Origin of the sequence: Pseudogemmobacter bohemicus (assembly GCF_003290025.1) — a bacterium.
Lineage (GTDB): Bacteria > Pseudomonadota > Alphaproteobacteria > Rhodobacterales > Rhodobacteraceae > Pseudogemmobacter > Pseudogemmobacter bohemicus.
Genome location: NZ_QNHG01000001.1, coordinates 484,114 through 594,592 on the forward strand (window position 1 = coordinate 484,114; position 110,479 = coordinate 594,592).

110 protein-coding genes, 3 tRNA genes and 2 pseudogenes are annotated in these 110,479 nt (G+C 64.1%); 66 read left to right on the forward strand and 49 right to left on the reverse strand.

Annotated elements, in window-relative coordinates; genetic code table 11:
• Window positions 1-675: LysR substrate-binding domain-containing protein (locus tag DRF71_RS02245; protein WP_232831257.1), on the forward strand; the 675-nt coding region annotated here is incomplete at its 5' end.
• On the opposite strand, the gene DRF71_RS02250 is transcribed toward DRF71_RS02245, so the two are convergent.
• Window positions 667-1,635 (reverse strand): NADPH:quinone oxidoreductase family protein, encoded by a 969-nt coding sequence (locus DRF71_RS02250; RefSeq protein ID WP_112309927.1) that lies wholly within the window; start codon window positions 1,633-1,635, stop codon window positions 667-669. The two genes, DRF71_RS02245 and DRF71_RS02250, sit on opposite strands and share 9 nt — an antisense overlap.
• Before the next feature lie 417 nt (window positions 1,636-2,052).
• Here DRF71_RS02250 and DRF71_RS02255 point away from each other — a divergent pair, with 417 nt between their 5' ends.
• Complete coding sequence (locus DRF71_RS02255; RefSeq protein WP_112308973.1) at window positions 2,053-2,409, forward strand: helix-turn-helix domain-containing protein; 357 nt, start codon at window positions 2,053-2,055, stop codon at window positions 2,407-2,409.
• Between the two features lie 383 nt (window positions 2,410-2,792).
• Window positions 2,793-3,659 carry an inositol monophosphatase family protein gene (locus DRF71_RS02260; protein WP_112308974.1) on the forward strand — a complete coding sequence of 289 codons (867 nt, stop codon included), beginning with the start codon at window positions 2,793-2,795 and terminating at the stop codon, window positions 3,657-3,659.
• A gap of 98 nt (window positions 3,660-3,757) precedes the next feature.
• Here DRF71_RS02260 and DRF71_RS02265 read toward each other — a convergent pair whose 3' ends face one another.
• On the reverse strand, window positions 3,758-4,228 hold the full coding sequence (locus DRF71_RS02265; RefSeq protein ID WP_112308975.1) for a hypothetical protein: 471 nt from the start codon (window positions 4,226-4,228) through the stop codon (window positions 3,758-3,760).
• 295 nt (window positions 4,229-4,523) lie between these two features.
• Here DRF71_RS02265 and DRF71_RS02270 point away from each other — a divergent pair, with 295 nt between their 5' ends.
• From DRF71_RS02270 to DRF71_RS02280, 3 genes are all read left to right on the forward strand, one after another.
• Entirely contained in the window at window positions 4,524-4,847 is a 324-nt protein-coding gene (locus DRF71_RS02270) for a ribonuclease E inhibitor RraB (protein WP_112308976.1), read from the forward strand.
• A 311-nt stretch (window positions 4,848-5,158) separates the two neighbouring features.
• Window positions 5,159-7,489, forward strand: coding sequence for a divergent polysaccharide deacetylase family protein (locus DRF71_RS02275; RefSeq protein ID WP_157970881.1), 2,331 nt, complete (start codon window positions 5,159-5,161; stop codon window positions 7,487-7,489).
• Window positions 7,490-7,493: 4 nt separating this feature from the next.
• The gene (locus tag DRF71_RS02280) at window positions 7,494-7,928 is read left to right on the forward strand and encodes a GNAT family N-acetyltransferase (RefSeq protein WP_112308978.1); all 435 of its coding nucleotides are present in this window, start codon (window positions 7,494-7,496) and stop codon (window positions 7,926-7,928) included.
• Window positions 7,929-7,998: 70 nt separating this feature from the next.
• Here the strand turns inward: DRF71_RS02280 and DRF71_RS29190 are convergent, their stop codons facing one another.
• Both DRF71_RS29190 and DRF71_RS02290 read right to left on the reverse strand, forming a co-directional pair.
• Window positions 7,999-8,694 (reverse strand): nuclear transport factor 2 family protein, encoded by a 696-nt coding sequence (locus DRF71_RS29190; protein WP_112308979.1) that lies wholly within the window; start codon window positions 8,692-8,694, stop codon window positions 7,999-8,001.
• A gap of 121 nt (window positions 8,695-8,815) precedes the next feature.
• Window positions 8,816-9,277 (reverse strand): Lrp/AsnC family transcriptional regulator, encoded by a 462-nt coding sequence (locus DRF71_RS02290; protein WP_112308980.1) that lies wholly within the window; start codon window positions 9,275-9,277, stop codon window positions 8,816-8,818.
• Window positions 9,278-9,380: 103 nt separating this feature from the next.
• On the opposite strand from DRF71_RS02290, the gene putA reads away from it, so the two are divergent.
• Both putA and DRF71_RS02300 read left to right on the forward strand, forming a co-directional pair.
• Window positions 9,381-12,821 (forward strand): bifunctional proline dehydrogenase/L-glutamate gamma-semialdehyde dehydrogenase PutA, encoded by a 3,441-nt coding sequence (putA, locus tag DRF71_RS02295; RefSeq protein WP_408634514.1) that lies wholly within the window; start codon window positions 9,381-9,383, stop codon window positions 12,819-12,821.
• 43 nt (window positions 12,822-12,864) lie between these two features.
• Window positions 12,865-13,596 (forward strand): rhomboid family intramembrane serine protease, encoded by a 732-nt coding sequence (locus DRF71_RS02300; protein WP_112308981.1) that lies wholly within the window; start codon window positions 12,865-12,867, stop codon window positions 13,594-13,596.
• 37 nt (window positions 13,597-13,633) lie between these two features.
• On the opposite strand, the gene DRF71_RS02305 is transcribed toward DRF71_RS02300, so the two are convergent.
• The 7 genes and pseudogenes from DRF71_RS02305 to istA form a co-directional block, all read right to left on the reverse strand.
• On the reverse strand, window positions 13,634-14,251 hold the full coding sequence (locus DRF71_RS02305) for a TetR/AcrR family transcriptional regulator (RefSeq protein ID WP_112309929.1): 618 nt from the start codon (window positions 14,249-14,251) through the stop codon (window positions 13,634-13,636).
• Window positions 14,252-14,273: 22 nt separating this feature from the next.
• On the reverse strand, window positions 14,274-15,161 hold the full coding sequence (gene ppk2 / locus DRF71_RS02310; protein WP_112308982.1) for a polyphosphate kinase 2: 888 nt from the start codon (window positions 15,159-15,161) through the stop codon (window positions 14,274-14,276).
• 26 nt (window positions 15,162-15,187) lie between these two features.
• On the reverse strand, window positions 15,188-16,105 hold the full coding sequence (locus DRF71_RS02315) for a homoserine O-acetyltransferase/O-succinyltransferase family protein (RefSeq protein ID WP_112308983.1): 918 nt from the start codon (window positions 16,103-16,105) through the stop codon (window positions 15,188-15,190).
• 47 nt (window positions 16,106-16,152) lie between these two features.
• A complete protein-coding gene (locus DRF71_RS02320; protein WP_112308984.1) occupies window positions 16,153-17,046 on the reverse strand; it encodes an ATPase in 894 nt (297 codons plus the stop codon).
• Window positions 17,047-17,263: 217 nt separating this feature from the next.
• Window positions 17,264-18,415, reverse strand: a complete 1,152-nt coding sequence (locus tag DRF71_RS02325) for an OmpP1/FadL family transporter (RefSeq protein ID WP_112308985.1) — start codon at window positions 18,413-18,415, stop codon at window positions 17,264-17,266.
• A gap of 547 nt (window positions 18,416-18,962) precedes the next feature.
• Entirely contained in the window at window positions 18,963-19,589 is a 627-nt protein-coding gene (locus DRF71_RS02330; protein WP_232831362.1) for a type II toxin-antitoxin system HipA family toxin, read from the reverse strand.
• 1 nt (window position 19,590) lies between these two features.
• A pseudogene (istA, locus tag DRF71_RS28365) lies at window positions 19,591-21,040 on the reverse strand (IS21 family transposase); the annotation flags it as partial.
• Between istA and DRF71_RS27865 the strand changes: the two are divergent.
• On the forward strand, window positions 21,039-21,215 hold the full coding sequence (locus DRF71_RS27865; protein ID WP_198672045.1) for a hypothetical protein: 177 nt from the start codon (window positions 21,039-21,041) through the stop codon (window positions 21,213-21,215). The pseudogene istA and the gene DRF71_RS27865 overlap by 2 nt on opposite strands.
• A gap of 244 nt (window positions 21,216-21,459) precedes the next feature.
• On the opposite strand, the gene guaA is transcribed toward DRF71_RS27865, so the two are convergent.
• The 9 genes from guaA to DRF71_RS02380 all read right to left on the reverse strand — a co-directional run bounded on the left by guaA (window position 21,460) and on the right by DRF71_RS02380 (window position 29,313).
• The gene (gene guaA / locus DRF71_RS02340; RefSeq protein WP_112309930.1) at window positions 21,460-23,016 is read right to left on the reverse strand and encodes a glutamine-hydrolyzing GMP synthase; all 1,557 of its coding nucleotides are present in this window, start codon (window positions 23,014-23,016) and stop codon (window positions 21,460-21,462) included.
• A 91-nt stretch (window positions 23,017-23,107) separates the two neighbouring features.
• Entirely contained in the window at window positions 23,108-24,184 is a 1,077-nt protein-coding gene (locus DRF71_RS02345) for a 2'-deoxycytidine 5'-triphosphate deaminase (RefSeq protein ID WP_112308987.1), read from the reverse strand.
• Window positions 24,185-24,283: 99 nt separating this feature from the next.
• Window positions 24,284-24,361, reverse strand: a tRNA-Pro gene (locus DRF71_RS02350).
• A gap of 101 nt (window positions 24,362-24,462) precedes the next feature.
• Window positions 24,463-25,506, reverse strand: a complete 1,044-nt coding sequence (locus DRF71_RS29610; RefSeq protein ID WP_198672046.1) for a MerR family transcriptional regulator — start codon at window positions 25,504-25,506, stop codon at window positions 24,463-24,465.
• A gap of 143 nt (window positions 25,507-25,649) precedes the next feature.
• Window positions 25,650-25,952 carry an integration host factor subunit alpha gene (ihfA, locus tag DRF71_RS02360; RefSeq protein ID WP_112308988.1) on the reverse strand — a complete coding sequence of 101 codons (303 nt, stop codon included), beginning with the start codon at window positions 25,950-25,952 and terminating at the stop codon, window positions 25,650-25,652.
• Between the two features lie 130 nt (window positions 25,953-26,082).
• Window positions 26,083-27,054 carry a beta-ketoacyl-ACP synthase III gene (locus DRF71_RS02365; protein ID WP_112308989.1) on the reverse strand — a complete coding sequence of 324 codons (972 nt, stop codon included), beginning with the start codon at window positions 27,052-27,054 and terminating at the stop codon, window positions 26,083-26,085.
• Window positions 27,051-28,217 carry a phosphate acyltransferase PlsX gene (gene plsX, locus DRF71_RS02370; RefSeq protein WP_112308990.1) on the reverse strand — a complete coding sequence of 389 codons (1,167 nt, stop codon included), beginning with the start codon at window positions 28,215-28,217 and terminating at the stop codon, window positions 27,051-27,053. Before plsX ends, DRF71_RS02365 begins: the two co-directional genes overlap by 4 nt.
• A gap of 27 nt (window positions 28,218-28,244) precedes the next feature.
• Window positions 28,245-28,451, reverse strand: coding sequence for a 50S ribosomal protein L32 (rpmF, locus tag DRF71_RS02375; RefSeq protein WP_092896987.1), 207 nt, complete (start codon window positions 28,449-28,451; stop codon window positions 28,245-28,247).
• 259 nt (window positions 28,452-28,710) lie between these two features.
• Window positions 28,711-29,313, reverse strand: coding sequence for a YceD family protein (locus tag DRF71_RS02380; protein WP_112308991.1), 603 nt, complete (start codon window positions 29,311-29,313; stop codon window positions 28,711-28,713).
• Window positions 29,314-29,565: 252 nt separating this feature from the next.
• Here DRF71_RS02380 and DRF71_RS02390 point away from each other — a divergent pair, with 252 nt between their 5' ends.
• Window positions 29,566-30,006 (forward strand): outer membrane protein assembly factor BamE, encoded by a 441-nt coding sequence (locus DRF71_RS02390; protein WP_232831261.1) that lies wholly within the window; start codon window positions 29,566-29,568, stop codon window positions 30,004-30,006.
• Window positions 30,007-30,105: 99 nt separating this feature from the next.
• Here the strand turns inward: DRF71_RS02390 and msrB are convergent, their stop codons facing one another.
• On the reverse strand, window positions 30,106-30,504 hold the full coding sequence (gene msrB / locus DRF71_RS02395) for a peptide-methionine (R)-S-oxide reductase MsrB (RefSeq protein WP_112308993.1): 399 nt from the start codon (window positions 30,502-30,504) through the stop codon (window positions 30,106-30,108).
• A 56-nt stretch (window positions 30,505-30,560) separates the two neighbouring features.
• Between msrB and DRF71_RS28965 the strand changes: the two genes are divergently transcribed.
• The gene (locus DRF71_RS28965; RefSeq protein ID WP_269814323.1) at window positions 30,561-31,316 is read left to right on the forward strand and encodes a GNAT family N-acyltransferase; all 756 of its coding nucleotides are present in this window, start codon (window positions 30,561-30,563) and stop codon (window positions 31,314-31,316) included.
• A 36-nt stretch (window positions 31,317-31,352) separates the two neighbouring features.
• Here DRF71_RS28965 and DRF71_RS02405 read toward each other — a convergent pair whose 3' ends face one another.
• From DRF71_RS02405 to DRF71_RS02415, 3 genes are read right to left on the reverse strand one after another with little or no spacing between them, the layout of a single operon-like run.
• Window positions 31,353-32,336 carry a methyltetrahydrofolate cobalamin methyltransferase gene (locus DRF71_RS02405; protein WP_112308994.1) on the reverse strand — a complete coding sequence of 328 codons (984 nt, stop codon included), beginning with the start codon at window positions 32,334-32,336 and terminating at the stop codon, window positions 31,353-31,355.
• Between the two features lie 24 nt (window positions 32,337-32,360).
• The gene (locus DRF71_RS02410) at window positions 32,361-33,275 is read right to left on the reverse strand and encodes a methylenetetrahydrofolate reductase (protein WP_112308995.1); all 915 of its coding nucleotides are present in this window, start codon (window positions 33,273-33,275) and stop codon (window positions 32,361-32,363) included.
• A 34-nt stretch (window positions 33,276-33,309) separates the two neighbouring features.
• Window positions 33,310-33,624, reverse strand: coding sequence for a virulence factor (locus tag DRF71_RS02415; RefSeq protein ID WP_112309933.1), 315 nt, complete (start codon window positions 33,622-33,624; stop codon window positions 33,310-33,312).
• Window positions 33,625-33,864: 240 nt separating this feature from the next.
• On the opposite strand from DRF71_RS02415, the gene DRF71_RS02420 reads away from it, so the two are divergent.
• The 7 genes from DRF71_RS02420 (at window position 33,865) to DRF71_RS02455 (ending at window position 40,994) form a co-directional block, all read left to right on the forward strand.
• Complete coding sequence (locus tag DRF71_RS02420; protein ID WP_112309934.1) at window positions 33,865-34,998, forward strand: Ppx/GppA phosphatase family protein; 1,134 nt, start codon at window positions 33,865-33,867, stop codon at window positions 34,996-34,998.
• A 15-nt stretch (window positions 34,999-35,013) separates the two neighbouring features.
• Window positions 35,014-35,766, forward strand: coding sequence for an RlmE family RNA methyltransferase (locus DRF71_RS02425; RefSeq protein ID WP_112308996.1), 753 nt, complete (start codon window positions 35,014-35,016; stop codon window positions 35,764-35,766).
• Between the two features lie 97 nt (window positions 35,767-35,863).
• Entirely contained in the window at window positions 35,864-36,223 is a 360-nt protein-coding gene (locus DRF71_RS02430; protein WP_112308997.1) for a hypothetical protein, read from the forward strand.
• A gap of 534 nt (window positions 36,224-36,757) precedes the next feature.
• Window positions 36,758-36,841 (forward strand) — tRNA-Leu (locus DRF71_RS02435).
• A gap of 687 nt (window positions 36,842-37,528) precedes the next feature.
• Window positions 37,529-37,876, forward strand: coding sequence for a hypothetical protein (locus DRF71_RS02445; protein ID WP_112308999.1), 348 nt, complete (start codon window positions 37,529-37,531; stop codon window positions 37,874-37,876).
• Between the two features lie 242 nt (window positions 37,877-38,118).
• Window positions 38,119-38,280 (forward strand): hypothetical protein, encoded by a 162-nt coding sequence (locus DRF71_RS27125; RefSeq protein WP_157970882.1) that lies wholly within the window; start codon window positions 38,119-38,121, stop codon window positions 38,278-38,280.
• Between the two features lie 914 nt (window positions 38,281-39,194).
• Window positions 39,195-40,994: a serine protease gene (locus DRF71_RS02455; RefSeq protein WP_232831262.1), complete on the forward strand. Its 1,800-nt coding sequence runs from the start codon at window positions 39,195-39,197 to the stop codon at window positions 40,992-40,994.
• A 64-nt stretch (window positions 40,995-41,058) separates the two neighbouring features.
• Here DRF71_RS02455 and DRF71_RS02460 read toward each other — a convergent pair whose 3' ends face one another.
• From DRF71_RS02460 to folE2, 3 genes are all read right to left on the reverse strand, one after another.
• Window positions 41,059-42,507: a TrkH family potassium uptake protein gene (locus DRF71_RS02460; RefSeq protein ID WP_112309002.1), complete on the reverse strand. Its 1,449-nt coding sequence runs from the start codon at window positions 42,505-42,507 to the stop codon at window positions 41,059-41,061.
• Between the two features lie 83 nt (window positions 42,508-42,590).
• A complete protein-coding gene (locus tag DRF71_RS02465; RefSeq protein ID WP_112309003.1) occupies window positions 42,591-43,214 on the reverse strand; it encodes a DUF1287 domain-containing protein in 624 nt (207 codons plus the stop codon).
• A 3-nt stretch (window positions 43,215-43,217) separates the two neighbouring features.
• The gene (folE2, locus tag DRF71_RS02470) at window positions 43,218-44,309 is read right to left on the reverse strand and encodes a GTP cyclohydrolase FolE2 (protein ID WP_112309004.1); all 1,092 of its coding nucleotides are present in this window, start codon (window positions 44,307-44,309) and stop codon (window positions 43,218-43,220) included.
• A 1,048-nt stretch (window positions 44,310-45,357) separates the two neighbouring features.
• Between folE2 and DRF71_RS02475 the strand changes: the two genes are divergently transcribed.
• A complete protein-coding gene (locus tag DRF71_RS02475; protein WP_157970883.1) occupies window positions 45,358-46,500 on the forward strand; it encodes an AI-2E family transporter in 1,143 nt (380 codons plus the stop codon).
• Between the two features lie 1,874 nt (window positions 46,501-48,374).
• Complete coding sequence (locus tag DRF71_RS02490) at window positions 48,375-48,977, forward strand: hypothetical protein (RefSeq protein ID WP_157970884.1); 603 nt, start codon at window positions 48,375-48,377, stop codon at window positions 48,975-48,977.
• A gap of 368 nt (window positions 48,978-49,345) precedes the next feature.
• Here the strand turns inward: DRF71_RS02490 and DRF71_RS27130 are convergent, their stop codons facing one another.
• On the reverse strand, window positions 49,346-49,552 hold the full coding sequence (locus DRF71_RS27130; RefSeq protein ID WP_157970885.1) for a hypothetical protein: 207 nt from the start codon (window positions 49,550-49,552) through the stop codon (window positions 49,346-49,348).
• 1,792 nt (window positions 49,553-51,344) lie between these two features.
• On the opposite strand from DRF71_RS27130, the gene yajC reads away from it, so the two are divergent.
• From yajC to DRF71_RS02545, 10 genes are all read left to right on the forward strand, one after another.
• Entirely contained in the window at window positions 51,345-51,671 is a 327-nt protein-coding gene (gene yajC / locus DRF71_RS02500; protein ID WP_112309008.1) for a preprotein translocase subunit YajC, read from the forward strand.
• A gap of 75 nt (window positions 51,672-51,746) precedes the next feature.
• A complete protein-coding gene (gene secD, locus DRF71_RS02505) occupies window positions 51,747-53,414 on the forward strand; it encodes a protein translocase subunit SecD (protein ID WP_112309009.1) in 1,668 nt (555 codons plus the stop codon).
• Between the two features lie 15 nt (window positions 53,415-53,429).
• Window positions 53,430-54,404 (forward strand): protein translocase subunit SecF, encoded by a 975-nt coding sequence (gene secF / locus DRF71_RS02510; RefSeq protein ID WP_112309010.1) that lies wholly within the window; start codon window positions 53,430-53,432, stop codon window positions 54,402-54,404.
• A gap of 10 nt (window positions 54,405-54,414) precedes the next feature.
• A complete protein-coding gene (locus tag DRF71_RS02515; protein WP_112309011.1) occupies window positions 54,415-54,771 on the forward strand; it encodes an Mth938-like domain-containing protein in 357 nt (118 codons plus the stop codon).
• A gap of 82 nt (window positions 54,772-54,853) precedes the next feature.
• The gene (gene ccmA, locus DRF71_RS02520; RefSeq protein ID WP_112309012.1) at window positions 54,854-55,504 is read left to right on the forward strand and encodes a heme ABC exporter ATP-binding protein CcmA; all 651 of its coding nucleotides are present in this window, start codon (window positions 54,854-54,856) and stop codon (window positions 55,502-55,504) included.
• The gene (ccmB, locus tag DRF71_RS02525) at window positions 55,501-56,157 is read left to right on the forward strand and encodes a heme exporter protein CcmB (protein ID WP_112309013.1); all 657 of its coding nucleotides are present in this window, start codon (window positions 55,501-55,503) and stop codon (window positions 56,155-56,157) included. The genes ccmA and ccmB overlap by 4 nt, the downstream gene beginning before the upstream one ends.
• Window positions 56,158-56,221: 64 nt before the next feature.
• Window positions 56,222-56,953 (forward strand): heme ABC transporter permease, encoded by a 732-nt coding sequence (locus tag DRF71_RS02530; RefSeq protein WP_112309014.1) that lies wholly within the window; start codon window positions 56,222-56,224, stop codon window positions 56,951-56,953.
• Window positions 56,953-57,132, forward strand: a complete 180-nt coding sequence (gene ccmD / locus DRF71_RS02535) for a heme exporter protein CcmD (protein ID WP_112309015.1) — start codon at window positions 56,953-56,955, stop codon at window positions 57,130-57,132. Before DRF71_RS02530 ends, ccmD begins: the two co-directional genes overlap by 1 nt.
• Entirely contained in the window at window positions 57,132-57,671 is a 540-nt protein-coding gene (locus DRF71_RS02540) for a DsbE family thiol:disulfide interchange protein (protein WP_198672048.1), read from the forward strand. The genes ccmD and DRF71_RS02540 overlap by 1 nt, the downstream gene beginning before the upstream one ends.
• Before the next feature lie 17 nt (window positions 57,672-57,688).
• Window positions 57,689-58,141 carry a hypothetical protein gene (locus DRF71_RS02545; protein WP_157970886.1) on the forward strand — a complete coding sequence of 151 codons (453 nt, stop codon included), beginning with the start codon at window positions 57,689-57,691 and terminating at the stop codon, window positions 58,139-58,141.
• 24 nt (window positions 58,142-58,165) lie between these two features.
• Here DRF71_RS02545 and DRF71_RS02550 read toward each other — a convergent pair whose 3' ends face one another.
• Both DRF71_RS02550 and acnA read right to left on the reverse strand, forming a co-directional pair.
• Window positions 58,166-58,423, reverse strand: coding sequence for a hypothetical protein (locus DRF71_RS02550; RefSeq protein ID WP_157970887.1), 258 nt, complete (start codon window positions 58,421-58,423; stop codon window positions 58,166-58,168).
• Between the two features lie 116 nt (window positions 58,424-58,539).
• Window positions 58,540-61,293, reverse strand: a complete 2,754-nt coding sequence (gene acnA, locus DRF71_RS02555) for an aconitate hydratase AcnA (protein WP_112309018.1) — start codon at window positions 61,291-61,293, stop codon at window positions 58,540-58,542.
• A gap of 432 nt (window positions 61,294-61,725) precedes the next feature.
• On the opposite strand from acnA, the gene DRF71_RS02560 reads away from it, so the two are divergent.
• Window positions 61,726-62,490, forward strand: coding sequence for a DUF1223 domain-containing protein (locus tag DRF71_RS02560; RefSeq protein ID WP_232831264.1), 765 nt, complete (start codon window positions 61,726-61,728; stop codon window positions 62,488-62,490).
• 87 nt (window positions 62,491-62,577) lie between these two features.
• Here DRF71_RS02560 and DRF71_RS02565 read toward each other — a convergent pair whose 3' ends face one another.
• The 4 genes from DRF71_RS02565 to DRF71_RS27135 all read right to left on the reverse strand — a co-directional run bounded on the left by DRF71_RS02565 (window position 62,578) and on the right by DRF71_RS27135 (window position 65,458).
• Window positions 62,578-63,009 carry a hypothetical protein gene (locus DRF71_RS02565; protein ID WP_157970888.1) on the reverse strand — a complete coding sequence of 144 codons (432 nt, stop codon included), beginning with the start codon at window positions 63,007-63,009 and terminating at the stop codon, window positions 62,578-62,580.
• Window positions 63,010-63,260: 251 nt separating this feature from the next.
• The gene (locus tag DRF71_RS02570) at window positions 63,261-64,163 is read right to left on the reverse strand and encodes a lysophospholipid acyltransferase family protein (RefSeq protein WP_112309020.1); all 903 of its coding nucleotides are present in this window, start codon (window positions 64,161-64,163) and stop codon (window positions 63,261-63,263) included.
• A gap of 36 nt (window positions 64,164-64,199) precedes the next feature.
• A complete protein-coding gene (locus DRF71_RS02575; protein WP_112309021.1) occupies window positions 64,200-65,066 on the reverse strand; it encodes a DMT family transporter in 867 nt (288 codons plus the stop codon).
• A 128-nt stretch (window positions 65,067-65,194) separates the two neighbouring features.
• A complete protein-coding gene (locus DRF71_RS27135) occupies window positions 65,195-65,458 on the reverse strand; it encodes a hypothetical protein (protein ID WP_157970889.1) in 264 nt (87 codons plus the stop codon).
• On the opposite strand from DRF71_RS27135, the gene DRF71_RS27140 reads away from it, so the two are divergent.
• The gene (locus DRF71_RS27140) at window positions 65,457-65,711 is read left to right on the forward strand and encodes a hypothetical protein (RefSeq protein WP_157970890.1); all 255 of its coding nucleotides are present in this window, start codon (window positions 65,457-65,459) and stop codon (window positions 65,709-65,711) included. The genes DRF71_RS27135 and DRF71_RS27140 overlap by 2 nt on opposite strands.
• Window positions 65,712-65,887: 176 nt before the next feature.
• Here DRF71_RS27140 and DRF71_RS02585 read toward each other — a convergent pair whose 3' ends face one another.
• The 3 genes from DRF71_RS02585 to purB form a co-directional block, all read right to left on the reverse strand.
• On the reverse strand, window positions 65,888-66,982 hold the full coding sequence (locus tag DRF71_RS02585) for a flagellar motor switch protein FliG (RefSeq protein WP_112309023.1): 1,095 nt from the start codon (window positions 66,980-66,982) through the stop codon (window positions 65,888-65,890).
• Between the two features lie 161 nt (window positions 66,983-67,143).
• Entirely contained in the window at window positions 67,144-67,320 is a 177-nt protein-coding gene (locus DRF71_RS27145; protein WP_157970891.1) for a hypothetical protein, read from the reverse strand.
• 135 nt (window positions 67,321-67,455) lie between these two features.
• The gene (gene purB / locus DRF71_RS02590; protein ID WP_112309024.1) at window positions 67,456-68,760 is read right to left on the reverse strand and encodes an adenylosuccinate lyase; all 1,305 of its coding nucleotides are present in this window, start codon (window positions 68,758-68,760) and stop codon (window positions 67,456-67,458) included.
• Between the two features lie 101 nt (window positions 68,761-68,861).
• On the opposite strand from purB, the gene DRF71_RS02595 reads away from it, so the two are divergent.
• The 3 genes from DRF71_RS02595 to DRF71_RS02605 all read left to right on the forward strand — a co-directional run bounded on the left by DRF71_RS02595 (window position 68,862) and on the right by DRF71_RS02605 (window position 71,415).
• Window positions 68,862-69,206, forward strand: coding sequence for a hypothetical protein (locus tag DRF71_RS02595; RefSeq protein WP_157970892.1), 345 nt, complete (start codon window positions 68,862-68,864; stop codon window positions 69,204-69,206).
• A gap of 114 nt (window positions 69,207-69,320) precedes the next feature.
• Entirely contained in the window at window positions 69,321-70,271 is a 951-nt protein-coding gene (locus tag DRF71_RS02600; RefSeq protein ID WP_112309026.1) for a hypothetical protein, read from the forward strand.
• A 379-nt stretch (window positions 70,272-70,650) separates the two neighbouring features.
• A complete protein-coding gene (locus tag DRF71_RS02605; RefSeq protein WP_157970893.1) occupies window positions 70,651-71,415 on the forward strand; it encodes a hypothetical protein in 765 nt (254 codons plus the stop codon).
• Window positions 71,416-71,429: 14 nt separating this feature from the next.
• On the opposite strand, the gene DRF71_RS02610 is transcribed toward DRF71_RS02605, so the two are convergent.
• The 3 genes from DRF71_RS02610 to DRF71_RS02620 form a co-directional block, all read right to left on the reverse strand.
• Window positions 71,430-72,218: a heme-dependent oxidative N-demethylase family protein gene (locus DRF71_RS02610; protein ID WP_112309028.1), complete on the reverse strand. Its 789-nt coding sequence runs from the start codon at window positions 72,216-72,218 to the stop codon at window positions 71,430-71,432.
• A 138-nt stretch (window positions 72,219-72,356) separates the two neighbouring features.
• A complete protein-coding gene (tig, locus tag DRF71_RS02615; protein ID WP_112309029.1) occupies window positions 72,357-73,691 on the reverse strand; it encodes a trigger factor in 1,335 nt (444 codons plus the stop codon).
• A 25-nt stretch (window positions 73,692-73,716) separates the two neighbouring features.
• A tRNA-Leu gene (locus tag DRF71_RS02620) sits at window positions 73,717-73,801 on the reverse strand.
• Window positions 73,802-74,059: 258 nt separating this feature from the next.
• Here DRF71_RS02620 and DRF71_RS02625 point away from each other — a divergent pair.
• Window positions 74,060-74,545 (forward strand): Hint domain-containing protein, encoded by a 486-nt coding sequence (locus DRF71_RS02625; RefSeq protein ID WP_112309030.1) that lies wholly within the window; start codon window positions 74,060-74,062, stop codon window positions 74,543-74,545.
• Between the two features lie 118 nt (window positions 74,546-74,663).
• Here DRF71_RS02625 and DRF71_RS02630 read toward each other — a convergent pair whose 3' ends face one another.
• Entirely contained in the window at window positions 74,664-76,346 is a 1,683-nt protein-coding gene (locus tag DRF71_RS02630) for an NAD(P)H-hydrate dehydratase (protein WP_112309031.1), read from the reverse strand.
• Between the two features lie 177 nt (window positions 76,347-76,523).
• On the opposite strand from DRF71_RS02630, the gene DRF71_RS02635 reads away from it, so the two are divergent.
• Together DRF71_RS02635 and glnA are read left to right on the forward strand one after the other, a co-directional pair.
• Window positions 76,524-76,862 (forward strand): P-II family nitrogen regulator, encoded by a 339-nt coding sequence (locus tag DRF71_RS02635; RefSeq protein WP_092896596.1) that lies wholly within the window; start codon window positions 76,524-76,526, stop codon window positions 76,860-76,862.
• Window positions 76,863-76,967: 105 nt separating this feature from the next.
• A complete protein-coding gene (gene glnA / locus DRF71_RS02640; RefSeq protein WP_112309032.1) occupies window positions 76,968-78,377 on the forward strand; it encodes a type I glutamate--ammonia ligase in 1,410 nt (469 codons plus the stop codon).
• A 64-nt stretch (window positions 78,378-78,441) separates the two neighbouring features.
• Here glnA and DRF71_RS29305 read toward each other — a convergent pair.
• The 4 genes and pseudogenes from DRF71_RS29305 to rpsF all read right to left on the reverse strand — a co-directional run bounded on the left by DRF71_RS29305 (window position 78,442) and on the right by rpsF (window position 80,525).
• Window positions 78,442-78,979 (reverse strand): annotated as a pseudogene (locus DRF71_RS29305) (ZinT family metal-binding protein).
• Window positions 78,980-79,290: 311 nt separating this feature from the next.
• Window positions 79,291-79,863, reverse strand: coding sequence for a 50S ribosomal protein L9 (gene rplI / locus DRF71_RS02650; protein WP_112309033.1), 573 nt, complete (start codon window positions 79,861-79,863; stop codon window positions 79,291-79,293).
• A 13-nt stretch (window positions 79,864-79,876) separates the two neighbouring features.
• Window positions 79,877-80,104, reverse strand: a complete 228-nt coding sequence (rpsR, locus tag DRF71_RS02655; protein WP_011747229.1) for a 30S ribosomal protein S18 — start codon at window positions 80,102-80,104, stop codon at window positions 79,877-79,879.
• Between the two features lie 28 nt (window positions 80,105-80,132).
• A complete protein-coding gene (rpsF, locus tag DRF71_RS02660; RefSeq protein WP_092896604.1) occupies window positions 80,133-80,525 on the reverse strand; it encodes a 30S ribosomal protein S6 in 393 nt (130 codons plus the stop codon).
• A gap of 319 nt (window positions 80,526-80,844) precedes the next feature.
• Between rpsF and DRF71_RS02665 the strand changes: the two genes are divergently transcribed.
• Window positions 80,845-81,429 (forward strand): YceI family protein, encoded by a 585-nt coding sequence (locus DRF71_RS02665; RefSeq protein ID WP_112309034.1) that lies wholly within the window; start codon window positions 80,845-80,847, stop codon window positions 81,427-81,429.
• Window positions 81,430-81,602: 173 nt separating this feature from the next.
• Here the strand turns inward: DRF71_RS02665 and DRF71_RS02670 are convergent, their stop codons facing one another.
• Window positions 81,603-82,841, reverse strand: a complete 1,239-nt coding sequence (locus tag DRF71_RS02670) for a cytochrome b/b6 domain-containing protein (protein ID WP_112309035.1) — start codon at window positions 82,839-82,841, stop codon at window positions 81,603-81,605.
• A 168-nt stretch (window positions 82,842-83,009) separates the two neighbouring features.
• Between DRF71_RS02670 and fabD the strand changes: the two genes are divergently transcribed.
• The 27 genes from fabD to DRF71_RS02805 all read left to right on the forward strand — a co-directional run bounded on the left by fabD (window position 83,010) and on the right by DRF71_RS02805 (window position 106,536).
• The gene (gene fabD / locus DRF71_RS02675; protein WP_112309036.1) at window positions 83,010-83,942 is read left to right on the forward strand and encodes an ACP S-malonyltransferase; all 933 of its coding nucleotides are present in this window, start codon (window positions 83,010-83,012) and stop codon (window positions 83,940-83,942) included.
• A gap of 144 nt (window positions 83,943-84,086) precedes the next feature.
• A complete protein-coding gene (fabG, locus tag DRF71_RS02680) occupies window positions 84,087-84,824 on the forward strand; it encodes a 3-oxoacyl-[acyl-carrier-protein] reductase (RefSeq protein WP_112309037.1) in 738 nt (245 codons plus the stop codon).
• 219 nt (window positions 84,825-85,043) lie between these two features.
• Window positions 85,044-85,277 carry an acyl carrier protein gene (locus tag DRF71_RS02685; protein WP_092896614.1) on the forward strand — a complete coding sequence of 78 codons (234 nt, stop codon included), beginning with the start codon at window positions 85,044-85,046 and terminating at the stop codon, window positions 85,275-85,277.
• A 476-nt stretch (window positions 85,278-85,753) separates the two neighbouring features.
• The gene (locus tag DRF71_RS27150) at window positions 85,754-85,909 is read left to right on the forward strand and encodes a hypothetical protein (protein ID WP_157970894.1); all 156 of its coding nucleotides are present in this window, start codon (window positions 85,754-85,756) and stop codon (window positions 85,907-85,909) included.
• Between the two features lie 638 nt (window positions 85,910-86,547).
• The gene (gene fabF, locus DRF71_RS02695) at window positions 86,548-87,807 is read left to right on the forward strand and encodes a beta-ketoacyl-ACP synthase II (RefSeq protein ID WP_112309938.1); all 1,260 of its coding nucleotides are present in this window, start codon (window positions 86,548-86,550) and stop codon (window positions 87,805-87,807) included.
• Between the two features lie 3 nt (window positions 87,808-87,810).
• The gene (mltG, locus tag DRF71_RS02700) at window positions 87,811-88,992 is read left to right on the forward strand and encodes an endolytic transglycosylase MltG (RefSeq protein ID WP_112309039.1); all 1,182 of its coding nucleotides are present in this window, start codon (window positions 87,811-87,813) and stop codon (window positions 88,990-88,992) included.
• 256 nt (window positions 88,993-89,248) lie between these two features.
• Complete coding sequence (locus DRF71_RS02705; RefSeq protein ID WP_232831267.1) at window positions 89,249-89,602, forward strand: hypothetical protein; 354 nt, start codon at window positions 89,249-89,251, stop codon at window positions 89,600-89,602.
• On the forward strand, window positions 89,553-90,896 hold the full coding sequence (locus tag DRF71_RS02710; protein WP_198672049.1) for a DNA-packaging protein: 1,344 nt from the start codon (window positions 89,553-89,555) through the stop codon (window positions 90,894-90,896). Before DRF71_RS02705 ends, DRF71_RS02710 begins: the two co-directional genes overlap by 50 nt.
• Window positions 90,897-91,105: 209 nt before the next feature.
• Window positions 91,106-92,332, forward strand: coding sequence for a phage portal protein (locus DRF71_RS02715; RefSeq protein ID WP_112309040.1), 1,227 nt, complete (start codon window positions 91,106-91,108; stop codon window positions 92,330-92,332).
• The gene (locus DRF71_RS02720) at window positions 92,329-92,574 is read left to right on the forward strand and encodes a GTA head formation protein, RCAP_rcc01685 family (protein ID WP_112309041.1); all 246 of its coding nucleotides are present in this window, start codon (window positions 92,329-92,331) and stop codon (window positions 92,572-92,574) included. The genes DRF71_RS02715 and DRF71_RS02720 overlap by 4 nt, the downstream gene beginning before the upstream one ends.
• 9 nt (window positions 92,575-92,583) lie before the next feature.
• Window positions 92,584-93,117 (forward strand): HK97 family phage prohead protease, encoded by a 534-nt coding sequence (locus DRF71_RS02725; RefSeq protein ID WP_112309042.1) that lies wholly within the window; start codon window positions 92,584-92,586, stop codon window positions 93,115-93,117.
• 40 nt (window positions 93,118-93,157) lie between these two features.
• Window positions 93,158-94,351 (forward strand): phage major capsid protein, encoded by a 1,194-nt coding sequence (locus DRF71_RS02730; RefSeq protein WP_112309043.1) that lies wholly within the window; start codon window positions 93,158-93,160, stop codon window positions 94,349-94,351.
• Between the two features lie 73 nt (window positions 94,352-94,424).
• Window positions 94,425-95,024, forward strand: a complete 600-nt coding sequence (locus tag DRF71_RS02735; protein ID WP_112309044.1) for a head-tail connector protein — start codon at window positions 94,425-94,427, stop codon at window positions 95,022-95,024.
• The gene (locus DRF71_RS02740) at window positions 95,021-95,359 is read left to right on the forward strand and encodes a head-tail adaptor protein (RefSeq protein WP_112309045.1); all 339 of its coding nucleotides are present in this window, start codon (window positions 95,021-95,023) and stop codon (window positions 95,357-95,359) included. The genes DRF71_RS02735 and DRF71_RS02740 overlap by 4 nt, the downstream gene beginning before the upstream one ends.
• On the forward strand, window positions 95,356-95,751 hold the full coding sequence (locus tag DRF71_RS02745) for a DUF3168 domain-containing protein (RefSeq protein ID WP_112309046.1): 396 nt from the start codon (window positions 95,356-95,358) through the stop codon (window positions 95,749-95,751). The genes DRF71_RS02740 and DRF71_RS02745 overlap by 4 nt, the downstream gene beginning before the upstream one ends.
• Before the next feature lie 42 nt (window positions 95,752-95,793).
• Window positions 95,794-96,207 (forward strand): phage major tail protein, TP901-1 family, encoded by a 414-nt coding sequence (locus DRF71_RS02750; RefSeq protein ID WP_112309047.1) that lies wholly within the window; start codon window positions 95,794-95,796, stop codon window positions 96,205-96,207.
• Entirely contained in the window at window positions 96,207-96,527 is a 321-nt protein-coding gene (locus tag DRF71_RS02755) for a gene transfer agent family protein (protein ID WP_112309048.1), read from the forward strand. The genes DRF71_RS02750 and DRF71_RS02755 overlap by 1 nt, the downstream gene beginning before the upstream one ends.
• On the forward strand, window positions 96,524-96,778 hold the full coding sequence (locus DRF71_RS02760) for a rcc01693 family protein (RefSeq protein WP_112309049.1): 255 nt from the start codon (window positions 96,524-96,526) through the stop codon (window positions 96,776-96,778). The genes DRF71_RS02755 and DRF71_RS02760 overlap by 4 nt, the downstream gene beginning before the upstream one ends.
• Window positions 96,735-97,388: a phage tail tape measure protein gene (locus DRF71_RS02765; protein WP_112309050.1), complete on the forward strand. Its 654-nt coding sequence runs from the start codon at window positions 96,735-96,737 to the stop codon at window positions 97,386-97,388. Before DRF71_RS02760 ends, DRF71_RS02765 begins: the two co-directional genes overlap by 44 nt.
• Before the next feature lie 11 nt (window positions 97,389-97,399).
• Entirely contained in the window at window positions 97,400-98,029 is a 630-nt protein-coding gene (locus tag DRF71_RS02770) for a phage distal tail protein, Rcc01695 family (RefSeq protein ID WP_112309051.1), read from the forward strand.
• A complete protein-coding gene (locus tag DRF71_RS02775; RefSeq protein WP_112309052.1) occupies window positions 98,026-98,940 on the forward strand; it encodes a DUF2163 domain-containing protein in 915 nt (304 codons plus the stop codon). Before DRF71_RS02770 ends, DRF71_RS02775 begins: the two co-directional genes overlap by 4 nt.
• Window positions 98,927-99,382 (forward strand): C40 family peptidase, encoded by a 456-nt coding sequence (locus DRF71_RS02780; RefSeq protein ID WP_232831269.1) that lies wholly within the window; start codon window positions 98,927-98,929, stop codon window positions 99,380-99,382. The genes DRF71_RS02775 and DRF71_RS02780 overlap by 14 nt, the downstream gene beginning before the upstream one ends.
• Before the next feature lie 18 nt (window positions 99,383-99,400).
• Complete coding sequence (locus tag DRF71_RS02785; RefSeq protein WP_112309054.1) at window positions 99,401-103,300, forward strand: baseplate multidomain protein megatron; 3,900 nt, start codon at window positions 99,401-99,403, stop codon at window positions 103,298-103,300.
• Between the two features lie 105 nt (window positions 103,301-103,405).
• Complete coding sequence (gene cysE / locus DRF71_RS02790; RefSeq protein WP_112309055.1) at window positions 103,406-104,212, forward strand: serine O-acetyltransferase; 807 nt, start codon at window positions 103,406-103,408, stop codon at window positions 104,210-104,212.
• Between the two features lie 54 nt (window positions 104,213-104,266).
• Window positions 104,267-104,893, forward strand: a complete 627-nt coding sequence (locus DRF71_RS02795) for a lysophospholipid acyltransferase family protein (RefSeq protein ID WP_112309056.1) — start codon at window positions 104,267-104,269, stop codon at window positions 104,891-104,893.
• Entirely contained in the window at window positions 104,890-105,831 is a 942-nt protein-coding gene (locus tag DRF71_RS02800) for a phosphatidate cytidylyltransferase (RefSeq protein WP_112309057.1), read from the forward strand. Before DRF71_RS02795 ends, DRF71_RS02800 begins: the two co-directional genes overlap by 4 nt.
• Before the next feature lie 18 nt (window positions 105,832-105,849).
• On the forward strand, window positions 105,850-106,536 hold the full coding sequence (locus DRF71_RS02805) for a CDP-alcohol phosphatidyltransferase family protein (protein ID WP_112309941.1): 687 nt from the start codon (window positions 105,850-105,852) through the stop codon (window positions 106,534-106,536).
• A gap of 125 nt (window positions 106,537-106,661) precedes the next feature.
• Here the strand turns inward: DRF71_RS02805 and DRF71_RS02810 are convergent, their stop codons facing one another.
• From DRF71_RS02810 to pdhA, 3 genes are read right to left on the reverse strand one after another with little or no spacing between them, the layout of a single operon-like run.
• On the reverse strand, window positions 106,662-107,984 hold the full coding sequence (locus DRF71_RS02810; RefSeq protein WP_112309058.1) for a pyruvate dehydrogenase complex dihydrolipoamide acetyltransferase: 1,323 nt from the start codon (window positions 107,982-107,984) through the stop codon (window positions 106,662-106,664).
• A 13-nt stretch (window positions 107,985-107,997) separates the two neighbouring features.
• Window positions 107,998-109,371, reverse strand: coding sequence for a pyruvate dehydrogenase complex E1 component subunit beta (locus tag DRF71_RS02815; protein WP_112309059.1), 1,374 nt, complete (start codon window positions 109,369-109,371; stop codon window positions 107,998-108,000).
• Window positions 109,372-109,385: 14 nt separating this feature from the next.
• Window positions 109,386-110,372 carry a pyruvate dehydrogenase (acetyl-transferring) E1 component subunit alpha gene (gene pdhA / locus DRF71_RS02820; protein WP_112309060.1) on the reverse strand — a complete coding sequence of 329 codons (987 nt, stop codon included), beginning with the start codon at window positions 110,370-110,372 and terminating at the stop codon, window positions 109,386-109,388.
• Window positions 110,373-110,479: the final 107 nt, after the last annotated feature.

Genomic DNA, 110,479 nt, shown 5'->3' on the forward strand with positions numbered 1-110,479 from the left:
TCCTATGGGCGGCGGATGCTGGACATCAATGACGAGGCGCTGTCGCGGCTGGGCAAGGGGCAATATGAGGGCGAGATCCGGCTGGGTGTGCCCTATGATATTGTCTATCCGGCCATTCCTCCGATCCTGAAACGGCTGGGGCAAAGCTATCCGCTGATGCGGATCAACCTCGTCTCCTCGTTCACGCTGCATCTGAAAGAGGATTTCGCGCGCGGCAAATTCGATGTGATCCTGACCACCGAGGAGAGCCCCGATCCCGGTGCCGAGGTGCTGGATGCGCGCCAGCTGCACTGGATCGGCGCGATTGACGGCACCTGCTGGCAGCGCCGGCCCTTGCGGCTGGGCTTCAAGCAAAGCTGCATCTTCCGACCGCTGGCACAAACCGCGCTGGATGAGGCCGGCATCCCCTGGGAGATGGCGGTGGATGGCGAAAGCGACCAGGTGGTCGATGCTTCGGTCGCGGCCGATCTGGCGGTGACGATCAGGATCGCCGGCGGTCTGCCCGAGGCCACCCAGCCGATTTCAGGCGAGAATGCGCTGCCACCGCTGGGCCAGACAAAGATCGGCCTCTATGCGCTGGACACTATGCGCGGTGATGCCGGCGGCGAGGTTGCGGCGGCGCTGCTCTCCGAGCTGCGCTGCGCCTATGGGAGCCATACCATCACATCACGATGAGGGCGCCAGCAGCACCAGTTTTCCGGTCGCATTGCGGCTCCTGATGGTCTCAAGCCCTTCCTCCAGACGGTCAAACGGCAGTTGCTGCGAGATCAGCGGGTGGATCCGTCCCTGCTGCCACCAGTCAAGCAACTGCCCGAGGCTCGCGGCCAGCGCTTGCGGTGCGAAACCGGCATAGCCGCCATACCAGAAGCCGATCACCGAAATATTGCGCACCAGCAACTGGTTGAGCGGCACCTGCGGCACCTCGCCGCCGGCAAAACCGATGGCCAGCATCCGCCCGCCCGGCCGCGTCGCCCGCATCGCGGCGTCGAAGCCGGGGCCACCCACGGTGTCATAGGTCACGTCAATGCCGCCAAGCGCGCGCAGCCGCTCTTTCAGATCGGGCTCGTCACTGTCGATCACCATATCGGCGCCGGCTGCGCGCGCGATGGCGGCCTTCTCGGCGCCCCTGACCGAGGCGATCACCCGCGCGCCCATGAGATGCCCGATGGCCACTGCCGTCAGCCCGACGCCGCCCGCCGCCCCGGTGACGAACAGGGTCTCCCCCGCCCGCAGCTGCGCCCTGCCGGCCAGCGCGAGATGCGAGGTGCCCCAGGCAATCTGAAACCCCGCTGCCGTGGCGTAATCCATCGCCTCGGGCAGTTCCACCAGGGCGTCGACCGGCACGAGTGCATATTCCGCAAAGGCGCCTTTCGGGACCAGGGCCGCCACCCGCGCCCCGATTGCCGGGCCCGCGGTCCCGGGCCCGAGGGCCGCGAGGCTGCCGGAAAGCTCCAGCCCGCCGGTCATGGGCAGGGTGTGGCGCACCTGATAGCGCCCCTGATTCATCAGAAGATCGGCGAAATTCAGCCCCGCCGCCGCCATGCGGACCAGGGCCTCGCCCGCGCCCGGCTGCGGAATCCCGACCTCACGCAGCTCGGCAGGCCGGCCGGCGGTCACAGTTTGCCAGGCTTTCATTTGGGCCATCCGCAAGCTCCCATTCTGCATAGGCCAGACAGTTCCCGCTCAACTGCCAGAAAGCAAATGGTTTTATTGTCCGGATTACAGGGTCTCGCAAAAGGGCGGACTGAAAGTGCGTCTCATAATGAGATTAATTGTCAAAATGAGACGCAAAATAGAGATATCCCAAAGGGCGAGTGGTCGCAGGGGCAAAGCATCTATAGGTAAAGTTGCCCAGACGCCTCCGGGGAAATTACGCAATCGGATAATTCATCGGGCCGAAAGCTGCGGGATTTATGGTTAATAGAATATTCAATTTAAGAAAAGCACGCATGGCTGTGGATTTGGCATGAAATATGCTTGTATATCTGCAAGGGAGCCTGATTGGTGGCTCACTTGCGGTTGGTTACTGGTAGAAGTCGTACGGAGTTTAGAATGAAGCACCCGGTTGACGCCCATGTGGGCAAACGTATCCGCCATCGCCGCTGGATGGTGGGGATGACGCAGCAGCAACTCGCCGATAAGGTTGGCATCAAATTTCAGCAAATCCAGAAATATGAAACCGGCATGAACCGCGTCAGCGCATCGCGGCTCTGGGATATTGCCGATGCGCTTGGGGTGCAGATCGCCTTCTTCTTCGAAGGGCTCGCCGAGGGCGCCGAAAGCCATGGCTCCCAGGGCGACATGATGGCCGATAAAGAGGCGCTTGAGCTGGTGCGCTCCTATTACTCGATCCCCGAGGCGCAGCGCCGCCGCCTCTTTGATCTGGCCCGCGTGCTTTCCGCAGCCTGAGCCAACACCCTCCGGCCTGCCCCGACACTGTGCGGGGTGGGTATCACGGATTTGCCCGGGCGTCCTGACAGCGCCCGGGGATTATCCCCGCATCTGGCCTGGATGGCGCCGGGTTGTTTTCCGGGCGGGTTTACGGGCCAGATTCTCCATGCGGGGCGGTCCCGGTGTCGGATTTCCGCCGCCGATCCGTCCGCACGGCAATCCTTCCGCACGGTAATCCTTATGGGTGGTAATCCGGGCCTCCCGGTTCGGCAGCGCAAAGCCCTGACATTGACCCTGGCAAAGGCCAGCATTCTGCGGCGCGGCTCTGCCGGTTGTCCTACGGTTTTCTTGACCTCTCCTCCCGCCACGGCTAGCGCCGGAGTGACCAGTGAGGTGAGCCGATGACATCTGATTCCCTGACCCTTTCCGAAACAACGCTCCGCCGCCCCGGCTCAGGCCTTGCCGCCGGGCTGCCGCTGGAGGAGATCAACGCGCTGATCGCCACCGCGCATGCGCTGGCCGATGCGGCCCGGATCGCCACGCTGGACTATTTCCGCCGCCCGGACCTTGCCGCCGATAACAAGGAAACCGCCCGCTTCGATCCGGTCACCATGGGCGACCGGCTTTCCGAGCAAAGGATGCGCGAGATCCTTGCGGCAAGGCGCCCGCAGGACGCCATTCTCGGCGAGGAATATGGCGCCAGTCCCGGAACTTCGGGCCTGACCTGGGTGCTTGACCCGATCGACGGGACCCGGGGCTTTCTGACCGGCAGCCCGACCTGGGGCGTACTGATCTCGGTCAGGGATGAGACCGGCCCGGTTTACGGCATCATCGACCAGCCCCATATCGGGGAGCGGTTCGAGGGTGGTTTCGGCCTGGCCCGCGTTGCCGGGCCGCATGGGGTCAGGCCGCTGCAGGCGCGCCCCGCACGCAGCATCGGCGAAAGTTTCCTTTACACGACCTTCCCCGAGATCGGCAGCCCGGCGGAATATACCGCCTTCCGCCATGTGGCTGACCGGGTGAAGCTGGTCCGCTACGGCATGGATTGCTACGCCTATGCGCTGCTGGCGGCGGGGCAGATCGACCTTGTGATCGAGGCCGGGCTCCAGGCCTATGACATCCAGGCGCCGATGGCGGTGATCCGGGCTGCGGGCGGCATCGTCACCTCCTGGGATGGCGGCGATTGCAGCAAGGGCGGCCGGGTGCTGGCCGCCGCCAATTCCGGGATCCATGCTGCGGCTCTGGCATTGCTGAAGGCTGAAGGCTGAACGCGCCTCGCCCGATCTGCCCGGGAAAAGAAACAAGGGCGCGGCCAGCCGGCTGCGCCCTTTTGCAATTTCTGGCGCAGCGCCCGATCAGCGCCCGATCAACGCCGGTCCCAGCCGATCAGCGAGGCCAGCAGCAAGAGAAGCGATCCCCCCGCCCAGGCCCAGGCGCCAGGCCCGGCAAGCTGGGTCACCGCCTGGGCGATTTCATTGGCCTTGCCGATATCGACATTGACCGGCACCGGCAGGCCGGCAGTCCCTTTGCTGATATTCCAGACCGTCCAGCCCATAAGGCCGACACCCAGCCCGCCCCCCAGCAGACCGATCATCCGCGAGGGAAGGTTGAAAAGAACAAGGCACAGGAACAGCGCAGCCAGCACGAAGGTCGCAAGGAAAGCCACCAGCTCGCCGGGCGAGTTCGACACGAAATTGCGCAGCGCCTCGACATCAGGCTCCAGCGAGCGGATCAGGTCCCAAGGGGTGACCGGCGGCATCGGCAGGGCAGGGCCGGTCCATGTCAGAAGCAGGCTGACGAGGATCGCAATGGCGGAAAGAATGGACAGGGCACGCAAAAGAAGGCTCCGATGCTGAAAGGCCGGGCGCGGTGCATCCGGTGGATCACAGCGATGTGATGGATGTGATCCGCCCATCGCTTTGCGGTCAAGTATAAACATCCGCATGTCGAAGAGCGGGCAGAGTGCCGGCGTTCCGGCGGCGGGGATGGGGCTATTCCTGGACAATAGGGCCTTCTGGGGGCGTTATGTGCTTTTGCGGCATCGGCTGGGCATCCGGCCCGGGCGCTGTGCCGCCCGGCATGCGCCATTCGGGTGATTGAGCCGGGCCGCCTGCTCGGATATCACTGGCGCCATGAGCCATGATTACAATTTCCAGCGCCGTGAGACCTTCGACACGTTCCGCGAGTCGAAAGGGGTAAAGCTGCCCGCCCGCGCGGTGGTGGATTTCGCCTTTTTCCCCGAGCTGGAGGATGCCGACTGGACCGGCATCACCCGCGCGCTGGCTGCGGCCGGCTACCGCGTCAGCCGCCCTGAGGAAGATGAGGACGAGATTCTGCTCGCCTCGATCGGCCCGATCCCGATCAGCGCCGAAGAGATCTGGAAATGGGAAGAGGCCGCGACAAAGATCGCGCTGAAATTCGATTTCTTTCCCGATGGCTGGGAACTCGACATCTGATCTCGACAGCGATCGGGGCCGGATCCGGCGGGTGACAGCCGGGATCCGGGCGCTCACAAAGCGGCTTTTCACCCACAGTTGCGGAAAATGGGTGAAGCGCACTGTTTCGCGGGCTATAAAGCGACAATCAGTCGGATATTCTGGCCCGCAAGCCGGCGCCGGCAGCAAACGCAGCAGGCATGGCGGCAACAGGCCGTCTGCCCGCGCAGGTCGGTTCGGTAAAGACGGCAGGGATGTGGCAGGCTGGCAGCATTCTTCTGCCAGGTAACCGGTGTGAGGGGTTTGAGCGGTTGAGCGGCATGGAGAAACAATTGTTCGGCAGATTCCTTCTTGGGGCGGGGTTGGGTGGTCTGGTCGGGACCGGCGTTCTTGCGCTGGTCTCCGTTTCTCTTTCCGGCCCCTTCCCGCAGCAACGCAGCGCCATTCCGGTGGGCGTGGCGGGTGCCGGGCAGGAAGCGCCGAAATCGCCCGAAGCTCTGGCTTCTGAGGCTGCCGCTCAGGAACCGGGGGTTCCGGACAATGCGGCTCAGCCGTCAGATGTGGTCGCTCCCGGGACCCGCTCTGCCGCTGACGCCGGGACCGGATCACCTGATCTGACCGCCGAGGTTCCGGCGACAGAAGCGCTGGCTGCCGAAGTTGTGGCGGCAGGTGAGGTGGCGGCTGCTGACAGCACCCCTGACACAGCCGAACCGGCTCCCGATGCCGGCGCGTTGGCAGCTTTGCCGGCTGACGAGGCACCTGCCGCAGCTCCGGAACCGGCAGAGCTGTCGCTGTCCGATCCTGGTATCGCCGACACCCTCCCTGATTTCGCGGCCGCGCCGGAGCTGATGGATGCCCCCGTGGTCGTGGCGGAGCAGCCCGCCGATCCGGCGCTTGCCGCCGCGCTGGAGGCCGCGCTTTCCGGGGGGGGGGCGCCGGTCGCGTCCGTCCCCGATCAGCCGGCCGGTCTGGCTGATGCTGCCAGCGAGACGCTGCCCGCTTCGCCCAAAGCCCCCGAGGCCGCGCCGGAAATTGCGGGAATTCCCGACACGTCCGGTGCAGCCGTGACGCCGCCTGCCGCTTTGGCCTCCTTGCCCGAAGCCGCCACGCTGCCGGATGGCCAGCCTGGTGCGGCTGTTGCAGGTGACGGGTCGACCGGTGACGGGTCGGCCGGTGACGGGCAGACCGGTGACGGGCAGACCGGAACGGCCCGCGCGGCATCACGCCCGGCAGACCCCGCCGAAGACAGTGCGCCGGCGCTGGTTCTGGCGCCTGAGCCGCCGCCTGTGACTGTTGAAGAGGAGCTGATGCTGGCGCAGATGGCGGCGGATCAGTTGCTGGAAGAGGTCGCTCCGGGCGCTGCGACGCCGGTGCTGCCGGCGGGAGATGAATTCGTGATTCTCGACAGGCTGCCGGCGGCTGAGATTGCCCCCGGGGCGGCCCCGCTGGTTCCGGCGCAGGGTGAACAGCCCGCGACCCCGGCTGATGCAGCCGGGCAGGGCTCTGCCCCAACAGAGCCTGTTCCGGCAGAGCCAGCCACTGATACCGTTGCAGCCGGGCCCGACGGCGCTGATCCGGCGACCGCAGGCGTTGCCGGGCAAGAGCCTGCCGACACGCAGGAGCTGGCAGAAGCAGGCCCCGCCGAAACTGTGCCTGAAACTATACCCGAAACCGTTCCTGAGGCTGTCCCCGTCGAGGTCACCCCCGCCGAACCAGTCCCTGCCCAGGAGGCGGCAGAGCCGGTCACGGAAAGCCAGCCCGCCGAAGGTGCGTCCCCGGAAACGGATCTGGCTGAGGAGCCCCCGGCAGCGGAGGCCCCCACAGATCAGCCCTCCGGCGATGCGCCGGCAAAGATAATCACCCTGGACGAGAATTCGACGCTGCCCGGCAGCGGCTCGGTCAGCCGCGAGACGGGCGAGGGTTCCAGCCGTCTGCCGCGGATTGGCGACAGCCCTGCCGAAGAGGTGGCCCTGGCAGATGAGACCGGCCAGCCCCGCATAGCCTTTGCGCGGGCGTTTGAAAACCCGGCCAACAAGCCCCGTTTCGCGGTGATCCTGATGGATGACGGCTCGGCCGCGCTGGACCGTGCGGCGCTGGCCGATCTGCCCTTCCCGGTCAGCTTTGCCATCGACCCGCAGCTTGCCAATGCCGCCGAGATCGCCGCTTTCTACCGCGCGGCCGGGCAAGAGGTGATCATGCTCACCTCGGGCCTGCCGAAAGGTGCTGCGGCCAGCGATGTGGCGGTGGCCTTCGATGCGATGGCGCGGGCGCTGCCCGAGGCCGTGGCGGCGATGGATGTGCCCGAGCGCGGCTTTCAGGGCGACCGCCCGCTTGCCAGCCTTGTCGTGCCGGAAATCGCAGCCCAGGGGCGGGGCCTTGTCACCTGGAATGTCGGGCTGAACGCCGCCGACCAGGTGGCAAAGCGCGAGGATGTTCCCGCGGCGGTGATCTTCCGCGATCTCGATGCCGGGGGGGAGGCGGCGCCGGTCATCCGCCGCTATCTCGACCGCGCCGCTTTCAAGGCCGCGCAAGAGGGCGGCGTGACCGTCTTCGGCCGTGCCGGGAATGCCGAGACGGTGACGGCGCTGCTGGAATGGGCGGTCGAGGGCCGCGCCGCCAGCGTTGAACTGGCGCCGGTCTCGGCGATGCTGGAAATCGACTGAGCGGATGGTCGCGATCCGGCCCGCAGCGCCCTCCGATGTGCCCGCAATCTTCCTGATCCGTCTTGCGGTGCGGGAGAATGTGCTGACCGAGGCCGAGCTGGCGGCGCTCGGCATCACGCGGCAAAGCGTGGCGGCGATGCTGAGCGCGCCCGGCTCTGCCTGGGTGGCGGAGGAGGCGGGCCGGGTGGCTGGCTTTGCCCTGATTGACCCCGAGGAAGCCAGCCTTTTCGCGGCCTTTGTGCTGCCGGAGGCCGAGGGGCGCGGCATCGGACGGGCACTGGTCGCCCGGGCCGAGGCGGCGCTTTTCGCGCAACATGCGGAAATCTGGCTGGAAACCGAGCGCAACAGCCGGGCCGAGGGATTTTACCGCCATCTGGGCTGGGGCGGTGACCAGCCGGTCGGCACGGGCGATGTGCGGCTGACCAAACGCCGCCCGTAATCGCTGCCCGTAATCGCTGCCTGTGAACGTTTTCCGCGAACGCTGCCTGTGACGGGGCGAGGCCCGGAGTTCAGCTGCGCGCTTTGCGATAGCTGTCTTTCACCGCGATCAGATCGCCCTCAAAGCGGAAAATGTCGCAGCCCCTGACATCGACCTCTGACCCGGCAGCATCGGTCCCCTGAAAGCGCCAGGTCGAAAACCCGGTCTCGCCCGCGATATGATGCGCACCCTCAAGCCAGGCCGCGCGCGGAAAGGCGTCGAACAGCGCCGCGTATGAGGCGCGCACTGCCGCCTGGCCCTGATGGATCACGCCCTCAGCCAGCGGCCCGGCAGAGCCGCGAAAGGCCGGATCCGCCGACATGCAGCCCATCAGCCCGTCAAGGTCGCGGGCGTTGAAGCAATCCATCAGCCGCGCCATCACAGCCAGCCGCGCCTGATCCCGCACATCATCGACCACCTCGACCTCAAGAAAGGAGAGCGGCGCGGGGCCGGCATTGGTCACATTATGCTCGACGCCCACCCGGCGCGAATAAGGGAGACCTTGCGTCAATGCCGCCTCGGCCCGCCCGCCACCAGCCAGATCGAGGCCCAGCGTGCCGTCAGTCAGCGGCACAATCACATAATCATGGCCGTGGCGGTGCCAGCCGGTCTCGGCCCCGGGCGCAAAGCGCCATTCGGTGACGCGGAAGCGTTCATCGTCGATATGGGTGACGGGCTCGGCCTGAGGGCGCTGGACGGGTGGGTGTTCGGGCGGGTGTTCGGACATGGCTTTCCTCCGGGATGCTCGGCCGATGCTGGCGCAGCCAGGTCATGCGCTGCAAGCCTCGCGTCGCTCTGGTCTGACGGCCAGGGCCGGTTTGGCCTCAGAAAAACGGGCCGGTCTGGCGTCAAAGCGCCTCCTTCACCGCCTCCATCGCCACATAGGTTGAGGTCTGCGCCACATGCGGCAGCGCCGAGATGCGTTCGGCCAGCACCCGGCGGTAATCTGCGATATCGGCGGTGCGCACCTTCAGCAGATAGTCGAACCGGCTGGCGATCATATGGCATTGCTCGACCTCGGGCACGCTCATCACCGCGCGGTTGAAGGCCTGCAGCGCCGCCTCGCGGGTATCGGCCAGCCGCACCTCGACAAAAGCCACATGCGACAGCCCCATTTTCACCGGGTCGAGAATGGCGCGGTAGCCTGCGATCACCCCGTCTTCCTCAAGCCGTTTCATCCGCGCCTGGACAGGGCTTTTCGACAGACCCACCCGCCGGGCGAGCTCTACCGCCGAAATCCGCCCCTCGGTCGCGAGGATGCGCAGAATCGCATGGTCGAAACGATCGAGATCAGCGAGGGGCTGAGGCATGTAAAATCACCCTTTTCTGGCCATTATGGCCAGCGTTTGCGGAAAGAACGGGAAAACCGACTGACAGATTGGGTGTATCATAGTCAAAACGCAGGAGGTCTGCATGATAAATTCGCTTGATATGGTCGCTGATGGCAGTCTTCATCCCGAAGGGGATCTGGTTAGGGCGCTGATCGCGCAAAGCGGGCTGGATCAGGCGGACCGCGACCGCATCGCGGCTGCGGGCGCCGATCTGGTGCGGCGCATCCGTTCGGGGGCAAAACCCGGGCTGATGGAGGTCTTCCTGGCCGAATACGGGCTTTCAACCGATGAGGGCATCGCGCTGATGTGTCTGGCCGAGGCGCTTTTGCGGGTGCCCGATGCGCCGACCATGGACGCGCTGATCGAGGACAAGATCGCGCCTTCGGACTGGGGCAAACATCTGGGCCATTCGGCCTCGTCGCTGGTCAATGCCTCGACCTGGGCCCTGATGCTGACCGGCAAGGTGCTGGACGAGCGCGGGCCGGGCATCGCCGGCCATCTTCGCGGTGCCATCCGCAGGCTGGGCGAGCCGGTGATCCGCACCGCCACCACCCGCGCGATGAAAGAGATGGGCCGCCAGTTCGTGCTGGGCGAAACCATTGAAAAGGCGATGAAACGCGCGCAGGATCTGGAGGAAAAGGGCTATACCTATTCCTATGACATGCTGGGCGAGGCGGCACGGACCGAAGCTGACGCGCGGCGCTATCACCTTTCCTACACCCGGGCGATCACCGCGATTGCGGCGGCTGCGAAGGGCAGGGATATCGGTGCCAATCCGGGGGTTTCCGTTAAGCTTTCGGCAATCCATCCGCGCTATGAAATGGCCCATGAGGCCCGCGTGATGGATGAGCTGGTGCCGAGATTGCGGGCGCTGGCGGGGCTCGCGAAATCGGCCGGGATCGGGCTGAATGTCGATGCGGAAGAGGCAGACCGGCTGGATCTGTCGCTGAAGGTGATTGCGGCCACGCTGGAAGACCCGTCGCTGGCGGGCTGGGACGGGTTCGGCGTTGTTGTCCAGGCTTACGGTCGGCGCTGCGGGGCGGCGATTGACGTGCTTTACGATCTGGCGACCCGGCTCAACCGCCGTATCATGGTGCGGCTGGTCAAGGGCGCCTATTGGGATTTCGAGATCAAACGCGCCCAGGTGATGGGGCTGGAAAGCTTCCCGGTCTTTACCCGCAAACAGGCCACCGATGTGAGCTATATCGCCAATGCGAAAAAGCTCCTGTCGATGACAGACCGTATCTACCCGCAATTCGCCGGTCACAACGCGCATACGGTGGCGGCGGTGCTGGATATGGCGGCGGCGGCGGGCATCCGCCCCGAGCAATATGAATTCCAGCGCCTGCATGGCATGGGTGAGCGGCTGCATGAAATCGTCCATGCCGACCAGAACACCCGCTGCCGCATCTATGCGCCGGTGGGCGCGCATCGCGACCTGCTGGCCTATCTGGTGCGCCGCCTGCTGGAAAACGGTGCCAATTCCTCCTTCGTGAACCAGATTGTCGATGAGGATGTCAGCCCCGGGCAGGTCGCCGCATGCCCGCTGAATTTCATGGAAACCGTCTCTCCTATCGAGAATCCCGCCGTGCCGCCAGGGCCGCAGATCTTCCCGGGCCGGTTGAATTCAAAGGGCTTCGATCTGACCTCGCGCGGTGATCTGCGCGCTATTGAAGCGGCGACTGCGCCCTTTATGGAGCGCGTATTCGAGGCAGGCCCGATGCTCGCTGGCCGTGCTGCCGGCGCGCTGCGCTCGGATGTGGTGAACCCGGCCAATGGCGCGGTTGTTGGCCCTGTGCTGGCGGCGTCGAAAGCCGATGTCGATACCGCTTTGCGGCTGGCCGAACCCTGGGCTGCCGGGCCTGCGATCCGCGCCGAAGTGCTGCGCCGCGCCGCCGGTCTTTACGAGACGCATTACGGCGAGATCTTTGCGCTGCTGGCGCGCGAAGCGGGCAAGAACGCCCCCGACGCGGTGGCCGAACTGCGCGAAGCGGTTGATTTTCTGCGCTATTACGCCAATGGGGCCGAGGCGCTGAGTGCGCCGGCCCGGGGCCGCTTCACCTGTATCAGCCCGTGGAACTTCCCTCTGGCGATCTTCTCGGGTCAGATCGCGGCGGCTCTGGCTGCCGGCAATGCGGTGCTGGCCAAGCCCGCCGAACAGACGCCGCTGATTGCCGCTTTGGCAGTTGGTCTGCTGCATCAGGCCGGGGTGCCGGCCACTGCGCTGCAACTCTTGCCGGGTGAGGGCGATGTGGGGGCGATGCTCACCTCTGACCCGCGCGTGGACGGTGTGGCCTTTACCGGCTCGACCGAGGTGGCATTGCTGATCCGCAAGGCGATGGCGGAAAACCTTGCCCCAGGCGCGCCGCTGATTGCCGAGACCGGCGGGATGAATGCGATGGTGGTCGATTCCACCGCGCTGCCGGAACAGGCGGTGCGCGACATCGTGGCGTCTTCGTTCCAGTCGGCGGGCCAGCGCTGCTCGGCTTTGCGCTGTCTTTATGTTCAGGAAGATATCGCCGCCCCGATCCTTGAGATGCTGGAAGGCGCGATGGATGAGCTGTCGATCGGCGATCCGCGTCTTCTGACCACCGATGTCGGGCCGGTGATTGATACCGAGGCGCTGGAAAACATCCGCGCCCATGTCGATCAGGCCCGGGGCGCCGGGCGGCTGGTCAAGGAAAGCGCGGTGCCGGGCATCGGCACTTTCGCCCCGCCCGCGGTGATCCGGGTCGATGGTATCGCCGCGATGGAGCGCGAGATCTTCGGCCCCGTCCTGCATGTGGCGACCTTTAAGGCCGGTGAAATCGACAAGGTTATCAATGAGATCAACGGCACCGGCTATGGGCTGACCTTTGGCCTCCATACCCGGATCGACGACCGCGTGCAGCATTTCGTCGAGCGCATCCATTCCGGCAATATCTATGTCAACCGCAACCAGATCGGCGCGGTGGTGGGCAGCCAGCCCTTTGGCGGCGAGGGTCTGTCGGGAACCGGACCCAAGGCAGGCGGGCCGGATTACCTGACCCGCTTCACCCGCCAGGCGGCGCCGGTTACCGGCAGCAAAGGGGCGGTGAGCGACGAGGCGGATATTGCCCGGGCGCTGGCCTCGGCGACCAGGCCGGCTGTGCCCGAGCCGACGGACCTGCCCGGCCCGACCGGCGAGTCGAACCGGCTGGGCCATTTCGCGCGGGCGCCGCTGCTGTGCCTCGGGCCGGGGGCGGCGGCGGTTGCGGCGCAGGCCAATGCGGTCACGGCCCTTGGCGGCGTGGCGGTTCAGGCCGATGGGCTTGACCCTGCCGCGCTGACCCGGTTGCAGGGTTTCAGCGCTGTGCTTTACTGGGGCGAAGAGGCGACGGCGCGCGATTATACCCGCGCGCTTGCCGCCCGCAAAGGCGCCATCCTGCCCCTGATCACCGGCGCCCCCGACCGCGCCCATGTGACGCTTGAGCGCCATGTCTGCATCGACACCACCGCGTCAGGCGGTAATGCGAAACTCTTGTCGGAGGTGGCGGAGGCATAAGCCGGCTTGACCGGAGGGGGGAGCCCGGGCAAGGCTCACCCCCATGTTTCCGATCCGTGACCATAACCCTTCGGGGCGCATCCCTTTCGTCACCTTCGCGCTGATCGCGCTGAATGTGGTGGTGTTTCTGGTCTATTTCCCGGGCGGATCAGAGCGCTGGCTGATGGGGTTCTACTATTCCTGGGGCATCATTCCGGCCGAGATGTGGTCTTTGCACCGGCCGGAAATGTGGGTGACACATATGTTCATCCATGCCGGCTGGATGCATCTGGCCGGCAATATGCTGTTTCTCTGGATCTTCGGAGACAATCTCGAAAGCGAGATGGGGCATATCGGGTTCCTGCTTTTCTACCTGGCGGTCGGGGCGGCGGCGGCGATCGGCCAGGCGCTGCCCGATCCGGGCTCGACGGTGCCGATGGTTGGTGCTTCCGGAGCGATTGCCGGGGTAATGGGCGGCTATCTGCTGCTGTTCCCCAAAGCGCGGGTCGATGTGATCGTGATCATCGTGATCTTCTTTCGCATCTTCACCCTGCCGGCCTGGATCGTGCTGGGGATCTGGTTTGCCATCCAGCTCTTTTCGGGCTTTGCGGTGCCGGGCGACGGGGTGGCCTATATGGCCCATGCCGGGGGCTTTGTCGCGGGGATCGTGCTGACAGCGCCGGTCTGGCTGCGCCTTGGCGGCCGCGACTATTGGAGCCGCACCGAGGGCCATCCGCCGCATCCCGATGCCCAATATCGTATCAGCCAGAGCAATGTTCCGAGGGTTGGCCGCTAGACCTCTCTGCCATCCTGTCTGCCACCTGCCTGTCAGACTATCTGTCGGGCGGAAGGATGCCGAGCCCGCGCAGATAGATGCCGACCGAGGCCTCCAGCAGGTCTTCGGGCGAATAGGGGAGGCTGCCGCCATTGCCGCGCAGGAAGAGTTCCACAATCCCGTGGCTGGTGGCGCGAATATGGGCTGCGACCATGGTGGCGGGCGGGCGGCGCGAGGCAGGCAGCACGGCCAGCAGCGCTTCGGCCGCGTTTTCCATGATGCCGCGCGCTTCGGTCGCGACCTGGGCCAGAGCGGAGTGATTGCCCGGCTGCAGCCCGCTTTCGAACATCGCCTGGTAATGGCCGGGATATTTGCGCGCGAAAGCCAGATAGGCGCGGCCGATGGATTCGAACCCTGCAAGCGCCGAGGGTCGCCCCTCATTCCAGGCATATTCCAAAAGCGCCGCAAAGATACCGAACCCCTGATGCGCCACTTCGGCGATCAGATCGTCGCGACCGGCAAAATGGCGGTAGACGGCGGCGGGGGTGACATCGGCGGCCTTGGCGGCCTCGGAAAGGGTAAAGCCCTGCGGGCCTTTCTCGGCAATCAGCTCAAGCGCGGCCTCGATCAGGGCCTGGCGCAGATTGCCGTGGTGATAGCCGCGTTTGGTGCTCATGCCCGGATCCATGCGCGGGGCGTCAGCCGCGCGGCATCCGCTCGGGGCCGCCGCTGATCAGGGGGTCGATGGCGCCGATCACCGCCTCATCCTTGCCCTTGTAATCCACACGGGTGAGCACCTGGCGGATCGCGGCCAGCCTTGCGCGCCGCTTGTCATCCGAAAGGATCACCGTCCAGGGCGCATAGGGAGAATGGCCAAGCGTCAGAGTCTCGGCGATGGCTTTGGAATAGTCATCCCATTTCGCCAGCCCCTCGATGTCAATCGTCGAGAGTTTCCACTGTTTCAGCGGATCCTGCTCGCGGTCGAGAAAGCGCCTGAGCTGTTCGGCGCGGCCGACCTCAAGCCAGAGCTTGATCAGGATGACGCCCTCATCGACCAGCATATGCTCGAACTCGGGGACCTGGCGGAAGAAGGTGGCGCGTTCCGCGTCCGTGCAGAAACCGAACACCTTTTCGACCACGCCGCGATTATACCAGCTGCGGTCGAACAGCACCATTTCGCCTTTGGCCGGCAGCCAGTCGATATAGCGCTGGAAATACCACTGGCCCTTCTCGCGATCCGAGGGCGCCGGCAGCGCCACCACATTGGCGACACGCGGGTTCAGGTTCTCGCGAAAGCGCGCGATGGTGCCGCCCTTGCCGGCGGCATCGCGGCCCTCGAACACCACGACGATGCGCTTGCCGGTGGCCTTCACATCGGCCTGGAGGCGGACGAGCTGGCGCTGCAGCCCTTCCATCGCGGCCTCATAATCCTTGCGGTTCATTTCCTCGGAATAGGGGAAGCCCGGCGTGAGGATGTCGTCCTTATCCGCCTTTTCGATCACCTCGCGGATGGCTTTCGGTGCATCCTTGCGGAAATAGCGGCTGATTGCGCCGTCGAATGGCAGCTCTGTCTTGTCCTTGCCCATCCCGGTCCCCCTTCGGCTTTCCCTGTTCAGCCGCCGATATCGTGCATGTCGAATGGCGTGTGCTGATAGATCTCGTTGATCCAGTTACCGTAAAGCAGATGCGCATGCGAGCGCCAGCGATTGCGCGGCGGCTTTGCCGGATCATTGCCGGGATAGTAATGGCAGGGGATATTGATCGGCGTGCCATTGGCGACGTCGCGATCATATTCCTGTTTCAGCGTGTCATTCTCATATTCGAAATGGTTGAAGATATAGAGCGCGTTCAGCCCCGGATCCTCGACCAGACAGGGGCCGGTCTCGGCACTGTCGAGCAGGATCCGCATGCCGTTGACGCCCTCGATCTCATTGCGCCGCATTTCTGTCCAGCGCGAGACGGGGATGAAGCAGTCATCCGAGAAGCCGCGCAGAAAGGGTGAGGCGGGGGCGACGTTTTCCTGCAGGAAGCAGCCGAAGGCCTTTTGCCCCAGCATGTGTTTTCCGACGCCGTGGAAATGGTTGATCATCGCCATGCCGCCCCAGCAGACGCCGAAGGTGGAATGGACATTGCTGCGTGTCCAGTCAAAGACCTGCCGGAGCTCGTCCCAATAGGTGACCTGGTCGAAATCCAGGTGCTCAATCGGCGCGCCGGTGATGATCAGACCGTCGAATTTCTCATCCTTTACCGCCTGGAAAGGGCGGTAAAAGGTTTCCATATGTTCGGCGGCGGTGTTTTTCGTCTGATGCTCGCTCATCCGGATCAGCGAGAGGTCGATCTGCAAAGGTGTTGCGCCGATCAGCCGGGCAAACTGGTTCTCGGTCTGGATCTTTTTCGGCATCAGATTGAGAAGGCCGATTTTCAGCGGCCGGATATCCTGCCTGGCCGCCCGTTCGGGCGACATGACCATGACGCCTTCGTCTTGCAGGACGGAATAGGCGGGCAGGGTCTCGGGCAGGGTGATCGGCATGGCTTATCCTTGCTGTAATGCCAGGTTCAGGAGGAGAGGCAGCTGAGTTAGGTGTCGCTGGCGTTGCGGTCAATGGCGCGGTTGATGGCGGTGGCGATCATCGCGTCGAAATCCGCAGGGCTCGCGACCTCGGCCACCTCTTCGGCGGTGACGGTGACGCCCCATTCGGCCATGGCGGCATAGCGCGGCTGGCGGTGGGCGAGGGCCTTCGCATAGGTCCAGCGCACGAAATGGTCGGGGTCGCAGTTTTCCTCGGTGACCCGGTAGTCGGCGCGGTATTCTTCCCACATGCGGGTGAGGAAATCGGGCTGGTAATACATCGGTTTCGGCGCGCGGTCGAAGCGGCGGACGAGTTCCTCGGTATGGGCATCAGAGCCTTTGATCCAGACCATCAGGAGGGTCTGGCTGAGCTGGGTCATCACCGGGTCCTCTTCGTCCCAGGGGTTCACCACCTCGCAGATCGAGCCAGAGGTGTCGCAGACGAAGTTCTGATAGCCGTAGAGATCTTTGGCGCGAGCGATGAAGGGTTTGGTGTCAAGCGTCGCGGCGATTTCGGCGCCGCGATGCTGGTCCTGGCGGATCATGTATTCCGCGAAGGGCAAGCCGCCTTTGGCCGGATCGCCGGGCTTGCCGAGATAGGTCGACAGCGGTGCCAGGTTGTTGAAGGTGATATTCGAGGCGATGAAGACGGAATCCGACATCAGGAGCTCGCGCAGCAGCGGCACCTTCATCGCCTCGCGTTTGAAATTATCGGCGATATATTCGCCCATATAGCGGGTGCCGATGCGGTAATCGACCGAGTAATGGAACCAGCCGCCCTGATCGGCGGGGGCGGCGCGCAGCATGTTCGACAGATGCGTTTTGCCCAGACCCGACATGCCGAAAAGCAGGATCTGCTTGTTCGGGGCTTTGAGATAAGCCTCACCGTTCGGGTAGATCATAACGGGCCTCTTCGCTCGGGGTCAGAGTGAGATAGTCCCGTGCGGGGGGCGGTGCAATGGCAAAGGGGGGGCGAGAGGATCGGGGGCCGCCGGCGAGACGGCCATCGAGGCCGCCCCGCCGGCGGCTGCCGCGCGCGGGATGGGATGCGTGCGGGACGCGACGGCCAGCCGCTTCGCAGGGAGGGGGCGGGCCGATAGGTGCCGGCGGGCCGGGAGCTCAGAACGAGTAGCCGACCTTAAAGCCGACGGCGACCGAATCGTTGTCTTTGAACTGTCCATTCATCGGCGCATAGGTGGTGGCATCGCCGAGTTTGGCATAGGTGACGCCGCCGGAGAATTTCCAGTTGTCCTGGGTATAGCTTGCGCCGATGGTGATGCTTTTCATCCCGTTATGCGGCCCGAGATTTGAGGTGCGGAAATCGTTGGATTTCTCGTAGCCGACCGAGATCGAGGCCGCGAAATTCTCGGTGAATTTGCGCCCGACGCCGAGGTTCAGGGTCACGACATTGCGCGGATAGGCGACGAGGCTGTTTGTCGGGTTCTGCGGATCCGAGGAGCCGAAGCTGGAATAGAAGGGCGGCGTGATGTTGAACGCGCCCCATTCGCGCCAGCGCACCGAGCCGAAGACCAGGGTATCCTCGGCCACGCCGGACTGGAAATCGAGGGTCAGGGATTGCGGCACCTCGACCTCGAAAGCGGTGTCGCGCGATACCGGCCCACCCGGAAAGCCCGGCAGCGTCTCGGTCGCGGTGAAGTCATGTTTGATCGCCGATTGCCAGGTCAAAGCGACGCGCAGCGCGATATCGGGGATCTCATAGGCCGCGCCCAGCAGCACGCCGATATCGGTCTCGGTCGAGCTGTCCATTGTATAACGGCCGCCCGGCAGGTTCGGGTTGAAGATCTCGATCTGGCCGCTGGTGCGCTGCGCCTTCAGTCCGCCATGGACGCTCCAGTTCTCGTTGATCCGGTAGCGCAGGAGCGCGGTGACCGCATTCGAGTCGACGACCGCATTCGAGCGCGAGACGGGATAGGCGACCGTAGAGCCCCCCTGCGGCCCGCCAGGATAGGCGACATCCGCGCCGATCGGCTGGTCGATCACCAGCGCCAGATCCAGATCCGGCGTCAGAGCATATTTGAACGCCAGCGTCGTCTGATTGTAATCGGAGAGCATCGAGCCCGAATTCAGGCTGCCAAGCGCCGGCGGGCTTACGCCGCTGACATCGGGCATGATGCGGCCATAGCTCAGCTCAACATAATTGCCCTTCTCCCAAAGGATGGAATAGGGCGAATGCGAGCGCTCAACACCGCCAGCCTGAGCGGATACGGCCGTCAGCGCAAGCGCTGAACAGGTCAGAACCAGTTTAATCATTTTTCCCTCATACCCAGGATGGGTCTCCCTGTAGAAAGGCTAGGAACAAGGGAGGGGATGCGTCAATCGCTGACGCCGCGTCACAGCTTTGTGACACGGCGTTCACTGCGGGGCCGGCGATATTTTGCCGCGCGGCTGTTCCCGTTCGCCGGTTATTCCCACTCAATTATCGACTTAATATACTAAATATTTGAAAATAAAAAAACTTTCGAAAACCGTTATGCCGTCGGAGCCACCGACGCCAAGCCAGTGCTTATGAAAATATTGGTTTTTGGGGTTCGACAGCCAGTCGCAAATTTCGCTATCTGTCGCCAATGATGGTTGCCGGACCAAATTCGGGTCTCAGGCGGCGAAAGTGTTCGCAAGAATCCCATCATACCGATCCACAATCGAATTTTTCATCGGCAAAGAAGGATTCGGGCTTTGACGCCTCTCCATGGTGCGTCTCAGAAGCATCGTTCCGCCTCGAAACTAAGCGTTGACGGGCATCTTCCAAACCAAACTCATCATATCTGACAACTTCCCACCCGCTACCGGTCAGATTTGATTAAACGGCCATAGCAACCTCAGTTTGGGCATTTGCGAAGGCTGGCTCATAATCACGCGCCAGCGCATCTGACACGCCGACCTGACGCAGAGCTTCGCGCCATCCTGCCGATATGCGGCGAGCCGTGTCGCGCACCATCCGTCTTGCCTCATCGGGAGGAATCTCGAAAAACTCACAGGCCTCGAGTGCGAGCGATATGGAGCGGTCGTGCGCACCGCCCTCCAAAATCGCCGTCTCAAGATGGGGATTTCGATCTGGAGCCGGGTTGACGTCGAACACCGGAGACAGCCGCCATTGCCCGCCTTCCACATAGAGGAAGGCATGGTTTTCAGGCGGTCGTCCTTGTTGGACACAAGGCTTGTTGGACGCAAGGATCGTGAAAATCAGGCGCAGGAAAAGTTCACGGAAGTCGGCCTGCGGATCGGCAGCATAGGCGCGAATGAAGTCGACCGTCTCGGCGTAGGAGCCAAGCTCCGCCCCGGCTTTACCAGGCGCCGTGCGCGCCGAGATATAGGGAATTCGCGCGCTCCCTCTTCGATCGAAGCGCTGGATAAGCGCCACCGGAAAAGAGGTGTCAGCCAGTTCCAGCCTGGCGGTGGGCGTGCGGATGCCACACAGATCGGCCAGGCGCAAGGATGTCCACCATCGCGCGGTCACCGCCTTGTTTGCGTGGCATTTGATCCTGCAACTGGCGGAAGGCAGACAGCAATCCCAGGAATGGCGCGCCATTGCGAAGAGCCCCGGGCTTCCTTTGCGCGACCGCCAGACAGTGCCGCCAGTCGCAGATCGTCTTCGGGGGCAACTTGTGGCTGCGCGCGATCACCCGGCTATGTTCACACAGGATGTTGCCCTCTGCCGCGTCACGCCAATGGCGTGCTTCCAGCACGACGACCAGCCTGTCAGGATAGACCCGCAGGCTGACAGGCCGGTTCGCGAAGGACGCCGGAACACTGTAGCGATTGCGCCCGAAGCTGATCAGGCAAGTGGGCGAGACCCGCTTGCCGATCCCGACGCAGCCATCGAATGCGGTCGGCAGCGGCATTAATGTGGCTTTCTCGTCAATCCGGACATCCGCGATCGTGCCGGGCAATGCGCCATGGGCGGTCTCGTGCCACAGGGCGATGCAGCGCTCCTCCAGCCAGGCGTTCAGCGCGGCAAGATCAGGAAAGTCTGGCATGCCTTGCAGCCTCTGGTGGCGGGAGTCGCGGAGGTTCTTCTCGATCTGCCCCCCTCGCCAGCGGTCTCGAACCGGTGGCGACACGCTGGCTCGACCCACCCTGCCGCCGGGTTGCAGAACTCTGGCTCGAAGACATGGTGGTTCGCCATGGCGCGGGAAAGCGGATGTTGACCTCGCGGGCCTTGCCTCGGCCGACACGATCCACAGCCGTCTTCCCGCGCCATGGCCTTGAACCAGTGGCAGCTCATGGCTCGATGTCATGGATTCCGCGTTCCGGCATGCCGCCCAGGACCCTGAACGCGTGCCAGTGCGCATCGAACATCGAAGCCATCGGGCGTCATCGGTTCGAGACCGATGGCTGAGGTCATGGGTTTGCAAGGGGGCAGGCCCGCAAGAGAAAGGCCCGGCTGTGCGACAACTTGATATGGGCGACCTGACGCTTCCTGCGCTCATCGCCGACAACCGCGAAATCCGTGCTCCAGTCGAACTGAAACGCCTCGCCGGGGCGGAAAGCCAACGGAACAAACGTCCCGCGTCCGGTTGTCTGCTGCTCGCGCTGCCGATCAGCCCGCCATTCCCGCGCGAAGGCCGCAACCCGGCTGCAGGAGCCGGTGAAGCCGAGTGCCACCAGATCGGCGTGCATCTTCTTCGGTGTCTGCCGCCCTTTGCGTGATTTCCCGGTGCGTGACTTCCCGGCATTGGTCTTCAGCCAACCCGCCAGCGTCCCGGCAAAGGGATCAAGCCTGCCCGGACGCTCCGGTGTCGGGAACTTCGGCTCCACCGTCTCTGCCGCAAGATGCCCGGTCACAGTGTTGCGCGACAAACCCGTGCGCTTGGAGATCTCTCGGCTCGACAGCTTCTGTCGCAGGTGCATCCGACGAAGGATGTTCAAAAGTCCCATGTGGATCAATCCGTTACCCACGCCGATCGCCGCTTCGGGAGAAGGTTCTCATGGCTCAGTTCTCACTGGAAATTATGCGCCTGCCCGGCTCAGTTCCGCGTGGAAATCAACAAAGGTTGATGTCATCGAGGAGCTGCGCATCAGTGTTGCGGTTGGACAAAATTGGGCCGCCTGACATGATTTTTATTTAGCACTTACAAGTGTTTAAGCCAGGAAATATACCGTCAGAAGCTCTCTTGCCCCCTGACGGTATATGCGTTTTTCGGTTGAAAAAAGACGCGCCATACCGCCAGCCATACCGTCAAACGGGAGGCTGACCCGGAGATAGATGCTGAAAGTATCGGAGATGTTATTTCAGCATTTTCAGTGGATTACGTCTTATTGCGGCGCGATTTCGGATGCGCCCGGAGGGGCACAAACTATTCCAGTTCGATAGTGCCCGGCGGTTTCGAGGTCAGGTCGTAGAAGACGCGATTGACGCCTTTGACCTCATTGATGATGCGGGTCATCGTCTCGCCGAGGAAGTCATGCGTGAAGGGGTAGGTGTCGGCGGTCATGCCGTCCACGCTGGTGACCGCGCGGATCGAGACGGCGTAATCATAGGTGCGCCCGTCCCCCATCACGCCGACGGTTTTCATCGGCAGGATGGCGGCGAAGGCCTGCCAGATCTCATCATAAAGCCCATGCTTGCGGATCTGGTCGATATAGACCGCATCGGCCTCGCGCAGGATGGCGAGTTTCTCGCGGGTGATCTCGCCCGGGCAGCGGATCGCAAGGCCGGGGCCGGGGAAGGGGTGGCGGCCGATGAAGGAGGCGGGCAGGCCAAGTTCGCGGCCAAGGGCGCGGACCTCGTCCTTAAACAGCTCGCGCAGCGGTTCGACCAGTTTCAGGCCCATCTTTTCCGGCAAGCCGCCGACATTGTGATGCGATTTGATGGTGACCGAGGGGCCGCCGGAGAAGGAGACGCTCTCGATCACGTCGGGATAGAGCGTGCCCTGGGCAAGGAATTCAGCGCCCTCGATCTGGTTCGCGTATTTCTGGAACACGTCGATGAAGAGCCTGCCGATGGTCTTGCGTTTGACCTCGGGGTCAGAGACGCCTTCCAGCGCGTTCAGGAACAGGTCGGATTCGTCCGCCGCGATCAGTTTGATCTTGTAATTGTCGCGGAACATTTTGACGACTTCCGCCGCCTCGTTCTTCCGCAAGAGCCCGTGATCGACGAAAACGCAGGTCAGCTGATCGCCGATCGCCTCATGGATCAGGATGGCGGCAACCGACGAGTCAACGCCGCCCGACAGGCCACAGATCACCTGTTTGTCGCCGACCTGGTCGCGGATCTTCTGGATGGCTTCCTCGCGGTAGCCCGCCATGGTCCAGTCGCCGGTAAAGCCCGCCAGCCGCACGAAATTCTCGTAAAGCTTCGCGCCTTTCGGGGTGTGATGCACCTCGGGGTGGAACTGCACCGCGTAGAAGCGGCGCGAGGGATCGGCGGTGATCGCGAAAGGCGCATTGGGCGAGGTGCCATAGACATCAAAGCCCGGCGCGATCTTTGACACATGGTCGCCATGGCTCATCCAGACCTGCTCATCCCCGGCCTGGAACCAGCCGTCAAGGATCTCAAGATCGGCGCCTTTACGGGTGACAAAGGCGCGACCGAATTCAGCCGTACCATGGCCGGATTCCACCAGCCCGCCCAGTTGCTGCATCATGGTCTGCTGGCCGTAGCAGATGCCCAGAACCGGCACACCCGCCGCCCAGAGGCTTTCCGGCGCGCGGGGGCTGCCCTCGCGGGTGACCGAATCCGGGCCGCCAGACAGGATCACCGCGCGCGGCGCGAATTCCGTCAGAAAGGCGTCGGTCACGCGCTGATAGGGATGGATCTCGCAATAGACACTCAGTTCGCGCAGGCGCCGCGCGATCAGCTGGGTGACTTGCGAACCGAAGTCGATGATGAGGAGGCGCTGAGGCTGGGTCATGGAGGGCTGGGTCATGGCTTTGCCATAGGTCCGGCGCCCAGAATTCGCAAGCGGGGAATCGCAAGCGGGGACTGGGGCGCGCGTGGCGCCGTCAGCGGAACTGTTTCGCCAGTTTCAGCCCCTGGCCCTGGTAATTCGATTTCAGATCGGCGCCGTAGATCCGTTCGGGCGGCGAGGACATCCGCTCATAGACCAGCCGGCCGACCACCTGGCCATGTTCCAGCACGAAGGGCGCCTCATGGCAGCGCACCTCCAGCACCCCGCGCGAGCCATGGCCTCCGGCCGCATCATGGCCGAAGCCGGGATCGAAAAAACCGGCATAATGAACGCGGAACTCGCCGACCATGGCGAGATAGGGCGCCATTTCCGCGGCATGGTCGGGCGGGATCGTCACCGCCTCACGCGAGACAAGGATATAGAAGGCACCGGGGTCGAGGATGATGCGGCCATCCTCGCTATGCACCTCCTCCCAGAAATCGCGGGCGGGGTAATGGGCGATACGGTCAAGGTCGATCACCCCGGTATGGGGTTTTGCGCGATAGCCGGCAAGGGTGCCATTGGCGGGGCGCAGATCGACGGAAAAGCCAAGCCCCTCGGAGATCACGGGCGTGCCATCGACCAGCGGCACTTCGGCATGCAGCCGCGCGAGATCCTGATCCGAAAGCCGCGCCTCGCCGGCGCGAAAACGGATCTGATTCAGCCGCTGCCCTTCGCGCACCAGCACGGAAAACGAGCGCGGGCAGACTTCGGCATAGAGCGGGCCGGTGTAACCCTCGGAAATGCGGTCGAATTCGGTGCCGCCATCGGTGATGGTGCGGGTCAGAAGATCCAGCCGCCCGGTCGAGCTTTTCGCATTGGCGACGGCGGTGATGCCCTGGGGCAAGGCAAGGCTTTCGGCCAGTTCGATCAGATAGACGCAGCCCTTTTCCAGCACCGCACCCGCGCCGAGGTCGATCCGGTGCATCGAGAATTCGTCAAGCCTTTCGCTGACGCGGCGGCCGCGACCGGCAAGGAAAGAGGCGCGCACCCGCCAGGCAAAGCGTCCCAGCCGCAGGTCAAGGCTGGCGGGCTGCACCTGGACATCCTGGACCGGGCTGGCGGCAGGAATGGCGCCGTCAGACAGAAGCGCACGGATCGCGTGATCGGGCAGGACGCCGCTTTTTGCCATGCTGTGCTTCCTCTTCATCCGATGGGTTGCAGATCGTAACCGCCGCGCTTTGCAAATGAAAACCGCCCGCGCTGCGAAGGCAGGCGGGCGGTTTTTCGATGGTCGGGCCGGTGAGATTCGAACTCACGACCTCCCGCCCCCCAGACGGACGCGCTAACCAGGCTGCGCTACGGCCCGACACTGGCGCCTGAATAACGATTTTCCGCGCGGGTTCAAGCGCAAAGCGGCGGCGGCGCGGTCGAATTTCATCGCGCCGCCAGGCGGGGTCGGCGAGGGGCTTATCCGCCGTGTTTTTGCGCCTCGGAAAGCCGCTGGCGCAGGGCGACAAGCCGGCGGGACAGGCTGCGCAGGGTCTCGTTGCGGGGATTGAGCCGGCCCGGGGGCAGGGCACGCAGCCGCGCGGCCAGCGTGTGATGCGCCGCAGTATGAGAAGCCGGGGTGTGAACATCCGGGGTGGGTGGGGCCTCATCGACAGGCTGGTCCGCCCCGGCTGCGGCGCGCGCGCGCGGCTGGTCCTCTTGCACGGGGAAGGGCGCGATGCTGTCGCTGCGTCCTGCCTCATCCCCGGTATCGGGATCCAGGCCAAGGTCATCTTCCGGCCCGATATCAAAGGCAAAGGGCGCCTCTTCATGCGCCACATCTTCCGACCGGGCGGCGTCTTTTGCCTGCGAGGGGCTTTCCGCCTGTGCCGGATCCTTCTGACGCGCCTCTTCTTCGACCGGGGCGATCAGCTCATCCACCGACAGTTCATCCACCGGCCCGGCATCTGCCTCGAAACCGGGGAACATGATCTGGCGCGGATCGAAGGCGGGCAAGGCGGGCTCTTTCGGGGTCTCAACGGGGAAGGCGATGACGGTGGCAGACGAATCCGATCCGGGATCGTCGGCCTCGCTGCTGCCCGCATCCGGCAGGGCGGCACTGCGCGCCTCGGCCTCCAGCGCGTCGATACTGGCCTGATCGGCCTCGCGCGGGGTAAGCCGGGTGACCTCGGCGCTGCGGGGAGTGGTTTTGGTCGACATCGCCGAGATCAGCGCCTCTTCCTCGGCGCTGGCCTCATCGGTTAGGCCGGCAACATGGCGCACCCCCTGTTCGCGCAGGATCTTCTGCACGCCGCGGATCGTCATCCCCTCTTCGTGCAAAAGCCGCCGGATCCCCGCCAGCAGCGCCAGATCCGAGGGGCGGTAATAGCGCCGCCCGCCCGCCCGTTTCACCGGGCGGATCTGCGGGAACCGCGTTTCCCAGAAGCGCAGCACATGGGCCGGGGTCTCCAGCGCCTCGGCGACTTCCGAGATGGTCCGGAAGGCGTCGGGAGATTTGTCCATCGGACGCTCCTGCCTCGTCACGGCCGGCCGGGTTTCATACCGCGCAGGCCTTTTTGCATCATGTCTGCCCCTTGCCACCGGAAATGCGGCAGCGGCCGGGCCAGGCTGCAGGTCTGAATGCAGGTCTGGCTGTGGGGCCTGGCTTATTTGCCGGCGCCGGCGGCCACGCGGTCTTTCATCAGATGCGAGGGCCGGAAGGTCAGCACACGGCGGGGCGAGATCGGAACCTCGTCGCCGGTTTTCGGGTTGCGCCCGACCCGCGCCGACTTCGCCCGCACCGAAAAGGTGCCGAAGGACGAAATCTTGACGGTCTCACCGGCAACCAGCGCGTCCGAGACATGCTGCAGCACGGTTTCAACCAGGTCGGCGGATTCATTGCGGCTCAGACCGACTTCGCGGAACACCGCCTCGGTCAGATCCATACGCGTCAGCGTCTTTTCACTCATGTCTCAAGGTCCCCCCCGGGATTGACCTTGTAAGGATGGGGAGTCCGGAATTGCTTTGTCAATATCAAAGACTTGTATGGCATGGTTCAGGCGGTGTTTCGCGGGGTATTCGGGCGGTATCCGGCCGGAATCACCAGCGCAGCACGACCGAACCCCAGGCCAGACCACCGCCGATTGCCTCGGCGACCAGCAGGTCACCCGTTTTGATCTGGCCGCGCGCATGGCCGACGGACATCGCAAGGGGAATCGATGCGGCCGAGGTATTGCCGTGATCCTGTACCGTCACCACCACCCGCTCCATCGGTACTTTCATCCGTTTCGCGGTCGATTCGATGATGCGGATATTGGCCTGATGCGGCACGATCCAGTCGACATCGTCACCGCTCAGCCCCAGCTTGTCGAGCGAGGCATGTGCGGTCTCGGCGAGTTTCTCGACCGCATGGCGGAAGACTTCCTTGCCTTCCATCCTCAGATGCCCGGTGGTGCCGGTCGAGGTGCCGCCATCGACGTAAAGCAGGTCGCGGTAGCGGCCGTCGGAATTCAGATCGGTCGTGAGGATGCCGCGATCCGAGATGTCGCCCTTGCCCTCGACGGCCTCAAGCACCAGCGCACCGGCGCCGTCGCCGAACAGCACGCAGGTGCCGCGGTCGGTCCAGTCCATCAGGCGCGAGAAGGTCTCGGCGCCGATCACCAGCGCGCGTTTCGCCTGGCCCGAGACAATCAGCGCATTGGCATTGGAAAGCGCGAAGACAAAACCCGCACAGACCGCCTGCACGTCAAAGGCAAAGCCTTTGGTCATGCCAAGCCGGCCCTGAACCATGGTCGCGACAGACGGGAAAGTCAGATCGGGTGTCGAGGTGGCGACCACGATGGCGTCAATCTCGTCAATCGACATGCCGGCATCTTTCAGCGCCGCCTCAGCCGCTTTGCAGGCCAGATCCGAGGTCATCTCGCCTTCGGCCGCGAAATGGCGCCGTTCGATGCCAGAGCGCGAGCGGATCCATTCATCGGTGGTATCGACCAGTTTTTCGAATTCGGAATTCGGAACAACCCGCTCGGGCAGATAATGCCCGACGCCCCTGACCACCGCGCGCAACGTCATACGGATGAACCGCCCTCTTTCGCGGGACCCTCGCCGGCTGCACCGGCGGATCCCTCCGGGGACCCCTCTGGCCCCGTTCCCTCAGACACGCCATCCTGCCGCGCCGTTTCGACAGATGCAAGACGGGCTGCGATGCGTTCGGTCAGCCCGCTGAGCGCGAGGCGGCGCGCCAGACCGATGGCCGCCGAAATGCCGGTCGCATCAGAGCCGCCATGCGATTTCACCACGGTGCCTTTCAGCCCGAGAAACACACCGCCATTGACGCGGCGCGGGTCGATATTCTCGCGGAAGCGTTTGAGCGAGCGCATCGCCAGCAGCGCGGCAATTTTGGCGAAAAAGCTGGCGGTAAAGGCCTCACGCAGCCGCTCGACCACCAGTTTAGCGGTGCCTTCACCGGTTTTCAGCGCCACATTGCCGGTGAAGCCATCGGTCACGATCACATCGGCACGGGCGCCGGGGATCTCATTCCCTTCGACGAAACCGATATGGGTAAAGCCGCCCGAAGCCGCATGGGCGGCAAGCATCTCATTGGCCTCTTTCAGCTCGGCCCGGCCCTTGTGCTCCTCGGTGCCGACATTCAGCAGCCCCACGCGCGGGCGCTGGATCGAGAGACCCAGCGAGGCATAGGCCGATCCCATCACCGCATATTGCAGCAGATCGGACGGGTCCGCTTTCACATCGGCGCCGACATCCAGCATCACGTTGAAACCGCCCGGGTTGCGCGAGGGCCAGAGACAGGCAATCGCAGGCCGGTTGATCCCGGGCAATTTGCGCAGCCGCAGCATGGACACCGCCATCAGCGCACCGGTATTGCCGCAAGAGACCGCAGCCCCCGCCTCGCCATTGCGGACGCTGTCAATCGCCGCCCACATCGAGGTGTTCTGGCCGTGGCGCATCACATGGGCGGGCTTGTCATCCATCGTCACCACCCCGGCGGCATGACGGATCTCGACCCGGTCCGCGAGGATCGGATTTCTTGCGACCAGGGCCGCAAGTCGTGCCTCATCGCCATGGAGGATGACGAAAAGATCAGGATGGCGGGCAATAGAATCGGCAAGGCCGGCGACAAATGCCGCCGGTCCCTGGTCACCACCCATGGCATCCGCAGATATGACGAGGCGGGCAGCAGTGCCGGCAGGCGAGGTGTCTTTCACGCTCTTCATGCTTGGGCCCCGCTGCCGGGATACAGCTTATGCTGCGTCTTCGTCGATATCGACTTCGCGAGCGACAGCCACGACTTCTTTCGAATCGTAATGGCCGCAGGACGGGCAGACATGGTGCGGGCGCTTCAGTTCGCCGCAGTTGTTGCACTCGTTCGGATTCGCGGCAACCAGCGCGTCATGTGCGCGGCGCATGTTGCGGCGGGATTTGGTAACTCGGTTCTGAGGGACGGCCATGTCACAACCTCGGGGCTTGGCTAGCGGGGACAAGCCCCTGATTTCTATGGGGTCTTCTGTTTCCAGCCGACCCGGTTTTCCTTGTGATCAACGCTGGCCCAACCTTGCCCCCCGGGTCGCCAGGACCATTCGGGCAATAGAAAACCATTGCTGTTTCACAGCGTGAATGAGGCGCGGAAAATACTCGCTTTCGGTAAAGGTGCAACCCCTATTCCGCCGCGATCCTGTCCTTCGCCTGCCCTGGCCTCCATTCCGCCGGTCAGGTTTCGGGCGCGCCGTCGGGCTTGTCGTCTTTTTTCAACAGACCCGCAAGCCCGGCAAAGGGTTTCAGCGCGTCTTCCGTCAGCGGCGTCTCGCCCGGCGGCGCGAAAACCGCCTCGCCAAGCGTTGCCCCTTCGGCGCGCGGCCAGGGCGGCAGGGCAAGCGCCAGAGCCTCGCGGGCCACATCGGCGATGTCGATCACCTCGGGCAGCGCCTCCTGGCTGTCATCATCGGGGATCTCGGTTTCCTCGGCCTCGGGATCGGCCCAGTCCGAGAGATAGCGCCGGCTGACCTCCTCATCGATTCTGGCCGGGACCGGGGCAAGGGTGACGACGCAGGACTGGGTCAGATCGGCCTCAAGCCTCGCGCTCAGGCGGAAATCGGAACGGCCCTCGGGCAGGATCTCGCCGGCAAAAGTCAGCGTGTCGATTCGCTGCAGATCGAGGCTGCGGGCCAGCTCTGCCCGGGCAGCGGCATCGGGCCGCCAGCGGAACCGGGTGGGTTTGCGATGCGAGAGGGTCGCGGCGCGCAGGCGCGGTGCCTCGGCGGCGGCGGCGGCTGCAACCGGGGCGGTCGGGGAGGAGGGGGGCTTCGCTGCCATGGTCTTTCAGGGCCTGATTTTACAGGGATTCGGGTGCGGGGACGGGGTCTGGTTCCGGGGCATGCGCGCGACGGGGCCGGCGGGTCTGGGGTCAGCGCCGGTCGGGTCAGAGACTGTTGCCTTGAACAAAGGGCGATCCTTCTGCTATCTCAGGGCGCAAGAGGGCATTGCCGGCCGGAACGGACGGTTATCGACCTTTATCGCAGAGAATTAGGGCAGAGCAACGGGGCAGGAATGGCAGGCAGGACAGGAATGGCGCTGCGTATGGCGGCCCTGGGGCTTCTGCTCATGGTCGCGGCCTGTGCAAAGGTCTACCGCAATCACGGTTATGTGCCCGATGATGTGGAACTGGGAAAGGTCGAGATCGGTGTCGATACCCGCGAGACCGTGGCCGAAAAGATCGGCCGGCCTTCGGCTCAGGGTCTGCTGAACGATCTGGGCTGGTTCTATGTGCAAAGCCGGTTCGAACATTACGGCCCGAAAGAGCCGCAGGAGATCGAGCGTCAGGTCGTCGCGATCAACTTCTCGGAAAGCGGCACGGTGCAGAATATCGGCCGCTACGGGCTGGAGGATGGCCGCGTGATCGAGCTGTCGCGCCGCGTCACCGAGACGAATATCAAGGGCGTCACCTTTATCGGCCAGCTGCTGGGCAATGTGGGCCGCATCACGGCGGGCGACCTGCTCCGCGAGTGATCCAGGGTTTGACGGAACTGAAAACGGCGCCGGGGATACCGGCGCCGTTTTCTTTTGCCGGACCGGCTGTCTCTTCAGCCGCCCCGGTCAGTCATTCTGTCAGTCATCCTGGCGGTCGAAATCCAGCGCCACGCCGTTGATGCAATAGCGAAGGCCCCCGCGATCCGGCGGGCCGTCGGGGAAAACATGGCCCAGATGCGCGTCGCAGCGCGAACAATGCACCTCGGTGCGGATCATGCCATGGCTGGTATCGCGCGAATCCCCGACGCTTTCCGCCCCGACCGGCGCGGTAAAGGCCGGCCAGCCACAGCCCGAATCGTAGCGGTCTTCCGAGGTGAACAACGGCGCCCCGCAACAGGTGCAGGTATAGAGGCCTTCGCCTTCGGGGAAATCGTCATGGCTGAAGGGGCGTTCGGTTGCGTGCCGCCGGGTGACCTCATAGGCAAGATCCGAGAGCTGTGCGCGCCAGTCCTGATCCGATTTGACGATCTTGCTCATATCGCTCTCCCTGAGATGATGGGTGTCAGATGACGAATCTAGGGCGCGGGAAGCGAATGTCGAGAGGCGAGGTTGCGATCATCGCGCCGGAAATGGCTCAGATCGTCCGGGGCGGTATGCGGGCGCGCCTAGCGGCCACGGCGGCGGATCATGCGGCGGTCATGGCGCTCAGGGCGCGGGCCTGGCCGGGGGAGGGGGCCGACCCGCTGGATGCGGTGGCGGCGCATCTGATGATCGAGGGGCGCGACGGGGCGCTCCTTGCCGCGATGCGGGTGCTGGTGAGCGCGCAGGCGGCGCAGGAGAGCTACTCGGCGCGGTTCTATGATCTGACTGCGCTGGCGAAGGCGGGGAAGGCGCGCGCGATGCTTGAGCCCGGTCGCTTCTCCGCCAGCCCCGCCGCCGGATGGGAGGCGCTGCGCCTCACCTGGGCGGCCTTGGCGCGCATCACGCTGACCAGCGGTGCGGAATGCCTGTTCGGCTGCGCGTCTTTCCCCGGCGCAGACTGGCAGCGCCACCGCGCCGCGCTGGCTTTGCTGGCGCAGGGGCATCAGGGGCCGGAGGCCCTGCTTCCGGGGTGCCGCGCGGCGGAGGTGGTGGGCTATCCCGCCCTGGCCGGGCCGGTCACCGACCGCAAGGCGGCGCTGGCCGCGCTGCCGCCACTGCTCCGCTTCTACCTGGGGCTTGGCGGCTGGGTTTCGGATCATGCGGTGGTGGACCGGCAGCTCGACACGCTGCATGTCTTCACCTGTGTCGAGCTTGCAAAAATGCCAGAGGCGCGCAGAGAGGCCCTGCGCGCCCTTGCATCTGACTGACAGTCTCAGCCGCGACCGATTCAGCTGCGGCCGAATTCAGCCGCGTGCGCGACGTCCGCCGCGACGACCGCCCGCCGCGCTGGTGGCGGCAGCGGCAGAGGCCTCGGAGAAGCTCTGACCGCCCTCGACCGCCTCGATCACTTTCGAGAAGCGGATCCATTCGCCGCCATTGGCGTCATGGTTCATCAGGAAATTGGCGGCGCGGATCGCCTCCATCTCCTGCTGGCGGACCGGGTTCATAATCGCCGAGGTCATGCCGGCGCCGATCGCCATCGGCAGGAAGGCGCCGTTGATGCCGTGGCGATGCGGCAGGCCGAAGGAGATGTTGGAGGCGCCACAGGTGGTGTTGACGCCCAGCTCATCGCGCAGGCGGCGCACCAGGGTGAAGACCTGCTGCCCGGCCGAGGCCATGGCACCGACCGGCATCACCAGCGGATCCACGACGATATCATGTGCCGGAATGCCGAAATCGGCGGCACGCTCGACGATCTTCTTTGCCACCGCAAAACGCACATCCGGATCGGGCGAGATGCCGGTATCGTCATTCGAGATCGCCACCACCGGCACATTGTATTTTTTCACGAGCGGCAGCACCAGTTCGAGGCGCTCCTCCTCGCCGGTGACCGAGTTCAGCAGCGGCCGGCCCTCGCAGGCGATCAGACCGGCCTCAAGCGCGCCCGGGACCGAAGAGTCGATGCACAGCGGCACGTCGACGGTCTGCTGCACGATTTCGATCAGCTGCTTCATCAGCGGCGGCTCGACAAAGTTGTTGTCGGCATAGCGCGGATCTTTCGCCATCATATTGGTGAAGACCGCACCGGAATTGATGTCCAGCACCGTCGCGCCACAGGCGACCTGCTCCAGCGCATCCCTGATGACGGTTTCGAAATTCCCCGCCTCCAGCTCGGCCGCAAGCTTTTTGCGCCCCGTCGGATTGATGCGCTCGCCAATCACGCAAAAGGGTTCGTCGAAACCGATGATGACGGTTTTCGTTTTGGATTCAATGACAGTGCGGGTCATTCTTAAACCTTTGTGTGAAGACGATTATGCGGCGCGGGCCGGTTTGCCGGAGAGGCCGCCATTGGCGGTGACCCATTCGGCATTGGTCTTGATGCCACCCAGCGGGAAGAAATGCACCTGCTCGATTCCAAAGCCCGGATTGGCGGCCTTATGGGCGGCCAGCGCTGAGAGAACCTCGGTCGGCTCATAGGGCAAGAGGAGCTTGGTCACATCCAGAGCGCGTTTTTGCAGCACTTTCAAAGACGGGCCAACGCCGCAGGAAATGGCGAATTTGATCAGGGTCTGCAGCTTTGCCGGGCCGGCAATGCCGATATGGACGGGCAGGTTGATGCCCTCGGCCTGGAGGCGGTTGACCCAGGCGATCACCGGTTCCGCGTCGAAGCAGAATTGCGTCGCCATCGCCATCTTCGCGTCGGTCCGCTCGGCAAAGGCGGATTTCCAGCGGGCGGCCTCCATCACGGCGCGGTCCGACCCGTCGGCGTCGATATCCTTGTTCCCCTCGGGGTGGCCGGCGACATGCAGGCGGTCAAACCCGTCAAAGGCGCCCGATTCCAGCATCTGCATCGAAGAGTGGAAATCGCCATGTGGCTGCGCGACGCCGCCAGCCAGCATCAGACCCTGACGCACGCCGACATCCTTGTAGCGCGAGACCCAGTCAACCAGTGTCGCTTTGTCCTTGATGATGCGCGCCGGGAAATGCGGCATCACATCATAACCCTGTTCGCCGATCCGTTTCGCGGTGGCGACCATGTCTTCAATCGGCGTGCCCTCGATATGGGCGATGTAGACGCGGGTGCCCTGGGGCAGCAGCGCGCGGAAATCCTCGATCTTCTCGGCGGTGCGCGGCATCACCTCGATGGAATACCCCTTGAGGAAGGCTTCGAGATCGCCGCCCGAAGGCGCGGGAGCGGTGGGTTTGCGGAAGGAAAACAGGGCCATCAGTCGCTCCTTTAACGTCGGTTGCATTCAGGGGTCAGCCAGCGCTGCGAGGCGTGGCCCAGCCATCATTGGCGATCAGTTCTTTGATCTTTTCATGGTCGTATTCGGCATCCAGCCGGGCGGCGGTATCGCGGGCGATATCATCGGGCTCGCCCTCGGCCTCACCTTCGACCGCCTTGCGCCATTCGGCCAGATAGGCGTCGGAATCGCGCGCACCGATCTTCATCGCGCAGCGGTCGATCGCCTGTTCAAACCGCTCGGGCAGCTGTGCTTTCGAGCCGCGCCGGCCCTTGCCGACGATGACCTGAGCGGGAATGTCTCTCCAGCGGACGATGGTGATTTCCGGCATTTCCGTCGATTCTCCCCGCAGCCTTTTTCCGGGCCTGATTGCCTTTGTGTAGACGTCGCAAACCTGCATCCGTGGTCGGTTTTCGACATGGTGCAGACTTGCAGCGACCAGGTTGCGGCAGGCTGCGCAAGAGCGGGCGGCGCCGGCCGCGCCCAACCGGCGGAAAGCGGCCCAGGATGAAACCTTGTCATACCAGGGCGGCGCTATTACATTCGGCCTCAACCACATATGGAGGGCGGTATGACGCCCGAGCGTCCCCAAGGGGCGGACGCGACACCAGTAAGGGTCGAGCCGGAGGAATCCGGCTCCCATCCAGGTGTTCCGTCACCCCGCGAAGGCCGGGGATCAGCGCTTTATGCGGCGCTGGACCTTGGCACGAATTCGTGTCGCATGCTGATCGCCCAGCCACAGGGCGCGCAGTTTGAGGTCACGGACAGTTTTTCCAAGACCGTGCAGCTTGGCGCGGGGCTTGAATCATCGGGGCGGCTCAGCCGGACCTCGATGGCGCGCACCATCCAGGCGCTGCGGATCTGTCAGAAAAAGATCGAGAAACATGGCGTGACCCGGATGCGACTGGTCGCGACCGAGGCCTGCCGCCGTGCGAGGAATGCCCGCGAATTCATCCGCCAGGTGCGGCGTGAGACGGGCATGTCGCTGGAGATCATCTCGGCGGAAGAAGAGGCGCGGCTGGCCGTCGTCTCCTGCGCGCCGCTGGTCAGCCCGAGGACCGAACAGCTGCTGGTGGTCGATATCGGCGGCGGCTCGACCGAACTGGTCTGGATCGACCTTTCCGGCGTGCCGCCGGAGGACCGGGCGAAGTCGATCATGCGGCTCAGGACCGGGTTCAACCAGAAATCCGACCTGCCGCAGGCGCGGGTGGTCGACTGGATCTCGGTCAAGCTGGGCGTGGCGACGCTGAAAGAGCAGTTCCAGGATGTCGAGGATGATGCCGCGCGTTTCGCGCTGATGTCCTGGTTTTTCGAGGAAAACCTCGCGAGCTTCAGCCCCTATCACGCGCAGTCGAAACGCGAGGGGTTCCAGATCATCGGCACCTCAGGCACCGTCACCACGGTCGCGGCCTCCTGGCTGGGGCTTAAACGCTATGACCGGGCCAAGGTGGACGGGTTGCAGATGACGTCAACGCAGATCGACGGGGTGATCCGCGACTATCTGGCGCTTGGCCCTGAGGGGCGACGCACCGATCCAAGGATCGGGCGTGACCGCCATACGCTGATCATGTCGGGCGCTGCGATCTTGCAGGCTTTGATGCGGATCTGGCCGACCGAGCGGCTGTCGGTTGCGGATCGCGGTCTGCGCGAAGGGCTGCTATATGCCCAGATGAGCGCCGATGGCGTGCTGGATGAAGCGCCGTAAGGGAAGGGCCGCAAGATGACGAAACCGCCAGAGGGCAAGAACACATCCGGGCGCGGCCAGCGGGATCTGCGGATCAAGGTCAAGACCGCCAAGGGGCGGCGCCTGTCCTCGACGCTCTGGCTGGAGCGGCAGCTGAACGACCCCTATGTGGCGCGCGCCAGACGCGAAGGCTATCGCGGGCGGGCGGCCTATAAGATCATGGAGCTTGATGACCGCTATGAGTTCCTGAAACCGGGCGCGCGGGTGGTGGATCTGGGCTGCGCGCCGGGGGGCTGGTGCCAGGTGGCGGTGCCGCGCGTCAATTCGCTGGGCGAGAACCTGAAAAAGCCGAAAGGCTATGTGCTGGGCGTCGATCTGCAAGAGGTGGAGACGATCCCGGGCGCCGAGATCCATCAGCTGGATTTCCTTGAAGAGGGTGCCGATGAAAAGGTGAAAACCTGGCTCGGTGGCCGCGCCGATGTGGTGTTGTCGGATATGGCGGCGGCGGCCTCGGGGCATAAAGGCACCGATCACCTGCGCATCATCGCGCTGATCGAGGCGGCTCTGGCCTTTGCCTATGATGTGCTGGAAGATGGCGGCACCTTTGTTGCCAAGGTGCTGGCGGGGGGGGCCGAGAACCAGATGCAGGCGGAACTCAAGCGCAATTTCACCAAAGTCGCCAATGTGAAACCGCCCTCCAGCCGCAAGGATTCCTCGGAGAAATTCGTGATCGCCATGGGCTTTCGCGGCCGGGCGCGCGAAGCGGGCGGGGAAGACGCCGGGGACTGAGAGGGGGGCCTTGCTTCGCCCCCGGTTTTCCCGCCATATTTCAGCCAGATGAGGCGCGTTTACTGTGCCGGCGGCATTGTCGCGCGGAGACAGGGATATGGGCGATTTCGAGAGGACTTTCGGCACGGGCACCGATGCGGTCAGCATTGTCGAAGGTTTTTCGCGCAATCGGGGCAGTTATCACCCGAATGCCGCTTGCGAGATTGCCTTGCGGCTTGCGCATTTACGACAGAGCCTGAACTGGGGTTCCGGCAATCTGTTCGCCGCCAGGCCGGGCTATGACGAAAAAGATGTCGAAGTTAACCCCGAGGGGGTTCCGGTATCGAGTCTCGTGGTTTTCACCAGCTACCGGGCAGTCGAAAAATGGGATGCGCTCGGGTTGAAACTCGCTTTCACCCGCAGCCCCGATGAAGACGGGCAATATGTCATGCGGATGATCGGCCAGCCGCCCGGTTGATGCGGGAGGGGGGCGGTTTTCAGTGTCCGGGGCTGTCCTCGTTCGGCGCATCGGGTGCGGCGGCGCATTGCCGGCCCGGCTGCCTGACCAACGCTTCGTCAGAGCCGGTTTCCGGCGTGGCGTCCGAACAGCTCCGGCGCCCCGAGCCAGCCTGATGCGTTACCGTTTCCCCCGTCACGCCCCGCTGCCATGCTTATCCGTCCCGCCAGATGGCCGACAGACCGGTCCTGAATTGCTGTCCTGAATGGAGGCCGGGCGCCGTCCCGCAATTGACCGGTAGCCCGGCGATTTTCTCCCGGCCACCATTCTTGCCGAGGCTTCCCCTGGGCCAGTATTCGCCGCGGTGCTCCTCAGCTGCGCCCTGCGATCCGGCACCAGACACCATCGCCGCCTGGACCCTTGACGCCCCCCCCGCATTGCCCCCATAAGCGCCGGAGCGGGCTGACCCCGGGCAAATGCGCCTGGACAGCCTGCCAGACGGTGCCCTCCGGCCGGATCCAGATCCGGTCGCTGCCATGACGGGTGCTGTGGAATGCGGGTGTGGCGGAATGGTAGACGCGACAGACTCAAACTCTGTTTCCGCAAGGAGTGTCGGTTCGAGTCCGACCACCCGTACCAGCTAAATCCGGGGTTTCCCGGATTGCGGCGCATTACTGGGAAATTTTAAAGTTTCTGGCCTGAGTTTTCCCTGAATGGGTTGCCTCTTTCGGACTTTTCGTCCCTCGTATTACGCACGAATTCAGCATGTGCGTAATACGATCATGGCAAGCTTTCGAAAACTTCCCTCCGGCGCCATCAGGGCCGAAGTCTACCGGCACGGGCGGCGGGCGTCAGCGGCAGAATGATCCGGGGCTGATAGAAACTCTCATCCGACAGATGCACGACAGCTACTATATGTCCAAGGGCCGTGATCCCGCCGAATACATGAGCAGATACAGCACGGCGTTGGGGGTGGTTTGCGAGGTGCGCGGGACGCTCTCCTATGCTGATCGTGTTGCAGACGTCATCCCTGCTGTGCCGCCTTACGACCGACCATCCGCCCACCCCCAAGACGCGGAGAGCCTGCGGGGGGAGGTGGAGAGGCTGCGCGCAGCCGAGCAATTCACGATTTCGGACGGCGGTCGCTTGCTGCACAAGTCCGATGTGGTTGGCGTGTGTGAGGACTCCGATCTGTGCTTTGAGCGCGCCGATGATGTGGCGCGATGCGGACCATGCGCAAGGAAACTCGCGTCCGCAGCTGGCGTAGAAATGCGCGTCGGGGAATGTATTCCGTAAGTCCTGAAACTGACGCGCCAACATAACGACATGACTGCCGCGCGTGACGCCGCGCTGGATCGTGTCGCGGAGGTGGAGGCCGAGCGCGATGATTACAAAGAGGCATACTTGGACACAAAGAGGCTTGCGCGTGAAATCGACGTAGCCCTTCACGGGGAGGAAGGTGCAGCGCAGCAGGCCAGTCTCTGCGATCTGGTGCATCCCGCCCGTGAAATGCGCGAACGTCTCGCCGCCCTCACCCCGCAGCCGGATGCCGGGATGGAGTCACTGGTGCGTGTCGTAATGACAATCCGTCAATACAGTGCGAATACCGAAAATGCGGCCAGAGACATCATCACCGCCCTCCGCTCCCGCCCTGCCGGGGAGGTGAAGGAATGAAAAGCATCGTTTACAAGGGCTGGTGTGTTTTCGGTCGCAGCAGTCGAACCGAGTGGCACATGCCTTACACGGTTCGCGGACTTCGGCGGGAGGCCATTGAGGCCTGGTTTCAGGAAATGGTCGGATACGGGCTTTCAAGAGAGAGGGCCTGGGACGTCTGGCAAGAGCGAATTGCAGACGGATCTTTGCGCCTTGGGAAGTGTGAGATCCGCGCTGCCCTGACAGAGGGGGAGGAACGGTAGATGGACGTGAGCCGTGAAACACTACAGGGCCTCTGCGCGCTCCATGTCACCCTTGCCCGTATGGATGGGCACCAGATCGACAAGAAGGCTGCTCGGTTCTCTGCAATGGCCGACTATTGCCAGCAGTCGGCGGATGCGGCGGAGATAACCAATCGGCGGTGAGCGAGGCTGACCGGGGCAAGCGAGCGGTCCGGGGCTGGAGACCCCACATCCGATCGACAGTCGCGCCACATCCGGCGGCTATTGCTGCGTGGTAACCTCCCGGACAGAATGGCTTATCGGCAGGCTTTGACGGAGAACGCGTCCTGGCTCCTGCCGGATACCGGTGATCTGTGCCAGTAATATGTGCCGGTGATCTGTGCCGTGGATCGTGTCATTGGTTCAGTTTCCGTCCAGACCATGGGGTGGGTTTTGCGCCTTGCCGGAGGACAATCCCGTAACGCATGCGGAACCAGCACCGTCGAGGCGCCGCTGCGTCAGTCCAGCCGGCGGCCGCGCGACAACAAAGCGAACAATCCCGGCGTCTGTGGCGGATCGCGCCCGTGCCGCAGCATAGCGCCCGTGCCTCGCCGGGCATTGCCAGCTTTGTGGGGGCGGCCCGGCATCCTCTGCGACAACCCGGCGCCGCAATGTCTGGTCGCTGTGCTGAGGACGGGCCGGATCGCCGACCGGACCGCCGGTTGCTCTGCCGCTGCCTGACGGGCCTGACCCGCTGGCGGTGCCGGACTGCCCACAGAGCTGGTGCCGGATCGTGCCAAAGGCTTGTCTGAAGCCCCCCCGTTCTATACCGGAACATCCCCGGACAGCAGGCATGTGCAGATTGCGTCAGGAGGCTTTCACCCCGGGCGTCGTTACGCCGCCTGGCGGAGGGCCGGAAGGCGCCAGCCCTTCTGCAAGGCGCTATCCGCCGCAAGACTGGTCACAAGCCAGCGAGCAGGGGCGACTCTTGTGCAGCGGCTCTTGTCCTTACGCATTTGCAGGGTATTGGTTACGGGGACGTGAAGAGCGATGTGACATCCGGGCGGCAATCGCCCCCGGCCAGCCGGAAGCAACAAGACCGTATGATCCTTTCCCGTATGATATCCCGTTTTCAGCCCGTCAGGGCTATTGTCACCGTGACTGCCGCCATGGCGCTTGTCGCGCATTTCGCCGCTCCGTCGCTTGCGCAGGAGCGGCGCTGGATCCAGGTCGAGGCGTTGCCGGGACTGGGCCGGGCCAATGAGCGCGCCGCCGATTTCAGCGCCGAATTCGGCAATGTCTGGGGCTTTGGTCTGCCCTCGGGCTGGTATGGCATCGTGCTGGGTCCCTATGCGGGGGATGAGGTCGGCAGCGTGATCTCTGCGCTGAAATCGGGGGCGCGGATTCCGGCTGACAGCTATGTCACCGACGGGGCCGAGTTCCGGGCGCAGTTCTGGCCTCCCGGTGGTGCGGTGCCGGCGGGTGTTGAGGCGGGGGCGACGGCCGCGCCGGAGCCGGAGCCGGAGGCGGTGACAGAGATCCTGCCCGAACCGGTCGCGGAAAGTCCGCCCGAACCCGCCTTTACCGGGGAAACCCCGGCTGAGGCCCGCGCCTCGGAAGCGGCGCTGGATGCGGAACAACGCAAGGAATTGCAGGTCGCACTGCAATGGTTCGGCTTTTACCAGGGCGGCATCGACGGTGCTTTTGGCCCGGGAACCCGCAATTCCATGGCGGCCTGGCAGGCGGCGAACGGGCATGAGGCGAGTGGCGTCCTGACCACGGCGCAGCGCGACGCGCTGGTCTCGGCCCATCAGGCTGAGGTCCTGGCCTATGGTTTCAGCGTGGTCGAAGAGCAGGAGAGCGGCATTGACGTGACGCTGCCGCTCGCTTTGGTCGAATTCGACCGCTACGAGCCGCCCTTCGTGCATTTCCGCGAGAAGAATGGCTCGGGCCTGTCCATTGTGCTGATCTCGCAGCCGGGGGATGCAGGCAGCCTTGGCGGGCTTTACGAGGTGATCAATTCGCTGACCGCCATGCCTGCGGGCGGGGTGCGGGATCGCAGTGACACCGAGATCCGGCTGACCGGCCAGGCGGAGGGGCTGGATGGCCGCGCCTGGGCCAGGCTTTCGGGCGGGCTGATCAAGGGCTGGATGGCTTTTGGCAAGCCGGAAAACGCTGCCCGCGACGCGCGCGCTTTCGAGGTGCTGGAGGCCAGTTTCCGTGCGGTGGGCGATACCGCGCTGGATCCCGGCCTTGTGCCGCTGGAAGAGGCGGCGCGGCGCGGTCTGGTCGCCGGGCTTGAGGTGCGCCAGCCGATCCGCAACCGCTCGGGCTTTTATGTCTCGAAAGCGGGGGCGGTGCTGACCACAAGTGATGCGGTGCAAAACTGCAGCCGGATCACGCTGGATCGCGCGGTCGAGGCGAAGGTCGCTGAGACCGATGCCGCCAGCGGGCTGGCGCTGTTGCAGCCGGTGACGGCGCTGGCGCCTCCTGCGGTGGCGGAATTCGCGCGCGAGACCCGGCCGGGCTCCGGGATTGTCGTTGCGGGTTATCCCTATGAGGGGCGGCTGCCAGCGCCGGTGCTGACCCATGGCGCGTTTGAAGAGGGCACGGGGCTTGACGGGGTTGAGGGCAGGTTGCGCCTGACCGTCGCGGTGCAGCCCGGCGATGCCGGCGGCGCGGTGATCAACGGATCGGGCGCGGTTCTGGGCATGCTCTTGCCGCAAGGCAACAGCGGCGCGCAGGATCTGCCGGCGGATGTTGTTTTCGCGGCCGATGCGGCGCGGATCGCGGCGATCCTGACCCCGGCGGGTATCACGCCGCTGGAACGCGCCGACACCGCCGCTTTGCCCCCCGAGACCCTGGCCCGCGAGGCGCGCGGCATGACGGTTCTGGTGTCCTGCTGGGATCAGCCCTGATTTTGCGGCTCTGGATTTGTGACTTTGGCCCGGGCGGTGAACCCCATCCGGGCCAGAGAACCCGTCACGCGCGCCAGAAAGCCGGTAATAAAAGCACAAGGATCGCGAGCAGCCCGAGCCGCCCGAGGATCATCGCCAGCCCCATCACCGCAATCGCCGCATCGGGAAAATCGACAAAGGTGCCGGTCCGCTCGACCAGCGGCCCAAAGCCGTAACCGACATTCCCCAGCGTCGACCAGATGGCGAACAGCGCCGATTCCAGATCCACCCCCACCAGCGTCAGCACCACGCTGAACAGGCCGAGGATCAGGATATAGCTGGAAATGAACATGATCAGCGCCTGGATCAGATCATCCTCGACCGTGCGCCCGTCATATTTCACCGCATCGACCGAATTCGGCCAGGCGATGCGCCGCACCTGGGCGCGCAGCACCGCGAAAGCGATCTGAACCCGGAAGACCGAGAGGCCCGAAGCGGTCGATCCCGCACAGGCGCCGACAATCCCGATGATCAGCGCCACCACCAGCATCAGCCCGTCCCAGGTCGGGAAACTGCCGGAAAAGAACCCGGTCGAGGACATGATCGAGGTGAGGTTGAACAGGCTCTCGCGAAAGGCGGGCTCGATCTCCATGCCCGAGGTCAGGATCCTCCAGACCGCCACGATCATCACCGCATAGGCCAGCCAGCGCAGATAGGCCCGGACCTGCGGGTCGTGCCAGAGCGCGAAAGGCTGGCCATTCGCCATCTGCACATAGCGGATGAAGGGCAGGCTGCCCGCCAGCATGAAAAACACCGCGATATATTCGCCGGCGCCCTGGAAATTGTTGAACGAGCTGTCATAGGGCGAGAAGCCGCCGGTCGCCACCGTGGTCATGCCATGGACCACCGCGCCAAGCGCCGGCATCCCGATCGCCAGATAGCTGGCTATGCATAAAAGCGTGATCGCGGCATAGATCAGCATCAGCTGGCGCGCGATATCGGTGGCGCGGGGCAGGGCCTTGCCGAAAGTGTCGAAGCCTTCGGTGCGGAAAAACTGCATACCGCCGACCCGCATCAGCGGCAGGAAGATCATCGCGATAAAGGCGATGCCGAGGCCTCCGATCCAGGTCGTCATGCCACGCCAGAGATTCATCCCCATCGGCAGATCATCAAGGCCGATGATCACCGTGGCGCCGGTCGTCGTCAGGCCCGAGACTGCCTCGAACCAGGCATGCAGCGGGCTGAGCCCGGGCTTTCCCAGCATATAGGGCAGGCCCGCGAACAAAGGCAGGATGAACCAGATCGCCGAGGTCAGAAGCCAGGCCTGCCGCACTCCAAGCGCCACCGTCTGGCTGTTGGCCGTCGAGAGCGCCAGGCTCACCCCCGCGAAACCGGTGATCAGGGCCGCGCGCAGAAAGGCGCGCGCATTCGGATCGTCCGCCCGCCAGTCAAGGATCGCCGGCGCGACCATCAGAATGGCGAGGACGATCAGAATCCGTCCGATCACATAGGCCACGGGTCTGAAGTCGATCATGGGGCAAGGCTTAGGCCCGCGCGGGGCCTCCGTCAAACCCCTCCGTCAAAACCTTCTGCCAAACCCCGCCTGCGCCTGGCGCCTCAGGCGGTCAGGCGGCGCAGCTTTTCCAGCACATCAGGGCCGAGGCGATAAAGCCCGGTCATGCGGAATTCAGACAGCCGGTCCTCGATCCTGGTGCCGGCGCCGATATTATGGACGATCAGCGGGCGCCCCCCGGTCTGGCCGGTTCCCACCACCATCAGATGCGCCAGATCGTCCGGGATCAGGCAGGTGATCACATCGCCGAAGCGGTACGCCGCCGGATCCTCCGCGATGCTGATCCCGGCGCCGAGCCGTTCGAACAGGCGGCGCAGATTGGGCACCCGGCGGTGGTCGATATTCGGGTCCGGCCGGGTCAGGCCCCAGTTCTTCGGATAGGCGGCGAAATCGGCCTTCATGTCGCGGTTTACGGCAAGCTGAAGGTCGATCCCCTCGGCCACCCGCAGCGCGCGGACCAGCACATCGGTACAGACACCGCGATCCGGCGCCACATCGCCGCCGGGAAAATCGAGCGTCACATAGGCCGGATCATAAATCCGGACCACGCCCTCCTGTGCCTCGGCTGCGGCGGCAATCCGTGCGCCCGCATCCGTTGTTTGCGCCCTGAGAACCGCCGGCATCAACAAAGGGGACGCCAGCAGGCCAAGGACGGAACGGCGGATCATCGTCTACCCCACATGGAACAGTGACTGGAACAGGCGCGGATCGAGGCTGGTTGCGGCAAAAGTCGGCCCCTCTGTCAGCAAGGATACCGCATCATGGGAATGGAGGCTCTCCTGATGGCTGGCCATCACGCGAAAATCACCGATGCGGGGATCGTCGCGCAGAATCTCGCAGAAAGACCGCGCCGCATCCTCGACAAAGATCGGGTTGGCGCCGTTGAGCTCGGCGAAGGCCTGCTCATCCTCACGCTTCACCATCACCTGGGTCTCGGTCACCACCGCGCGCCGCGCCAGGTCAATCAGATCCTCGAACCAGAGCATCTCACCGGTCTTCACCACCACCGAGAGCCGCGCGACCGAGCGCTGCGAATGCGGCGTTGCCAGCTGCCCCCGGGTGCGGCGCGCATGTTCCGACAATTCCAGCGAACAGGGGCAGGTCGAGGAATAGACGTAATCAAGATGCATGATCTTGACGCGCTCCCCGTTCAGATCCACCAGCTCCAGCGCGAAGTCGTAATATTGCCAGCCGCTCAGCCCGGAACGCAGGCTCTCCACCTTTACCGGAAAGGAGAACCGCATCTGGATCCGCGCATCGAAACTGTCGAGGTCGCGCCGGTAATCCTCCAGCGCCGCCTCGATCACCTCGAAGCTGAACTCCGCCTCGGCATGGGCATAGAATGAGCGCATGATGCGGCTCATATTGATGCCCTTCTTTTCCGCCTCCAGGCTGACCGTGCCGGTCACCGAGGTTTCCAGCACCAGATCGCCGGCATCGCGTGAGCGAAACCGGATCGGCAGCCGGAAATTCGAGATCCCCACATGCTGGATCTGGGTTTTCGCACCGACGATCAGGCTCGACGGCCCGTTTTGCAGGTCGGGCAGGGTGGCGCGGTAGGCCTGATCCGCCTCGAAATCCTCAGGATAGGCGCGGCGCAGCGCCGGATAACCCTGTTCGGGCAGCAGATTGCCGACCGAAGGGTCGAGCCCGGCAATCTCCGCCTCGCCGGCCGCCTCGGCCCAGCGACGCAAAACCACAAGCGCCGCCGCCGCCTCATCGCGCGAGGGGACCCGGTCAATATCCCTGTCATGGACTGTCATGGCAAGATCACCGTCATCGTAAGATCGCCGTCATGGGAAGATCCTTTCGGTTCGGGCCGCGCCTCCTTCCCGGATGCTGCGGGCCGTCAATTTCCGGATGAAACCGGCGGAATGGTAAATCGCCGGAACGCATATGAGATAGGCACCCGCGCCGCAAAATCAAGCGGGAAACGCGGTTGCCGTCCCGAAGCACTGATCCCGCAGTGACCTCAATCAGGCTGCGATCACTGGCAAATGGCGGCTGTATCCCGGATTTTCCGGGGCAGGCGAGGATCAGCCGGCTGAGCGGCACGGTGCGGAACCGCCGCCACCTGATGAACGGAACCTGCGGGATCCGGTCTTCGGATGGAGATGCTGGCCGAACCGCGACGACGATCTGATCGCAGGCCCGGGTTCTGTCCGCTCGAGGATGAGGGTGCCGGGTTGCGTCCAGGCCCCGTTCTGTGGCGGCTGCCCGTTGCGGCGCGCCGCGCGCCGGTCTTCAGGATTTGCGGCCGGATTTAACGGGGGTTTTAACGGGGCATCAAGCGCGGCTGAAAGAACCTCCATGCCGATTGCTTGCGCCTTATATTCGCCGCGACCCGGACCTGCGCCGCCACCCCCGCCCGGGTCCACCAGGGTTTCGCGCCCGCGCGACAGGGGGGGGCGACAGGGGGCGCGACAGGCACAAGACAGGGGAATGACCGCCTCATCCGGATGCAGGGCCGCGGGCGGCAAGGGGCATAATGGCCCATCTTGCGCGGCCGGTCCTGCGCTTCGCCCTCTTATTGGCGCCTGCTCTGTCCTGATTTGCCATAAAAAATCAACAGGCTGACGGGATGACGGCTGAAAGGGGATGATGCGGCTTGCCGGAAATACCTGGCGGCAGAGGGACAATGGCCGCGGCAAGGCAGCGGACCTCCACCCCTGGGCCACCGGCCCCCGCGAGTCTCCGGGGGGCCGCCTGCACATACTGCACTTGACCTGCCTTCCGGGAAACAGATCATCTGGGGAGAGTATCCGGATCGGCATCCGATCGGGCACCGTGCTGGATGTGGAAGGGAACGACATGAGCGATGGACGCCATTACCTGTTCGGCGGCGATGAACCCGCAACAGGAAAGGGCTCGGGTGTTTCCAACTGGGCGGTGATCGGAATCTTCCTGATCCTGCTTTTCGCGGCGGTGGCTGCGGCCCGGGATTTTCTGATGCCTGTGACCTTGGCCATTTTGCTGTTTTTCGTCTTTACCCCCCTGCGCCGCTATGCCGGGCGCCGGGGCATCCCGGATACACTAACCGCCCTGGTCGTCTGCCTCGGCGTGCTGCTTTCGATCGGAGGGCTCATCCTGATCGCATCCGGACCCGCAAATGAGGCAATCCAGAACTATCCGGCCATCGCCGATGCGCTGCGGCAGAAACTGGCCTTTCTCAAAGACGCGGTTCGCAATGTGCAGGACGTGGCGGTCGAGATCGACGGGTCGGGCGCCGCGCTGCCAACGGCTGCCGAAGGGCAGGTCGTCGCGGTTACCGATCAGAGCAGCGCCACGATGAGCGCCTTGCAGGGCATGGCCATCTCGACGCCCTTCCTGCTGGGCCAGTTCGCTCTGGTGATGTTTCTTCTGTTCTTTATGATGGCATCGGGGGATCTGCTCTATCTCAAGATCGTGCAGTCATTCGATAAAATGAAGGACAAACGCGCCGCCTATCTCGCGCTGCGGGAGATCGAAGCCTCGCTTGGCAATTATCTCAGCGCGATCACCTTCATCAATCTCGGGCTGGGGATCGCCGTCGGAGCCGCGATGTGGCTCTGGGGAATGCCGACACCGATCCTCTTCGGCATTGCGGCATTTGTCCTGAATTTCATCCCGTTTCTCGGCTCGATAGCTGGCATCGCCGCTGCTGGTCTTGTGGCTCTGGTCGTGTTTGACGACCTGTACATGCCCCTCCTCGTGGCGGGATCCTATTTCGTCCTGATGGCCATTGAGGGGCAGGTCATCACGCCCTATTTCGTTTCAAAACGCCTGAAGATGAATATCGTGGTGGTGTTTCTGAGCGTGACCTTATGGGCCTGGCTGTGGTCGGTGATCGGAATGGTGATTGCGGTCCCGGTGCTGGTTGTTGTGCGGGTTCTGTCTGAACATATCCAGAGCTGGGAAAAGTTTGGAAACTTTCTGGAAGGCGACGAACCATTGCCGCTGGAGGAGCAGGAATAATGCCTGGTCAGAACGTGTTTCATACCCAGTTCCTGTGTCTCCGGACCCCCAAAAGGGCACAGCGCCGGGAAACCAAAGGGCAGCACCGACCGAGGGATCATCGCCGCCAGCGGCTGAACGGGATAAAGGCGGGCCTGAGCGAGTCTGAGGATACTGACCGCGAGGATCAGGCGGATAATCCGCTTCCGCTTTCGGGGTTTCACCAGCAACCCGGCCCCCGATCAGGCCTGAGGCGATGGGGGCTGCACCAGCCGGTCGCAATCCCTGCGGCGCAGCAAATCATCGCCATGGCGCATCAGCGCCCCGCTGTATCGCCCCGCTGGTTTTCTGCTCATGCTGCACGGGCGATTGCAGCAATGCGTGTGACCATGGCCGCCAGCATCAGGCGGTGGTCAGCGCATGGTAAAACGGCGCGGGGGATCGGGATCGTTCCGGGCAGGACGATGGTGGTGAAGGGGAGCCGGTCCTTCGCTCTGCCGCCTTCGGAGATCGGGGGGCGATGCGGGGCGTGGGGGAGAATTCACTGCGGGCGAGCCCCGCCCGACATTCGCGGGCAATATGCGAAGCAGCTGAAGGAGGCCTCTGGCGCGGCCAAGCCGGAGCTGTGCGCGCGGCAAAAAACACCAGGCCCTGCTGGTATGAGCCAATGGCGAATGCGCGGATGACGAAGGATCCGGAGCCTCCGGCAAGGCCTTCTGGCTGAGGGCGGCGCGCTTCTGCTGACCCAGGCTTTGCGCCTGGTTTGAAGGCCGCGCCGGAGGGTGTGTTACCCGCCAGCCCGGGCCGCGCCGAAGGTCGATCCGCGTTTCTCCGGGCCGGTCAGGGCTATGATCGGGCAGGAGCCGTCCATCGGCTGCCGAAGCGGGGCCTGGCGCCCGGGCGTCAACAGGACCGTGGGTCGCGGCGGGTCTTTCAGTGCAAGGGTTGCAGGTTCGGAGGCGACCGGTGGGGATGCGGCCCCGCATCAGGGCGGCTCCGTCTGTGGCCAGGGGGGGCGAAGGCAGGCAGGTCAACCGGCATGTGCCGGGTCCGGGCAGGGCGGGATGACCGGACCACTCTGGTCGGTGCCACAGGCGCGAATTGCCTCGTTGGCATCTGTCGCGCCAGGGCAAAGCCACACCCGGCGCCAGCGCCCGCCAGTGCCTGCCAGTGACTGCCAGTGCCTGCCGGGGCCCGCCAGCGCTCTGGCGCCTGCATTGATCCCGCCGGCCCCGGCGCCCTGGGCCGGGTCACGAAGGAATTCCTTCCTGGGCCGGATAACGACCTGGCGTCGGATCGCCCGCAAGGTCACCACGCCGGTCCGCAGCTGCGGCCTGAAGCAGGCGTTCATCGCACCGCACTGCCCGCGCGCCAAAACGGCATGGCCGGGCGCGTGATCCCGAGGCTGAAGGCGCAACGCACCCATCGTCAACCTGCCGGCAGCATCCGGCACGCAACCATGGCAATCGGTGACGGCATCAGCGTCTGCAACAACCGCCGCCCCATCAGGCGCCCCCATCAGGCGCCCGCATCAGACGCTTGCCACAAGCAGGCCGGCTCAGAGTCGCAGCCCGAACAGGGTCCGCCGGGGCAGTACAACCAACCGGGTGACCGCATCTGCGCCGGGAAACCTGCCCATTGTTTTCAGGGCTGTCCTCGCCTTGCTCGCCCGCCTCGCGGATAATTCGAGGTACAACAGGGGATGCCGGAGCAACTCTGGGCGGGTCGTATTCGGTCGTATTCATCTGCCTGCCGGGGCGCGGCCGGCAAATGTTGACAGGCTGGTATGCCGGGCTTGTCATCGCGTGCCAGCGCGGCGTGAGGTGTGGAATTCCCCCTTTGTCTGTCCCGTCAGGCGCGCCTATTGCTGTCGCAAACAATCTGCCGGAGGGAAAATGCGGTCTGTATCTGTGCTGCTGATGGCCGTCGGGGGCGGTCTTCTGGCTCCGGCGCTGCCGGTTGTCGCGCGCGACCTGGGCGGAGAGGCGACAGGCAATTGGGCAGGTGCCAGCGGGGAAGGTTTTTTCTTCAGAGCCGCGCTGGAGCCCCATGCCGATCTGGCGGCGCTCAGGATCTGGAACGGGACGAATGCGATACCCGATGGCAAGGGCGATCCGGATCTGAATGCGCAGGAATTCGCACTCTCCGCTTTCGCAACCAGCCTGCGGCTTGAGGTGATCGAGCGGGCCGACAGCAGCGTGTTGCAGGTCATCACCGAATTTGCCGATGAGGAATCTGAAGGTCGCATCGTCGAAGAGATTCAGTTTATCGACTTTCAGTTCACCATCACCGGTTACTCGCATGAGATGACGCTCGACAATTTTGACGGGCCGCCCGGGTATTCCAGCTGCACGGTCGACACGCTTTCGGGGCGGGTGGTGGATAACGGCAAAGAGCGCAGCCTGCCGCAAATGGATGCGGACGCCCTGAATGCCAGCAACTGGAGCTATGCGGCGGTGTTTGACCGGGGCTGGTGCAGTCGGCTGGGCGAGGGCTGATATCGGTTCAGTCAGGGTGACGCTGGCGCTGTCACGCCACGGTGAAGCTGTGTTCCGCGCCCGCCCATGTGACCCAGCCCATCTGACCCAGCCTGTCTTCGTCATCCCCGGACGGCGAGAATTCCTAGCCCTTCCCGCAGGCGATGGTGAGCCGCCAGCCTCTGACTTTGGCTGTATCGTCACAGGCGATGCAGCGGCTGATATGGCCGATCCCGATGCCCGGGATCGTCGCGATCCGGGCGGCGGGCAGGTCGAGCCGCTCGCCGCCCGGACCTCGGTGAGATCGTATGCCGGTGCCAGCGGGAGGCGCGCGGAGAGGACCAGCGGAGCGCCTTCTCTCTCCGGCTCGGGCATGCTGCTGGCCGCCATCAGCGCAGGCCCCCGACAACCGCCCCACAGGCCTTGTCGGGCAGCCGCGGCGCCGCCTCGCTATCCCGCACCGCCAGCGAATAGTGGCCAGGCGTCACCGCCGGACCGGCATGACCGGTGCGCTTCGCCACCAGTCCGCCCACGACACCCTGCGCCTGCAAGGTCGGGACGCCTGCAAGGTCGGGAGGAAGGAATGTCGCACGCATCTGACGCAGTCCTGCCGCCTTCAGTCCCGGCTGCAGGTCGCGGCGCGGGACGTTGCTGCAGAAGATCATCGCGCCGCTGTTCCCGGGGGGCTGCGGCCATGCGCGCGGGCGGCCGGACCCGCAGAGGGCCGGTAAAGCAGAGGGCCGGTAAAGAAGACCATCGGGGCGCGGGCAGATCATCGGATGCTCTGAACTATGGGCGGGCAGGGCAAAGGCCGGTCCATGCGGGTCGAAGGCTGCCCTGATCCTCAGGCCAGGAGCCCTGGGGTGCGCGGCTGGCTCGCAGCGCCTTGCCTGCGTCATGCTGAGGCCGCAGGCCTTCGCGCGCGGAGACGGTCAGGACAGCGCGCCAGATCGGTACTGCGGCCCTTGAGGCAATCGGGTGCAGGCGGCAGGACACCACCGGGATCCGGCTCGACGAGTGGCACGGTCCGCGCCTCGTCTGACTGGGTGATCCGCTGCCGAATCTTGCACATACGCACGGCGTTATGATGCTGGCCTCTGTCCTGCGGTGGAGGGGGTGACCTTGATCGAAGCCGGAAGGCCCGACCGCTCTGTCATCTTCGGGCACGGGACCGGGATCGTCAGCGCCTCCGATGCGGTCTCAAAGAGCGGGTCGCCGATCGTCACCGTCGGCGCCGGGGGCGCGAAACGCGCTCTGAAGAGGTGGCCAGGGCTTCGGCGAAGGGGATCGCGACACGCGGGTCTTCGTGATGCGCTGGCATCCGTCACCGGGCGGCACCAGCGACCGCGCGTTTTATACGGGCCGCGCCTGAGACAGTCGCAGCATGGTCGGCCGGAAGATCGGGGGGGGGGGACGCAAGGACCCGTCCCGTCGCGATCTTCCGTTATGAGTTATCTGGCAAGTCAACCGAACCCTTCGCGGCGGCTGGCCGGGATTGCTGCTGCACCAATTTCGCCCATGCGCGCGATCACGCATTGGGCAGGCCTTTTGAACCGGGGCTGACACGCGCCTCTGCCTGAGGAATCAGGCCCGTGCCAGAGGGGGAGGGGACCGGTTTATGCGGCATTCCTGCCATGCGGTCCCCTCGCCGTTTCCGCCCCGTTCTGGTTCAAAGACAGAGGGCCGCGCGCGCTGTCGCGCGCGATCAACCGCTTTGCGGTCGCGGCGGAATGGGGTGGGTTATTCGTGGTGCATGATATGATCGGGAATCCGGTCAGCACGATCAGCACCTGCTGGCGCAAGCAAGGCAATGCCTCGACCCCGCCGATTGTTCGGTCTCGACCCATCATAGTTCCTCACCCGGCGCGCCCGGGACCGGTCGTATGGGCTGACGGCAGAAGCGAAGGGGGCGGGGCCGGTCTGAACCAGAAGGGTGCAACAGGGCCGCGCGTTTTCCTCCGGGGGCATATCTTCGGATGCCCTGCCGGCGAACCTTCCGGCACAGTCTGAATGCCCCTGTACAGGGGATCACCCGATAGGGGGGCAGGGGAGGTGGCAGATTTAATCGCCTGAGCGGTGAATTCCCCTGTCTCCGGCGGGATATCCGCGACATGGAATGAAACTGACCGGTTGCTGTTTGCCGCCCCTCTATCCCGTCCTGTACATACCGGGGGGCGGGCCGAAGGGGGCGGGCTTGCCGCCAGGGGTTGGGCAGCCCCTTTTTTGCGCTGGCAAGCCCGTCAATCACGCCTCTGCCAGCCTGATGCGGTTCCTCTGGCGCAGGCGGCAAAAAAGGCTTAGATGGGCCGGTGATCGGGGAGGCAGGGTGCCTTTTGCTGCGCCCGGCCCTCTCAATGCCAACCGACAGATGCCGGAGACATAGCCACAATGTTCGTGACCCCCGCTTTCGCCCAGGCCGCCGCGCCTGGTGGTGCTTCCGCCCTTGCTTCCTTCGTTCCGCTGATCCTGATCTTCGGGATCATGTATTTCCTGATGATCCGCCCGCAGCAGAAGAAGATGAAAGAGCATCGCGTCATGGTCGAGGCGCTGCGTCGTGGTGATCAGATCGTGACCCAGGGCGGTATCGTCGGCAAGGTCTCGAAGGTGCAGGAAGACGGCATGGTCGAGGTCGAGATCGCCGAGGGCGTCCGCGTCAAGGTCGTCAAACACACCATTTCCCAGGTGCTGAACCGCACCGAGGCTGCCGCGTCCTGATCCGGGGTTACCCGCTGCGACTGATGCCGGTCCGCGCTGCGGGCCGGTATGCGAAATATGACTTCTGGGGCTGACATGACGCCGACCGACACCTGGAAACGAGTTCTGATCCTGCTGGTTTGTGCCTGGGGGATCATCGCTGCGCTGCCGAACGCGCTTTATGATCGCGTCGAGCGTCGTAATGATGCGGTGGCGGCCATCGAAAAAGCCGATGGCGTGGCAACGGTGGAGCAGGCGGCCGATCGGGCACTCTGGCCGGGCTGGGCACCTTCGGCGCTGATGCCCCTGGGGCTGGATCTGCGGGGCGGCGCGCATCTTCTGGCCCAGGTCCAGGTGGATGATGTCTACAAGGTGCGGATGGACGGGCTTTGGCCCGAGGCGCGCGACGCGCTGCGCGATGTGCGCGACCAGATCGGTGCCGTGCGCCGCGCGCCCTCGCCCGAGGACACGCTGAGGATCACCATTTCACAGCCCGAGAATATGGCGGCGGCGCTTGGCGCGCTGCAAAAGCTCGCCTCGCCGGTGATGACGCTGACCGGCTCGCAGGCCTCTGACATCACCATCACCTCGCAGGGCGCCGATATCGTCATCCAGCTGACCGATGCCGAGAAGACCGCGACCGATGACCGCACGATGCAGCAAAGCCTTGAGATCATCAGGAACCGCGTCGACCAGGCCGGCACGCGCGAGCCGACCATCCTGCGCCAGGGCTCGGACCGGATCCTGATCCAGGTGCCCGGCATCGGCTCGGCGGCCGAGCTGAAATCGCTGATCGGCACCACCGCGAAACTGACCTTCAACGCGGTGGTCGGCTCCACCTCGGATGCGGGCGCCAATCCGGGGCCGCGCAATCTTTTGCTGCCGTCGAAGGATCAGCCCGGCCTTTACTATATCGTCGAGGAAGCCCCGGTCGTCTCGGGCGAGAACCTGATCGACAGCCGCCCGGCCCAGGACGAAATGCAGCGCCCGGCGGTCAGCTTCCGCTTTGACACCGCCGGCGGGCGCCGGTTCGGCGATTACACCGCCAATAATATCGGCAAGCCCTTTGCCATCGTGCTCGACAATCAGGTGATCTCGGCGCCGACCATCCAGTCGCATATCTCGGGCGGTTCAGGGATCATCACCGGCCGTTTCACTGTCGAGGAAACCACCGAACTGGCGGTTCTGTTGCGCGCAGGCGCGCTGCCGGCCAAGATGGATTTCCTGGAAGAGCGCACCATCGGCCCGGAACTGGGCGCCGATTCCATCGAGGCCGGCAAGACCGCCGCGATGATCGGTCTGGCGGCGGTGCTGATCTATGTGGTGGCCTCTTACGGGCTGTTCGGCTGGTTTGCCAATGTGGCGCTGGTGCTGAATGTGATCATCCTCGTGGCGCTGCTTTCTGCGATTGGCGCGACACTGACGCTGCCCGGGATCGCGGGGATTGTGTTGACCATGGGCATGGCCATCGACCAGAACGTGCTGATCTTCGAGCGGATCCGCGACGAATTGCGCGAGGGCGCCAATCCACAACGCGCCTGCCAGGTCGGGTTTGAGCGCGCCTTCTCTGCCATCATGGACGCAAACGTCACTGCGCTGATGACCGGCTTCATCATGTTCTGGATCGGCTCGGGCCCGGTTCGGGGCTTTGCGGTCACCTTCACGCTGGGGGTGATCACCTCGATGTTCACCGCCGTCTATGTGACGCGGCTGGTGGTCGAGCTTTATATCAACAACAAACGCCCGAAAACGCTCGTGGTTTAAGGGGAGGATACGGTCATGGCATGGCGTCTTAAACTCGTCCCCGCAAAGACGACTTTCGACTTTTTCAAACATCAGTGGATCACCTTCTCGCTGTCGATCGGGATGATTGTCGCCTCGCTGATCTGCGTGGCTGTGCTGGGGCTGAATTTCGGGGTCGATTTCAAGGGGGGCACCACGATCCGCACCGAATCGACCGAAGCCGTCGATGTGGCGGAGTATCGCGAGGCGCTGGCGGCGCTGCAGCTGGGCGATGTCTCGATCTCCGAGGTCAGGGATCCCTCCTTCCGCGCCGATCAGCATGTCGCACAGATCCGTATCGGCGCCCGCGAGGGCGAAGAGGCGGTGACGCCCGAGGTGATCCAGGAGATCGAAGAGGCGCTGAAAGCGGTCGATCCGGCAATCACCTTCCCTTCGGTGGAATCGGTCGGTCCGAAAGTCTCGGGCGAACTGATCTGGAAAGCGGTCGCGGCGATCCTTGCCGGGTCGGCGGCGATCCTCGTCTATATCTGGATGCGGTTCGAATGGCAGATGGCGGTGGGGCTGGTCGCGGCGCTCTTGCATGACGTGATCGTCACCGTCGGCATCTTCTCGTTGTTCCAGATCCGGTTCGATCTCTCCATTGTGGCAGCGCTGCTGACGATCCTTGGATATTCGGTGAATGATACCGTGGTGATCTTCGACCGGCTGCGGGAGAATCTTGCGAAATATAAGGCGATGCCGCTGCGCGAGATGATGAACCTCACCACCAATGAGACGCTGTCGAGGACGGTGATGACGGCGACCTCGACACTCCTCGTGCTGATCGTGCTGCTGATCTGGGGCGGCGATGTGATCCGGGGCTTTGTCTTCGCGATGACGCTGGGCGTGGTGCTGGGGACCTGGTCGACGCTCTATATGGCGAAGAATATCGTGCTCTACCTGGGCGTTGATCGCGGCGACAAACCGAAACCGGTGAAGAAGGCGAGCGAATTCGCCGATATCGACGCATAAGAGGCAGGGGATGCGCCTGACCGAGATCAGCTATGCCGAGGCCCGGCCGATTGACGGTTACGGGCCGGGCTTCTTCCGGGTGAATGACCATGTGCTGCGCGGGCCCTCGCTTGTCACACCCTGGGATGCGGGCCCCTGGGGCGGGCTGGAGGATCTGGCGACCCTGCTCGACCTCGCCGGGCGGATTGACGTGCTGCTGCTCGGCATGGGCAAGGAAATCGCTTACCCGCCGCGGGCGCTTCGCGCGGATCTGGAGGCGGCGGGAATCGGGGTGGAACCGATGTCCTCCCCCGCCGCCTGCCGCACCTATAATATGCTGCTCTCCGAGGGCCGCAGAATATCGGCCGCGCTTTTGCCCCTTGGGTAAGGCAGCCCGGAATTTTCAAAAATTCCGGGCCAATTCCTTTGAAGGAATTGGCGCCGCGCGCGAAAGCCGCTAGGGCAGGGCGATGGAACTCAGGGTCGGAAATCTCGCGGTCTCGCGTGGCGGGCTGGTGGTGCTGGAAGGGGTCGGCTTCACGCTGCATCCCGGTCGCGCCCTGGTGCTGCGCGGCGCGAACGGGATCGGCAAGACCACCCTTTTGCGCACGATTGCCGGGTTGCAGCCTGCCGTCTGCGGCGAGATCAGCGCAGCGCCCGAATGCCTTGCCTATGCCAGCCATGCAGACGGGCTGAAGGCGGCGCTTTCCGCGCGCGCCAATCTTTCCTTCTGGGCCTCTGTCTTCGGCACCGGACGGGATGCAGCCGGAGCCGCGCTGGAGCGGATGGAGCTGACCGGCTTGCAGGACCGGCTTGCCGCGCAGCTTTCGGCGGGGCAAAAGCGCCGGCTGGGTCTTGCGCGGCTCCTGGTGACCGGCCGCCCGGTCTGGCTGCTGGATGAGCCGACCGTCTCGCTGGATCAGGCCGCCGTGGCGCTGTTTGCCGGGGTGGTGCGGGCGCATCTCGCCGCAGGCGGCTCGGCGCTGATCGCGACCCATATTGATCTTGGCCTGGACGAGGCGGAGACGCTTGACCTCGGCGCCTTCCGGCCGCGTCAGCTGCGCCCCGTTGCCGGTGGCTTCGGGGAGGCATTCGACGATGCGACCGGAGCCCTGCCATGATCGCGCTCCTGCTCCGTGACCTCACCCTGGCCTTTCGCGCCGGTGGCGGCTTTGGCCTCGGCCTTGCCTTCTTCCTGCTGGTGGCGGTGCTGGTGCCGCTGGGCGTCGGCCCGGAAAGCGGCATCCTTGCCATAATCGCGCCCGGCATACTCTGGGTCGGTGCGCTCCTCGCCTCCCTGCTCAGCCTCGACCGGATTTTCGCGCTGGACCATGAGGATGGCAGCCTCGACCTCCTTGCCACCGCGCCCTTGCCGCTGGAAGGGGTGGTGGCGATCAAGGCACTGGCGCATTGGCTGGTCACCGGCCTTGCCCTTACCCTCGTCGCGCCGCTGCTGGCGGTGCTGCTGAACCTGCCCGCAGCCGGCTATCCCTGGCTGCTTCTTTCGCTGGCGGTCGGGACGCCCGCGCTTTCGGTGATCGGAGCTTTTGGGGCCACGCTGACCATCGGGTTGAGGCGGGGGGGGCTCTTGCTCTCGCTCCTCGTGCTGCCGCTTTATGTGCCGACGCTGGTTTTCGGCGCCGAGGTGGCGCGGCGCGGCGCGGCGGGTATGGCGCTGGCCACACCGCTTGCCCTGCTGGCCGCCATCACTGCCGGATCGCTTGCGCTGCTGCCTTTCGCCGCAGCCGCCGCAATTCGGGTTAACTTGCGCTGAATCAGTATATATCAAAGCCAGCCAGGCTATAGATTGCCCGCAGAGGCCTAACAGACGGACCGTCATGTCGATTTGGGAATTCGCCAATCCGAGAAATTTCATGCGGATTTCCGGCCGGATGCTGCCTTGGTTTGCCGCGCTGGCGGTGCTGACGCTGGCGACCGGGCTGATCTGGGGCTTTTTCTTCACGCCGGACGATTACAAACAAGGCGCGACCGTCAAGATCCTGTTCATCCATGTGCCGGCGGCGATGATGGCGATCAATGCCTGGATTATGATGCTGGTCACCTCGCTGATCTGGGTGATCCGGCGTCACCATGTCTCGGCGCTGGCGGCGCGCGCGGCTGCGCCGGCGGGGCTGACCTTCACGCTGATCGCGCTGGTGACGGGCGCGCTCTGGGGCCAGCCGATGTGGAACACCTGGTGGGAATGGGACCCGCGCCTGACCTCTTTCCTGATCCTGTGCCTGTTTTACCTTGGCTATATCGCGCTCTGGTCGGCGATCGAGGACCCGGAAGCGGCGGCCGATCTGACCGGCATCCTTTGCATTGTCGGCTCGGTTTTTGCGGTGCTGTCGCGTTATGCGGTCAAGTTCTGGAACCAGGGGCTGCATCAGGATTCGACCATTCTGAAAGTCGGCGAGGAAGATCCGCTCGATGTGGCCTATTATGTGCCCCTGGTGATCTCTATTGTCGGATTCGTGTTTTTTTTCATAGTGATCGTGTTGCTGAGGACCCGGATGCTGATCCGGGCGCGGCGGCTGATCGCGCTTGAGGCGAGGGAGAGGGTCGGGTGATGCCGGATCTTGGGAATTATGCGTTCGCGGTGCTGGCAGCCTGGGGGGCGACGCTGGTGCTGATGGGGTTTCTGCTGGCGCTGACGCTGGTTCAGGCAAGGCGGGCGCGGTATGCGCTGGCGCTGGCAGAAGAGCGGATCGCGGCGCGGGTGCAGCCCAAAGCGGCGGAGGGCGCGTGATGAGATGGCTTTTGGTTCTGCCTCCGCTGGGGTTTGCCTGTCTGCTGGCGGTTTTCTGGTTCGGGATGAACCGAGATGGCCAGGGGGTACTCCCTTCGACCTTTATCGGCCGCGAGGCGCCGGTCCTGCCCGATACCGCCTTGCCCGGAACGCCGCTGCTGGTGGCGGCGGATCTGCGCAAGGGCGAGGTGACGGTGGTGAATTTCTGGGCCTCCTGGTGCCCGCCCTGCCGCGCCGAGCATCCGGTGCTCAAGCGGATGGCGGCGGATGGGGTGCGCCTGGCCGGCATCAACATCATGGATAAAGAAGCCGACGCGATCAACTATCTGGCGGCTGAAGGCAACCCTTTCTTTGCCATCGCGACCGATCCTGCCGGGCGCAACCGGGTGGAATGGGGCGTCGCGGCGCCGCCCGAGACATTTATCATTGATGGCGATGGCAAGGTTCTGTTCAAATTCACCGGACCTCTGGTCGGCACGGATTATGAGAATCGTTTTGTTCCGGCGCTGGAGGCGGCTCTGAAGGCGGCGCCGAAGTAGCGGGTGACCCGGTTATGATGGCTTTTCGGCTTGCGGCCCTGGCGCTGGTTCTGGTTTCCGGCGCGGCTGCGGCGGAGGAGCGGCGCCCCGATCCCTCTTATTTCACCGGCGTCTATGAGCGGGTCGGCCGGAGCGGCGCGGAAATACCCGCGCTGATCGACGATCTGGTGCGGATCGCGCCGACACCGGAGGGCTGGGGGCTGTTGCTTTATTCCTGCGCCGGGGGGATGCAGCCCGATGGCTGGCCCATCGAATTCCGGCCCGACGAATATGGCGAAGTGCCCAATATCCTGGCGGCAAAAGACGGGCCTTTCGCTCTCTGGTGCCAGTATTTCAACGATCACAGCAATTATCCGATCCTGCCCTGCCAGTCCGATATGGGGGCGCAGTTCACTCTCTGGCCGGTCACAGATGAACGCATGACCGCTTGCCTGAAGGCGGCAGGCGAGGCTTCGCCTTTCGAAGAGTAGCCCGGCGCTGCCAATCGCGTCTGGTCAGCTGAGCAGCGACAGGGTCAGCATGCCGAAGGGCATCATCAGCTCGGCAAAGGGCAAAGCCGGTAAGGAGAGCCGCCGGCGCATCTGCACCATGGATGAGACCGCGTTCAGCCGGGCGGTCTTTGCAAGAAGCTCTGCCGTTTCCCCCTGCCAGATCTCGGATTGCGAGGGCAAAGGCGGGAAGAGGGCCCGGGCGGGGATACCACGCTCACGCATGTCAAGACGTGTGGAATCGCGCAAAGCTGGGGATCGCATGGCGGGAGCCTTTCTGGCTGGACCCCTCCACCCTGTGCGATTCGTGTAAAAAGGAACTTAACAGGAACAAAGGGCCGGATTGTTCCGGCCCTTTGCGCAGTCGTTGGGGCAGAGGCTCAGCTTTGCGCCAGGTTTCGCAGCACATAATGCAGCACGCCGCCGTTTTCGACATATTCGATCTCGATGGCGGTATCGATGCGGCAGCGGATCTGCACGACCTTTTCCGTCCCGTCCGCGTAGCGGATGGTCATCGGAACCTCGCTCAGCGGTTTCAGGTCGCCTGCGAGGCCATGGATTGAAATCACCTCATCGCCTTTCAGAGACAAGGTCTTGCGGGTGTCGCCGCGGGTGAATTCAAACGGGATCACCCCCATGCCGACGAGGTTCGAGCGGTGGATGCGCTCGAAACTCTCGGCGACCACGGCCCTGACGCCCAGAAGCGCCGTGCCTTTGGCCGCCCAGTCGCGCGAGGAACCGGCGCCGTACTCAACGCCGCCAAAGATCACCAGTGGCTTGCCCTGTTCCTGCCAGGCCATCGAGGCGTCAAAGATCGAGCTCTGCGCCCCGTCAGGCCCCAGCGTATAACCGCCCTCGACGCCGTCCAGCATCTCGTTCCTGATGCGGATATTGGCGAAGGTGCCGCGCATCATCACCTCATGGTTGCCCCTGCGCGAGCCGTAGGAGTTGAAATCGCGCGGCTGCACCTGGCGTTCCAGCAGATATTTCCCGGCCGGCGTGGTCGGTTTGAACGAGCCGGCAGGCGAGATATGGTCGGTGGTGATCATATCGCCAAGGATCGCCAGCACCCGCGCGCCGTCGATATCCGAGATCACCCCCGGCTCGCGCCCCATGCCCTGGAAATAGGGCGGGTTCTGGATATAGGTCGAGGCGGGCGGCCAGTCATAGGTCTCGGCACCCGTCACCTCGACCGCCTGCCAGCGCGCATCGCCCTTGAAAACATCGGCATATTTGGCCTGGAAGACCTCCCGCGTGACGACGGTGTCGACGATATCGGCGATTTCCTTTTGCGTGGGCCAGATGTCTTTCAGGAAGATGTCCTGGCCCTCGGCCGTCTGGCCGATCGGATCGCGGGTCAGGTTCACGTTCAGATCGCCGGCAATCGCATAGGCCACCACCAGGGGCGGTGAGGCGAGGAAATTCGCGCGCACATCGGGCGAAATCCGGCCCTCGAAATTGCGGTTTCCCGACAGGACCGCCGTGGCCACCAGATCATTCTCGCTGATCGCCTTCGAGATCGCCGGATCGCCCAGCGGCCCGGAATTGCCGATACAGGTGGTGCAGCCATAGCCCACGAGGTTGAAGCCAAGCGCGTCGAGATCGTCTTGCAGCCCGGCAGCCTCAAGATATTCGCCCACAACCTGGCTGCCTGGTGCCAGCGAGGTCTTGACCCATGGCTTGCGGGTCAGCCCCAGAGCGCGGGCCTTCCTTGCCACCAGCCCGGCGCCGATCATCACATAGGGGTTCGAGGTATTGGTGCAGGAGGTGATCGCCGCGATCACCACGGAACCGTCGGTGATGGTGTAATCCTTGCCCTCGACCGCCACCACCTTGCGCACGTCTTTCGGGGGCGCGGTGATCGCACCACCCTCATCGCCCATATCGAGCGCATCGGGCGAGACGTCGATGCCGCGATAATCGGCGACGACCTTGTAGAAGGTGCGGGCGGATTCGGTCAGCGGCAGATAGTCCTGCGGCCGTTTCGGCCCCGAGATCGCCGGCACGATGGTGCCCATGTCGAGTTCCAGCCTGCTGGTATAGATCGGGTCGTAATCCGGCCCGCGCCAGAAGCCGTTTTCTTTGGCATAGGCCTCGACCAGCGCGATGCGGGCCTCCTCGCGGCCGGTATTCCTCAGATAGCGGAGCGTTTCCCCGTCGATGGGGAAGAAGCCGCAGGTGGCGCCATATTCGGGGGCCATATTGGCGATGGTGGCGCGGTCGGCCAGCGGCAGGTGGTCAAGGCCCTCGCCATAGAATTCGACGAATTTGTTCACCACGCCGTGTTTCCTCAGCATCGCCACGACCTTGAGGACAAGGTCGGTCGCGGTGGTGCCCTCGACCATTTTACCGGTCAGTCTGAACCCCACGACTTCGGGGATCAGCATGGAAACCGGCTGGCCCAGCATCGCGGCCTCGGCCTCGATGCCGCCGACACCCCAGCCCAGGACGGCGAGGCCATTCACCATGGTCGTATGGCTGTCGGTGCCGACCAGCGTGTCGGGATAGGCGACCAGCCCGCCATCCTGGTCGGTGTCAAGCCAGACCGTCTGCGCCAGATATTCCAGGTTCACCTGGTGGCAGATGCCGGTGCCGGGTGGCACGACGCGAAAATTGTTGAACGCCTTCTGTCCCCATTTGAGGAAGGTATAGCGTTCCATATTGCGTTCATATTCCAGATCGACATTCATCTGGAAGGCGCGCGGATTGCCGAATTCGTCGATCATCACCGAATGGTCGATCACCAGATCCACCGGGTTCAGCGGGTTGATCTTTTGCGCGTCCCCCCCAAGGCCAAGAATCCCGTCGCGCATGGCGGCCAGATCCACCACCGCCGGAACACCGGTGAAATCCTGCATCAACACGCGGGCAGGGCGGTACGCAATCTCGATCGGGTTCTGGCCGCCCTGCTTGCCCCAGGTCGAAAAGGCGCGGATGTCATCGGTGGTGACGGTCTTGCCATCCTCAAAGCGGAGCATGTTTTCCAGCACCACTTTCAGCGAGGCCGGCAGGCGCGAGAAATCCCCAAGCCCCGCCGCCTCTGCCGCAGGGATCGAGTAATAGCTGACAGACTGTCCGCCGGCGGTCAGGGTTTTGCGGGTTTTCTGGCTGTCATGTCCGACGGTTACGGTCATGTCTTAGCTCCTTGAAAAGCGGTCGTGGCATCTTGCGGCTACGGCGGGCGGCCTCTGGCTGCCCGGAAGTCAGGAGATATGTATGCAATAGTATACCGAATTTCCACCCCTCTCTCCGAACTCCGAATCGTGCCCCGAATTTTCACAATGCCCCAGCCCCTGGCGGTTTCACCATGCTGCAGGCGACGGGGATGCTGCCCTCGCCGATCAGGGCAGTATCATGGTCGGGGAGGGAGGAATCCCGGCAAGTCTGCCCCCTGATTGCAGCATGGCTCTGCCGGCGAGGAAAGGGGAAAGCGCCGCCCAGGCCCGAAGATTGCAGGCAATCGCAAAACCTTGATTGGCAGGCAGGGACCCTGTTTCCTATACAGGGATAAGCGGGTTGCGGGGGCAATCCCGATCAACGACGCCGCCAGCCGGGAAAGACACGAGATGCGACACTTGCTCAGCGCCGCCTGCGGCCTGGTTCTGATCTGCGCCTTTGCCGGTCAGGGCAGCGCCGAAGACCTCGCCGGGAAGACTGCTGAGACCGCAACGGCCACGAACCCGGTGGTGGTCGAGATGTTCACCTCGCAAGGCTGTGTTGCCTGCCCGCCGGCGGATGAGTTCTTTGCCAGCCTGACCCGGGACAAGCGGGTGATCGCCCTGTCGCTGCATATCGATTACTGGGATTATATCGGCTGGGAGGACAGTTTCGGCTCCTCTCGTTTTACCGAGCGGCAAAAGGAATACGCCCGGGTCATCGGGTCGCGCACCATCTACACGCCGCAATTCATCATCGGCGGCGTCGAGCGGATCGAGGGATTGGACCCGGAATCGACGCTGAAGGCGCTGGCCGATTACGCCGCAGCGCAAAGCCCTGTGACGCTGACCGTCACGCGTGAGGGCGACAGGCTGGTGATCCGCGCCAGGGCCGAGCCGCCGCTGACCGAGCCGGCCCGGGTCGAACTGGCGCGTTACCTGCCCGAGGCCACGGTCGATATCGAACGCGGCGAGAATGCGGGCAAAACGGTGACCTATCGCAATATCGTCACCGGATGGGACAGCCTTGGCGACTGGGCCGGGATCGAGCCGCTGGAAATCAGCATTCCGATCACGGGTGAATTGCCCGCCGTCGTTCTCATCCAGGATGTCAGCGGCAAGGGGGCCAAGGCGGCCGGTCCCGGGCGGATCTTTGCGGCTGCGGTCGCGCCCTGAGGCCGACCGAAAGGCACGGCTCGTACCGGTCAACCGCGAAACCGGGTGAGATCAGCGCCAGCGGCCCCGTTTCAGCGCCCTTGCCGCCTATTGCGGATAATAGCGCAGCTGGCCCTCCTGGTTTCTGAACCGGCCCGACTGCGCGACTTTGCGCAAGGCCGCGTAATTCGAGAATTTGCAGGTCATCGAGCTGATTTCAGGGGCTTCCTCAAATCTGAAACCGGGCGTGTTTCGCAAAGCGGCGGCGACAGACCTGTCGCAGTTGAAGCCGATCCTGGTGACGGATTTATCAGGATTGAATTGCAGGAGCACAAAATCATAGGCCTCCCGGCCCTTCTGTCTGGCCTCGACCAGATAAAGCTGTGACCCGTCCTTGCCGGTGCCGATATGGTCGGTCGAAAATGTGTAATGCTCGGCGTCGCCCGTTGCCTTGAGCACCGCTTTATAGGGGTTCTTCTTGCCGGAGAGGGTTGCCCGGCCATGCGTTCCCGCAAGCCATTTCTTTGTGGTGACCGGCAAAGGATCCTTTTCGGCTGTCGGTATCAGCGGCCTGTCAGACTGAAAACATCCCGAAAGTGCAAAAATCGCCGTCAGGAGTATAAATACCCGGATCATCGAACAAATTCTTGAAAGCATGATTAAGATAAGAAAATGCCGCGAAAGAGTATCGCGGCTCCGGTCGAAAACAACCGGGATCTGGCGGTAATTGTACAGAGCGAAGATGTCTTGCGGTCAGGTCGCCGCGGGATCAGAAAGCGGCTCTGGCCGGCTTACGGCGCCGCGCGGCTGATCTTTGCTCCGCCATGTTTCCAGCGTTTATGGATCCAGAACCACTGGCCGGGATAGCGCCGCACCAGCGCTTCAAGGCTGTCATTCAGCGCCTGGGTCATCGCGACCGGATCGCCATGCGGGATCGGCTCCTCGACGATGACCTGAAAGGACAGCCCATCCTGCTGGCGCACCGCATAGACCGGCACGCAAAGCGCGTCATATTTCAATGCGAGTTCCGCCGCCGACAGCGCCGTCTGCGCCTCATGGCCGAAAAAGCCCAAAAGCGGCGCCCGGGTCATATGCTGGTCTATCAGCATGCCAAGCATTCCGCCCTGGCGCAGGAATTTCACCATCTGCCCCAGCCCCTCGCGCCCGCGCGGAAACAGCGGCGTTCCGATGGAGGAAATCGCCCTGAGGTAATGGTCGTTGAAATAGCGGTTCGACATATTCATGTAGAGCGCGCCGACCGGAAAGCCCCGTGCGATCAGCGCCGCGCGGGTGGCGTCGTAATTGCCGAAATGCGCGGTGACGAGGATGACGGGGCGGCTGGTGCGATGGGCCTCCTCCAGCGCGGTGACGCCCGCGCCGGTCAGCGGCAGATGCGACGCGCGGGCGATGAATTCGGCGCCGGAATAGATCTCGATCAGGGTGCGGCCGACATTGTCGGGCACCTGGCGGACGATCTTTTCGATTTCGGCTTTCGACAGTTCCGGCATTACCAGCGCCAGATTGTTGCGGATCCGGCGACGATAGCCGGCCAGGGGCGCGATCACCCGCGAGACGATCCAGCCGCAAAGCGGCACGCGAATCCGGTAGGGCAGCGCCAGAAGACACCAGATCAGCGCCCGGAACAGGCGGTCCTGCAGCCAGTGGCCGGGTTTTGCCTCTTGTGTCTCGCTCATCCTCTGGCCCGTCTGTCTGCTGCCATTGTTTCCGGATCAGCGCCGGTGCAGGCGCGTTTCGCGGTGCCAGACATAGAGACCGGCCCCGACGATCACAAGCGCGCCGGTCACCGTCCAGAAATCTGGATATTCGGCGAAGAACAGCGCGCCCCAAAGCGTCGCAAACACCACGCCGATATAGGTGAAGGGCGCCACGGTGCCAGCCTCGGCAATCGAGAGCGAGCGGATCATCAGCACCTGGCCCAGGGTGCCGATGCAGCCGACAAAGATGAAAAGCGGCAGATCGGCGGCGGCGATCGGCTCCCAATTGGACGGGAGCAGCAGTGAAAAGGCGAGCGTTCCGAACAGCCCGCCCCAGAGCATCGCGGTCCAGACCGGCTCATATTGGCCGATGCGGCGGGTCAGGAGCGAATTGGCGGCGAAAGAGACGGCGGCGGCCAGCGGCATCAGCGCCCACCAGGTGAACACGCCGGCACCCGGGCGTACGATGATCAGCGCCCCGATCAGGGCGACACAGATCGCGATGACCCGCCTTGGCCCCAGCCGCTCGCCGAGGAAAAGGGCGGCGCCAAGCGTCACCAGCACCGGGCTGGTATCGGTCAGCGCGGTTGCCTCTGCGAGGCCAATGAAATTCAGCGAGGTGAAGAACAGCGCGGCGGTGGTGACCTGGAAAAACGCGCGCAGCACATGCAGGCCGGGATAGCTGGTGCGGCACATGGCGAGGCTTCGCCCGCGCAGGATCAGCACAACGATCAGAACCTGGCCCAGAAAGCGCGCCCAGATCACCTGGGGGGCGGGGTAGCGCTGCAAAAGACCCTTTGCGCTCGCATCGAGCAGGGTGAAGGCAACAATTGCGAGGACCATCAGAAGGATGCCTCGCGCGGGGTTCTGTGCGGTTTGCATGATGGCGGCGACGCTAGAGGGAGGCGTCGGAAGAGACAAGGGTGCTCGGACTTTGTGCAGATCCACCGGGGCGCGGCTGATAAGCCGGGGCGTCGCGGCGTGATCCGGCAGGATCTGAGCGGGCGGTTTCATGCAGGTAACTGGCAATTCACGGAATTTGCAGGCTCTTTTCGGATCGCCGCGGCTGCCTGGTCTTTCTGTATCTGTAAAGGCATCAACGGGGCGCCGGTCGGCAGCGAAAGCGCGATTGCCAGGTTTTGGCCGATCATTTCACGGCGGAATCGCTGGAACAGAAATATCGGCTGCCAAAGATCCGGCGCATCGGTGACTTGCAGGAGTGACGGCGGCATCCGGGATCTGGCCTGGCAGGAGGGTGTGCCGGCGTGTTTCATGCCGATGACCGCAACCGGCAGGCAAGGGGCTGAAACCTGGATCGGAGAGGTCAGGACGCTGCGTTACGGATCACCGCGGCCGGCCAGGGACGCGATGAAGAAATTCAGCTGCGAGATCTGTGGCGATCAGGGCGGGCTGACGGAACGCACCGGCGCGCACGGGACGGTCACCGGAAGCGGCGCGGCGGCGAAAACCAGCTGCGCCGGGCGCGCGTCCTGGAGCGCGGGCTCACGCAGCCGGGTGTCTTTCTGAGGCCATCGGGGGCAATCCTTTGTGTTGCTGCGCAGCCGCCCCGACAGATCATCCGGGCGGGGGCCTTACAGAGCTGATCGTCACCGGGGAAATGGCCTCATCAACCGGCCCGGTGCAATATCGGGGCCGGCGCCGCGCCGCTTCCCGGTACTCCACCGGGCTGCGACGGTGACGGCTCACTCCCCCTCTTCCGGCAGCATCATCACCAACTCGCCCTGGGCTTCCAGACTGCGCGCGGCGGCGACGATGGCGTTCATCGCGGCCTCTCCGTCCTTGTCTTTGACCCTGGCTGCCTGTTCAACCTCTTCGCGGATATTCTGCGCCATCCGCTGCGAGATACAGGCGAGGATGAACTCGCTCGCGGCCTCCAGCGGCGGCTTGCCTTTGCTGAAAGCGACAGCGGTGACCAGCGTTGCCTGATCGACCAGCCGCACCACTTTCGGAATATCGCGGCCGGTGACGCGGGAGGGGAAATGCGCATAGGTAAAGATGGCGCGGCGCACCTCTTCGGCGAAGTCCGCATCCTCGTCTTCCAGCCCTTTCAGCACATCCTCGCGCACCTGGGCGGGCGAGACATTGAGGATTGCCCCCACCCGTTCGACCGGGCCGCGGTCAAAGGCTTTCGGTGGCTGCGCGTCGATCTGGCCCAGCACCGCAATGCCGATCCTGCGCACGGTATCGGGGTCGGTATTGGCGGTTTGCGACACCGCGAAAGCGATGCGGCGCGCGCGCTCTCCCGGCAGTTTCCCCAAAAACTCGGCCGCCTTCTGCACCGGCATTTTTGACAGGATCACGGCGGCGACCTCGATCGCCTCGTTTTCCAGCACCGGGACCAGGCGTTCGGGCGGCAGGGTGCCCAGACGCTCCCACGGGTCGCCGCGCGAGCCGACGCCGACCTTCCTGCGCAACCGGCTGGCGGTCGATTGCGAAATATGCCCATCCATCGCGTTCAGCGCGCCCTCCAGCCCGCCGGGAAAGGCGAGGCCGACCGATTCCAGCTCGGCCATGAATTCAGAGACGACCTGATCCAGCGTTTCGCGATCCACCAGCCGCATCTGGCCCATCTGCTCGGCCAGGGCGGTCTGGAGATGATCGGGCAGTTGTGCAATCGGCAGCTCGGCCCCTTGCGAGAGCATATAGCGCACCACCACCGCGGCCTTTTCCCGCGCGCTGAGCATCCGGCGCAAGCCGTTGCCCTGACCACTATACTGACCACCCTGAACCGCACGCTGGGCCGGCGTGATCCGCGCCAGCTGAACCCCATGGGACATATCCTGCCTCTCAACCTGATCTCAGGCTGATCCTGGCAAGGTGAGGTTAATGGCAGGTTGCCAGGGCCGGTTTTTCTGGCCGTTTTTTTTGCGTGAATGCTGCGGCGCAAAAAGCCCGCGACAGCGGTGCGTCGCGGGCCGGGATCATCGCTTTGACCGGATCAGCTGGCCGGCTGCGCCACACAGGCCGAGCTGGTCTCATCCCAGACCGATCCGGGCAGGCAGGTCGAGGCGGTGGTGTCTTTCGGTTTCGTACAGTCGCGCGCCGAGGCAAGGCCCGGCATCAGCATCAGGGGAAGCACGGCGATCATCGCGGCCACGCGCATGCGGCTCGTCATCTTTAGTCCTCCTGTTTGCGGTCGCCGGAATGACGACCCACGCAGGATGACATGAAAAATCCCCCGCCTGCGTGGAAAATGCAGTCGGGGGATCATATGAGGATCACAAGCGCGGGAATTCCGCCGGTTCAGGCCCTATTTGCCGAAAACGCGGGCAAAAATCGTGTCGACATGTTTGGTATGGTAGCCGAGATCGAATTTCTCCTCGATCTCAGCGGGGGACAGTGCCTTCGTCACTTCGGCATCGCCAAGCAGCTCGGTCTTGAAATCGGCGCCCTGTTCCCAGACTTTCATCGCGTTGCGCTGCACGAGACGGTAGCTGTCTTCGCGCGAGACACCCGCCTGGGTCAGCGCCAGAAGAACGCGCTGCGACATGACAAGCCCTTTGAACTTGTTCATGTTTTTCAGCATGTTTTCCGGGTAGATCACCAGTTTCTCAATCACACCCGCCAGCCGGTTCAGCGCGAAATCCAGCGTCACGGTGGTGTCGGGGCCAATCGCGCGCTCGACCGAGGAATGCGAGATGTCGCGCTCATGCCAGAGCGCCACATTCTCCAGCGCCGGGATCACCGACATGCGGACAAGGCGCGCGAGGCCGGTGAGGTTCTCGGTCAGAACCGGGTTCCGCTTATGCGGCATCGCGGACGAACCCTTCTGGCCGGGCGAGAAGAACTCTTCCGCCTCAAGCACTTCGGTCCGTTGCATATGGCGGATCTCGGTGGCGATGTTCTCAATCGACGAGGCGATCACGCCAAGGGTCGCAAAGAACATCGCATGGCGGTCGCGCGGGATCACCTGGGTCGAGACCGGCTCGGGCTCCAGCCCCAGTTTCGCGCAGACATAGTCTTCGACGCGCGGGTCGATATTGGCGAAGGTGCCGACCGCGCCCGAGATCGCGCCGGTGCGGATTTCATCTTTCGCGGCTTTCAGACGACGCAGGTTGCGGTCCATCTCGGCATAGAACCGCGCGAAGGTCAGGCCCATGGTGGTCGGCTCGGCATGGATGCCGTGGCTGCGGCCAATCCGCACCGTATCCTTATGCTCGAAGGCGCGGGTCTTCAGCGCCGCCAGTACCCGCTCGACGCCCTGGATCAGGATGTCGGAGGCGCGCACCAGCTGGATATTCAGCGTGGTGTCGAGCACGTCGGAGGAGGTCATGCCCTGATGCACGAAGCGCGCCTCATCGGCGCCGATGATCTCGGCCAGGTGCGTGAGGAAGGCGATGACGTCATGTTTGGTCACCGCCTCGATCTCGTCGATCCGCGCCACGTCAAAGGCCACATCCCTGGCCTTCCAGACGGCAGCGGCATTCTCGCGCGGGATCACGCCAAGATCGGCCTGAGCATCGCAGGCATGGGCCTCGATCTCGTACCAGATACGGAATTTCGTCTCGGGCGACCAGATGGCGACCATTTCGGGGCGGGAATAGCGCGGGATCATCACGGACCTCTGACTGGCGGCTTGGATGCGCTTCCCATAAAGAGCGGCTGGGGCAGGTGCAAGCAATCGTGCATAAATGCACGCAGAAATGGCGGATCGGAATGACGGGAAGGCTGTGGAAACTGGCGGCGGTAGTGCTGATCCTTGCCGGTGGGGCGGGGCAGGCGGCGGTCGACTGGGCCGAGGTGCCCGATGACCGGATGGAGGCCGTGCTGGCGGCGCGCACGATGCAATTCGCCGATGGCGTGACCTGGGGGTTTTTCGCCGATGGCCGTGTGCTCTCGGGCGAGACCTGGGGGCGGTGGAGCCAGGGCGACGAGACGGTCTGTCTGCTCTGGCCAGGTCAGGAAACCGCCTGCTACCGGCTTGAGGAAAAAGGCATCGACCTGCGTTTTACGCCGGTTGCCGGCGGCGCGGCGCGGGTGGCGCGCTATAATGATCTCTGAAACCACGCGCTGATGGCGGGATTTCCGCGAATGGGCGGGTGTATCGCAGCGATTCCTTAACCTTCGCGCTCCTAGGGTCGGGTGACAGACCCAAGGCGACAGAAGGAGCCCGCGATGAAACTGCTGCTGCGACCCGAGGACCGGAGCGACCGGGAGGAGCGGCAAAAGGCACTGCGCGGCCAGATTTTTGCATCGGGCGGCATAAGGCAGGCCATGGCGCAGGCACCCTTGCCGCTGCAGCGGGCTGCGGCACAGCCCGCGCCACAGCCTGTGCCGCAGCCGGTGCCAGAGATGCAGACAATGACGCAGCCAGCGCCCCGGCCGGTCACCGGGCAGCAGCCGGAGGCGGCATCGCAGCCTGTGGCAAGACCGCAGCAAAGGGCGGATGCCCCCATACCCCGGATGCCCGCCACCGCCTGGCGGGTGCCAGGCTATACCCGTCCCAGCCGCCTTGAGCGCGGCGACTGGCTGATGCGGGGGGTCTCCCTCCTTGCCCGCTCCGGCCATCATGCGCTGAACATCGCGGTTCTTTGCGATTGTCCCGGCGCATCGCGGGCGGGTTTTTACAGCTTTTTCGCTGATCTCACCGGCTTTCGCCTTGAGCTGATCGCCCTGTGGGAGCGAACCTCACAGCATCCGGTTTTGCCTTCCGTTGCGGCGGAAGGCGGCGAAAGGCTGGCTTTGGCCCGGCTGCTGGAACTGGCGGATGAGGCCATGGTTCCGGGCCCGGGCGACCCGACATCCTCGGCCGATCCCGATGAGCCTTGCGCCGTGATGATCGAACGCGCGATCCGCGATTGGGCGCGGGTCGATGTCATGGTTGCGGCGGCACTGGCCAGGGTCGATTCCTGGCGGCTTGCGGAACTCCAGAACCTGCTGGTCAAAGCCGGCCTGTCGCCCCGCCGCGCGGCCGAGCGTGCAGCGGTCTTCTACGCCGCCCGGCTGGGCTTTGACCGGCTGCGCGACAGTACCGACATTTTCGCGGTGGCGCCGATGCGGGCGCTGGCACTGGCCATTCTTGGTGGCAGAGAGGCGGCAGGATCCCGTGCCATCGGTGCCGGGTGAAATCTCTGATTTGCCACATCTTGTGATTGAAATTTGGGCGGATAATTGCCCGGTCGAGGACGATGCACGGCGCCGGGCGGCACTGTCCCGATCAGTGGCACAGTGCCATATTTGTGCCGTTTTTGGGTCTTTTTCTGGGCTCATTCCTGCCGCCTGAGTGCTTAAATCAGGTCTGGTTGCGGTCGGATAGCAGACTGTGACGACAGGGCCGGCCTCGGCTGCGGGCGGGACTGGGGGACGGGTATATCCGGTACCGGAAGGGTCGGGATCCGGGACTGCGGGTTCGGGGGAATCTGCGCCCGGTGGGGCAAGTTTGGCAGGGAAGATCAGGCGTCTGCGCCGGGGCTTTCCGAATTATATGAGTGACGGATTTAAGATGATGAAAAACGGCAGTGATGAATCGCGCCCGGCCATCTGGGCCGAAGGCAGCCAGAAACCCCCGTTCGAGCCGCGCGCCTTTGCCCGTGTCGCTCTGAAAATCGGGCGTGAGACTGTGTCCGGCATCCTGTCCCGCTGCGGCAGCAGTGCCAGCGAGATCGCCGGCGAAATGCGGGCCGGCCGTCTCAGGATCCCCGAGGACCGCCTTGGCCGTACCGGACGGTTCCTGCCATCGGCGGCCAGCACCGGGCGCGCGGTTCTGAGCGGGGCAGGCATTCTGCGCCGCGCCTCGGAACTGGCACAGCCCAATGCCTATATCAGTGCACCAAAGGAAATCGACCAGGCCTATCGCGATCTGTTCCGCGATGGCGCTTCCTCGGGCGAGGTTCAGGCCAGGTCTGGCCGGCCTGTTGCAAAAGCCCGGTCGGCCACCGCCCGCTCTGCCGGGGCAGAGCAGGACAGCGCTGTGGGCGGGGGGATCTCGGATGAGCTGGCCGCGATCCGGGACATTCTCAAAAATCCCCAGGCAGAGCAGGCCGCCGGGAAACCCCGGTTGCGCAGCGCGGCGGCGTCGCAGCCGGAATCCGCTGGCGCCATGCCGTCGCTTTCCCTGGTCCAACGCCTGCGGAGCGGCGTCGAAGAGGGTGCGGCGCGCATCCTCGGCTATTGGATGATCGCCTTTGCCTTGCCCTATGGCGCGATCCGCGCCGGTCTCGCCCATTTCAATGGCGAGGATCTGCGCAAGATCCGCCGCACCGGCGAGTAATCGTCGCGCAGCCGCTAGTGCACCGCCGCCAGCAGCGCGGCGTGCTCTTCCGCTGTCACCGTCCCGGCGCCGACCAGCCAGGTATGGATCGAGAACACCACCGCCCGGCTGACCGGCAGCCGGATCAGTGACTGTTTCTCACACCGGATATAGCGGTGCTGCCGGGGCCGCGGTCGCGGCTGGCTTTCCGGCCGCGGCTGATGCAGCTCCGGATCGTCATAGGTCAGGTAATTCATCCGCCAGAGCGGCTGTTCCGGCCGGATCGCATCGAAGAGCCGCTGCACCCCTTTTGCCAGCCGCTCATCATAGGGCTCGACCGGCTCATGGATGCGCAAAAGCGAGCGGCCGATCTTTTGCGACAGCGTCCAGCCGGCGGGGAAGCACAGGATCGCGCCGGTCAGGCGGTGGCTGCCTTCGCCGGTCTCCAGAATGCAGAGATCCTCCTGCACCAGCCGCCCCAGTGTCAGCAGCGGTTGCTCCGGATCCGGGCGCAGCCGCACCCCATCGGGTCGCGTGATCGCTCCGGCGCCCAGCTGGTAGCCAGGATCAGCCGCCAGCCGTGCGAGGATCATGTCATATAATTCGCGCGCCGCCGGCTCTGCCTCGGGCAACAGCGCATGAACGCGCTCTGGCACCGCCGCAATCAGCGCATCGCGCCGGGCCATCTGGCCGGAAAACGCCTCGTCCCGGGCGATCCAGCTGTCATCGGTCAAAGGCTGGATACCGGGCAGGCGGCTGCTGCGCGGATCCATCCAGGGCAGCAAGGGCAGGCGGGTCTGCAGGATGGCGTTGTCGGCTGTCATGGCGCAAAACTAGCGCCGGCGCCGGGGCGGCGAAAGCCCGGCAGGGTGGGGCGGCGGAAATAATTCCCGCAAATCAACCGGCCAGAAAAAAGGCCGCCCCGGCAAGGGAGCGGCCCTATTTCCACGCTGATCCCTGGATCAGAGTTCGTCCAGCGCCTCGACGGCTTTCTGGAGATCGTCTTTCGACACGTCTTTCTCGGTCACTTTGGCAAGGCCGACGATGTGATCGACAACCTTATCCTCGAAGATCGGCGCGCGCAGCTGCTGCTGGATCTGCGGGTTCTTCTGCACGAATTCGAAATAGGCGCGCTCCTGGCCCGGATACTGGCGGGCGGTCTGGATCACGGCCTGGGTCATTTCGGCATCGGTCACGGTGACCTCGGCCTTGCGGCCGATTTCGGCAAGCAGAAGGCCCAGGCGCACGCGACGCTCGGCGAGTTTCTTATGCTCGTCGGTCGGCTCGATATTGCCGTGGTTATGGCCATGCTCTTCCGGGTGCTCTTCATGCCAGAGCTGATGCGCGATCTGGCTGGCTTCCGCCTCCAGCAGTTTCGACGGCAGCTCGAACGACACGAGACCATCCAGCTGGTCCAGCAGCGCGCGTTTCAGCACGGCGCGCGAGGCGCCTTTATACTCGGCCTCAAGGCGCTCACCGATCTGGGTTTTGAGAGCGGCCAGGTCCTCGGCGCCGAATTTCTTCGCCAGCTCGTCGTCGATCTCGGCCGCTTTCGGCGCCTTGACCTCATGCACGGTGCATTTGAACAGGGCCTCTTTGCCCGCAAGATGCGCCGCGCCATATTCGGCCGGGAAGGTCACCCTGACCTCGATCTCGTCACCGGCTTTGGCGCCGACCAGCTGATCCTCGAAACCGGGGATGAAGCTGTTCGAGCCCAGAACCAGCGGATAGCCTTCGCCCTTGCCGCCCTCGAAAGCCTCGCCCTCGACGAAGCCTTCAAAGTCGATCACGACCTGGTCGCCATCTTTCGCTTTCGAACCCTTCTTGCGGTCCTCGAAATTCTTCGCATTGTCGGCGAGGTTTTTCAGCGCCTCGTCAACATCGGATTCGGCGGCTTTGACGACCAGCTTTTCCAGAGCGACCTTCGATGTGTCGAGCTCCGGGATCTCCGGCAGGATCTCATAGGCCACAGTGACCACGACATCCTTCTCGGGCGACCAGGTCTCACCTTCAGCCATCTTGATCTCGGGCTGCAGCGCCGGACGGTCGCCGGTCGCCTCGAAGTGATCCTTCATGGCGCCATCGACGGCATCCTGCATGGCCTCACCCATGAGGCGGTCGCCGAATTGCTTGCGAAGGATCGCCAGCGGCACCTTGCCCTTGCGGAAGCCCTTGATTTCAATGTCGGGCTGCGCTTCAAGCAGCTTTTCCTGGACTTTGGCATCCAGTTCGGCGGCGGTCACCGTGATGGTATAGCCGCGCTTCAGGCCGTCTTTCAGGGTCTCGGTGACCTGCATCTCGTGTACCTTCCCAATCCTCAAATGGTGCGGGTGAAGGGACTTGAACCCCCACGCCGTAAGGCGCCGGAACCTAAATCCGGTGCGTCTGCCAATTCCGCCACACCCGCACGTCTCATGTTCCTCCGGGATGAGAAACGGGGACCGTCCGCCCATGGGCTGAACCCGGTCCCCGTATATCCCCGGAAAATCCGCGCCCTTCTAGCAAAGGCGCCAGATGGATGCGAGAGGAAAATCATTGCCACATTCCGGCCATAAGCCGGGCAGGGCAGACGGCAAAAGCCTGAAAATGAGCGCAGGCAGGTCCAATTCCTGCCACAGTCGGCGGCGAAACAGAGTCAATAAGCGCCGATATCAGGGACAAGACGATGACCATCGAAAGCCTCCTCAGCGTCGAAACCTTGCTTCCGGCTGTCGAAGTCACCGCAGCCTCCGGCCTCACCGTCGGCACCACGGTTCTTACCCTTGAGGGCGAGCTGCCCGTCCAGTTCCTGGCACCGGGCGACCGCGTGATCTCCCGCTCGGGCGCCAGGGTGCTGAAATCGGTCGAAGTTTCGGTGTTGCGCGATGCCGATATGATCCGCGTCAGCGCTTCGGCGCTTGGCCATGACCGCCCCGAAGCCGATTGCTTCATCGCGCCCGGCCAGAAGATCATGCTGCGCGACTGGCGTGCCAAAGCGCTTTACGGCCAGGGGGTCGCGATGATCGAGGCACAGCGTCTGTGCGACGGCGATTATATCCGCCCCGAGCTGGTCAGTGAAATCCGTATCTTCTCGCTGAAATTCGATCACGACGAAGTCATCTATGCCAATGGTATGGAACTCCTCTGCGAAGGCCAGAAGACCGCCGCCTGAGCCAGGCCTGCCCCTGAACAAAAAGCGCGGCGCCCATCCGGCCAGCCGCGCTTTGTCATTTCATGCTGGCGCCGATACTTCCGCCGGAGGCTGTCGCAACCGCGCAGGGGCGCCCCGGTCACAATCCCAGCCGGCGCATGACCCTGGGCAGTTCCCCGATCAGATCGCCGGCAATCAGCCCGGGGCCGAAACTCAGCGCGCTTTCCACATGCAGCCAGGCAGCGATACAGGCAGCCTGAAACGGCTGCTGCCCGCGGGCCAGCAAGCCGGTGATCAGACCGGCCAGCACATCGCCGGAGCCGGCAGTGGCCAGCCAGGGCGCCGCCCTTGCGCCGCTGGCGGAATGGATCGCCGCGCGGCCGGTCTGATCCGCGATCACCGTATCCGGCCCCTTGAGCAGAACCACACAGCCGGCGCGCGCAGCCGCCTCGCGCGCGGCATCAAGCTTTGAATAAGCCGGACCTGAACCCGGATCGGCTGCCAGCTTTGCTGCGATATCGGGGAAGAGCCGGGCAAATTCACCACCATGTGGCGTCAGGATGCAGCGCGGTGGCAGCGTCCTGGCGAGACCGGTTCTGCCCGCCAGAATCGTCAGCGCATCGGCATCCAGCATCAGCCCGCCAGTCACCGCATAGCCCTCACCGGGCGGCGCCCAGTCCAGCGCCGCCGTCACCAGCGCCGCCTCGCGCGCGCCGGTTCCAAGGCCCGGGCCAAGGCACAGCGCCCGGATCCGCCTGTCGCTCAGCAACCCGGTCAGCGCGCCGGCATCGGGCAGGGGATGCAGCATGACCTCGTCCAGACGTGCCGCATTCTCGGCCAGGGCATCGGGAGGCGGTGCCAGGGTGACCAGCCCGGCCCCCACCCGTAAAGCGGCCCGGGCCGAGAGCCGCGCCGCGCCGCCGCGCCCCGGCCCTCCGGCCAGCACCAGCGCATGGCCAAAGGTGAATTTATGGGTCTGATCCGCCGCCACCCAGCCCGCCTTTGACAGGGCTGAAGGCGCGAAACTGCCTGGCGGTGCGGAGACCAGAACCGGTTCGCTGGCCGGCGTCACCTGACCGAGCATCGCCAGTCTGCGCGCACCAATCCAGGCCGCGCCACCGCCCGATTTGCGCGGTTTGGGATCTGGCATCTGCCGCCAGGGCGCCACCCCGATATCGACCACCTGCAGCCTGCCGCAGATCCCGGGGCCGAGGCCGAGGAAATGGCCGGGCTTCGGGCTGTCAAAGGTGACCGTCAGCGCCACCCTCGGCGGCATGCCGTGGAGTTGCGGGGCGAGGCTGCGGCCGCTATCGGCGCAAAGCCCCGATGGCACATCCACCGCCACTATCTGCGGCCAGTAAATATCGCCGTTGCGGCCGCCGAGATGGGTCAGCACAGTGCGGATCTCGCCCTCCGGCGGTCGCGAGAGGCCGATGCCGAAAATCGCATCGACGAAGATTTCGGCCTCTTCGCGGCGCAGATTGCGCTCGGTCAGCGCCTCAACCGGGCCGAAAGCCCACCAGCGCCGCGCGTTCAAGGCGGCATCGGGCGGCATCTGGCCCGGGCGTGTCGCGGCCAGCACCCGCACCCGCCAGCCCTTCAGGTGCAAAAGCCGCGCGATCACGAAGCCATCGCCGCCATTGTTGCCCGGCCCGCACAGCACCACCGCCCGGCGCGGGCCCTCATCCGGCCAATGCGCCAGAATGGCCTCGACCACGCCCTGGCCGGCGCGCTCCATCAGTTCCAGCCCCGAGACCGCGCCGCTGGCAATCGCCGCCTGTTCCACCGCCCGCATCTGAGCGCCGGCCAGAATTTCGCTCATTTTTTGCCTGTTCGCTGCATAGGGGTTTCTGTTTCGCCTGTTTTTGCGACGGTATGATTAAATTTTGTGCAACACATGCGAATTTCCGCCAGGCTTTCCTGCTTGTCAGCCTATCCCGATTGCCGCTCTGATGCGAAAATGGTCGATGGTCAGGGACAAGAACGGAGGAGTCGGCGGATGAAGAAGGTTGAGGCGATCATCAAGCCCTTCAAACTGGACGAGGTCAAGGAAGCGCTGCAAGAGGCGGGCATCCAGGGGCTCTCGGTTACCGAGGTCAAAGGGTTCGGTCGTCAGAAAGGCCATACCGAGTTGTATCGTGGTGCCGAATATGTCGTCGACTTCCTGCCCAAGGTGAAGATCGAGGTGATCCTGGCCGATGATATGGTCGAGGCTGCGGTCGAGGCCATCGTCTCGGCAGCCCGCACCGACAAGATCGGCGACGGCAAGATCTTCGTCTCGCCGGTCGAGCAGGCGATCCGCATCCGTACCGGCGAAACCGGCGATGATGCGATCTGACCCGATGATCTGATCTGGCGATCTGATCTCAAGAATTCCGAATGCGGGCAGGGCGGAGGCTCCGCACAGCCCGGATAGTGTTAACCCTGAACGAAAGGCAGTCAGATGAGCGCGGTTGCGAAGGCTCTCAAACTGATCAAGGACGAGGAGGTCGAATATGTCGACGTCCGCTTCACCGACCCGAAAGGCAAGCTCCAGCACGTCACGCTGGTTGTTGATCTGATCGACGAAGACTGGTTCGAAGAAGGCTTTATGTTCGACGGTTCGTCGATCGCGGGCTGGAAGTCGATTGATCAGTCCGACATGAAACTTATCCCTGACCCGACCTCGATCTATCTCGACCCCTTCTATGCCGAGAAAACGCTCGCGGTGCATTGCAACGTGGTCGAGCCCGACACCAACGAGGCCTATGACCGTTGCCCGCGTCAGACCGCGACCAAGGCAGAGGCCTATCTGAAAGCATCGGGCATCGGCGATACCGCCTATTTCGGCCCGGAAGCTGAATTCTTCATCTTCGACGATGTGCGCTATTCGGTGACCCCGCAAAAGGTCTCGTTCCAGATAGACGCCGAGGCGGCTGCCTGGAATACCGATGCCGAGATCGAAGGCGGCAACCTCGCCCATCGTGCGGCCCATAAGGGCGGCTATTTCCCGGTCAATCCGGTGGATGAGGCCCAGGACCTGCGCGGCGAGATGCTCTCGACCATGAAGCGCATCGGAATGAAGGTCGACAAGCATCACCACGAGGTCGCCACCTGCCAGCACGAGCTGGGGATGATCTTTGGTGGTCTGGTTGAACAGGCTGATAACATTCAGAAATATAAGTATGTGATCCACAATGTGGCCCATGCTTATGGCAAGACCGTGACCTTTATGCCCAAGCCCATGAAGGGCGATAACGGCTCGGGGATGCATGTGAACATGTCGATCTGGAAGGGCGGCAAGCCGCTTTTCGCGGGCGACAAATATGCGGATCTGTCGCAGGAGGCCCTGTGGTTCATCGGCGGCATCCTGAAGCACGCCAAAGCGCTGAACGCGCTGACGAACCCTTCGACCAACAGCTATAAGCGTCTGATCCCGGGCTTTGAAGCGCCGGTTCTGCGGGCTTACTCCGCCCGCAACCGCTCGGGCTGCGTGCGTATTCCGTGGACCGAATCGCCGAAAGCAAAGCGTGTTGAGGCTCGTTTCCCTGATCCGGCCGCGAACCCCTACCTGGCCTTTGCGGCGTTGCTGATGGCTGGTCTGGACGGGATCAAGAACAAGATTGATCCGGGCCCGGCATCGGACAAGGACCTTTACGACCTGCCGCCGGAAGAACTGGCAGCAATCCCGACCGTTTGCGGTTCGCTCCGCGAGGCTCTGGAAGAGCTGGAAAAGGACATGGACTTCCTGCTTGCAGGCGACGTGTTCACCAAAGACCAGCTGGAGGCCTATATCGGTCTGAAATGGGAAGAAGTGTATGCTTACGAGCATACGCCGCACCCGATCGAATATGCGATGTACTATTCCTGCTGATCGCGGGAACGGAAACGGGAAAGGGCGGCCGGGAGGCCGCCCTTTTTCGTTGCTTCGGAAGGGGTTAGTGCGCGTTTATCTCGTCGACGATTTCCGCCCGGCTCAGTGCGGCTGGGTAACAGGTCGGCCAGTTGATGACTTCCGACAGCAGCGCGGCGCGATCATCACCGAAATAGAGGTGGAAGTGATCCGCCTTTTGCGGCGCAATGATATGGTCGCTGAACTGGATAAACCCCGGCCGCCCGCATCGCCGGTGGTCTTTTTGAAGATGAAGCGGACGCCGCGATTGCCCTTTTCATAGCTCAGGATCTCGTATCCGTCGCTGGCATAGGTGCCGGTTGCAGTCTCGCCGGCGCGGGGGACGCTGATCTGGCCTCCCTGGAAGGTGATCGCGTTGGTATCGGTGGCAAGCCGGTCTCGTAGCAGGCTTTGTATTTGGCGGCGGATTTGTCGCCGTGATCGGTCTTCTGCGCCAAGACCGGGGCGGGCATGCCGTCTTTCAGCAGCGGACAGACCGATTGCCAGGCGCCCTCCCAGTCGGAGAGCGGGCGGGCCGCGCCCTGGCTGCCGTTGTAGATCCGGGCTTTGGCGTCGTCCTGCACATGGGAATGATCATGCGCGTGATCGTGATCCTTGCCTGCAGTTCAGGCCTGGGCGAGGGAAAGCGAGGCGGTGAGGAAAAGCGCGCTCGGGGTGAGCGGGCGGGAGAGCGAATAGGCCATGATCATGGATCCTGTTATTGATTGATTGTGCAATATTATAACAAAAATGGATTGGGCGAGGCTGTCAGGACTGGTAAGGGAGCGGGAAGGGCTGTGGCGCAAAACGGAGCAGCGGCGGATCAGGGGGCAACAGGGCAATGAAAAAGGCCGCACCCGGGGGCGCGGCCTTTCTGTCTGGTAAGCGAGAGGGCTTATTCGTCGTCCGAGGCGGCAGCGCCCATTTCGTCGAACAGTTCCGAGATCTCGAATTCGGCCTGGGCTTCCGCCTCGGCTGCGAGTTCCTGGACCGACTTGCCCGAAGCCTGGAGTTCGGCTTCTTCGACCGAACGGGCCACGTTCACTTTCACAGCGACCGAGACTTCCGGGTGCAGCACGACATTGACGTCGTGGATGCCGAGGAACTTGATCGGCTGATCCTGAACGATCTGGGTGCGGGCGAGGGTGAAGCCTTCGGCGGTCGCGATTTCGGCGATGTCACGCGGGGTGACCGAGCCGTAAAGCGCGCCCGATTCGGAAGCCGAACGGATCACGATGAAGGTCTGACCGTCGAGCCTGGCAGCAACGACTTCGGCCTCTTTCTTCGTTTCCAGGTTGTTGGCTTCAAGCTGCGCCTTGCGGGACTCGAAGCCTTTGATATTCGCCTCATTGGCGCGCAGCGCCTTGCCTTGCGGCAGGAGGAAGTTGCGGGCATAGCCCGGCTTCACGTTGACGACTTCGCCCATCTGGCCAAGTTTCGCCACGCGCTGGAGAAGGATCACTTGCATAGGTCTGTGCTCCTCACTTCACGGCATAGGGCAGCAGCGCAAGGAACCGTGCGCGCTTGATGGCCCGTGCCAGTTCACGCTGCTTCTTCGCCGAGACGGCGGTGATGCGCGAGGGGACGATCTTGCCGCGCTCGGAGATGTAGCGCTGCAGGAGGCGGGTGTCTTTGTAGTCGATTGCCGGAGCATTGTCGCCCGAGAAGGGGCAAACCTTGCGGCGGCGGAAAAACGGTTTATTCGCCATGGTTTATGGACCTTTCTTCAGGCGTTGATCAGCGACGCTCGCGGCGTTCGTAACCGCCACGGTCGCCGCCTTCGCGGTCGCCACGGCCTTCACGCTCGTCACGTTTCTGCATCTGAACCGAGGGGCCGTCGGTGTGCTTATCGACCTTGATGGTCAGGATACGCATCACGTCGTCATGCAGACGCATCAGACGTTCCATTTCCTGCACTGCGGCAGCCGGAGCATCCGACTTCAGCAGGGTGAAATGGCCCTTGCGGTTCTTGTTGATCTTATAGGCCATCGTTTTGACGCCCCAGTACTCGTGCTCGACGACCTTGCCGCCGTTATCCGCGAGAACCGTGGAGAAATGTTCGATGAGGCCTTCGGCCTGCGCGTTGGAAAGATCCTGGCGCGCGATGAAGACATGCTCGTAAAGCGGCATGAGGCTTCCTTGCTGACAGGGCGGCTTCATAGGACGGGCAAAGACCTTTCCGGGCCCGTCCACGAGAGGCTACGCCGGTTCATGGGTATTCGGAAAGGATGCGGCCTTATACAGGGAAAAGCCTGCGGCACAAGCCTGCAAAGCCTGAAACGGTCAAAGGATCTGCGCGGGTACCGGCGATTCTTTGCGGATGTGCGTGGGCCTTACTCTGGCAGAGGGTGTTCATCTTTGCAGGGATGGTGTTCGCTTGTGCTGAATTGTGTCTCAGGGAAGTTGCGGCGCAGTTTGACACCATGGATGTTTTTTCGGAGTTCTGAACATGAAGCCTTCGCGCTCTTTCGCTTTTGCGGCCGCTCTGGCCAGCCTTATCTCGGCGCCTGCATTTGCAGAACCCGTGAAATACACACTCGACCCCAGCCATAGCCAAATTTTGTTCACCTTCAATCACCTTGGCTTCTCGACCATGACGGGGATGTTCAGCGGTTTCGAAGGCACGATCATGTTTGATCAGGAGAATCCGGCTGACAGCTCCGTCGAAGTGACGTTTCCGGTTTCCATGATGCTGACCGGCTGGGAAGCGCGCGACCAGCATTTCGCTACGGCCGATTTCTTCGATCCGGCAAAGGCTGAGACGGTGAGCTTCAAATCGACGTCGATTGAAGTGACCGGAGAAACCACGGCTTTGATTACCGGCAGCCTGTCGATGAACGGGGTGACCAAAGATGTTGTGCTGGATGCCACTCTGACCCAGGTGGGCGAGCAGCCGATGCTGAAGAAAGAGTGGGCAGGTTTCACCGCGACCACCACTTTGCTGCGCTCGGAATGGGGCCTTGGCATGTTCACCCCCTTTATCGCCGACGAGATTCCGGTGACGATCAACATCGAGGCTGGCAAAGCCGAGTGATCCACTGAGGTTTGGACGCTGTTCGAAAGGCCGTTCGGAGAGATTCGGGCGGCCTTATTCTTTTGGTGAGGCTGTCTTCCTGGGGGGGTATCCTTGCAGGGCGACAGGGGGCGGTAAAATAAAAACGCGCGCAGCGAAGGGCGCGCGTTTAGAGTTTTCAAGGATCGGAGCCGTTATTCGGGCCGCCTGGCGGTCAATTCGATTGTCACCAGAACGGGGAAACCTACAGAGGATTCGTCATTATAGTTTTCCCCCATCGCGAAATCGCGGCGGTCAAGCGTGGTCTCGCCTTTCATCGCGGCGCCGGTCCCGGTCATGGTGAGGGTGAAAGGGAGCGTGACGGGGATCGTCTTGCCGCGCAGATCGAGGCTGCCTTCGGCGATATAGGCCTCACCGTCTTCGCGGATCGTGGCGGTGAAGATCGCAGCCGGGTAATTTGCGACGTCGAAGAAATCGGCACCCTTCGCCTGGTCGGAGACCGAGCCGAGGCTGAGGCTTGTCGTGTCGATTTTCACGGTGACGGCGCCGTTGGTGCCATCGGTCGGGGTCTCGTCAAAGGTGATATCGGCGGACCAGGTGGCGAAGCTGCCGGCAACCGCGCTGCCCATTTGTTGCACCGAGAGGGCGAGGCTGCCGCTTTCGACCTGCCAGCTGCCGGCGGCGGCTTCGGCGGCCGGGGGCGCGGCGGGGGCGGTTGGGGCTTCGGCGACAGTGACTTCGGCGGTGGGGGCTGCGGCATTGGTGGGATCGGGGCGCGAGATCGTCCAGGCGCCAAAGCCTGCGGCCAGCCAGAGGAGAAGGGCCACCACCATCGGCGCCCGCGCCTGATGCGGGGTTCCGGCCTGGGAGGGCGTGCCTTTGACCATCCGCGCCAGCGTCACATCGCGGTCGATCACCACATGTTTCAGTGCTCCGGCGATATGGAGGACCAGCGAGGCCAGCAGGATCTTGGTGAAGATCCCGTGCATGATGCCGAAAATATGGCCGATGCTTTCGGATTTCGGGACAAAGGGCAGGTTTTGGCCGAAGGGCCAGAGGATCGGTGCGAAACCTTCGACGGCGGCGTGATGGATCCAGCCCGAAAGCGGCACCAGCACCAGCGATGCATAGAGCGACCAGTGAACCAGCTCTGCCGCGAAGGTTTCCAGCTTGCGGCCGGGATGGATCGGGGCGGGGCGGGTCTCGGTCAGGGCCCAGAGGATGCGGGCCAGGGCTACGAAGAACACGGTGACGCCAAGGGTTTTATGGATCGAAAAGAGCTGCGCCTTCAGCGCCAGTTCCTCGGATGTGGCATAGGGCAGGTTCCCGGCGATCATGCCAAGGGGGAAGGTGGTGAGGATCAGGGCGGCGGTCAGCCAGTGGAAGATGCGGCTGACGCGGCCATAGCTGGCAGCCGTGTTGCGGGCTTGCATGGGGAACTCCGGTATTGGTCTGCGGCGGAAGATAGCAGCATTGGTGCGGGCGGTAACCGTGGTTCACGGCACAGGCGCTGCACAGGCTCTGTGCGGGGGATATGCGCTCAACATTGCGAGAGGGGGGGGATCGCGCTATTCCGGGGGGAAATTCATGGAGGATCACGCATGAGCCGTGCATTTGTTTTTCCCGGTCAGGGCGCTCAGGCGATCGGGATGGGGATGGAGCTGGCCGCTGAATGGCCGGTGGCCCGGGCGGTTTTCGACGAGGTGGACGAGGCTTTGGGCGAGAAGCTCTCGGCTCTCATCCGTGAGGGGGATATTGCGGCGCTGACGCTGACCCAGAATGCGCAGCCGGCGCTGATGGCGACCTCGATGGCTGCCGTGCGGGTGCTGGAGGCGGAAGGGTTCCCGCTGAAGGGGACGGCGGATTTCGTCGCGGGGCACAGCCTTGGCGAGTATTCGGCGCTTTGTGCGGCGGGGAGCCTGAGCCTGACCGACACGGCGCGGCTCTTGCGGGTGCGGGGCGTTGCGATGCAGGAGGCGGTGCCGGTGGGTGTCGGTGCCATGGCGGCGCTGCTGGGCCTTGACTTCGCGGCGGCGTCGGAAGTGGCGGCCGAGGCGGCCCAGGGGGAGGTTTGCCAGGCGGCGAATGACAATGACCCGGCACAGGTGGTGGTCTCGGGGCATAAGGCGGCGGTTGAGCGCGCGGTGGAGATCGCCAAAGCGCGCGGCGCGAAGCGGGCGATCCTGCTGCCCGTCAGCGCGCCCTTCCATTGCGCGCTGATGCAGCCGGCGGCGGCCAGGATGGCGGAGGCTCTGGCCGGGGTGGTGATCTCGGACCCGGTGGTGCCGCTGGTTGCCAATGTGCGGGCCGAGGCGGTGACCGAGGCCTCAAAAATCGCGGATCTGCTGGTGGCGCAGGTGACGGGTTCGGTCCGCTGGCGGGAATCGGTTCTGTGGATGGAGCGCGCGGGTGTGGCCGAATACTGGGAAGTGGGGGCCGGCAAGGCGCTTTCGGGTATGATCCGGCGCATTCAGAAAGAGGCCGTGGTGAAAGCCGTAGGGACGCCGCAGGATGTGGCGGCGCTGAAGGGCTGAGGGCGGATCGGTGGACAGGCCGGGGACTGGCCGGGGGCAGCCCCCCGCGACCATTGGTTTCTGGAACCAATGGCGAAATCAATGGTCGCACCCCGGGATATTTAAGGACAGATGAAAAGGTCTCAGACCTTTGGGAGATGGGTGATGTTTGATCTGACGGGAAAGACGGCGCTGGTTACAGGTGCTTCGGGCGGGATCGGCGCGGATATTGCGCGGGCTTTGCACAAGGCGGGCGCGGTGGTCGGGCTTTCGGGGACGCGGGTGGCGCCTCTGGAGGAGCTGGCGGCGGAGTTGGGGGAACGGGCGCATGTCCTGGCCTGTAACCTTTCGGTCGCCGAAGAGGTTGAAGGGCTGGTGAAGCGTGGCGTCGAGGCGATGGGATCGGTCGATATCCTGGTCAACAATGCCGGGATCACCCGTGACGGGCTGGCCATGCGGATGTCGGATGAGGATTGGGCATCGGTGATCGACGTCAACCTGACCGCAAGCTTCCGGCTGTGCCGGGCGGCGATCCGGGGGATGATGAAGGCGCGCTATGGCCGGATCATCAATATCTCTTCGGTCGTGGGGACGACCGGCAATCCGGGCCAGGCGAATTATTGCGCCTCGAAAGCCGGGATGGTGGGGATGTCGAAAGCCCTGGCCTCTGAGGTCGCGAGCCGGGGCATCACCGTCAACTGCGTGGCGCCCGGGTTCATCGAGACTGCGATGACCGATAAGCTTAATGAGGCACAGAAGGGGGGGATTCTCTCGGCGGTGCCGGCGGGGCGGATGGGACGCCCGGAGGAGATTGCGGCGGCGGTCGTCTATCTTGCCTCGGGTGAGGCGGGCTATGTCACCGGCGCCACTTTGCATGTGAATGGCGGAATGGCGATGATCTGAGCATTTCCGGGCCTTCGGACGGGGCTGGCGGCTGGCCGGCACTTGACCTTTGACCCGGAAAGCATTTGCCATGGGGCGCGGCTGTGCTATAGCGCGCGCCAGAATCCCGGGGGCTCGCCCCGGTGCTGCCGTGATCGGGACACCACACCCGGCGCGGATAACCAGGCCCGAGAACCAGGCCCGGGGGCATGACCCCGCGAACGGAGTAGAGGACGTAACATGAGCGACATCGCAGATCGCGTGAAGAAGATCGTTGTCGAGCATCTCGGCGTTGAAGAGGACAAGGTCACCGAGACCGCCTCGTTCATCGACGATCTGGGTGCTGACTCGCTGGACACGGTCGAGCTGGTCATGGCTTTCGAGGAAGAATTCGGGATCGAGATCCCCGATGACGCCGCCGAAACCATCCAGACCTTCGGCGACGCGGTCGGCTTCATCTCGAAAGCTGTCTGATCGTTTCGTCCCGGACGGGATGAGGAAAGGCTCTCCGCTTGCGGGGGGCCTTTTGTTTTTGCGGGCTGATGTCTGAGCTTGCGCTGGGGCCTGTGCAAGGGCGGGCATTCCCCTGGTTCCGCCGCAAAACCGGTCACACCGAATGGGATTAAGGGCGGAACCTGTTGCGCCGGAGCCTCGTAATGGGTCTTGCCCGTGTTCTGCCAGGTCTCGCCCTGATGGGGGGTGCTGTCTTTCTGCCTGCGGAACGCTCCTGCGGTGGATCGGGACCTGAGCAGGCGTGGCATGCTGCGAAACGGGGCGATGTCGATGCTCAGTCCCAGCCTCGGGTTGTTTATCTGGTCGGTGAGAATGTGACCCCGGGTAGTGGGGAGGCCGCCAAATGGCATCTTGCCGCATCCGGGCAGGGCCATCCCCGGGCGCAGAACAAGATCGGAATCATCTGTGAGGCTGGCATCGGGCTGGAGATGGACCCGGTGAGAGCTCATGCATGGTGTCTCGCCGTCTCGAAAGGGGGCCTTGCTGTCGGGACGTTCAGCGTGGCGCGGGGCCTTATGACCGAATTTGGTGTGGCCAAAGACAAGGCCGAGACCCGCAAACGGCTGATGCTGGCGGCAAAGCAGGGGACATGAACGTCAGGTTCTGTTCTGGCAAGATTTTCCGGATTGGCTGGGCTACCGCAAGAAATCCTCACCTGGCCGGGAAATGGTATCGCGCGGCGGCTGAAAAGGGCCATGCCGGGGCGCAGATTGCGCTGGGCATTATTTATAGTGGCACCGAAGGGTTTGAGGTGAACAGTGCTGAGAGCATCAGGTGGTCAGCCGCATCGGTGGAACAGGAAAACAGTGATGCCCGGCGGCGCCTTGCGCTGACCCATACATCGGGATTCGGTGCGCCAAAGGGCTGCGATCAGCAGCCAGGGGGGCATGGTGGTCGCAGGCCAGGGAGACCGGAGCGCATTGTGGATGGCCCTGCCCCTGGCAGGCTGGTGGGCGGGGAAGAGGAGATTTCCACCATTTCTGCTCTGGCTGTCTTTCGGCCTGGCGGATTTTTCACCGACCGGGGCACGAAGTCATCCGCCCGCCGGATTTGTGATCGCCGGTTCCTCCCCGCAAGGCGAGCGCAGCCCGCCAGGGGAAAGCAGGCTTTCGGGGGAATGCTGCGCAGCCAAATGGCGCAGCTTTGCCCGCGTTGCGCCCCTTCTGTTGCGGGGGCGCGGGTGCGCGTGTATCAGGCGAAGGGAATGATCGCCTTTCTGGGGAGTGCACATATGCGCCGTGTCGTCGTTACGGGTCTGGGAATGGTCACGCCGCTGGCTTCAGGCGTGGAGGAAACCTGGAGCCGCCTGCTGGAGGGAAAATCCGGTGCAGGGCCGATTACGCGGTTTGATGCCTCGAATCTGGTGACGCAATATGCCTGCGAGATCCCGCGCGGCGACGGTTCGGATGGCACCTTCAACCCCGATGACTGGATGGAGCCGAAAGAGCAGCGCAAGGTCGATGAATTCATCCTTTACGGGATGGCGGCGGCAGTTCAGGCGGTGACGGATTCGGGCTGGGAGCCGGTCTCGGAAGAGGACAGGGAACGCACCGGGGTGATGATCGGCTCGGGGATTGGCGGGCTGTCGACGATTGCCGAGACGGCGGTGCTGATCAAAGAAAAGGGGCCGAAACGGGTTTCGCCTTTCTTCATCCCGGGGTCGCTTATCAATCTGATCTCGGGGCAGGTTTCCATCCGCTTTGGCTTCAAGGGGCCGAACCATGCGGTGGTGACGGCCTGCTCGACCGGGGCGCATGCGATTGGCGATGCGGCGCGGCTGATCATGCTTGGCGATGCCGATGTGATGGTGGCGGGCGGCGCGGAAAGCCCGATCTCGGAAATCGGTATCGCGGGGTTCAATGCCTGCAAGGCGCTGTCGACGAAACGCGCCGATGATCCGGCCAAAGCGAGCCGCCCCTATGACGCGGATCGCGATGGCTTTGTCATGGGGGAGGGTGCCGGTGTCGTCGTGCTGGAGGAGTATGAGCACGCCAAAGCGCGCGGCGCGAAGATTTACGCGGAAGTGCTGGGCTACGGGCTTTCGGGTGATGCCTATCACATCACCGCGCCGTCGGAGGATGGTGATGGTGGCTTCCGTTCCATGAAGGCCGCGCTGGCGCGGGCGGGGATCACGCCGGATCAGGTCGATTACATCAACGCGCATGGCACGTCGACCATGGCGGATACGATTGAGCTGGGCGCGGTGGAGCGCCTGCTGGGCGATGCGGCCTCGAATGCGGTGATGTCTTCGACCAAGTCGTCGATTGGCCACCTGTTGGGCGCGGCCGGCGCGGTGGAGGCGATTTTCTGCATCCTCGCCATTCGTGATCAGGTGGCGCCGCCGACGATCAACCTCGACAACCCGGCGGTTGCACCGAAGCTGAACCTCGCCCCCAATAAGAAGATCGCGCGCAAGATCGACATCGCGCTGTCGAACAGCTTTGGTTTTGGCGGCACCAATGCCAGCCTCGTGCTGGGTAAGGTCAAGTAATCTATGTGGAAAAGCATCGCCTCGAATGCGCTGACATTCTTTATCGTGCTGCTGATTGCGGCGGCGGCGCTGGTGGCCTGGGGGCGGAATGTCTATGTCAGGCCAGGACCGCTGACCGAGGCGGTTTGTGTGCAGGTCGAGCGGGGCGCCAGCCTCGCCTCGGTCTCGCGCAATCTTGAGGCGCGGGGCGCGGTTGCGGATGCGCGGATCTTCCGGATCGGCGCGGAATATTCCGGGCGCTCCAAGGATCTGAAATTCGGCTCTTATCTGATCCCGCCCGGCGCCACGATGGAGGACGTTCTGGGGGCGCTGACGCTGGGAGGGGCCTCGACCTGCGGGCAGGAGATCCAGCTGGTGATCGGTGTCGCGAGTTCGAATGTGGTGCTGCGCGAGCTGGATCCGGCGACGAACCGCTTTGTCGAAGTGGCGAAATTCGCCCCTGATGCGGTGGAGAAGCCGGCAGAATACACCGAGGCCGAGGCGCAGGCGGATATGCGATTCACGGTGACGGTGGTGGAGGGCGTGACCTCTTGGGCGGTGGCCGATGCGCTGAAGAAGGTCGACTTCATGGCGGGTGAAATTGCCGCCGTACCGCCGGAGGGATCGCTGGCGCCGCAAAGCTATGATGTGATCAAAGGCGGCGACCGCGCGGCGCTGATCGCGCAGATGACGGCGAACCAGGAGCGGATCATCGCGGATCTGTGGATGGGGCGCGATCCCGATCTGCCCTATGATACGCCGGAACAGGCGATGATCATGGCCTCGATCATCGAGAAGGAAACCGGGGTGCCGGATGAGCGCGGGCTGGTGGCGAGCGTTTTCGTCAACCGCCTCCGCCAGGGGATGCGGCTGCAGACCGATCCGACGGTGATCTATGGCATCACCAAGGGCGAGGGCGTGCTGGGACGGGGCCTGCGCCAAAGCGAGCTGCGCCGGGCAACCCCTTATAATACCTATGTTATTGGTGGTCTTCCGCCGACACCGATCGCCAATCCGGGCCGCGCCTCGATCGAGGCAGCGCTGCATCCGCAGGAGTCGGATTATGTGTTCTTTGTCGCCGATGGCACCGGCGGCCATGCCTTTGCGGTGACCCTTGCCGAGCATAACGAGAATGTCGCGCGCTGGCGTGAAATCGAGGCTCAGCGGGGCGAGGCGGGTCAGGGTGGCGTGCAGAGCGCGGACTGATCGGAGCTGAATTTCCGGCAAAACATTAAAGAAACGTTAATGCGGGGTTCGGTTAAGCCATTGTTTTTGTTGAATTTTTATCTTGACTCTGCGCCCGCTCTGACGTAGAGATTGTGACATGCTGAAACAGGTGTGAAAGCGGCCAGGGGGTGACCCGGGGCCGCTTTTTTATGTCGCGGGTCTTTCACCGGGCAGGCCCCGGACAGGCCGGCGCAGCTGGCTTTTGAAGGGACGGCATGAGGGCGGGCTGGCATCTATGACGATCAGATTCACGGAGGGTGACGGCGACCCCGACCGCGCAGCAAAAAGCGCTGATGCAGCCGGGGCGCTGAACCTGACCGAAGAGCTCTACCGGATCGCGGTGGAGGAGTTGAACGAGGCCTTCGCGGGCATTCGCGTGGGAAAATTTGAACTGGCAAAAGAGGGCAGGCGGGCGGTCAGGGATCTGGCCGATCTGTCAAAGGCGCTGCTGGAGGAGAGAAGGAATGTCGAGAAACTCCGCAAAGAGCTTGCCGGAGGGGGCGCCTCAGACGGCGAACTCGACCTCGGTGCGGCGCGCGATGAGATCGGGCGCCGATTGGCTCGCCTCCGCGCTGCCCGGGGAGATTGACGAATTCCTGGGTGGGTTAAGCGACAATGCGCTGCGCGCGCTGCCCTGGATTTTCGACTTCTGGGCGCTGCCGCATCAGATGCCGCCTGAAGGGGCATGGAAGTCCTGGGTGATCATGGGCGGGCGCGGTGCGGGGAAGACCCGGGCCGGGGCGGAATGGGTGCGGGCCATGGTCGAGGGCGATACGGTGGATGCTCCGGGCCGGGCAAGGCGGGTGGCGCTGGTGGCGGAAACGCTGGAACAGGCGCGCGAGGTGATGGTGCTGGGGGAGAGTGGCATTCTGGCCTGTTCGCCCCCGGACCGGCGGCCGAAATGGGTTGCCGCGCGCAACCGGCTGGAATGGGCGAATGGGGCGGTGGCGCAGCTTTTCTCGGCGCATGATCCGGAGCGTCTGAGGGGGCCGCAATTCGATGCGGCCTGGGCGGATGAGCTGGCGAAATGGCCGAAAGCGGCGGAGACCTGGGATCAGCTGCAATTCGGCCTGCGGCTGGGGGACAATCCGCAGCAGGTGGTGACGACGACGCCGAGGAATGTGGCGGTGCTGAAGGCGATCTTGCAGAACCCTTCGACCGTGGTGACCCATGCGCCGACCGAGGCCAACCGGGCCTGGCTGGCCGAGAGTTATCTGGAAGAGGTGAAGGCGCGCTATGGCGGCACCTCGCAGGGCCGCCAGGAGCTGGAGGGGCTGCTGGTCGAGGAAGCCGAGGGCGCGCTCTGGTCGCGGGCGATGATTGCGCAGTCGCAGGCTTCGGCCGAGATTCGCCCGCTGCGGGTGGTGGTGGCGGTGGACCCGCCGGTGACAGCGACCAAGAAGTCGGATGAATGCGGCATCGTGGTGGTCGGCGCGGATACCAGCGGGGCGCCGGCCGACTGGCGGGCGGTGGTGCTGGCCGACCGGACGGTGAAGGGCGCCAGCCCGGATGGCTGGGCGCGGGCAGCCGTGGCGGCGATGGAGGAATTCGGCGCCGAGCGGCTGGTTGTCGAGGTGAACCAGGGCGGAGATCTGGTCGCAGGCGTGGTGCGTCAGGTCGATCCGCTGGTGCCGGTGCGCGAGGTGCGGGCGATGCGGGGCAAGATGCTGCGTGCCGAGCCGGTTGCGGCTTTGTATGAACAGGGCCGGATCGCGCATCAGCGGGGCCTCGGTGATCTGGAAGAGCAGATGATGAAGATGACGCGGACCGGCTGGCAGGGGCAAGGCAGCCCCGACCGGTTGGACGCGCTGGTCTGGGCGCTGACCGAACTGATGATCGCGCCTTCGTCCAGGATCGGCCAGCCAGGGGTGCGGACGATCTGAGATCTCATACCGGGCTGGCAGCTGAGGGGCCGTCCGCAGGTTACCAGGATCCGCGGGCCAGAAGAGCAGGCGGGCATCCTGCGGTTTGCGGAAGGGCCGGGGGCCAGCCCGCAGGTTACCAAAAGCCGGGGGCCAGCCCCCGGGACCCCCGGAGTATTTGGATCAAGAGGAAGATAGCGGGAGGGGTGCCTTTTCGGGGCGGCTTTCGCATGGCTTACGAAAGGAGCGGCTTTGTGTTCGATTTCCTGAAGGGCAGATCGAGGGTGCCGCCGGTGCCCGAGCTGAAGGCGAGTGCGACCGGGCGGGTAATCGCCCGCTCGGTGCCGGGGGGCGCGGGTCGGGTGGCCTCGGGCGCGCGCGATGTGGTCTCGCTGACGCGGGCGGGGTTTCAGGGCAATCCGGTCGGGTTTCGCGCGGTGAGGATGATCGCCGAGGCGGCAGCGGCTTTGCCGGTGATCTGCCAGGATTGCGAGCGCCGCTATGAGGCGCATCCGGTGCTGCGGCTGTTGTCGCGGCCGAATGGGGCGCAGGGGCGGGCCGAGCTTCTGGAGGCGGTTTACGGGCATATGCTTCTGACCGGCAATGCCTGGATCGAGGCGGTGCCGGGCGAGGATGCGCTGCCGGGGGAGTTGCATGCGCTGCGCCCCGACCGCATGGCGCTGGTTCCGGGTTCGGATGGCTGGCCGGTGGCGTTTGACTATTCCGTGGCCGGGCGGGTGCATCGGTTCGAGGTCTCGGACGGGGTGAGCCCGATCTGTCATATCCGCAGTTTTCACCCGCAGGATGACCATTACGGGTTGTCGCCGATGCAGGCGGCAGCGGTGGCGGTGGATGTGCACAATGCGGCCTCGGCCTGGTCCAGGGCGCTTTTGGACAATGCGGCGCGGCCTTCGGGGGCGATCATCTACAAGGGGGCTGACGGGCAGTCGGTGCTGACGCCGGACCAGTATGACCGGCTGGTGTCCGAGATGGAGGCGCATCACCAGGGCGCGAAGAATGCCGGGCGACCGATGTTGCTGGAAGGCGGGCTCGACTGGAAGCCGATGGGGTTCTCGCCCTCGGATATGGAGTTCCACGAGACGAAGCTGGCAGCGGCGCGGGAGATTGCGGTGGCGTTTGGGGTGCCTCCGATGCTGATGGGGATCCCCGGCGATGCCACCTATGCCAATTACCAGGAGGCGAACCGGGCTTTTTACCGGTTGACGGTGCTGCCGCTGGCCAGCCGTGTGCTGGCATCGCTGTCGCATTGGCTGGCGGGGTTTGGCGGCGAGGTGGTGGAGCTGCGGCCTGATCTGGATCAGATCCCCGCGCTGGCGATGGAACGCGACCAGCAATGGGCGCGGGTGGGGGCGGCCACATTCCTGACAGATGCCGAGAAACGGGCGCTTCTGGGCCTGCCGCGTCTGGCTGAGGCTGGCGATGAGGGGGCGGAATGAGCCAACGCAAGGAGGGGACGGGCTCGCGCTTTGTCTTCGACAGTTTCGATGCCGCCCATGCCCGGATCGAGGCCAATGAGCGGGTGATGGAAGAACGCTGGGCGGGGCTGGAATTTCGTCTTGGCCAGATCGACGCGGCGCTGGAGCGTCTGGAACGGCGGATCTGGCTGGGGGTTTACGGGGTCGCGGGCTTCCTGCTGGCGCAGGGAGCCGAGGCGGTGATCCGGGCGGCAATGAAATGAGGGGTTGTGATGCTGGAACATAAATTCTGCCGGCCCGAGGCCGGGCTGGTGCTGACCGAGGGGCGCGAGCTTTCTGGCTATGCATCCTTGTTTGGGGTGAAGGATCAGGGCGGCGATACCGTGGCGCCTGGGGCGTATCACGCGTCGCTTACGAGGCTGGCGGCGAAGGGCGGCAAGGTGCGGATGCTCTGGCAGCATGACCCGACGCAGCCCATCGGCATCTGGGATGAGGTGCGCGAGGATGCCACCGGTCTTTGGGTCAAGGGGCGGCTTTTGACCGATGTGGCGAAGGGGCGCGAGGCGGCGGCTTTGCTGGAGGCGGGTGCGCTGGACGGGCTGTCGATCGGCTACCGGACCTTGCGCTCGGAGCGTGAGGGGAAGGGGCGCAAGCTTTTGGAACTTGAGCTTTGGGAAGTGTCGCTGGTGACCTTCCCGATGCTGAGCGAGGCGCGGGTGGCGGCGAAATCGGAGGAGATGCTTTCGGTTTTTGACGGGCTTGCCGCGCTTTTCGACAGTGCAAGGCGTGACCTTGCGGGGCGCTGACCGCGCGCCCGGGATTTCTGCCTGACAAGAGGAAAATCGGATGACGGAGAGAGAAATCCGGGCCGGGGAAATTTCCCCGGGCCTGAGCCCGGCTGCGGAGGTGAAAGCCGCCATGGCCGGATTCCTGAAAGAATTCAGTTCCTTTCAGGTCGACGTGAAACAATCGCTGCAACATCAGGAAGAGCGACTGACCATGCTTCAGAAGAAAACCATGACCTGGGGCCGCCCGGCACTTTCCGCTGCCGTGGAGGAGAATGCACCGCATCAGAAGGCGTTCAACGCCTATCTGCGCTCGGGCGATGATGACGGGTATCGGGGCCTCGCGATGGAGGGTAAGGCGCTCTCGAGCGCAGTGGCGGCGGATGGCGGCTATCTGGTCTCGCCGCAGACGGCGGATCAGATCCGCTCGATGCTGATCTCGACCTCTTCGCTGCGCTCGGTTGCCAATGTGGTGCAGGTCGAGGCAACCTCGTTCGATGTGCTGATCGACCGTTCCGAGGTCGGTTCGGGTTGGGCGACCGAGGCGGCGGCCACTGCCGAGACCGCGACGCCCACACTTGAACGCATCCAGATCCGGCTGCATGAGTTGTCGGCGATGCCGAAGGCCAGCCAGCGGCTGCTCGATGACAGCGCTTTCGATGTTGAAGGCTGGCTTGCCGGAAAGATCGCGACGCGCTTCATTCGGGCTGAGGCGGCGGCCTTCATCAACGGGGACGGTGTCGACAAGCCGAAGGGCATCCTCTTGCCCACGAAGGTGGCGAACGCCTCCTGGACCTGGGGCAATCTCGGTTATGTGCCGACCGGCGCTGCGGCGGATTTCGCCACCACCAATCCGGCCGATTGCATCATAAACCTGGTCTACGCCCTGGGTGCCGATTACCGCGCCAATGGCACCTTCCTGATGAATTCGAAAACCGCCGGCGCGGTGCGGAAGATGAAGGATGCCGATGGCCGCTTCCTGTGGTCGGATGGTCTGGCGGCGGGCGAGCCTGCGCGTCTGATGGGCTATGCCGTGCTGATCTGCGAGGATATGCCCGACGTCGCTGCGAACAGTTTCCCGATTGCGTTCGGCGATTTCAACGCCGGCTACACCATCGCCGAGCGCCCGGATCTGCGCATCCTGCGCGATCCGTTCTCGGCCAAGCCCCATGTGCTTTTCTATGCGACCAAGCGTGTCGGCGGCGATATTGCCGATTATGCCGCCATCAAACTGCTGCGTGTCGCGACCTCCTGACGATCTGACGCCGGGCCGGGCCGTTCGCGGCCTGGCTCCCTTTCTTCGACCGTGAGCAATGGGGGCGCAGGGTATGAGACTGACGGAAGAAACGGCGGTGCCGGTGGCGAGCCTGCCGCTGGCAGCGTTGAAAGAACATCTGCGCCTTGGCAGCGGTTTTGCGTTGGCGACGGATCAGGATGCGCTGCTGGAAAGCCATCTGCGCGCAGCGATTGCCGCGATCGAGGGGCGGATTGCCAAGGCCGTGATCCGGCGCCGCTTTTTGCTGGAGATGGAGACCTGGCGCGATGCTGAGGCCCAGGCGCTGCCGCTGGCCCCGGTCTCATCTCTGGTGAGCGTCGAGCTGGTCTCGGCTTTGGGTGTGGCGACTGCGGTGAACCCGGTGCTGTACCGGCTGATCCAGGACCAGCACCGGCCGCGCATCGCGGGAACCGGGGCGGCCTTGCCCGAACCGGCGACGGGCGGCGCGGTGCGGGTGGTGTTCGAGGCCGGTTTCTCGGCGACCTGGGCGGGGGTGCCGGCCGATCTGCAACAGGCGGTGATGCTGCTTGCGGCGGAATATTACGAATTTCGCCATGATCCTGGCACCCGTGGCGCCGGCCTTCCGGGCGCCGTTGAAGGGCTGATCGGGCGCTGGCGGCTGATCCGAGTGCTGGGCGGGGGGCGGCGATGAGGGCGCCTCAGCTGCGCCAGCAGCTTGCCCTCGAAGAGGCGACCCGGCTGCCCGATGGCGCCGGTGGCTTTACGCTCAGCTGGGCGCTGGTGGGGCTCCTCTGGGCCGAGATGGTGGCGGGAACCGGGCGCGCCCCCTCGGGGGAGGAGCTGATCCTGACCTCGGTTGCCTGGCGTATCACGGTGCGCGGCGCCCCCGCAGGTGCCGCCGCCCGCCCGCGCCCCGAACAGCGGTTCCGACTGGGGACACGGATTTTCACCATCCTCGCGGTGGCGGAGAATGACCCGGGCGGCCTCTGGCTGACCTGCACCTGCCGTGAGGAGGCGCCGAAATGAGCTATGCAGCAGCAGCGGCTTTGCAGGCGGCCGTTTTCCAGCAGCTGAGCACGGCGCCGGTTTTGGCGGGGGTTGCGGTGCATGATGCGTTGCCGCCCTCGCCGCCGGGGCTTTTCGTCCTGATCGGGCCGGAGGATGTCCGCGATGCCTCGGATAAATCCGGTGCGGGGGCGGATCACCGGCTGGTGATCAGCGTGATCAGCGATGCCGAGGGGTTTCTGGCGGCAAAGACGCTGTCGGTGGCGATTTCGGACCTCATGGCCACGCCGCTGCCGGCACTGTCGCGCGGGCGGCTGGTGAGCCTTGCCTTTGACCGGGCCGTGGCGCGGCGGATCGGCGAGGGCACTGTGCGCCGGATCGACCTGACCTTCCGGGCCCGGATCGAGATTTGATCGGGATCTGAGCCGGAATTCATCAATTTCAAGGAGAAGACCATGGCAGTTCAGGCCGGGAAAGACCTTCTGATCAAGATCGACCAGACTGGCGATGGCCAGTTCGAGACCATTGCCGGGCTGCGCGCCACCCGCGCCAGTTTCAACGCCGAGACGGTGGAAGTTACGAGCCTGGAAAGCTCGGGCGGCTGGCGTGAGCTGCTGGCCGGCGCGGGCGTGAAATCGGCCAGCATCTCGGGTTCGGGCGTGTTTCGCGATGCGGAAACCGATGAACGCGCACGCCAGATCTTCTTTGACGGCGAGATCCCGGCCTTTCAGGTGGTGATCCCGGATTTCGGCGTGGTGCAGGGGCCGTTCCAGATCACCAGCCTGGAATATGCCGGCAGCCATAACGGCGAGGCGACCTATGAGGTCAGTCTGGCCTCGGCGGGTGTCCTCAGCTTCACGGCGCTTTGATGGGGAACCCGTTCGCCGGTGAGGTGGAGATTACGCTCGACGGCGTCCCGCATGTCGCAAAACTGACGCTGGGCGCGCTGGCTGAACTGGAGGCAGGGCTTGGGGAAGCCTCGTTGATGGATCTGGTCGAGCGGTTCGAGGGCGGGCGGTTTTCGGGCCGTGACGTGCTGGCACTGGTGGTGGCTGGCCTGAGGGGCGGCGGCTGGAAGGGGCAGGCGGGTGATCTGGTTGCCGTCGAGATCGGCGGTGGGCCGGTGGCGGCTGCCCAGGCGGCGGCGGCCCTGCTTGCACGGGCGTTCTCGACCGGAGAGCGAGGATGAGCCGGAGGTTCGACTGGCCAGGGCTGATCCGGGCGGGGCTTTACGGATTGGGGCTGGAGCCACGCGTGTTCTGGAGCCTTACGCCGGTCGAACTCCGGATCATGCTGGGGGCGGAGCGGGGGGCTCCGCCCCTGACGCGGGCGCGGCTGGCGGAGCTGGCGGCGTCTTTCCCCGACACCGGGGCTGACAGGATGAAAGGGGATGAGAATGGCGGAAGCGGATCTGCTGGCGGAACAGCTGGCGGGGCTTGAGGAGCGGCTGGGGGCCTCGGCCGCCATGGTCGCGGCCTTTGACGGAGAGCTGGGTCGGCTGCGGGACAGCGCGACTTTCACCTCGCGCGAGGTCTCGACTTTGTCGAATGGCATCGCAGGGGGGCTGAGGCGGGCTTTTGACGGGCTGGCCTTTGACGGGACGCGGTTGTCGGACGCGCTGAAGGGCGTGGCGCAGTCGATTGTCGACACGGTTTATTCGGTGGCGATGCGGCCGATCCACAATGCCGCTGGCGGCGCGATTGCCAGTGGAATCAATGCGGTGATGTCTGGTCTGATGCCCTTCGCCAATGGTGCAGGTTTTGCACAGGGCCGCGTGATGCCCTTTGCAAATGGCGGCGTGGTCTCGGGGCCGGTCGCTTTCCCCATGCGGGGCGGGCGCGGGCTGATGGGCGAGGCGGGACCGGAGGCGATCATGCCGCTGACCCGCGGCGCGGATGGCAAGCTGGGCGTCCAGGCCCAGGGCGGCGGGCGTCCGGTCAATGTGGTGATGAACATCTCGACGCCCGATGTGACCGGCTTCCGGCGCTCAGAGAGCCAGATCGCGGCACAAATGGGCCGGGCGCTGGCGCGCGGTCAGCGGAACAGGTGAGGGACAGGCGCATGTTTCACGAAATTAGGTTCCCCGCCAATCTGAGCTTTGGCTCGGTTGGCGGGCCGGAGCGGCGCACCGAGATCGTGGCGCTCGCCAATGGGTTCGAGGAGCGCAATACCCCCTGGGCCCATTCGCGGCGCCATTACGATGCCGGCGTCGGGCTGAGATCGCTGGATGATCTGGAAGCGCTGATCGCGTTTTTCGAGGCGCGGCGCGGTCAGCTTCACGGGTTTCGCTGGAAAGACTGGTCGGATTACCGCTCCTGCCTGCCTTCGGGCAAGGTCGGGCCGCTGGATCAGGATATTGCGATCGGGGACGGGGTGAGGGTGACCTTCCCGCTTTTGAAGGCCTACCGCTCGGGCGAGGAAAGCTATTCGCGGCCGATCCTGAAGCCGGTGGCAGGGACCGTGCTGGTCGCTGTAGCCGCGGATCAGAAGGTCGAGGGCGTCGAATTCAGCGTCGATGCCGCGAAGGGCGAGATCCTCTTTGAGATCCCGCCGCCTGTCGGTACCCGCATCACGGCGGGCTTTGAATTCGACGTGCCGGTGCGGTTCGACGCCGACCGCATCCAGGTTTCCGTCGCCAGCTTTCAGGCCGGCGATGTCCCCAATGTGCCGGTGGTGGAGATCAGGCTGTGACAATCGCCCTGAGCGAACATTTGCAGAGCGGTGTGACCGGCCTTTGCCATCTCTGGTCGGTCTCGCGGCGGGATGGTGCGGTGCTGGGTTTCACTGACCATGATTGCGATCTGGAGGTGGAGGGGGTGATCCACCGGGCGGGCTCGGGTCTGACCGCAAGCGCGTTGCAGCAGGCGACCGGGCTGGCGGTGGACAATTCCGAGGCCGTGGGCGCGTTGAGCGATGCCGCGATCACGGCGGAGGATCTGGATGCCGGACGCTATGACGGGGCAGAGGTCCGGATCTGGCTGGCCAACTGGCGCCAGCCTGCCGAGCGGCGTGAACTGTTTCGCGGCTCGCTGGGTGAGGTGATCCGGCGCGGCGCCTCGTTTCGCGCCGAATTGCGCGGGCTTTCGGAACCACTGGGGCAGCCGGCGGGCTTTGCCTATACGCGGAACTGCTCGACCGTGCTGGGGGATGGGCGCTGTACATTCAGCCTGCTGACCCCGGGCTATTTCTGCGACATCGCCGTGCAGCAGATCAGCGCAGACCGGCGGGAATTCAGCTTTGACGCTTTGCCGGGATTTGATCCGCGCTGGTTCGAACATGGCCGGCTGGAGGTGATGAGCGGCGAGGCAACCGGCCTTGTGGCGATGATCCGTTCAGATGACCAGCGGCAGGGCGGGCGGCGGATCGTGCTCTGGGAGGGTATACGCGCCGCCCTGATGCCGGGCGACCAGCTGCGACTGATTGCGGGATGCAGCAAACAACCCGGAATCTGTCGGGGGAAGTTCAATAATTTCAATAATTTTCGCGGATTTCCTCACCTTCCGGAAGAGGATTGGCTGACAAGCTATCCGCGTTCTGACCGGCCTGCGACGGGTGAGCCCCGCCGCTTCCCGCTTTCGGGGAGCGTCAATGATTTCACCTGACATGACCATGCAGGCTGCGCAGCTGGCGGTTGCCGAGGCCCGGCTCTGGCTGGGCACCCCCTATATCCATCAGGCAAGCTGCCGGGGGGCCGGCGCCGATTGTCTCGGGCTGATCCGGGGCATCTGGCGAAGGCTTTATGGCGGCGAGCCTTGTCGGCTGCCGGCCTATAGCGCCGACTGGGCCGAAGCGGGTGCCGGTGAGCCCCTGCTGGAGGCGGCGCAGCTCTGGCTGATCCCGAAAGGGGCCGAAGCGACCCCGGGCGATGTGATCCTCTTCCGCATGCGTGAGGGCGGGGTGGCGAAACATCTGGGTCTCCAGTCGGAAACCGGGGCCGATGCCCGCTTTATCCATGCGTTTTCCGGCCATGCGGTGACGGAAAGCGCCCTGACACTCCCCTGGGCGCGGCGCATCGCCGCGCGCTTTTCCTTTCCGCCGATCTGACTGACGGAGCGATATACGATGGCAACCCTTTTGCTCTCGGCCGCTGGGGCCGCGTTTGGTGCAGGCTTTGGCGGCACGGTGCTGGGCCTTTCGGGCGCGGTGATCGGGCGCGCCATCGGGGCCTCGGTGGGGCGGATCATCGACCAGAAGATCCTCGGCGGCGGCTCGGATGCGGTGGAGGTCGGGCGGATCGACCGTCTCAGGCTGATGAGCGCCGGTGAGGGCGAGGCGATTGCAAAGCTCTGGGGCCGGATGCGCATCGCGGGTCATGTGATCTGGGCCTCGCAATATGAGGAACACAGCAATACGCGCCGGGGCGGCAAGGGGGCGTCTGCCGGTGGTTCGGTGACCGAGTATTCCTACACTGTCAGCCTTGCGATCGGGCTTTGTGAGGGCGAGATCCTGCGGGTCGGTCGTATCTGGGCCGATGGCACCGAGATCGAACCCCGGAGCCTGTCGATGCGGATCTATCACGGCACCGAAGACCAGTTGCCCGACCCTAAGATCGAGGCGGTCGAGGGCCTCGGGACGGTGCCAGCCTTTCGTGGCCTCGCCTATGTGGTGATCGAGGATCTCGATGTGACCGCCTATGGAAACCGGGTGCCGCAATTCAGTTTCGAGGTGGTGCGCCGCGCGCAGGGGCCGCATGTGGCCCCCGAGGATACGCTGTCCGGGCTGGTCAGGGCGGTCGCGATGATCCCGGGCACCGGGGAATATGCGCTGGCGACCACGCCGGTTCATATCAGCCACGGGCAGGGGGAGAATGTCGCGATCAACAGCACGGCGCCCTCGGGCCTGACCGATTTCCGCACCAGTCTTGGCCAGCTGACCGAAGAGCTGCCGAATTGTGGTTCGGTCTCGCTGGTGGTGTCCTGGTTCGGCAGCGATCTGCGCTGTGGCCAGTGCGAGGTGCAGCCCAAGGTCGAACAGGCAGAATATGACGGCGAGGGCATGGGCTGGCGTGCGGGTGGCATCACGCGTGGGGATGCCGCCGAGGTCGCGCGGCGCGATGGCAACCCCGTTTATGGCGGCACCCCGGCCGATGCTTCGGTGATCGAGGCGATCCGGGCCCTTCGCGCGGCGGGGCGCGAGGTGATGTTCTACCCGTTCATCCTGATGGAGCAGCAGCCGGATAACGGATTGCCGGACCCCTGGAGCGGTGCCGCTGATCAGCCCGTCATGCCCTGGCGCGGCAGGATCACCACCGATCAGGCGCCGGGGCGCAGCGGCACCACCGACCGGACTGTGGCGGCGGATGCCGAGGTTGCGGCCTTTTTCGGTACCGCCCAGGCCTCGGATTTCATGCTTGCGCTGAACCGCGTCCTTTATACCGGCCCGGCCGAGTGGCGCTATCGCCGCTTCATTCTGCATTATGCGCATCTTTGCGCGCTGGCGGGGGGGGTGGATGCGTTCTGCATCGGATCAGAGATGCGCAGCCTGACTCAGATCCGGAACGGCGCAGATGGCTTTCCTGCGGTGGCGGCGCTGAAGCAGCTTGCGGCGGAGGTCCGTGCGATCCTCGGGCCGGAGGTGAAGATCAGCTATGCCGCCGACTGGACGGAATATGGCAGCTATTTCGCGGATGGGAATCTCTACTTCCCGCTGGATGATCTCTGGGTGGACCCGGCGATCGACTTCATCGGCATCGACAATTACATGCCGCTTTCCGACTGGCGTGATGGCGAGGACCATGCCGATGCCCATTGGGGGGCGATCTGGAACCAGGACTATCTGAAAGCCAATGTCGCGGGTGGCGAGGGTTTTGACTGGTATTATGACAGCCCGGAAGGCGAGGCGGCGCAGGTGCGGCTGCCGATCACCGATGGCGCCTTTGACGAGCCCTGGGTGTTTCGGGTCAAGGATCTGCATAACTGGTGGCTCAACCCGCATCATGGGCGCCAGGGGGCGGTGCGGGCCACGGCTCCGACCGCCTGGATGCCGCAATCAAAGCCGATTGTCTTTACCGAATATGGTTGTGCCGCAATCGACAAGGGCACCAATCAGCCGAATAAGTTCCTTGACCTGATGTCGTCGGAATCCGCTTTGCCCCGGGCCTCTAACGGGGCGCGGGATGATCTGATCCAGATGCAATATCTGCGGGCGATGAACAGCTATTGGGCGGATCCGGCGCATAACCCGGCCTCGTCGCTGTATATCGGGCGGATGGTTGATATGAGCCGCGCCCATGTCTGGGCCTGGGATGCACGGCCCTTCCCGGAATTCCCCGGTCGGGTCGATAAATGGAGCGACGGGCCGGCCTATCTGCGGGGTCATTGGCTGAACGGACGGGCGACCGGCCAGCCTCTCCCGGCGGTGATCGGCGAAATCTGTGGCGACCTGGGACTGACGACGACCGATACCGCCGGGGCGCAGGGGATCGTTCGCGGCTATCTGGTCGATCAGGTGCAAAGCGGACGGGCCAGCCTGCAGCCCTTGCTGCAGACCTTCGGCGTCGATGCCTTTGACCGCGACGGCAGGCTGGTCTTTCAGCGCCGCCTGCCTGGCCTCGACCACAGGCTTGATGCCGGGCTTTATGCGGTGGACGAACTGGAGGGCCAGGCCGAGGTCACGCGCTCTGTCGAGGCGGAAACCGGTGAGTCGATCCGTCTTGGTTTCATTGATTCCGAGGCGAATTTCGAGGCCCGCATGGCCGAGACCCGGCATCCTGGCGACAGCCTGAACCGGGTGGCCGGCACCGAGGTCGCCATTGCGCTGACCCTGGGCGAGGGGCAGGGCGTCACCCGGCGCTGGCTGGCGGAATCGCGGATCGCGCGCGACGGGCTGCGCCTCAGCCTGCCGCCCTCGCGGATGGATGTGGGGCCGGGGGATCGTATCGCCACCGGGGATGGCTCGGTCTGGCGCGTGGATCGGGTGGAGCAGACCGAACTGCGCCGTATCGAGGCCACGCGGATCGAGGGCGGGATCTATGAGACCCGCGATGAAGGCGGCTCGCCCCCCGTGCTCACCCGCTTTGTGGCGCCGGTTCCGGTCTGGCCGGTCTTTCTGGACCTGCCGCTTCTGACCGGGCAGGAGGTGCCGCATCAGCCGCATATCGCGGTGGCGGCAAATCCCTGGCCGGGCTCGGCTGCGCTCTGGTCGCAGACGGCTGCGGGTGGGTTTGCGCTGAACCGGCTGGTCACGGTGCCTTCGGTCATGGGGAGGACCGAGACGGGGCTGGCTTCGGCCCGTCCGGGGGCCTGGGACCGTGGCGAGCCGCTGCGGATCCGGCTGAATGCGGGCAGCCTCAGCGCTGCCGACCCGGTTGCGGTGCTGAATGGCGCCAATGCAATGGCGATCGGCGATGGCTCGCCCGGCAATTGGGAGGTGTTTCAGTTTGCCGGGGCAGAGCTGGTCGCGCCGCAGACCTGGGAGGTTTCGCTGCGACTCCGGGGCCAGGCGGGCACGGATGGGGTGATGCCGCCGGTCTGGCCGGCGGGCAGCACGGTGGTTTTGCTGAACGGAGCGCCGGAGCAGGTCACGCTTGGCTCTGACACGCGCGGGCTGTCCCGCAGCTTCCGCATCGGCGTTTCGGGGCGTGGCTATGACGATCCGAATGTGGTTGAAATCGCTGCCGCCTTTGACGGGATCGGCTTGCGCCCGATGCCGGTCAGCCATCTGCGCAGCCATGGCGCGGCGGGCACCGATCTCAGCCTCAGCTGGATACGGCGGACGCGGATCGGCGGCGATAACTGGCAGCAGCTGGAGGTGCCGCTTTCCGAGGAAAGCGAGGCCTATATGGTCCGCGTTCTGGTCGCGGATATCATCCTGCGCGAAGTGACCGTAACCGCACCGCAATACGCCTATCCGCTGGCACAGCAGCTGGCCGATGGGGCGCAAAGCGGGTTCACCGCGATGGTCGCCCAGCTGTCGCCAAGCTTTGGGCCTGGGCCTTTTCGGGCGGTCAATGTGGGTCCCTGATCCCGGGCGGAACAGTTTCCTTTCCTGATTGCTGATTCTGCCCGCATCGGAGATAATCCATCCTGTTTCCGCCGCCATTTGCAGCGGCTCGATACGGGGATTGCCATGGCCGAAACCAGACAACGTGTCACGACGCTCGATCCGGTCTGGACACGGATCTGCAGCGAGGCTGTCGAGGCGGTCCGTGCCGAACCGCTGCTCGGCTCGCTGATCCATTCGGGCCTGTTGCACCATGCCACGTTTGAACGCGCCCTGGCGTTCCGCTTTTCGCTGAAACTTGCCTCGGGCGAGATGAGCGAGCAGATCCTGCGCGAGATCGCGGATGAGGCCTACGGCGCCACGCCCGAACTTGGCGCGGCGGCGCGCGCCGATCTGATGGCGGTTTATGAGCGTGATCCCGCCTGCCACCGCTATTTGCAGCCGGTTCTGTTCTTCAAGGGCTATCAGGCGGTGCAGGCCTACCGGATTGGACATTGGCTCTGGGACAAAGGGCGGGTCGATCTGGCCTATTTCGTGCAGATGCGGGTATCCGAGGCATTCGGCGTCGATATCCACCCGGCCGCGCGCATCGGCAAAGGCATTATGATCGACCATGCCCATTCCATCGTGATCGGGGAAACGGCGGTTGTCGGCGACAATGTCTCGATGCTGCATTCGGTGACGCTGGGCGGTACCGGCAAGGAGGATGGCGACCGGCATCCGAAGATCGGCAATGGTGTGCTGATCGGGGCAGGGGCCAAGGTTCTGGGTAATATCCGGGTCGGCAATTGCTCGCGTATCGCGGCCGGTTCGGTCGTGCTGGAGGAAGTGCCGCCCGAGACGACCGTGGCCGGCGTTCCGGCGCGGGTGGTCGGCAAAGCGGGTTGCGCGCAGCCGGCGCTGACCATGGATCAGCAATTCAGGGCGGAGTGAGCAGCGGATTTGCCGGCGGGTTTCAGTTCCAGGGTTAAGGTCGTTTTACGCGGCATGGCGGCGGGTTTTTCCGGGCGGGCGATCACACTTTTCGCCCGCATCGTTACCGCGCCCCGCGCTATCTGGTCGGGAATAGAGCCGCTGCCAAAGCAGCGCGTCTATTTTGCCAATCACACTTCCAATGCCGATTTCGTGCTGCTCTGGACAGTGCTGCCGCCGATGCTGCGCGCCCGCACGAGGCCGGTGGCGGCGCTGGATTACTGGCTGAAAACGCCGCTTCGCACCTTTATCGGTCGCGATGTTTTCAACGCCGTTCTGATCGACCGTCGCCCGGAGGAGCGCGCCGAGGATCCCGTCACCCTGATGGGCCAGGCTCTGGCCGGGGGCTCTTCGCTGATCATATTTCCCGAGGGGTTGCGCAATATGACCGAGGAGCCGCTGCTGCCGTTCCGCAGCGGCCTCTACCACCTCGCGCGGCAAAATCCCGGAGTGGATCTGGTGCCGGTCTGGATTTCCAACCTCAACCGCGTGATGCCCAAGGGTGAGATCATTCCGCTGCCGCTGATCTGCACCCTGACCTTCGGCGCTCCGCTGCATCTGGACGAAGGCGAGGAAAAGGCGGATTTTCTCGCCCGATCCCATGCTGCGCTGATCGCGCTGAAAGAGACGGTGCCGGCATGAGCGCAACCCCGCATCTGATCTGGCTTTTGCTTGGCGTGGGCGTGATCCTGGTGATCGCCACCGTGATCGGCGAGGTGCTGCGCGCCCGGATCGCCCCCGATGGCGGCAATCCGGTGATCGAGAACCTGAATGCCAGGATCTCGGCCTGGTGGGGGATGGTGGTTCTCTTGTCGCTGGCCTTCCTGGCCGGGCGGGCGGGGGTGGTCCTTTTGTTTGCGCTCCTCTCCTTCTCGGCCTTGCGCGAGTTCCTCACACTGACAGCCAAGGCCCGCGCCGATCACTGGTCGCTGGCCGGCGCCTTCTTCATCGTGCTGCCGGTGCAATACTGGCTTGTGTGGATCGACTGGTACGGGCTCTATTCGATCTTCATCCCGGTCTATGCCTTCCTGTTGATGCCGGTCGTTTCGGCGCTCAGGGGCGAGACGAAGAGCTTCCTCACCCGTGTTGCCGAAACCCAATGGGCGCTGATGATCTGCGTCTATTGCGTCAGTCATGTGCCTGCGCTGCTGACGTTGTATATCGAGGGATATGAGGGGCGCTCGGTGATCCTGATCGCCTGGCTGATCTTTACCGTGCAGCTTTCCGATGTGATGCAATATGTCTGGGGCAAGCTGTTCGGCCGCCGCCTGGTCGCGCCGCAACTGTCGCCTTCCAAGACCTGGGAGGGGCTGATCGGCGGCGTGATGACGGCGACGACGGCGGGTGCGGCTTTGTGGTGGATGACGCCCTTCACCATGTTCCAGGCCGCCGGCATGGCGCTGGCGGTGACGCTGATGGGGTTCTTCGGCGGTCTCGTAATGTCGGCGATCAAGCGTGATAAGGGCGTCAAGGACTGGGGCCATCTGATCGCAGGCCATGGCGGTTTTCTCGACCGGCTCGATTCCGTGGTTTTTGCCGCGCCGATCTTTTTCCATCTCACCCGCTGGTTCTGGACCTGACCCATGACAGATGACGACATGCAAGATCCTGCCTTCCCCGAACAAACCGGGCCGCAGCTATCGGAGGAAGCCGGCAACCGCCGCCCGATCCGTGCGCGGAGGAGCCGGCTGATCCTGCGGCTGGCGCAGAATCTCGCACAGCGCCAGATCACGCCGAACCAGATTTCGCAGGCTTCTGTCCTGTTCGCGGCAGTGGGATTGTTGTTCTTCTGGGCGGCCTCGGTCTCCGGGCCGATCGGGCAGAGCATTTTGCTCATCCTTGCGGCAGGGATGATTCAGCTGCGGCTCCTGTGCAATCTGCTCGACGGGATGGTCGCGGTCGAGGGAGGCGGTGCCACCCCCTCGGGCCCTTTCTGGAACGAGGTGCCCGACCGCGCTGCCGATCTGCTGCTTTTCTGGGGTGCGGGGCTTTTCGCCGGCGTACCGGCGCTCGGCCTCGGGGTTGGGGCGCTTGCGCTGATCACCGCCTGGCTGCGCGAGCTGGGCCGTGCCGAAGGCTTCACTCCTGATTTTCGCGGACCGATGGCGAAGCCGCACCGGATGGCGGCGCTGACGCTTGCTGCGCTGATCGCCGCATTGTTGCCGGTGGCCAGTACCGGCGCCGCGATCATGGCCTGGTCGCTCTGGCTGATCGGCGCCGGCATCATCGCCACCATCACCCGGCGCAGCATCACTTTGCTGCAAAAGCTCGAAGCCCGCGGCTGACCTCAGAAGCTGGTCCTGGCGGCTGATTTCATCTGTGCTTAAATATCCCGGGGGAGCCTTCGCATTGAAAATGCGAAGGCGGGGGCAGCGCCCCCGCCTTGCGCGGTTTCCAAATATCTGCTGTTTCAGGCCAGCATGGTGACCGGGTTTTCCAGCGCCTCGATCACGGCTTTCAGGAACTGCGCCCCAAGCGCCCCGTCAATGACCCGGTGATCGACCGACAGCGTCATCGACATCATGGTCGCAACCCCGATCGAACCATCCCCGTTCACCACCGGTTTCTTCACCCCGGCCCCGACCGCAAGGATTGCGCCATGCGGCGGGTTGATCACCGCGTCGAAATTCTCGACCCCGAACATGCCGAGATTGGAGATCGCGAAACTGCCGCCCTGATATTCATGCGGCGCGAGCTTTTTCGACTTGGCGCGATGTGCGAGGTCCTTCATCTCGGCCGACAGGGCCGAGAGCGACTTTTTGTCGGCGTCACGCAGCACCGGCGTGAAGAGCCCGCCTTCGACTGCGACGGCAACCGCCACATCCGAGGGTTTCAGCTTCAGGATCCGGTCGCCGGCCCAGACCGCATTGGCATCGGGCACTTCCTGCAGCGCGATGGCGCAGGCCTTGATGATGAAGTCATTGACCGAGAGCTTGACGCCGCGCCCGGTCAGGGCGTGGTTCAGCTCGGCCCGGAAGTCCATCAGCGCGTCGAGTTTGACCTCGCGGCGCAGGTAGAAATGCGGGATGGTCTGCTTGGCTTCAGTCAGGCGGGCAGCAATGGTGCGGCGCATGCCGTCCAGGGCAATTTCCTCGAATTCCCGATCCTGATACATTTTCAGAACCGTCTCGGCAGAGAGACCCGAAGCCAGCGCTTTTGTGGGGGTCGGGGTCGCCGCCCCGGCGGGCATCGAGCCCGCCGCGCCGGCTGCTGCCGCGGGCGCTACGGCTGGCGCGGCACCTGGTTTTGTCTGTTCGACATCGGCCTTGACGATACGGCCATGCGGCCCGCTGCCCTGCACTGCAGCGAGGTCGATGCCCTTTTCCTTTGCGATCCGCCGCGCCAGCGGCGAGGCGAAGACGCGGGCACCAGTGGCCGCCGGAGCGGGCGCCGCTGCCGGAACCACAGCTGCGGCGGCAACCGGCGCACTGACGGATGCCTGAGGCGCAGCGGCCCGGGGCGGGGCGGGGGCCACAGAAGAGGCGTCCTCGCCCTCTTCCAGCAGCATGGCGATCGGGTCATTGACCTTCACCCCCGTCGTGCCCTCAGGGATCAGGATCTTGCCGATCACCCCCTCATCGACCGCCTCGAACTCCATCGTCGCCTTGTCGGTCTCGATTTCGGCGATCACCTGGCCGGATTTGACGGTGTCACCCTCTTTCACCAGCCATTTTGCCAGCGTGCCTTCCTCCATCGTCGGAGAAAGCGCCGGCATCAGGATCTGAATTGCCATTCCCTCATCCTCCTCAGCGGTAGCAGACCAATTTCACGGCCGTGACGATTTCGGCGGGCGTGATCAGCGCCAGCTTCTCCAGATTGGCGGCGTAAGGCATCGGCACATCCTTGCCAGTGCAGGTCACGACGGGTGCGTCCAGATAATCAAACGCCCGCTGCATGATCGTCGATGCCAGATGGTCGCCGATGGAGCCCACAGGGAAACCCTCCTCGACCGTCACGCAGCGATTGGTCTTCTGCACGCTTGCCAGCACGGTGTCATAGTCAATCGGGCGCAGCGTACGCAGGTTGATCACCTCGGCCTCGATCCCCTCCGCCGCCAGCGCTTCCGCCGCCGCCAGCGCATGGGAAACCCCGATCCCGAAGGAGACCAGCGTCACATCCGTCCCCGCCCGCATGACCGAGGCCTTGCCGAAGGGGATGGTGAAATCATCGCCGACCGGCACCTCGAAAGAGCGGCCATACATGATCTCGTTTTCCAGGAAGATCACCGGGTTATTGTCCCGGATCGCGCTCTTCAGGAGGCCTTTGGCGTCGGCAGCCGAATAGGGCATCGCCACTTTCAGCCCGGGGATCGCCGCATACCAGGCGGCATAGTCCTGGCTGTGCTGGGCGCCCACGCGCGCCGCCGCCCCGTTCGGGCCACGAAAGACCATCGGCGAGCCCATCTGGCCGCCCGACATATAAAGCGTCTTCGCGGCCGAGTTGATGATATGGTCAATCGCCTGCATCGCGAAGTTGAAGGTCATAAACTCGACAATCGGGCGCAGGCCACCCCAGGAGGCGCCAACCGCGATCCCGGCGAAACCATGTTCGGTGATCGGCGTATCAACAACCCGCTTCGGCCCGAACTCATCCAGCAGGCCCTGGCTGATCTTATAGGCGCCCTGGTATTCGCCAACCTCTTCCCCCATCAGGAAGACATTGGGATCAAGGCGCATCTCTTCCGCCATCGCCTCGCGCAGAGCCTCGCGCACGGTCATGGTCTTCGTCGCGACACCCTCGGGCAAATCGCTATGCGGCCAGCCCTGGGCTGCAACTACCGGGGCGGCGCGCGCGGCAGCTGCCGCCGGGACGGCCTCGATGGCCGGAGCGGCGGCGGCAACCGGAGCAGGGGCGCTGACAACGGCATCCGCGCTCTCGCCCTCCTCCACCAGCACCGCGATCGGCGTGTTCACCTTCACGCCCGCCGTGCCTTCCGCGACCAGCAGCCTGCCGATGATCCCCTCATCCACCGCCTCGAATTCCATCGTCGCCTTATCGGTCTCGATCTCGGCAATGACCTGGCCCGATTTGACCACGTCACCCTCTTTCACCAGCCATTTCGCCAGCGTGCCCTCCTCCATCGTCGGAGACAAAGCCGGCATCAATACGTCTACTGCCATGATCTCTCTCCCCCTCAGACGGTAATGTCGGTCCAGAGATCGCTCAGCGGCGGCTCCGGGCTTTCTTTCGAGAATTCAGCCGCCTCATTCACCAGCGCCTTGATCTCTTTGTCGATGTTCTTCAGGTCATCCTCGGATGCGAGGCCCCCCTGCAACAGCAGATCGCGGACATGCTCGATACAGTCCTTCTCGGTCTTGATCTTCTCGACCTCTTCGCGCGTCCGGTATTTCGCCGGATCCGACATCGAGTGACCGCGGTAGCGATAGGTCATCATCTCAAGGATATACGGCCCCTTGCCCGCGCGGCAGTGGGCGACCGCCTTCTCACCAGCCGCCTTCACCGCCAGCACATCCATGCCATCGACCTGCTCGCCGGGGATGCCATAAGCCACGCCGCGCTCATAAAGCGTCGTCGATTTGGTCGAGCGCTTCACGCTCGTCCCCATGGCATATTGGTTGTTTTCAATGACGAAAATCACCGGGAGCTCCCAGAGCTCTGCCATGTTATAGGTTTCATAGACCTGGCCCTGGTTGGCCGCGCCATCGCCGAAATAGGTGAAGGTCACATTGTCATTGCCGAGGTACTTGTCGGCAAATGCGAGCCCCGCGCCCAGCGGCACCTGCGCGCCGACAATACCATGGCCACCGTAGAAATGTTTCTCTTTCGAGAACATATGCATCGAGCCGCCCTTGCCCTTCGAATAGCCCCCGATGCGCCCGGTCAGCTCGGCCATGACGCCCTTCGGGTCCATGTCGCAGGCCAGCATATGGCCGTGATCGCGGTAAGAGGTCAGGCGCTTGTCACCCTGCTTCGCCGCAGCTTCCAGGCCGACCACAACCGCTTCCTGGCCGATATAGAGGTGACAGAACCCCCCGATCAGCCCCATGCCGTAAAGCTGGCCCGCTTTTTCCTCAAAGCGGCGGATCAGCAGCATCTCGCGGTAATACTTCAGCAGCTCGTCTTTCGAGACATTGGGTCTCGCATCGGGCTTGCGTGCCATTGGGCTCCTCCCTGGAGTAGGTTCAGCAAATGGTTTAGCGTTAAACCATCCATACAACATCGGAGATTATTGGGTCAAACGCGAAAATGTCCACGCCACGCCGTCGC

Coding starts and splice junctions, on each gene's coding strand:
- DRF71_RS02250 (WP_112309927.1), bottom strand. CDS start 1,635: ATGAAAGCCTGGCAAACTGTGACCGCCGGCCGGCCTGCCGAGCTGCGT.
- DRF71_RS02715 (WP_112309040.1), top strand. CDS start 91,106: ATGGCTTACGAAAGGAGCGGCTTTGTGTTCGATTTCCTGAAGGGCAGA.
- DRF71_RS02550 (WP_157970887.1), bottom strand. CDS start 58,423: ATGCGATCCCCAGCTTTGCGCGATTCCACACGTCTTGACATGCGTGAG.
- DRF71_RS02805 (WP_112309941.1), top strand. CDS start 105,850: ATGCAAGATCCTGCCTTCCCCGAACAAACCGGGCCGCAGCTATCGGAG.
- DRF71_RS02540 (WP_198672048.1), top strand. CDS start 57,132: ATGAGATGGCTTTTGGTTCTGCCTCCGCTGGGGTTTGCCTGTCTGCTG.
- DRF71_RS02610 (WP_112309028.1), bottom strand. CDS start 72,218: ATGACAGCCGACAACGCCATCCTGCAGACCCGCCTGCCCTTGCTGCCC.
- DRF71_RS02625 (WP_112309030.1), top strand. CDS start 74,060: ATGACCATCGAAAGCCTCCTCAGCGTCGAAACCTTGCTTCCGGCTGTC.
- DRF71_RS02785 (WP_112309054.1), top strand. CDS start 99,401: ATGGCAACCCTTTTGCTCTCGGCCGCTGGGGCCGCGTTTGGTGCAGGC.
- plsX (WP_112308990.1), bottom strand. CDS start 28,217: ATGAAGAGCGTGAAAGACACCTCGCCTGCCGGCACTGCTGCCCGCCTC.
- DRF71_RS02810 (WP_112309058.1), bottom strand. CDS start 107,984: ATGGCAATTCAGATCCTGATGCCGGCGCTTTCTCCGACGATGGAGGAA.
- DRF71_RS02765 (WP_112309050.1), top strand. CDS start 96,735: ATGGCGGAAGCGGATCTGCTGGCGGAACAGCTGGCGGGGCTTGAGGAG.
- DRF71_RS02345 (WP_112308987.1), bottom strand. CDS start 24,184: ATGGCAAAAAGCGGCGTCCTGCCCGATCACGCGATCCGTGCGCTTCTG.
- DRF71_RS02745 (WP_112309046.1), top strand. CDS start 95,356: ATGAGCTATGCAGCAGCAGCGGCTTTGCAGGCGGCCGTTTTCCAGCAG.
- DRF71_RS02740 (WP_112309045.1), top strand. CDS start 95,021: ATGAGGGCGCCTCAGCTGCGCCAGCAGCTTGCCCTCGAAGAGGCGACC.
- glnA (WP_112309032.1), top strand. CDS start 76,968: ATGAGCGCGGTTGCGAAGGCTCTCAAACTGATCAAGGACGAGGAGGTC.
- DRF71_RS02665 (WP_112309034.1), top strand. CDS start 80,845: ATGAAGCCTTCGCGCTCTTTCGCTTTTGCGGCCGCTCTGGCCAGCCTT.
- fabG (WP_112309037.1), top strand. CDS start 84,087: ATGTTTGATCTGACGGGAAAGACGGCGCTGGTTACAGGTGCTTCGGGC.
- DRF71_RS02460 (WP_112309002.1), bottom strand. CDS start 42,507: ATGATCGACTTCAGACCCGTGGCCTATGTGATCGGACGGATTCTGATC.
- DRF71_RS02720 (WP_112309041.1), top strand. CDS start 92,329: ATGAGCCAACGCAAGGAGGGGACGGGCTCGCGCTTTGTCTTCGACAGT.
- DRF71_RS02455 (WP_232831262.1), top strand. CDS start 39,195: ATGATATCCCGTTTTCAGCCCGTCAGGGCTATTGTCACCGTGACTGCC.
- DRF71_RS02735 (WP_112309044.1), top strand. CDS start 94,425: ATGAGACTGACGGAAGAAACGGCGGTGCCGGTGGCGAGCCTGCCGCTG.
- ihfA (WP_112308988.1), bottom strand. CDS start 25,952: ATGAGTGAAAAGACGCTGACGCGTATGGATCTGACCGAGGCGGTGTTC.
- DRF71_RS02750 (WP_112309047.1), top strand. CDS start 95,794: ATGGCAGTTCAGGCCGGGAAAGACCTTCTGATCAAGATCGACCAGACT.
- DRF71_RS02670 (WP_112309035.1), bottom strand. CDS start 82,841: ATGCAAGCCCGCAACACGGCTGCCAGCTATGGCCGCGTCAGCCGCATC.
- fabF (WP_112309938.1), top strand. CDS start 86,548: ATGCGCCGTGTCGTCGTTACGGGTCTGGGAATGGTCACGCCGCTGGCT.
- DRF71_RS02410 (WP_112308995.1), bottom strand. CDS start 33,275: ATGGCCCTGTTTTCCTTCCGCAAACCCACCGCTCCCGCGCCTTCGGGC.
- DRF71_RS02780 (WP_232831269.1), top strand. CDS start 98,927: ATGATTTCACCTGACATGACCATGCAGGCTGCGCAGCTGGCGGTTGCC.
- DRF71_RS02255 (WP_112308973.1), top strand. CDS start 2,053: ATGAAGCACCCGGTTGACGCCCATGTGGGCAAACGTATCCGCCATCGC.
- DRF71_RS27865 (WP_198672045.1), top strand. CDS start 21,039: ATGTGGATCAATCCGTTACCCACGCCGATCGCCGCTTCGGGAGAAGGT.
- DRF71_RS02270 (WP_112308976.1), top strand. CDS start 4,524: ATGAGCCATGATTACAATTTCCAGCGCCGTGAGACCTTCGACACGTTC.
- DRF71_RS02445 (WP_112308999.1), top strand. CDS start 37,529: ATGACTGCCGCGCGTGACGCCGCGCTGGATCGTGTCGCGGAGGTGGAG.
- rplI (WP_112309033.1), bottom strand. CDS start 79,863: ATGCAAGTGATCCTTCTCCAGCGCGTGGCGAAACTTGGCCAGATGGGC.
- DRF71_RS27145 (WP_157970891.1), bottom strand. CDS start 67,320: ATGACGAGCCGCATGCGCGTGGCCGCGATGATCGCCGTGCTTCCCCTG.
- DRF71_RS02725 (WP_112309042.1), top strand. CDS start 92,584: ATGCTGGAACATAAATTCTGCCGGCCCGAGGCCGGGCTGGTGCTGACC.
- DRF71_RS02800 (WP_112309057.1), top strand. CDS start 104,890: ATGAGCGCAACCCCGCATCTGATCTGGCTTTTGCTTGGCGTGGGCGTG.
- DRF71_RS02260 (WP_112308974.1), top strand. CDS start 2,793: ATGACATCTGATTCCCTGACCCTTTCCGAAACAACGCTCCGCCGCCCC.
- DRF71_RS02530 (WP_112309014.1), top strand. CDS start 56,222: ATGTCGATTTGGGAATTCGCCAATCCGAGAAATTTCATGCGGATTTCC.
- DRF71_RS02630 (WP_112309031.1), bottom strand. CDS start 76,346: ATGAGCGAAATTCTGGCCGGCGCTCAGATGCGGGCGGTGGAACAGGCG.
- DRF71_RS02420 (WP_112309934.1), top strand. CDS start 33,865: ATGACGCCCGAGCGTCCCCAAGGGGCGGACGCGACACCAGTAAGGGTC.
- rpmF (WP_092896987.1), bottom strand. CDS start 28,451: ATGGCCGTCCCTCAGAACCGAGTTACCAAATCCCGCCGCAACATGCGC.
- DRF71_RS02365 (WP_112308989.1), bottom strand. CDS start 27,054: ATGACGTTGCGCGCGGTGGTCAGGGGCGTCGGGCATTATCTGCCCGAG.
- fabD (WP_112309036.1), top strand. CDS start 83,010: ATGAGCCGTGCATTTGTTTTTCCCGGTCAGGGCGCTCAGGCGATCGGG.
- ccmD (WP_112309015.1), top strand. CDS start 56,953: ATGCCGGATCTTGGGAATTATGCGTTCGCGGTGCTGGCAGCCTGGGGG.
- purB (WP_112309024.1), bottom strand. CDS start 68,760: ATGATCCCGCGCTATTCCCGCCCCGAAATGGTCGCCATCTGGTCGCCC.
- yajC (WP_112309008.1), top strand. CDS start 51,345: ATGTTCGTGACCCCCGCTTTCGCCCAGGCCGCCGCGCCTGGTGGTGCT.
- DRF71_RS02770 (WP_112309051.1), top strand. CDS start 97,400: ATGTTTCACGAAATTAGGTTCCCCGCCAATCTGAGCTTTGGCTCGGTT.
- folE2 (WP_112309004.1), bottom strand. CDS start 44,309: ATGACAGTCCATGACAGGGATATTGACCGGGTCCCCTCGCGCGATGAG.
- DRF71_RS02415 (WP_112309933.1), bottom strand. CDS start 33,624: ATGCCGGAAATCACCATCGTCCGCTGGAGAGACATTCCCGCTCAGGTC.
- DRF71_RS27140 (WP_157970890.1), top strand. CDS start 65,457: ATGCCGATGACCGCAACCGGCAGGCAAGGGGCTGAAACCTGGATCGGA.
- DRF71_RS02635 (WP_092896596.1), top strand. CDS start 76,524: ATGAAGAAGGTTGAGGCGATCATCAAGCCCTTCAAACTGGACGAGGTC.
- msrB (WP_112308993.1), bottom strand. CDS start 30,504: ATGAGCAAGATCGTCAAATCGGATCAGGACTGGCGCGCACAGCTCTCG.
- rpsR (WP_011747229.1), bottom strand. CDS start 80,104: ATGGCGAATAAACCGTTTTTCCGCCGCCGCAAGGTTTGCCCCTTCTCG.
- DRF71_RS02600 (WP_112309026.1), top strand. CDS start 69,321: ATGAAACTGCTGCTGCGACCCGAGGACCGGAGCGACCGGGAGGAGCGG.
- DRF71_RS02465 (WP_112309003.1), bottom strand. CDS start 43,214: ATGATCCGCCGTTCCGTCCTTGGCCTGCTGGCGTCCCCTTTGTTGATG.
- pdhA (WP_112309060.1), bottom strand. CDS start 110,372: ATGGCACGCAAGCCCGATGCGAGACCCAATGTCTCGAAAGACGAGCTG.
- DRF71_RS02755 (WP_112309048.1), top strand. CDS start 96,207: ATGGGGAACCCGTTCGCCGGTGAGGTGGAGATTACGCTCGACGGCGTC.
- DRF71_RS02545 (WP_157970886.1), top strand. CDS start 57,689: ATGGCTTTTCGGCTTGCGGCCCTGGCGCTGGTTCTGGTTTCCGGCGCG.
- DRF71_RS02425 (WP_112308996.1), top strand. CDS start 35,014: ATGACGAAACCGCCAGAGGGCAAGAACACATCCGGGCGCGGCCAGCGG.
- DRF71_RS02605 (WP_157970893.1), top strand. CDS start 70,651: ATGAAAAACGGCAGTGATGAATCGCGCCCGGCCATCTGGGCCGAAGGC.
- secF (WP_112309010.1), top strand. CDS start 53,430: ATGGCATGGCGTCTTAAACTCGTCCCCGCAAAGACGACTTTCGACTTT.
- DRF71_RS02515 (WP_112309011.1), top strand. CDS start 54,415: ATGCGCCTGACCGAGATCAGCTATGCCGAGGCCCGGCCGATTGACGGT.
- DRF71_RS02390 (WP_232831261.1), top strand. CDS start 29,566: ATGGCGCTGCGTATGGCGGCCCTGGGGCTTCTGCTCATGGTCGCGGCC.
- DRF71_RS27125 (WP_157970882.1), top strand. CDS start 38,119: ATGGACGTGAGCCGTGAAACACTACAGGGCCTCTGCGCGCTCCATGTC.
- DRF71_RS02795 (WP_112309056.1), top strand. CDS start 104,267: ATGGCGGCGGGTTTTTCCGGGCGGGCGATCACACTTTTCGCCCGCATC.
- DRF71_RS02305 (WP_112309929.1), bottom strand. CDS start 14,251: ATGAGCACCAAACGCGGCTATCACCACGGCAATCTGCGCCAGGCCCTG.
- DRF71_RS28965 (WP_269814323.1), top strand. CDS start 30,561: ATGTCGAGAGGCGAGGTTGCGATCATCGCGCCGGAAATGGCTCAGATC.
- DRF71_RS02475 (WP_157970883.1), top strand. CDS start 45,358: ATGAGCGATGGACGCCATTACCTGTTCGGCGGCGATGAACCCGCAACA.
- DRF71_RS02300 (WP_112308981.1), top strand. CDS start 12,865: ATGTTTCCGATCCGTGACCATAACCCTTCGGGGCGCATCCCTTTCGTC.
- DRF71_RS02490 (WP_157970884.1), top strand. CDS start 48,375: ATGCGGTCTGTATCTGTGCTGCTGATGGCCGTCGGGGGCGGTCTTCTG.
- DRF71_RS02290 (WP_112308980.1), bottom strand. CDS start 9,277: ATGCCTCAGCCCCTCGCTGATCTCGATCGTTTCGACCATGCGATTCTG.
- DRF71_RS02325 (WP_112308985.1), bottom strand. CDS start 18,415: ATGATTAAACTGGTTCTGACCTGTTCAGCGCTTGCGCTGACGGCCGTA.
- DRF71_RS02380 (WP_112308991.1), bottom strand. CDS start 29,313: ATGGCAGCGAAGCCCCCCTCCTCCCCGACCGCCCCGGTTGCAGCCGCC.
- DRF71_RS27130 (WP_157970885.1), bottom strand. CDS start 49,552: ATGCGTGCGACATTCCTTCCTCCCGACCTTGCAGGCGTCCCGACCTTG.
- DRF71_RS29190 (WP_112308979.1), bottom strand. CDS start 8,694: ATGTCCGAACACCCGCCCGAACACCCACCCGTCCAGCGCCCTCAGGCC.
- putA (WP_408634514.1), top strand. CDS start 9,381: ATGATAAATTCGCTTGATATGGTCGCTGATGGCAGTCTTCATCCCGAA.
- DRF71_RS02595 (WP_157970892.1), top strand. CDS start 68,862: ATGACGGGAAGGCTGTGGAAACTGGCGGCGGTAGTGCTGATCCTTGCC.
- DRF71_RS02560 (WP_232831264.1), top strand. CDS start 61,726: ATGCGACACTTGCTCAGCGCCGCCTGCGGCCTGGTTCTGATCTGCGCC.
- DRF71_RS02730 (WP_112309043.1), top strand. CDS start 93,158: ATGACGGAGAGAGAAATCCGGGCCGGGGAAATTTCCCCGGGCCTGAGC.
- DRF71_RS02685 (WP_092896614.1), top strand. CDS start 85,044: ATGAGCGACATCGCAGATCGCGTGAAGAAGATCGTTGTCGAGCATCTC.
- rpsF (WP_092896604.1), bottom strand. CDS start 80,525: ATGCCGCTTTACGAGCATGTCTTCATCGCGCGCCAGGATCTTTCCAAC.
- DRF71_RS02320 (WP_112308984.1), bottom strand. CDS start 17,046: ATGATCTACCCGAACGGTGAGGCTTATCTCAAAGCCCCGAACAAGCAG.
- DRF71_RS29610 (WP_198672046.1), bottom strand. CDS start 25,506: ATGGACAAATCTCCCGACGCCTTCCGGACCATCTCGGAAGTCGCCGAG.
- DRF71_RS02710 (WP_198672049.1), top strand. CDS start 89,553: ATGAGATCGGGCGCCGATTGGCTCGCCTCCGCGCTGCCCGGGGAGATT.
- acnA (WP_112309018.1), bottom strand. CDS start 61,293: ATGACCGTAACCGTCGGACATGACAGCCAGAAAACCCGCAAAACCCTG.
- DRF71_RS02585 (WP_112309023.1), bottom strand. CDS start 66,982: ATGTCCCATGGGGTTCAGCTGGCGCGGATCACGCCGGCCCAGCGTGCG.
- DRF71_RS27135 (WP_157970889.1), bottom strand. CDS start 65,458: ATGAAACACGCCGGCACACCCTCCTGCCAGGCCAGATCCCGGATGCCG.
- DRF71_RS02705 (WP_232831267.1), top strand. CDS start 89,249: ATGACGATCAGATTCACGGAGGGTGACGGCGACCCCGACCGCGCAGCA.
- DRF71_RS02280 (WP_112308978.1), top strand. CDS start 7,494: ATGGTCGCGATCCGGCCCGCAGCGCCCTCCGATGTGCCCGCAATCTTC.
- ccmA (WP_112309012.1), top strand. CDS start 54,854: ATGGAACTCAGGGTCGGAAATCTCGCGGTCTCGCGTGGCGGGCTGGTG.
- mltG (WP_112309039.1), top strand. CDS start 87,811: ATGTGGAAAAGCATCGCCTCGAATGCGCTGACATTCTTTATCGTGCTG.
- DRF71_RS02430 (WP_112308997.1), top strand. CDS start 35,864: ATGGGCGATTTCGAGAGGACTTTCGGCACGGGCACCGATGCGGTCAGC.
- DRF71_RS02760 (WP_112309049.1), top strand. CDS start 96,524: ATGAGCCGGAGGTTCGACTGGCCAGGGCTGATCCGGGCGGGGCTTTAC.
- DRF71_RS02575 (WP_112309021.1), bottom strand. CDS start 65,066: ATGCAAACCGCACAGAACCCCGCGCGAGGCATCCTTCTGATGGTCCTC.
- DRF71_RS02405 (WP_112308994.1), bottom strand. CDS start 32,336: ATGACCCGCACTGTCATTGAATCCAAAACGAAAACCGTCATCATCGGT.
- DRF71_RS02815 (WP_112309059.1), bottom strand. CDS start 109,371: ATGGCAGTAGACGTATTGATGCCGGCTTTGTCTCCGACGATGGAGGAG.
- cysE (WP_112309055.1), top strand. CDS start 103,406: ATGGCCGAAACCAGACAACGTGTCACGACGCTCGATCCGGTCTGGACA.
- DRF71_RS02570 (WP_112309020.1), bottom strand. CDS start 64,163: ATGAGCGAGACACAAGAGGCAAAACCCGGCCACTGGCTGCAGGACCGC.
- ccmB (WP_112309013.1), top strand. CDS start 55,501: ATGATCGCGCTCCTGCTCCGTGACCTCACCCTGGCCTTTCGCGCCGGT.
- tig (WP_112309029.1), bottom strand. CDS start 73,691: ATGCAGGTCACCGAGACCCTGAAAGACGGCCTGAAGCGCGGCTATACC.
- DRF71_RS02315 (WP_112308983.1), bottom strand. CDS start 16,105: ATGCCGATCACCCTGCCCGAGACCCTGCCCGCCTATTCCGTCCTGCAA.
- secD (WP_112309009.1), top strand. CDS start 51,747: ATGACGCCGACCGACACCTGGAAACGAGTTCTGATCCTGCTGGTTTGT.
- guaA (WP_112309930.1), bottom strand. CDS start 23,016: ATGACCCAGCCTCAGCGCCTCCTCATCATCGACTTCGGTTCGCAAGTC.
- ppk2 (WP_112308982.1), bottom strand. CDS start 15,161: ATGGGCAAGGACAAGACAGAGCTGCCATTCGACGGCGCAATCAGCCGC.